Source organism: Limisphaerales bacterium (assembly GCA_014382585.1).
Classification (GTDB): Bacteria; Verrucomicrobiota; Verrucomicrobiia; order Limisphaerales; family UBA1100; genus JACNJL01.
In genome coordinates this window covers 1-104,943 of sequence record JACNJL010000023.1, presented here as the reverse complement: position 1 = coordinate 104,943, position 104,943 = coordinate 1, and the positions used below count along the sequence as shown (strand labels likewise).

Below are 104,943 nucleotides of genomic sequence, written 5' to 3'. Positions count from 1 at the left end.
CGCAATGCCGAGGGCTTGGAGGAAATTAGCCGAGCCCTGCACGAACGCGCCGACCTTTGCGGCCAATGCACCGGCGGCGAGCCAGTCGCCGTACTGCGCGGTCCACGCGGCTTTGCCGGTGAGCATCGTGCCCTCGTGCATCATCCCGAGGCCGAGCCCCGCGCCGCACGCGAGGAGGACGAGTGTGGCAAGAAAGCCCTCGGTGAGCATACTGCCGTAGCCAACAAAGCGGGCGTCTTCTTCGTTCTTGAGTTGTTTGCTGCTGGTACCGCTGGAAACGAGGCAGTGAAAACCACTCACTGCGCCGCACGCGATGGTGATAAAAAGAAACGGAAAAATGAGCGGCGCGTTCTTCGGACTAAAATCCCACATCGGCGCGACCATACTCAGCGTTTGTTTTTCGCCGCCGGTTGGCGTGTAGCCAAAGAACGCCGCCGCGCCAAGGCCGAACACGATGAGGCCGAGGGCGGAGATCAATTGCAATGAGTTGATGTAATCGCGCGGTTGGAGCAGCGTCCACACCGGCAACACGGAGGCGACGTAAGAATAGCCCAGCAGCACGAGCACCCATTGCCACAACGGCCACGCGGCGAGGGCGGCGTTGAATGCGCCAAGCGCGCCGGTGTTTCCAAAAATAACAGTGAGGTACATCACCGCCAACGCGATAAGCGACGGCAAAAATAATCCGAAGCCTTTGCGATGCAAGAGGGTGCCGATGACAATGGCGATTGGGATTTGCACGATGCACGGGAAGATGGCGGCGGGGTATTGCTTGAACACCGCGGCGATGACTAACCCAAAAATCGCAAGCACTACGGTGAGCGCCATAAATAAAACGAAGAGGAAAAGTAGGCGAACGCGTTTATTCAAAACGCGACCGGCGATGTCGCCGACGGTTTGGCCGTTGTTGCGAAGGCTGACGACGAGTGCGCCGAAGTCGTGCACGGCGCCAATAAAAATGGAACCGAACACCACCCACAACAACGCGGGAAGCCATCCCCACATGATGGCGATGGCGGGGCCGACGATGGGGCCGGTGCCGGCGATGGAGGTGAAGTGATGGCCGAAGACGACAGATTTTTTGGTGGGCACATAGTCGACGCCGTCCTCGAGTTTTTCACTGGGACAGACGGCGCTGGCGGAGAGACGGAAGATTTTTTTGCCCAGCCAGCGGCCATAAGTATGGTAGGCGACGATGAATCCGAGGCCGGCGAGCAGGGCGATGAGGAGGGTTTCCATAGTTATGACGCGCCGAGGGCGCAGTAACGTGCCGGAAAACTAGGGGGTTTTTGCGAAAAATGCAATGCGTGTGAGCGAATGGGCATTTTTTTAAAAAATTCAGTTGTTAACAGGTGTGAGCAGTGTTAGTAACTAACTTTTGCCGTTGGCGAAAGAGATCAACTATAAAGAATGCCTCGCCCGTGCCAAGGACTGGTGTGCTGAAAAGGCGCCACGAATTGGCTGAGCGAGGTGACGAAGGAACAGATTTATGTCACGACATCGCAGTTTACGATCTTCAAATACACTGGGCGCAAAGCGCAACGTGCTGAAGCGCTATGAGCGCGTGGCACTGTTGAAGGACCGCGGCCAATGGAAAGAGGGCGACCGCGTGGCGGGACTTCGCAAGACGAAGCCCTCCGAATAGCGGCCGCGTAATGATTCGCTTCGATGTCACGGGCCTTCGCCCGGAGGTGCATCTGTTCCACGGTGAGACACTGAACGGAAGTTCTGTGCCTGAATGAGAACAGTTGATGGTGCGCCTGCAAAAATTCTTGGCCCAAGCCGGGATCGCTTCGCGGCGTGCCAGCGAAGCGATCATTTTGGCTGGGCGCGTGGAGGTGAATGGCCGGCCGGTCACACGGCTGGGAACCCAAGTGGATCCCGCGAAAGACGTGGTGACTGTTTCCGGCAAACCCATCCAACCGTTGAGTCATCGCTATGTCGCGGTGCATAAACCCAAAGGGGTTTTGTGTACCCGGAAAGACGAGCGCGGGCGGCCTATTTTGGGCGACCTGTTGCCGCCGGGCTGGGACCTGAAACCCGTGGGCCGACTGGACCGCGACAGTGAAGGATTGATCTTTGCCACAAACGACGGCGAGTTCGCACTGCGGATGACTCATCCGCGGTACAACGTGCCCAAGGTCTACACGGTGGAGGTGAAAGCCAACGTGCCTCAAACGGCGCTGGCGCAATTCACCGAAGGCGTAGAGGACGCGGGCGAGTTGTTGCGGGCCCGCAAGGCGACTTTGGTGAGTAGCACCCGCGCACGCAGCATCGTGCGGATCGAACTCACCGAAGGCAAAAACCGCGAGGTGCGCCGATTGTTTGCGACACAGAAAATAAAAGTCACCCGGCTAACCCGGGTGCAAATAGGAAAAATAAAATTAGGCGAGTTGCCCCCCGGCAAATGGCGAACACTAACAGAAACTGAAATCCAAACCTTGTTGAGGAACTGATGAAAACCACCCTGCCCCGTATATTAACTCCCGCGCTCACACTCGCGGCCACCACCCTGCTCATCGCGCAAACCGCGCCGCCCATCCCAGCCGGACCGGGCGCGCCACCCACGCGCCAGCCCGTACCGCCCGCGCAACCGGTCCCCACACCGGCCGTGCCCGCGCCCTCACCGGAAATTATTCCGCCCGCCGTTGCACCGGCAGTGCCACTCGTGCCGCCAGCCATCACGCCCCCTGTGGTGCCTCCGGCTATCACGCCGCCCGCTGTGGCCCCCGCCGCCCAGCCCGCGTTGATTGAATTGAAACTCCCCGCGCCCACCCCCTCCATTGGGTTGGGCGTCATCACCGGCACGCGCGTCAGCGCCCGCGGCAAGGCCACGGTGCACAGCCAGCTCGTGTTTCGGTTCGGCCAAAATGAGCCGATCAATATTCTTGAGGAAATCACCCTCGCCACACCCAAGGCCGGTGAGCCGCGCAAATGGTATCGCGTGCAGGTGCCCCAGGATGCCGGCTTGTGGGTGCACCATGATTTTCTCCACAACCAACGCATCGTAAATATCGTGGGCAATGATGGCAAACCCTCCCCTCACACTTACGCCAGCGTAAAGCCTGATCGGCTCAACGTGCGTGGCGGCGCAGGTGACGCGTTCCCCGTCCTTGGCCGGCTGATGCAAGGCACGGACGTAGCCCTCACCGGCGCGCAGAAAGGCAAGTGGCTCGAAGTCTTTGCGCCCGGCAATTGCTCCGTGTACGTGGCCTCGCAATTTGTGAAACGCGCCAACGGCAACGTGGGCAATATTATCGAGGTACAACCCGCGCCCGGCGCACAACCACAGACGGGAATCATTCAGCCGTTGCAACCGGGAATCATTCATCCTCTGCAACCAAGCGCCCAACCCGCGGTGCCTGCTGTACCCGTGCAGCCCGGCACCATTGCCCCCGCAGTTCCCGGCGCGAAACCGGCAGTGCCTGCCGAAACGACCATCACGATTGATCCAAAAACGTTTGGCAATCCCGACGGTGGCACCACTCCCGGCGGTGTGGCTATCGTCCCCAAACCGTCCAAGCCCATCACGCCGGCGGTCCTCAAACCCATCGTGCCCGTGAAACCCGTTGTGCCCGCGCCCGCCAAGCCGGTGCAAGTGGCCAAGGCCAACCCGAACCTGCCCCCGCCCAGCAAACCGGTGATGGACAAAAACGGCGCGCCTATACGCATCGTTACCCGCGAAGGCATCGTGCATCGCACGCTCAGCCTGAGCGCGCCCTCGCGCTACGTGCTCGAGCATCTTGAGAGCGGCAAGACGATTAACTTCCTCATCACCAAACATCCGGCGTTGGAGAAGCAAATGGAAAAACTTCTCGGCCGCCGCATCCTCGTCAGCGGGCAGGAAGCAATGGACGCCCGCAATCAGCACACGCCGGTGCTTCTCATCAAGTCCCTCAAAACGACGGACGACACTAAAAAGTAACGTGGGCACCGAAGCCATCGACAACAGGATTGATGGCCGCGCCATCGCCGAGCAAATACACGGGGAAACCCGGCGGCAAATTGAAGCCCTGAGTGAGCAGGGCACGCCGCCGGGTCTCGTCTTTGTGCGCGTGGGCGAGGATGCTGCCTCGCGCGTGTATGTGGGGATGAAGGAAAAAACCTGCGCCCGCCTTGGCATTCAATCCACCACCCACGTGCTGCCGGAGGACACGACGGAAAAGGAGTTGCTCAAACTCATCAGCGAACTCAACGCCAACCCCACCGTGCACGGCATCCTCGTGCAGGCGCCGCTGCCGCCGCCCATTAACGAGGCCACCATCTTTGCCGCCGTTTCGCCTAATAAAGATGTCGACGGATTTCATCCTGTCAATGTTGGTAAACTATTGCTGGGCGACGCCGATGGCTTTGTGCCCTGCACCCCCGCCGGCGTGCACGAACTGCTCATCCACAGCGGCGTGCCCATCCAAAGTGCGGAAGTCGTCATTCTCGGGCGCGGCAATATCGTCGGCAAACCGATGGCCGCAATCCTTTGCCAAAAGGCGGCGCACGCCAACGCCACGGTCACGCTGTGCCACTCGCGCACGGCCAACCTCGCCGATCATTGCCGCCGCGCGGATATTTTGATCGCCGCCATCGGCGTGGCCGAATTTGTGAAAGCGGATATGGTGAAACCCGGGGCCACCGTCATCGATGTGGGCGTGAACCGCGTCCCCGATCCCGACGCCAAGAACGACACACGGCTGGTGGGTGATGTGGACTTTGCCGCTGTGCAACCGATCGCCGGACTCATCACGCCCAACCCCGGCGGCGTGGGGCCGATGACCATCGCGCTGCTCATGCGCAACACCGCCCGCGCCGCCGCTCGCGCGGTTGGGCTTGAGCTAGAAACCCAATAATTTAACACAATGACCGACGCAAGAATACTCCCCGACCTCCAATGCTCGCTAATGTGCGAGGACGTCCGACAGGAAGCCAACGGCAACATTTTCCTGATCGGCGTGCTGAACCAAATCGTGGTGCCGCAGGTGCCCGTGGCGGCCAATAAGCTGGCGTGCTTCAATCGCTGGACCGCCGGCGTGGGCGAATTCAACGAAGTGATCAAACTGCTCGCGCCCGATCAATCCACCGTGGTGCGCGAAAATACGCTGGCGTTTACGATGGAAAATCCCGGCGTGGTGCGCACGAACGTGCATATGTTTCAAGGCGTGGAATTCACCGAAGCCGGTACGTATTTCGTGGAAGTGACCGTCGACGATGTACTGAAGCTGCGCTATCCGCTGCCGCTGGTGGTGATGCCGCAAAATCAAAATGGCGGCGGCGATAACGGCGGCGAACAGAATTAATTTATGGAACCGGCCCCGTCCAATGGCGAACCGCCGGAGGAAACTTCGCCGGAATCCACAGCGCCTTCGCCCCCCACACTTCCAAAAGGCTTTCCCGTCACCTTCAGTGGTGTGGCCTCCTTTGCCGAAACCGGTTGGGGACGCCTGCTCGGTTGGCAATTCCTGATGGCCCTGGCGCTGGGCGGCGCGGTGCTGCTTGTGCTTGCTCGGCACTGGGCGCCCGTGGTGGATTCGGCAATGCAGCAACTCCCCGCCAAAACCGGCTGGCACGAGGGCACGCTCGTTTGGCCCGACGACAACCTCGTTGAGCTGGGACGCAACAATTATTTCTGCCTCATCGTCGATCCCGCAGGCACCGCGCGCCAAGGCCAGCTCGCCGATATCCAAGTGGAATTGCGCCACGAGGATTGGCTGCTCGGTTCAGTGTTCGGCTATTTTGAATTGGACTACGCGCCGGGCGATTTGCCATTACAACGCAAGGAACTGGCCCCGTGGTGGGGCGCGCGCCGGCCATTTCTATTACTGGCAATGGGCGCGACGGCGGGCGCACTGGCGTGGATCGGCTGGTTGGCGCTGGGCTTGGGCGGTGGCGTGATCGCACGCACAGTTGCATTTTACGTAGACCGCCAATGCCCTCCCGGCGGCGGCTGGCGACTCGCAGCCGCGGCGCAATTGCCGTCGGCGCTATTATTGGCAGTGGGCGTTTTGTGCTATGCGCTGGGGTTGTTGCCTTGGATGGGCCTGCTGATCCTGATGCCCGTGGCGGCGCTGATTGCTTGGGGGTATTTGTTTTTTGCACCCTTCTTCCTGCCAAAAATTGAAACGACCGGGCCCAATCCATTTGAAAACGAAACTTCCGAAACGGAGCAGGACGATGACGAAAGCAAATTCTCTGACCCGGAAGAGTCCAATCCATTTCAGGATTCGGCGGAAGATTAAGCATGCGAAGCGTGAATGGAATTGCCAGCATTGCCAGCATTGCCAGCATTGCCAGCATTGCCAGCGCAGGCCAGTTCGGTTAGATTGGGCGCGTGAAACTTTGGGCAATGGTATTGGCGGCGGGCGTACTGTTTGGCTGCGACAGCAGTGACGAAGGTAGCGGTACGACGGAAGACCGCGAGCCACACTTTTTGGCGGGTCGGCGGCTGATCACACGGCAGGATTATGCCGGCGCGGAAAAATCCTTTTATAAAGCATTGGAGGCGAACCCCCGCTCGGCGGCGGCGCATTACGAACTCGGCGTGCTGTTTCTTTCGCGCAAAGACGATCCCGCCACGGCGATTTTTCACCTGCAACGCTTCATCACCCTCAAGCCTGAGGCGGAAAACAAAACGGATGTGCTCGGGCAAATTGAAGGACTAAAAAGCGATCTGGCCGGCGAAATTCTCGGCAACCCACAATCGAAGCCTAATCAATCCATTCAGGCACTGCGCGCGCAGCTCAACCAGTTGGCAGCGGAAAACGCAGCATTGAAGCATCAGTTGCTTTCCAAAGGGATCACGCCAAATCCGCAGCCGGCCACCAACACAACGGCCGCGCTGCCGCGCCCCAGCCCGGTTGGCCCGGGGGTTATTCCCGTGCCCAACCCGCCGCGCCCCGCCACGGCGATGCGCACGCATAAAGTGAAGCGCGGCGACAACCCCACGAGCATCGCGCGCCAATACGGCATCCCGGTTCCCAAACTGCTCGCGGCCAATCCCGGCCTCAAACCGGCCAAAATGCAGATTGGCGCTGAACTGAAAATTCCACCGCGCCAATAACGATGCAGCGCCTTCTTTTCGTCACGCTCGGCTGTTTTTGGTTGTACATGACCTGGCAACTGTGGCGTGTGGAATACGCCGGACAAAAACTCGGCGCGGCAGTTGAAATTTCCACGGTGTGGGACAAGGTGCGCCGTGCGCCGGATGATTCAATTTTGCAAATCGTCCACGCTCCGTCTGGCCAGTTGTGGGGCAGCCTCGATTGGGAACCCAAGGTGCTCACAAAAAACACTTCACGAGTGGAGGGCCAAATCACCCGGATCGACAGCTATGAGCTGGAGGTGGACAACGGCGTGTTCTTGCTCGGCACCGATCAGGGCCAGGTCAAGTTTGGGGTTAATCTGGTAATGAATGCCGCTTCCGCGTGGCAAACGGTGCGGATTAATTTCCGCAAACTCGATGAGCATAACATTACGGATCTGCACCTCGGTGCACTCGCCACCGCGAGCAATCAGGTGCTCAATCTCGGCCTTGAGCTTCATCATTACAGCAACCAAATTCAGATGCCGTTGGAGGACATTCGCGATCCTCGGAAATTTTCCAAGGCCCTGCTCGAGCTGCGCGGCACGGGCAAGCTCACCACAATCACCACGATGTTTGCCATCAATAAACTAATCGACGAGGCCAACCTCGGCACACAGCTTGATTTCAATTTTGAACTCCCGCGTAAGGCGCATCTCGACCACCTGCCCGGCGTGCGGTCAAACATCAAAGTGTACCGCGTGGACTTCGAGCCCGTTAAAGGCTGGCCCGCCAGCGTGTACATCAACCCCACAGGCGAAATCCTGCTCGTGCGCCTGCCGCAAGGGTACGAACTGCGCAACACTCATTATTACGGCATCGCCCGCCGTCGCACTTCATGATCGAACTGAATAATCTGGTGAAACAATTCGGCGAACTCACCGCCGTGGACGACTTGAGCCTCACCGTAAAGAAAGGCGAATTTTTCGCTGTGCTCGGCCCCAACGCCGCCGGCAAAACCACCACCATTAAAATGCTCGTGGGCCTCATTAAACCCAACACCGGCACCGTGCGCGTGTGCGGCATCGACGTGCAAACCGATCCCATCGAAGTCCGCCGCCACCTTGCGTTCGTCCCCGATTTTCCATTCCTATATGACAAACTCACCCCGTGGGAATTCCTGCGTTTCACCGGCCAGCTTTTTCATATGGACGAAGCTCAGATTCAGGAACGCACGCGCGAACTCATCCCGCGTTTTAACCTTGAGCCGTATTTGCAAAAAAGCATCGAGAGCCTTTCGCACGGCACGCGCCAGCGCATCGCCATCGTCTCGGCGCTGATGCACGCGCCCGAAGTGTTTGTGCTTGATGAACCGATGGTGGGGCTTGACCCGCATCACCAGTATATTTTGAAAGAGGTTTTGAAAGAACGCGCCGCCGAAGGCATGACGGTGTTTCTCTCTACCCACCAAATCAGCGTGGCAGAAGAAGTCGCTGATCGCATCGGCATCATTCACATGGGCAAGCTCGTCGCCGTGGGAACCAAGGAAGAATTGCACGCCATGAGCGGCAGCGGCAAGGCCGTGCTGGAAGAAACCTACCTCACCCTCACCAGCGAGGAATCCGATGTGAGCATACAGCGACAAGTCCAGCAGGGATAGCCAGTACCCGCCGCTATGGAATTCCTGCCCGCTGTCCGAAACCGGTTTACCTCGCCGCTGATGCTCTTGCTCCGGGTGCATCTCGCGCAGGCGGCGCGCCGCTTCAAAGAAGCCAGTCAACGCTCGGGGTTCCTCTCCGTGTTAATCGTGGGGTTCCTTCTTTTTTATCCACTGCTCGCCTCCGGCATGTTTTATGGCGGGCTGCGTTATGTTTCAAAATTCCCAGGACTGGGCGATCTCCTCATCGAGCGACTCATCTTTTTGCTGTTTGCGTTTCTCTTCATGCTCCTGCTTTTTTCCAACGTGGTGGTCGGCTACACCAATATGTTCAGAAATGAGGAATCGCGTTTCCTCAACACGTTGCCCATCCCGGCCCAATCGATTTTCCGCTGGAAACTCATCGAGACCGCTGTGGTTGCCTCATGGGCATTCATCGTTTTAGTAGCACCGCTGCTGCTCGCCTTCGGCATTCATCAACATGCAGACTGGTATTTTTATGTACTCACGCCGCCGCTCGTGGCGGTGTTTATTATGTTGCCGGCGGTGTTCGGCTGCTGGATCGCCGTGGCGATGGCGCGTTTTTTGGATCGCTCACTCTTTCAAGCCACCGCCGTGCTGTTGCTGCTGGCAATGTGTTATTCGGTAAAAGTTTACCTCCAACCCGAAGCCGCCAGCGAGCAGACGCTCGAAACGCGCGTGGTGGATCTCACGGACCGACTGCTCGCCAAAACCCAAATCGCGCAGTTCCCGTTCCTGCCCAGCTATTGGCTCTCCAGCACGCTCACGCATTGGGTGGAAGGCGCGCGCGCGGCGGCGGGGTTCTTTGCCGCGGTGCTGATGTCCAACGTGCTTTTTTTCGGATTCCTTGGATTCACAAAAACCGGTCGTCATTTTTATGCGTCGCTATCCTCCACGCTCAGCCGCGGCAGCCTCGCCGGCGATTGGTCCACCGCCATGCGCCACGCGCCGCGCTTGTGCGCGCAAGTCGTTTTATTGGCGTGGTTTTTGCCGGTGGTAGATTTCGAGCCACTACAAAACCATTGGCGGGGGGAACTCGCCCCGCTTTCGGCCCACTACGCCGCACAACGCAAATCTGAAGATGTGGACACCCAATCGCTCGGGCGCTGGCTCACCAATCAGGTGGCGGAATTGGAACCCCGCCTCGCGCGCGGCGCGCTTTATCATTTGCAGCCGGAAATCCGAAACCTCTACCTCCGCAGCGGCTCGGGCGAGATGAGGCAACTTGGGCCTGATCTCGACCACCTGCTGCAATCCAATCTGCGCCCCAGCTTGTCCGGGCTGGATGTTGCTCGCGGCCGTTCCGTGCTGCGCGGGGCCGCCGCCAACTTTGCCATCGAACCCGAGGCCACGTTGCTGGCGCCTTTACCTCCATCGCAAGTCACGTTGCTGCATCCCATCGGCACACCACAACTCAACAATCGCACACTCACTTTTCCTGCCAAATCCGGCACCGAAGCGCCTTTACCTGAACAAACGCATCGCCTGTTTTTCCGCCGATCAATCGCACTGGTGGACGCGCACAACGAGCCCACTGAAAAAAACGTTTGGATCACCGATTACGGAAATTATTTCGAAGGCACCCTCTCCCGCGTAGGCGATACCCTGCATCTCACATTGCCCGGCAGTACGCCCAATGATGAAACCGGTGTGTTCGGCAACGACCTCTTGCAAATGTGGCGCACAAATTTATACGGAGCTAACACACCCACATCAAAATTCGACTGGAACCACTGGCAACTCGGCCGAATGACTCCCCCCGTAGCCGCCCGAAAACCATCACCTGCCCTATCCGCCACCGTGCCGCCACTGGCACTCCTCGCCATTCCGCTCATGGCCCTGCTGGCGTGGATTATTAACAACCGCACCGTCCACCTGCTTGCGGCTGGCACGGTGCTGGGTCTCTTTGTTGCCTTCGCGACCGGCAGCGATCATTGGCTCACCCGTCTCGATGGCTCCGGCGTCGGCAGCGCCTTCGGCATCCCCGGCTGGCGGTTCCTCGGCTTCGGCGCATGGTTGATGCTTGCCGCCGCGTTGGCACAGGCGGCCACCACGATTTGGCAAATGCCCCTCGCCACGCGGTTCGAAAATTGGTTCAAGCAATGGCAGGAAAAACGGAAGGTGTTCAAATACGAACCGGGCTTAGCTGAGCGCCTTTTCAAAAAAATCCCCCGCCTGCCCTCCGACGTACTCGCCGTACTGCTCAAAGACATCCGGATGTTTTGGCGCGACACTGCGCAATGGGGGCAGTCGCTCATTCTCTTTGGCATTCTCGGCGTGTACATTTTGAATCTCCGTTTCTTCACCGAGCAATTCACCTCGCTCTTCACGGGCGGCCGTTTTGGCGGCGATTACTTTTTCAAGCTGGTCAGCTTTATGAACCTCGCCGCGTGCGCGCTGAATCTCGCCACGTTGACCACCCGTTTTGTCTATCCGCAATTCTCGCTGGAAGGCAAACGACTTTGGATCGTCGGCCTCTCGCCGCTGGGCCTCTCGCGCGTGGTGAAAGTAAAATTCTTGCTTGCCTCGGCCATTTCGCTGCTCATCAGCCTGCCGCTCATTTGGTTTTCGTGCCGCATGCTGCAATTGCCGCCGTTTCAGGTGCTGTTCTTCATGGCCGCCATCTCCATCATGGCCATCGCTCTCAACGGACTCGCCGTGGGCATGGGTGTGATGTACCCGAACCTCAAAGAAGATAACCCCAGCAAAATTGTCGCTGGCTTTGGCGGCACGTTTTGTCTCGTGCTCAGCTTCGTGTACATCGGCCTCGCCGTGATGCTGCTCGGCGCGGGCTCGCCCTTCGGGTCGCCATGGCAGGTCTTCGGACGGCATCCAATGGAAATTCGCATGATTTATCTCGGCATGTTTTTGGTGTTCTCAATCATCGTTGGCCTCGGTCCGTTGAGCTACGCGCTAACCCGCGTGAAGAAATTTGAACACTAAAGGGGAAGGGCATTGGTCAGTTGCAACCAAAGCTTTACATCACCGCCTTTTTTCCCTAACTTTTCCCTATGGCTGTTTTCGATGGGCCGGATTTGTTAGAGGAGGATTTTCCCGCTACTGCCAAAGGCACAACTTTGGTGCAAGAGGATCGCGAAGATTTGGATAATCAGGTTTCAACCCTGCAAACCCAACTCGCGTCCCTCAACCACGCACGTGACAAATTGGAGCGGGAGAAAGCCACTGTGGAGGAATCGCGCCGCCGTTTTTCGGAATTCCAAACCGGCCGCGAGGAGATGCTCCATGAACTCACGCGCAGCCTCGGATTACTCGAGGAAGCGCAGTTGGACGCCCAGCGCGACGCCGAGCAAATGGCGCGCTCCATGGATGACCTACGCGATGCCCTCACCAAAGTTGATGCACTGGTGGACGTGGACACTCACGATGAGAATTGGAAAGTACTGCTCACCCGCAACCTCACCACCATCGAAAATGCCCGCATGGAACTGAACTCCGCGCGCCTGAAATGGACGCTGCTCAGCGGCGCACAAAACAACGAGGGGCAAGGTTCGGCCGCGCCCGCGCAACCGGGTCAGATGGGCCTGCCGATGCCAAGCAGTTTTGGCCAACTCTGCCTGTGGGGGCTCGCCCTCACGTGGCCGGTGCTACTCATCGGCGCGACGATTACCGCCGTGCTGCTAATGCGGGGATAACCTCATGATCGGTTGGTTCAAACGCAAGACTGACCCGATGACCTCGCGGTCGCGTGAACTACATCAGGAAATTGCCGCGCTCGAATCCCAGATCGCTCAACTCAGCAACGCCTCCACCCTCGCCAACCCGCGCCAAATCCAATCCGTGATGGAGGAAACCTGCCACCTTCCGCCCGACCCCATTCTGTACTCCGACAAAGCACTGACCCACTCCCTACCACTCGGCACCGACCCCGAATGCTCCGGTCTCTACAACGATCAAGGTGTACGAAAATTTAATCTCGTCGGCTGGTGGCGTCGCCTACGGCACCGGCTCAATCCCGCCCCCACCGGCAACAACAAACTGGTCACCTACCTCGCCGCCGGCCGCGATTATGGCTACACCGCCCTGCGCGGCGAACGGCGCGTGGCCCGGAACCGCTTCATCCTCCTCGCGCTGGCCCTGCTCGGAATGCTCTGGACCCTCCTCAGCCTACTCATCCCGCAGTTGTAAATGGTATTGGCTTGCGGCACATCGTCCGCGCATTAGCCTTTGGCCATGCACGCCGTCCTCATCGAAACGCCTCTCGGAACGTTTCGCGCCCAATTCACCAAACGCGGGCTCGCGCGTTTGCAGTTTCCCAAAGCCGCCATCGATCCCATCGACGCCTCCATCGATCCGCCCACGAACTGGCTGCGTCAAACCACCGCCGCACTTAAAACAATGCTCGCCGGGAAAACCCCAAAAATGCTGCCGCCCTTCGACCTCTCGTCGGGCACCCCTTTTCAACAACAAACGTGGCGCGCGCTGCTGCGCATTCCCGCTGGATGCACGCGTGGTTATGGCGAATTGGCCTGCGCTGTGCGCCGCCCAAAGGCCGCTCGCGCCATCGGGGGTGCCTGCGGAGCCAATCCGATTCCCGTGCTCATCCCCTGCCACCGCGTCATCGGCGCCAACGGCAGTCTCACTGGGTTTTCGGGGGGCATGGGTTGGAAAATCAAACTGTTGAAAATCGAACGCGTCATGCTTTGACATGACCGCGTGCGATTGTTAGCGTCCCGCCCTTTGCTGGGTATGAATTATAAAGACACACTCAATTTGCCGAAGACTGGTTTTCCAATGAAAGCCGGCCTCGTGCAACGCGAGCCCGAACGCCTCGAGCAATGGGACGCGGAGAACATCCACGACCGCATCCGCGCCCGCCACGCCCAAGCCACCGAATCATTCATCCTCCACGACGGCCCGCCCTTCGCCAATGGCGACGTGCACATCGGCACCGCCCTCAACAAAACGCTCAAGGATTTCATCCTAAAATTCCAAACCATGCGTGGCAAAAATGTGCCGTACGTGCCCGGCTGGGATTGCCACGGATTGCCCATCGAATTCAAGGTGATGCAGGATCTCCGCAAGGAAAACCGCCAAGACGCCACCGCCGCCGAAATCCGCACCGCCTGCGAGGCGTACGCCCAGAAGTACATCGACATCCAACGCGAACAATTCAAGCGCCTCGGAGTGTTTGGCGATTGGGAGAACCCCTACCTCACGCTCGACAAAAAATACGAAGCCGAAGAGCTGCGCCTTTTTGCCGACCTCGCTGAAAAGGGCTTCGTCTATCGCGGCAAAAAACCAGTCTACTGGAGCATCCCCTGTCGCACCGCCCTCGCCGAGGCGGAGGTGGAATACGCCGACCACGTCAGCCAAAGTGTGTTTGTGAAATTTCCGGTCAGTGGCGCGGACGACACACACCTCATTATTTGGACCACCACCCCGTGGACGCTGCCCGCCAATCTCGCCGTAGCATATAACTCGCGGTTCACGTATAAAAAAGTGCGCGTCAATGGCGAGCAGTACATTGTCGAGAGCACGCTGCTGCCGACTGTTGCCAAAACGTGCGGCTGGGATAGTTTTGAGGAAATCGAATCGCTCAATGGCGATGCCGTCGGCGCGCTGGAATATCGCCATCCATTCATCGACAAATCCGCCAAGCTTTTTGCCGGTGACAACTTTGTCGAGAACACCACCGGCACCGGTTTCGTCCACGTCGCCCCCGGACACGGCATGGACGATTATCACCTCGGCTGCGCGAACGGCCTCCCCATTTATTGCCCCGTCGACGACGACGGAAAATTCGCCCACACCGACGACTTGCCCGTGGCCGACCAAATGCCCGCCGACTTGCTCGGCAAAGCCATTCTCGAAAAGAACGGCAAAAGCGAAGCCAACGAGGCGGTACTCGAATTGCTGCGCGAACAAGCCGCGCTCGTGCATCAGAAAAATTACACACACAGCTACCCGCACTGTTGGCGCAGCAAAACGCCCGTCATCTTTCGCGGCATGGACCAGTGGTTCATCAACGTCGACCACGAGGGCTTCCGGCAAACCGCGCTGGCCGCCATCGACGAGGTGCAGTGGGTGCCCGACTGGGGCAAGGCCCGCATTCGCGGCGCCGTCGAATCGCGCCCCGACTGGTGCATCAGCCGCCAGCGCACGTGGGGCGTGCCCATCCCAGCCTTTTACAATGCCGACGGCGAACCGCTGCTCGACGCCCGCATCGTCCGCAACACCGCCGACCTTATCGAGCAACACGGCTCCAACGTGTGGTTCGAGCGTGACACCGACGAACTCTGGGCCGACGTTTGCCCCGACGATTGGACCGGTGATGCGCCGAACAAAAAATCCACTGACACCCTCGACGTCTGGATCGATTCTGGCTCCAGTTCCCGCGCCGTTCTGATGCAGCGCAACGAACTTGCGTGCGACGGCGCTGCCGACATTTACCTCGAAGGCAGCGACCAACATCGCGGTTGGTTCCAGTCCTCGTTGCTGCTCTCCCTCGCCGGCAACGGCGCGCCGCCCTACAAAACCGTCCTCACCCACGGTTTTATGGTCGATGCCGACCGCGCGAAAATTGCCAAGAGCAATCAAGGTGCAAACACCAAACCGCAAACCAGCGAGGCGTATATCGGCGAGTACGGCGCGGACATTGTGCGGCTGTGGATCGCCTCACAGGATTTCCGAAATGACATCACCGTCAGCACCGAGCGCATCAAAAAAGTTGCCGAGACCTATCGCAACCTCCGCAACGCCCTACGCTATCAGCTCAGCAATCTTTACGATTTCGACCCCGCGCAACACACCGTGCCCGATGCCAACCTCACCGGTCTCGACCGCTGGATGCTCGATCAATTCAGCAGGATGCAACAAGACGTCACCGCCGCTTACGAGCGCTTCGAGTACCACGTCGTTTACCAGCGCATCAGCCAGTTTGCATCCGTGGAGCTCTCCGCAATTTATCACGACTGCATCAAAGACCGCCTCTACGCCGACGCCGCCAATGCCCCCAGCCGCCGCGCCGCGCAAACCACCCTGCACCGCCTCGCCTCCGGTCTCACCCGAATGCTCGCGCCCATCTGCGTTTTTACCGCCGAAGAAGCGTGGGAATTTCTCCCGGGCGAAAACACCGACTCCATTCACCTCGCCGATTGGCCCGCTGAACAATTTGAATTGCCCGCCGAGGAAAAAACTGTGTGGCAAACCCTTTTCGCCCACCGCGAACCTGCCCTCGCCGAATTAGAAAAAGCCCGCCAGGAAAAACAAATCGGAAAAGCCCTCGAAGCCCGCGTCACCCTCACCGCCCCCGATCTCGCCACCGCCCAAGCCCACGCTGAGCCCCTGCGCGAACTCATCAACATTTCCCAACTCGAACTCATCGAAGATAAATCCGCCGAAACCGCCACTTACATTGTCACCAAAGCCAAAGGCACAAAATGCACCCGCTGCTGGCGCTGGGAAGAAACCGTCGGCCAACACAATACCCACCCTGAATGCTGCACGAGGTGCGCGGATGCTGTGAGTTGACTCGACACGGATTTCGCCGATCTTCACAAATCAATGAATCTGTGTGCATCCGTGAAATTAGTACCTTAAGAACCCTTCTCAAACTTACTTGGAATCTTCACTTTGAGCGGGTTGGCGAATGACCATTTGCTGCCGGAAAATTCCACTGTAGCTTCAGCCGCCGCTTGGCTGATTCTTTTCGAAAGACTCCGGTACTGTGTTGAAACCAAACACAGGTACAATAACATCAAGCCCACGCCCGCGTAGCTCACCACGTTTAGGTGGAAAAGGTAGCCCGCGCCGATAATCAGGAGAATCGCGTACAACAGATACACGAAGCCCGTACGGAATTCGTAGACCACGAATTCATCGGAGGCTTCGATTTGCCGGTACGGCTTGAACAGGTCCATCCGGCGGCTTACACTTTCGGCTCCCAGCCCTTGCGATATTCGCGCGACCAATATTGTTCCACTGCCGCTTCGTTGCCAACAATCTTGCCGGATTTGGGATCAACATCAATCGCCCCACCGGCACGCTGAGCGATGTTGCCGAGGTGGGTTAGGCGGGTGCTGATTTGGGCGTCGGCGATTTCTGAGTTCAAAGGTTCGTCGGTGCGGATGCCGTTAAGAAAATTGCCGAAGTGAAAGCCGTCATCCCATTTGCCGGGGTTGGCCTTTACTTCTTTGCCGGCTTTGTCGAATTGTTTGTAGCCGGCGCCGTGGATTTCCAGTTGGCCGGTGTCGCCATAAAATGTCACGAACGAATGCGGCTCGGGCTTGCGACGGTGGCAGCTGCTTTGATCCCAACTGATGCCCACATCGCCGAAATCGTAAACGGCGTACGCGGTGTCGGGCGTTTCCTGGTCGTCATCAAAATGATACCGCCCCCCACTCATGGTGACACGCTTCGGGTAATCCACCTCCAACCCCCAACGCGCCACGTCCAAAAAGTGCGGGCCGTTGTTTTGCATTTCGCCGCCGCCGTAGTACCAGTGCCAATGCCAATTATAATGCACGAGGTTATCCTTGTACGGCCGTTCGGGGCACGGGCCCTGCCAGCGTTCCCAGCCTTTTTTGCCGAGCCACGCCGGCACGTCCACCAACTTCCCTTTGCCGATGCTGCCGCGTGAGCCGTTATAATAGCAGCGCGCGTACAGCGGCTTGCCAATCTCACCGGCCTTTACGCGCTCAATTCCCTCGATGATGCCCGGCTGGCTGCGGCGTTGGTTGCCCATCTGCACTTTCTTTTTGTATTTGCGCGATGCGGCCACAATCAACTCCGCCTCGCGACTGTTCTGGCTGCCGGGTTTTTCCACGTACACGTGTTTGCCTGCTTCCATCGCGAGAATCGCCATTGGGGTATGCCAAAAATTCGGCGCGGCAATGGACACGGCATCAATCGATTTGTCATCCAGAATACGGCGGAAATCATCGATGCCCTGCGGCGCTTTCGTTTGCGGCACTTTCGCCAACGGCCCCTTCGCCCGATTCATCCCACTGGCGATGCGCCGCGAATCCACATCGCACAAATACCCCACCTCGCAGTTCGATGCCTCAATATATTTCAACACATGCCCCATCCCGCGACTGAGCCCAATGACGCCCATAGTAATTTTCTTTTGCGAATCCTGCGCGCGAAGGATGGAGGGAAAGGCGACTGCCGCAGCCGCCGAGGCTGCAGTGGTGCCAACGAATTGACGACGGGATAAATGTTTTTTCATAAGCCAGTTGCGGAAAACAAAAGGCTACGCCACTCGGCGGAATTGGCAAGGGAAAGCGCGGTTTAAATCGTGCCTTTTTTGATCAAGGCGCGGCCGTATTCGCGGTTCATGCGGGCGATGAAATCGAGGGAAATCTCCTTGGGACACACCGCTTCGCACGAGCCGGTGACGGTGCAATTGCCAAAGCCTTCGTCGTCCATTTGCTTCACCATTGCCAGTGCGCGGCGTTCGCGCTCAGGTTGGCCTTGCGGCACAAGGCTGAGGTGGGAAATCTTCGCGGCGACAAAGAGCATCGCGCTGGCGTTTTTGCAGGCCGCCACGCACGCGCCGCAGCCGATGCATTGTGCAGCATCCATCGCGAGGTCGGATTCGTCCTTGGGCACGGGAATGGCATTGGCATCGGGCACGCTGCCGGTGCGCACACTGATGAAGCCGCCCTTTTGCTGAATGCGATCGAACGCCGTGCGGTCCACCACCAAATCACGATGCACCGGAAACGCCGTGGCGCGCCAAGGCTCAATGGTGATCGTCATGCCATCGCTAAAATGCCGCATGTGCAACTGACACGCCGTGGTGCCTTTCTGCCCGCCGTGCGCCGTGCCATTGATGACCATCGAGCACGTGCCGCAAATGCCTTCGCGGCAATCAGAATCAAAGGCGATCGGTTCTTTGCCGGTTCCAATGAGCCCTTCGTTGACCACATCGAGCATTTCCAAAAACGACATATCGGGACTGATGTCGCGCGCTTCGTATTCTTCGAACCGGCCGTGATCGTCCGCGTTGTCTTGGCGCCAAACTTTTAAGGTGAGATTCATCACTTGTAACTCCGTTGCGTCATCTTCACTTCTTCGTATTCAAGATTCTCCTTGTGAAGCTCAGGCGCTTGATCGGCTCCCTTGTATTCCCACGCGCCAACGAAGGAGAAATTTTCATCGTCGCGCTTGGCTTCGCCTTCTGGAGTTTGGTGTTCTTCGCGGAAATGGCCGCCGCAGGATTCCTCGCGTTGCAGCGCGTCGCGACACATCAATTCGCCAAACTCCAGAAAATCCGCCACACGCCCGGCGTGCTCAAGGCTTTGATTGAGCGAACCATGTTCGCCGGGCACATTGAGATTTTCCCAAAATTCCGCACGCAGTTCGGGGATTTTTTTGATGGCCTCTTCCAGCCCCGCTTTGTTGCGCGCCATCCCGCACTTGTCCCACATAATTTGGCCGAGCTCGCGATGAAATGAGGTCGGCGTGCGTTTGCCTTTAATGGACAACATTTGATTAATTTGCCCACGCACTTTTTCTTCCGCACCGGCAAACTCACTGCTCTCCGTGTTCGGCCGATCGTCCGGGCCCACTTCGGCGAGATATTGGCCGATGGTGTACGGCAGCACAAAATAACCGTCCGCCAAGCCCTGCATCAACGCGCTGGCGCCCAGGCGATTGGCGCCGTGATCGGAGAAATTCGCCTCACCCACCACGTACAAGCCGGGGACGTTGCTCATTAAATTATAATCCACCCAAAGCCCACCCATCGTGTAATGCACAGCGGGATAAATGGTCATCGGATTTTGGTACGCGTTGCTGCCGGTAATCTTCTCGTACATATCGAAAAGATTTCCGTACCGCTCACGCACAGCAGGCTCGCCCAAGCGGCCGATAGCATCCTCAAAATCCAAATACACGCCCAGTCCCGAACTCACCACTCCGCGGCCGTCATCGCAGGCTTCCTTCGCATTGCGTGAGGCCACATCGCGCGGCACAAGATTGCCGAAACTGGGATACTTACGTTCGAGATAATAATCGCGATCGACATCCGCCACATCGCGCGCCTTCAATTCACCGTTGCGAATTTGATCCGCAACCGCCTGACTTTTCGGCACCCACACGCGGCCATCGTTCCGGAGCGATTCGCTCATTAGCGTCAGTTTGCTCTGATGCTCGCCGCTTACCGGAATGCAAGTGGGATGAATCTGCGTGTAACAGGGATTGGCAAACGCCGCGCCGTGTTTGTACGCGCGGAACGCCGCCGTGACATTGCAGCCCATCGCATTGGTGGAAAGAAAAAACGCGTTGCCATAACCGCCGGTGGCCAGCACCACCGCGTGCGCGGAGTGACGGCTGATTTCTCCGGTCACCAAATCGCGCACCACAATGCCCTTCGCGTGCCCATCCACCAACACCACATCAAGCATCTCCGTGCGCGGAAACATCTGCACTTTGCCGAGGCCGATTTGCCGGCTCAACGAGGAGTACGCGCCGAGCAGCAACTGCTGCCCCGTTTGCCCGCGGGCATAAAAAGTGCGGCTCACCTGCGCGCCACCGAAGGAACGATTGGCCAACAACCCACCGTACTCGCGCGCGAAGGGCACGCCTTGCGCCGCGCATTGATCGATAATATTCACGCTCACCTGCGCGAGGCGATGGACGTTGGCCTCGCGCGAGCGATAATCGCCGCCCTTCACCGTGTCGTAAAACAAGCGGTGTACGCTGTCGCCATCGTTCTGATAATTCTTGGCCGCATTGATGCCGCCCTGCGCGGCGATGGAATGCGCGCGACGCGGGCTATCCTGAAAACAAAAACACTTCACGTTATAGCCCAGCTCCGCCAAGGTGGCCGCAGCTGATGCGCCCGCCAGTCCGCTACCCACAACGATGACCTCGTACTTCCGCTTGTTCGCGGGGTTCACCAGCTTCAAGTCAAACTGATGCTTATCCCATTTCTGGGCCATCGGTCCTGACGGAATGTTGGCGTCGAGATTCATCCTATTTAATAAAGCCCGCGAGCACGCTCACAGGGATGGAAATGTATCCAAGAAAAATCAAAGCCGACGCCGCCTTCGCGCCGCAGTCGATCCACTTGCCGTAATTTTTGTTCTTCAATCCCAGAGACTGAAACATCGCACTGAGCCCGTGGCTGAGATGCAGACACAGCAACCCAATCGCCACCACATAAAAACCTGTCACCCACGGCACTTTGAAACCGGTGACCACCATCCGATAAACGTCCACCGGATCCTTGCCCTCTTGCCCTTCAGTTTGAGTCTCCAAATCGTCCGCCACATAAAACGTCTCGAAATCCGCGCCCGCACCGTTGATCTGCGGCACCTTCCACGTGTAATGCGCCAGATGATAAAACGCGAATGCCGCAATAATCAGCCCGCTAAAAATCATCGTGCGCGCGGCAAACTTGGCCACGATATCATCACGCCGATGCGCGTCCACCGGCTCCACTTCGCTTTCGTACTGCACCCCGCGCGCCTCGCGATTTTCCGAAGTCAATTGAATGGCCGACCAAATATGCAGCCCCACCATTCCAAGCAACCCAATCCGCGCCACCCACAGCAACGGCCCCAGCGCGTGCAGCTTCGCAGCGTACTCATTGATCGCCGCCGGTCCCGCGAACATCAGCAGATTGCCCAGCAAATGCGCGATGATAAACCCAAACAGGCCCGCGCCCGTGATGGCCATAAGATACTTACGCCCCAGCGACGTTTTGAAAATGCCCGTGATGTAATCCATCCGCTGCGCAAAGGTATCGTACACCCACCCCCCGCCGTCAATGGAATTGCAGAAAACAAAAACCGCCGAAGGGCCAATGCTCTTCGGCGGTTGATGAATGATGCGCTACGCACTATTCCACGCGCACTTCGATCGACTTCGCCAACGCCTCTTCGCGCTTGGCGATTTTGATTTCCAGCAGGCCATCCTTGAAACTGGCCGCCACGTTTTCGGCGTCCACATCTTCCGGCAGCGCAAAGCTACGGCTGAAGGAGCCGTGCGAACGCTCCACCCGATGAAACGTTTTGGTTTCCACTTTGCGTTCCAAATCGCGCGCACCCGATAGGGTCAGCACACCGTTCTCCACTGTGACGTTCACCTTCTCTTTGCTCAAACCCGGCAGCTCAGCGCGGATCGTGTACGATCCGGCAGATTCCTCAACGTCCACTACCGGCGACCACGATTGCGCCCCGCCGGCTCCCAGCGCAGATGCCAGTCGACCGTGAAACAGCTCGTCCATCTCGTGAATGGGATTCCAGATGCTCAATGTGTTCATTTTCATTCCTTTCAGGCGGTGTTAAAAAAAGCCGAAAATCCCGCCAATTGATTTTCGCGACCCTTAAAAATCATTCTTTCACCTGTTAACAACAAGAACCGTGCCAGCCGCCCGAAAACTGAAAAACTCAAAATAACCCTTTAAAAACACAATTATCACGTTTCCAGCCATGTTAATAACGTGTGAATTAGGGATATTTTGGCACAATTGTGACTGCGCCTTTTTGGCGCTTATTGTAGCAGGTCGGCCAGTGAAGTGATGCTATTTCCGATGGGTTCGGCGCTGCCTCGGCAGAGCCAGCGGGACTGGAATCCGGCGGCTTGCGCGCCGTGGTGATCTTCGATTTCACTGTCGCCAACGTGGAGAATTTCCGCCGGCGGAAGCTGCAATGCCTCGGCGGCGGCTTGGAAAATTTCCAGCGCGGGCTTCGGGTGCCCCACCTCGGCGGAAACTAGAATGGCTTCAAACTCGTTCGCAAGCTCCAGTGATTCCAGCAATGGACTCAAGCGATCGTCCCAATTTGAAATCACCGCCAGCCGCGTGCCGTGTTCGTGCAATGCGGCAATCGTCGGTAGTACGTCATCGAAAATACGCCACGGCTTGGGCGTGCCGAAGTCGTGATACAACTCATCAAAAAAACTTTGGCTCGGCAACGTGGTCGTGAGGCCGGCAAACGTTTCATCCACCAACGCGGCCCAACCGATTTTCGTGTATTCAAAATCCCCGCGATGGCGCCACGCCTCGACGAAGCGTTGGGTAATTTCTTCCGGCGCGGCATCCACACCGTAACGCACGGCCACTTCAGCGTAGGCGTGCCCCACCGAAGGCCACGGTTCGATGAGCGTGCCGCCGATATCAAATGTTATGGCTGCAACATTTTCCATTCGTTTAAATCTTTCTCCTCCCCCGCCACCGCGAGGCCCAGCAAATTCATTGCCTCGCCCAGCAAATAAATGGAGCCGGTGATGACGACGAAGTCGTCTTTCCCCACAGCGCTTAATCCATTTTCCAATGATTCGGCGATGATGACCTCGCAATCGTTTTGTTGGCGACACGCTTCAGCCAATTCATCCGGCGGCAAAGTCCGTTCACTGCTGACGGGAACACAAACAATGCGCCCCGCGAGCGGCGCAAGAATGCCGACCATCCGTTCCCAATTTTTATCGGCCAACACGCCGAGCATCAGCGTGGGCCGCTGCCCCGAATGCAGCTCGGCCAAGACGCCGCGCAATGCCTCGGCGCCGGCGGGGTTGTGGACGGCATCAAGCAACAGCTTGCATCCGGCGCGTTCAAACACTTGCCCGCGAGCAGGCCAATGGACGTTGCCGAGGGCGGTTTTGATGGAATCAGTTTTTACCGTCAACGTATTTTGAACTGCCTCGATGGTGGCGGCGGCGAGGGCGGCGTTTTGGCGTTGATGTTGTCCGGCGAGGGCGGTGGGGTGTTCGGTGTCCACAAATGTGATGGGGCCTGTTTGCTTGAGCACGTCGCGCGCTTCGGGTGGTTGGGGCGCGCTGAGGGCGGGGATTCCTTTTTTGAGAATGCCGGCTTTTTCGGCGGCAATTTGGGCGAGAGTTTCGCCAAGGTATTGTTGGTGATCCAGCGCGATGGGGGTGATGACGGTGGCGATGGGGGTGACGATGTTGGTGGCGTCGAGCCTTCCGCCGAGGCCGGTTTCGAGCAGGACGACGTCGCACTGCTCGCGCGCGAAATGTTCGAGGGCCATTACGGTGATGACTTCAAAAAAAGTGGGCGGTTGGCCGGCGGGGAAGTGGCGGAGCAATGCCTGAATGCATTCGGTGAGGCGCACGACTTCTGCTTCGGCGATAGGTTCGCGGTTTACCTGAATGCGTTCGCGAAAGCTGACGAGATGCGGCGAAGTGAACAGGCCGGTTTTGTATCCGGCGGTGTGATAAATGCTTTCGAGCATCGCGCACACGGAGCCTTTGCCGTTGGTGCCGGCAACGTGGATGATGCGCAACTGCTCGTGCGGATTGCCTGCGTGTGCGGCGAGTTGGCGTGGGTTTTCCAAGCCGAGCTTGGAGCCGAGCAACCGTAGCTCGTACAGCCAATCAATGGCTTCTTGATAGGTCATAGCAGATGGGCGGACTCGCAGGCTCGCCCCTCCATTGAGGTGTTGTTTTCCGGAGGGACGAGCTTGCGAGTCCGCATCGTTAACCTCCAATTCGGGATGCCGTTACTGCCCGTTGGCGTGTTCGTGGGCGGCTTTGATGAAGCCGGCGAAGAGGGGGTGGGCTTGGACGGGTTTGCTGCGGAACTCGGGGTGGGCCTGCGTGGCGATGAAATAGGGGTGGTTCTTTAGCTCAACGAGTTCAACGAGATTGCCGTCGGGCGAGGTGCCACTGAAGGCGAAATCTTTGGCCTCAAATTGTTCGCGATAAGCGTTATTGAATTCGTAGCGGTGGCGGTGGCGTTCGCTGATGTCTTCGGTGCCGTAAAGTTCGGCGGCTTTGCTTTCGGGCGTGAGTTTGCAGGCCTGCGCGCCGAGGCGCATGGTGCCGCCCATGGCAGTGACGTTTTGTTGCTCATCAAGCAGGGCGATGATGGGGTGCGGCGTTTCGGGATCGAACTCCGCAGAGTGCGCGTCTTCCAATCCCAACGCGTTACGGGCAAATTCAATGCAAGCGGTTTGCATTCCGAGGCAGAGACCCAGGTAAGGGACGTTATGTTCGCGGGCATATTTGGCAGCGAGCACTTTACCTTCCACGCCGCGTTCACCAAAGCCACCGGGGACGAGCACGCCGGAGAGCCCTTCGAGGTGCGACAACCCGCCGTTTTTTTCAATGTCCTCGGAATCGACGCGCACGATTTCCACCGCGCAATCGTTGGCACCGCCGGCGTGGGTGACGGCTTCGTAAACGCTTTTATAGGCGTCCTGCAAATCGATGTATTTGCCAATGACGCCAATCTTGACTTTGTGTTTCGGCTTAATGATGCGATCGATGACCGCCTCCCAACGGCTCATATCCGCAGGTGGAGTTTCAATGCCTAAATACTCGCACACAAGTTCGTCCATCTTTTCGCGCTGGAGCATTAGCGGCACTTCATAAATGGAATGGTCCACATCGATTTCTTCAATCACCGCCTCGACGGGCACGTTGCAGAAGAGCGAAATTTTTTGGCGCAGTTCGTCGTTGAGTGGCTTCTCGGTACGACACACGAGGATGTCCGGCGCAATACCAATCTCACGCAGCTTGGCGACCGATTGCTGCGTGGGTTTGGTCTTCAATTCTCCGGCGGCTTTGATGAAGGGCACGTACGTAACGTGCACAAAAATCGTGTTGCCGCGACCATTCTCCAGCGCAAATTCGCGAATGGCTTCGAGGAATGGCAGGCCTTCGATATCGCCGGTGGTGCCGCCGATCTCAGTGATGATCACATCCGCGCCGCTCTGATCGGCCACGGCGTGCACGCGTTTTTTGATTTCATCGGTCACGTGTGGAATCACCTGAACGGTTTTGCCGAGATAATCGCCGCGCCGTTCCTTTTCCAAAACCGTTTGGTACACGCGCCCACTGGTGAGGTTGTTAAATTGTGTGAGTTCCGAATTGGTGAACCGCTCGTAATGGCCAAGATCGAGATCCGTCTCCGCGCCGTCATCGAGCACGTAAACCTCGCCGTGCTGGAACGGGCTCATCGTGCCGGGGTCGACGTTGAGGTAAGGATCAAACTTCTGCAGCGCCACCTTGAGGCCGCGGCTCTCAAGCAGCGTGCCAAGGGAGGCGGCCGTGAGCCCTTTGCCCAATGAACTCACCACGCCACCTGTCAAAAAAATAAATTTCATTCGTTCTGTTCTGCCAACATTGCCTCAACCCGCTGTACATCCGCCGGCACGTCCACACCGATGGCGTCATAATCCACCTTGCACACGGCGATGGCAATGTCGTTTTCCAGCGCGCGAAGCTGCTCCAGCCGCTCGGCTTGCTCCAGCGCCGAGGGCGTGAAACTCACCAGTCGCTGCAACGTTTCGCATCGGTAACCGTAAATGCCCAAGTGTTTCAAAAACGGGAAGGCCGACAACTGATGGCTGGGGCTTTCCTCCGACAAATCGCGCAGGAACGGAATCGTCCGGCGCGAAAAATATAGGGCGCGACCGGTGGCGCTGACAACGACTTTCACCGCATTTGGGTCGTCCAACTCGGAAATGTTGTTCACAACCGTGGCGGCAGTAGTCATCTCAGCATCACTCAACGCACCTGCGACCGCGTCAATCACCTCCGGCTTAATCAACGGTTCGTCGCCCTGCACATTCACCACCGCATCGCAATCCAACCGCGCAGCTACTTCCGCAATGCGATCGGTGCCGGTGGAATGATCGGCGCGCGTCATCTCCACCGCACAAAACTCGGCCGCCACTTTCGCGATGCGCTCATCGTCCGTGGCCACAATCACATCCGCCAACGCCGACGCCTCACGACAACGCTCCACCACGTGCTGAATCAACGGCTTGCCCGCAATCAAATGCAGCGGCTTGCCGGGAAAACGCGTGGAATCGTAGCGCGCAGGAATGATGCCGATGGTTTTCATTAGTCGTTCAAAATCCAATCTGCCGCCGCGCTGATGTCGTCCACGATGGCGGCGGGGGCCACGGTGGTGGGATCGGATATTTCCAGTTCCGCGCCGTAGCCGGTGCGGACGAGGATGCTCTTTTTGACGCCGGCATTCCAGCCGCATTGGAGGTCGGCGGTTTTGTCACCGATCATGTAGCTTTGGGCAAGGTCGATGTCGAATTCGGCAGCGGCGTCCTGCAAAAATTTCGGGCTCGGCTTGCGGCCAAGGCTTTCGGCCTCCGGCGATTCAGGCGCAAAATAGATTTTCTCAAATCGCACGCCATCGGTAGCCAACGTCTTGGCCATTTTTTCATTCACCGCGTGCATATCCGCTTCTTGATAATAACCGCGGCCTATGCCGGATTGGTTGGTGACGATGAAAAGTGCGAAACCCGCGTCCATCAACCGCCGCAGCGCGGAGCCGGTGCCGGGGATGATTTCCAGTTGATTGGGGTCGTGGAGATAATGCCGCTCGATGTTGAGCGTGCCGTCGCGATCGAGGAAAACGGCGCGCTTCATTAGCCTATCGAGCTTGTGGCGCGGAGGTTAAACATAAAAACTCCCACTCAATTCCCTTGGCGTGACCACTGCCGTGCCCATTTTGCCGACTACCACGCCGGCAGCGTGATTGGAGAACACTGCCGCCTCGGCGGGCGATGCGCCCGCGGCAATGGCGAGGGTGAAGCTGGCGATGACCGTGTCGCCTGCGCCGGAGACATCGTAAATTTCTTGTGCCACGGTGGGGATGAGCGTGGGCTTTTCGCCGCGCGGGCAAAGCAACATCCCGTGTTCGCTGAGGGTGACGAGCATAATGGCGGGCTCAAATTCATCCTGCACGGCGGCGACCGCGGCATTGAGGCTGGCCTCGGTGGCTTCATCGGGCAAACCGGCCAGCGCGAAAAGCTCGCCACGATTGGGCGTGATGAGCGACATCGCGGCAAGATTAAGCTGATGCGCGGGCTTGGGATCGAAGCTTAGCCAAATGCCGCGTGGCTTGCACCGTTCGCGCAGGCCATCGAGCAGTTCCTGCGTCACCGCGCCTTTGCTGTAGTCGCAAATGATCACCGCGTGTGTGGTGTCCAGCTCGGCTTCAATCGCGCCGAGCAAGCGCTTGGTTACACGCGGTTCGGCGGCATCATTCGTTTCGCGATCCACACGCAGCATTTGTTGTTGATGCGCAATCACGCGCGTCTTGCGCGTCGTCATCCGCGAGGCGGAGGCAATCAAGCCGCTGCTGTCCACATTGTCTTCCTTCAACAATTGCTTGAGCATTTTCGCGCCGTCATCTTTGCCCACCAGGCCAAACAAACCCACATCCGCGCCGAGCGCCGTGAGGTTGCGCGCCACATTGGCCGCGCCGCCGGGCATATACGATTCGCTTTGGAACTCCACCACCGGCACCGGCGCCTCCGGCGAGATACGCTTCACGCGCCCCCAGAGAAACTGATCCAGCATCACATCGCCCACCACCAGCACCCGACTCTTCGTCGCCGCCCGCAGCAAGCCCTTCACGCGTTTTACGGTTACACTCATTGCACTTAAAAAATCACGAACTGACCTGCCGATAAATCGTCAAAACACCGCCGAAGGTCAACCCCGCTCTGTGCCCTGTTTGGGTTTTTATTATTTTCAAGATTTCTCTGGCTCCAAAAATCCGGTCAACGGACTGGTGGCATTGGCCGATTCGCTCGTCTCACCGAGGCCGATTTCGTAGGCCATTCGGCCTGCTTCGGTGGCTTTGGCAAAGGCGCTGGCCATTCGACAAGGATCGTCGTTCACGGCAATGGCGGTGTTCACCAGCACCGCGTCCGCGCCCAGTTCCATTGCTTCCGCCGCGTGACTGGGCGCGCCGAGGCCGGCATCGACCACAACCGGCACAGTGGCTTGGTCGATGATGATGCGGATTTGGTCGCGCGTTTGCACGCCGCCATTGCTGCCGATGGGCGCACCAAGCGGCATCACCGTCGAGCAGCCCACTTCCTGCAAACGCTTAGCGATGACGGGGTCGGCATTGATGTACGGCAACACCGTGAAGCCTTCGCGCACCAACTGCTCCGCCGCCGCCAGCGTTTCCACGGGATCGGGCAGCAGGTAGCGCGGGTCCGGATGAATTTCCAGCTTCACCCATTTGGGCAAACCCGCCGCCGCCGCCAGGCGCGCCAGCCGCACTGCCTCCTCGGCATTCATCGCGCCGCTAGTATTGGGCAACAGCAGAAATTTTTCGGGATCGATGAATTCCAGAATATTGGCGAAGGGATCATTCTCGCCGCTCAAGTCTGCCCGCCGCAGCGCGACGGTCACCATCTCCGCCCCGCTCGCCTCCAACGCCGCCCGCATCAATTCCGGCGACGCAAATTTCCCCGTCCCCAAAATCAGGCGCGAGGAAAACTCACGGCCAGCAATCGTCAATGGCAAAACAGACACGCCCGAATCTACGCCGCCACAGCGAAGGCGTCGAGTAAGTCTTGGTTTTCCCTCGCTCAAAAATCCGCTTTCCCCCATTCTCTCTGCGCGAATGAAAGGGAGCGCGTTATCACAATTGGGGCGACGCACTGCGGAGCCGGCAATTACTTGGCTGATGCGGGAGGCGCTGGTGAGGCCGGGGTTGATTTCGTTGGCGGCGGGGTTTACGGATAATCCATCGCTGCCGGTCGAGATCACGCGCAACATTATGGCGGAGATGCTGCGCTCAGGGAAAACCGGCCAGCCGCCGTTGCAGTACGGCACCACCGCCGGCGATGAAACGCTGCGCACCCTCACGGCGCGGCGGCTCGCGCAGTTGGACGGCCAATCGCCCAAGGCCAAGGCATACTCGCCGAGTCGGATGATGATTACCCACGGCTCGCAGCAGTTCCTGTATATCCTCACGGAAATTCTTTTTGACGAAGGCGACATTGTGCTCGTGGAAGACCCTTCGTATTTTGTGTACCTAGGCATTATGCAAAGCCACGGCATTCGCGGGCGCGGCATTCGGATGGAGGCGGACGGTATCAACCTCGCCCACCTCGAGGCCACGCTGGAGGCGCTGAAAAAATCCGGCGAACTACCCCGCCTCAAGGCACTCTATTTGGTCAGCTATCACTGCAACCCCACCGGCACCACCACTGCCGCTGCCAAAAAAGCCGCCGCACTCAAGCTGCTGCGCCGCTACGAAAAATTTGCCGGTCATCCGATTTATTTGCTGGAAGACGCCGCCTACCGAGAGCTGCGTTTTGCCGGTGAGGACACCCCCGGCGCGCTTACAATGGATCGCACCGGCGACCGTGTCATTTACACCAGCACCTACAGCAAACCCTACGCCACCGGCGTGCGCGTTGGCTTTGGCTTCCTTCCCGCGCCGTTGCTCACGGCGGCATTGCGCGTGAAGGGCAATCACGATTTCGGGACCACGAACTTTTTGCAGCAACTCATCTCGCGCGCGCTCAGCACCGGCGCGTACGAAACCCACGTGCAATCCCTGCGCAAACGTTATGCGAAAAAAGCCGCCGCAATGGTCCGCGCCTGCCACGAGCATTTGCCGGAAGGCGTGGAATGGACCGAGCCCAACGGCGGCCTCTACGTCTGGGCTCGAATGCCCGCCCGCGTGAAGACCGATCTCAAAAGCAAACTCTTCGCCGCCGCCCTCAAGCAAAAGATGATCTACGTCCCCGGCAACCTCTGCTACGCCGACGACCCCACCCGCCGCAAACCCAACCGCGAAATGCGCCTCAGCTTCGGCAGCGGCAGCATCCCCAACATCCAAGAAGGCATCGCTCGGCTGGGGAAGGCGTTGAAGAAGGTGCTTTAGTTTTCAGACACGGATTTCACAGCTGTGATATCCGTGTCACAAAAAAAACGGCGCCCTTGCGGACGCCGTCGTGATTCTGTTTTTCCGATTTAACCAGCAATCTCGGCGGCGTGGAATTCCTGCCAGTCGTCGAGGTTGTTCAGGTTGATCGCATCATCCGGGCCAGCGTCAAGGCCGCAAGCACCGAGGATGCCCGCCTTCGTATCGGCATCGTGGTTATAGCCAGCGATGGAATCGTTCAACGCGCCGATGGCGTCGCCGCCCAGCGTCGCGCCGTCCTGCGCCGATATCCACGCTTCGAATTGCGTGTACGTCGGCTTCTCGTTGGTGATGTAGCTGCGCACCGCTTCGGCATCGAGGCCGAGGCCGGCGATCACCATACTGTCGTAGCCACCACCGATGCCGGGGTAACCGTCCGCGATTTTACCGGCCGCTTCGAGGCTTACTTTTTGCCACAACCGCGGCAGATGAAGCACGCCCAACGGGCCTTTGGTGCCGGAACTAATAAGAGGAACAATTTTACTCATAAGTCTGTTTTCCTAAATGTTAGGGGTTCGGGGAGAACGTAGGCCCGCAAGGCGGGGCGGGTCAACGCGTTTTTGCGAAATGTTTTTGCCGTCGGTTGATCACATTTTTCTTCACCCCACGCTGGACGGCCCCTAAGCTGCGCGCTCGCATTTCAAATGAGTGAACGCATTTATAAAATCGCCGCAATGGCGGGTGATGGCATTGGGCCGGAGGTGGTGCGCGAGGCGCTGAAGGTGCTGCGCGCGGCCGAGGGAAAGTTTGGATTTCAACTGGATGTCACCGAGGCGCCGGTCGGCTGGGCAGGCATTGACGCCGCCGGCAAAGCGCTGCCCGACGACACCCTCGCGCTGTGTCGCGAGAGTGATTCCATCTTGTTCGGCTCCGTCGGCCTGCCGGATCGTGACCCGACCATCCCGAAGGAAGAACGCCCCGAGCGCGCGGCCTTGCTGGCTCTGCGCAAGGAGTTTGGCCTGTTTGCCAACCTGCGCCCGGTGAAGCTGCCGGCTGAGCTGGCGCACGCGTGTCCGTTAAAGGCCGAACGGCAAGGAGATGGAATCGATTTACTGGTCGTGCGCGAGCTGACCGGTGGTATGTATTTTGGTCAGCCGAAAAACACCGAGACGTTGGAGGATGGCCAACAGCGCGCGGTGGACACGATGGTTTACAGCACGAGCGAGATCGAGCGCATCGCGCACGTCGGCTTTCAAAGCGCGCAGCTTCGCCGCCAACACGTGATGAGCATCGACAAGGCGAACGTGCTGGAGAACGGCGTGCTTTGGCGCGAGGTGGTCACGCGCGTGGCCGCCGAGTATCCGGACGTGACCCTCGAGCACATGTTTGTGGACAACGCCGCGATGCAGTTTCTACTGCGGCCCACGCAGTTTGACGTGGTGCTGTGCGAGAATTTGTTTGGCGATATTCTCAGTGACGAAGCCGCCGCCTTGGCCGGCTCGCTTGGCATGCTGCCCAGCGCCAGCCTCGGCACCACCAGCGGCGAGCACACGTTTGGCTTTTACGAACCGGCCGGGGGCACGGCACCGGATATTGCCGGCAAGGATCTGGCCAACCCCATCGCGCAGATTCGGTCGGCCGCCATGATGCTGCGCCATAGCTTTGCCGAGAACGACGCGGCGGCAGCCATTGACGCAGCCGTCGGTACCGTGATCGCCAACGGCTTGCGCACCGGGGATATTTATAGTGCCGAAGATCCCAACGCTCGTCAGGTGGGCACCACCGAGATGGGCGACGCCATCGCTGCTGCTGTTTGATGAAGCACCTCACCGAGGAACTGTGGTTTGATGTCCCGACACGCCGGGCGTTTATCAATATCACACCTCAGGTGACCGAGCTGGTGCAGCAGAGCGGGGTGCAGGAGGGGTTGTGCCTCGTGAACGCCATGCACATCACGGCGAGTGTGTTTATCAATGACGATGAATCCGGGCTGCATGCGGATTACGAACGCTGGCTCGAAGGGCTCGCGCCGCATGAGCCGATCGAGCAATATCGCCATAACGACACCGGCGAGGACAACGCCGATGCCCACATGAAACGCCAGGTGATGGGCCGCGAAGTGGTCGTCGCCATCACGAAAGGGCGGCTGCATTTCGGGCCGTGGGAGCAGATTTTTTACGGCGAATTCGACGGCCGCCGCCGCAAGCGTTTGTTGGTCAAAATTATCGGCGACTGATGCAACGGTTTCTGCTGGCTTGGATTGTGTTGCTGGCCGGCTGGCAATCGGTCGAGTCGGCCCCGGCGGTCACGGGTTATTTGCCCCATTATCGCGCGGGACTGATCGATACCCTGCCGGTCGAAAAATTGACCGACATCATTTTCTTTTCCATCGCTCCCAAGGCGGATGGTTCGCTGGACACAAAAAACGCCCGACCGGAGGCACTTCAAAAACTGACAACTCGCGCGCATGCCAAAAAAGTGCGGGTCCACATCTGCGTGGGCGGTTGGGGATTATCCGCGGGCTTCGCGCCGATGACGGCCAACGCCACGGCGCGGGCGACGTTTGTCCGGCAACTCACGGCATTTGTCCGCAAACATAATCTTCAAGGCGCGGACATGGATTGGGAGCACCCCAAGACAGCCGCCGAGATTGCCAATTACCAAACACTATTGATCGAGTTAAAACGCGCCTTTGCGCCGCACCGCCTTTGGCTCACCGTGGCTGCCGCCGGTTGGGGGAACCATTTGAAACGCGAAACTTTTCCGTTCATCGATCGCATTCACGTGATGGCGTACGACCAAGGCACGCCTCACGCGCCGTTTGCCGGGGCCGTGAAAGATCTACGCTATTGGGAGTCGCAAGGGGCACCCAAGGCCAAGCTGCTGCTGGGTCTGCCGTTTTACGGTCGAAACGCACAAAACACAGCGCGCACCTACGGTGAGTTGGTGGCGCAATTCAGTCCGCAGCCCAATACCGATGTTGCCGGTGGATTTCATTTCAATGGCGCCACCACGATTCGCCGCAAAACCCAACATGCCATCCGTGGCGGCTACGGCGGTGTCATGATCTGGGAATTGGGGCAGGACGCCGCTGGCAAGGCCTCGCTGCTGGACACGGTGCGAGCCGCTTTGCCTCGATAATTTTCTCCCCCGCATCCCGCTGCGGTGCTACAAATGGCCCGTGATTTGGCGTGCCGCCATTTTGTTGTGTGTGGGACTATTGCCGCTGTCCGCGGCGCAGTTCACTCAGGATCAACTCGCGTGGTGGTCTTATCAACCCGTGCGCCAACCGGCCGTGCCGAAGGCCGGCGCCGGTTGGGCGGCGAATGAGATCGATCACTTTATCGCGCGCAAAATCGCCGAGCAGAAACTGACCCCGGCCAAGCCCGCTGCCCGGCGCGCCTTGATCCGGCGCGTGACGCTGGATCTCACCGGCCTGCCGCCCACGCCGGAGCAGGTGGCAGCGTTCCTGAAAGATCCCTCGCCGGAGGCCTACGGCAAACTCGTCGACCGCCTGTTGGCCAGTCCGCGCTATGGTGAACGGCAGGCGGCGTTCTGGCTCGATCTTGTGCGCTATGCGGATTCCGATGGCTACCGCGCAGATCATTTTCGGCCCGAGGCGTGGCGCTATCGCGATTACATCATCAACTCCTTCAATGCCGACAAACCCTACGACCGGTTTGTACGCGAGCAACTGGCCGGGGACGAGATTGATCCGGGCAATCGCGATGCTCTGACTGCCACCATGTTCCTGCGCCACTGGATCTACGAACACAACCAGCGCGACGTGGAGTTTCAATGGGCCGAAGTGCTCGCCGATGTGACCAGCGTAACGGCGGACGCTTTTCTCGGGCTCGGCATGCAATGCGCGCGCTGCCACGATCACAAGTTCGATCCCATTCTGCAAAAGGACTACTACCGCATGCAGGCCTTTTTCGCGCCGTTACTGCCGCGCGCGGCCATGCCCGTGGGTACACTGGCCGAGCGGACGGCGTTTTTTGAGGCAGACAAAAAATGGCGACGCGACACCGAATCGCTGCGCCGCCAACTGCACGCCATTGAGCATCCCGTGCTGCTCAAACACGCCACGCGCGAGGGGTTTGAAAAATTTATTGATAAGATCAAGGTGATGATCCGCAAGCGCCCCGAAGAGCGCACGGCGTATGAACGGCAGATTGCCGAGATGGCTTCGCGACAGTTTGACTTGGAGCAATCCAAATTGCCCGAGCGCCTCAAGGACGCCACCAAGGCGGAGTGGGAAAGGCTGCACGCGGAACTGAAATCGTTCGAAGCCAAACGCCCGAAACCGTTGCCGACGGTGAAATATGTGGTCAGCGACGCCGGCCCTGTGGCGCCGGTCACGCGCATACCCAAGCAAGACACTGTGGTGGAGCCGGGTTTTTTGACGCTGCTCGACCCCAGCGACGCCGTCATCACGCCGCCGCCCGCTGCGCTGCAATCCACCGGCCGCCGCACGGCCCTGGCCAACTGGATCACGCGCGCCGACAACCCCTTCACCGCGCGCGTGATGGTCAATCGCATGTGGCAGCAACATTTCGGACGCGGCCTGGCCACCAACACCAGCGATTTCGGCAAACTCGGCACGCCGCCCACGCACCCGGAATTACTGGACTGGCTCGCCACCCGTTTGATCGCTGAAGAGTGGAGCCTCAAAAAGCTGCATCGATTGATGGTCACCAGCGCCACCTACCGGCAAGCCTCCAGTCATCCCGCCGCCGAACAGGCCGATCCGGCCAACACTTGGTTTGCCCGCGCCACTGTACAGCGCATGGACGCCGAGCAAATCCGCGACAGTCTGCTGGCTGCATCCGGCGAATTGAATTTGAAAACCGGCGGAGCAGGCGAAGACGGCGTCGGTTCGGTGCGGCGCTCGGTTTATTTGAAAGTGATGCGCAACAAACCCGACGCCGTGCTGGCGGCATTCGACGCTCCCGACCGCATCTCCCACATGCCGCAACGCACCATCACCACCACCGCCACGCAATCGCTGCTGCTGCTCAATAGCGACTGGGCCCGCCAACGCGCCAATGCCTTTGCCCGGCGCCTGCACCAGCTGCATCCAGGCAATCCCAAGGCGCAGGTCCTCGCCGCGCATCAGCTGACGTTTGGCCGCGACCCTTCGGTGGAGCATCTGGCATCGGGCATCGCTTATCTGAATCTCGGCGGCGAGGTGGCCGCCAACCCTGAGCCGCCGAAAATTGGAATGTTTGGCAAACGCACGCCGAGTCCGGCGGCGTGGATTCAGCCCGACGGCGGCCAGCGCGCTTTGGAAACCGCCAAGCCGGGCAAGATGCCCACCGGCGATTTTACCGCCGAAGCATTCCTCCGATTGGATTCGCTGTATGCCGATGCCTCCGTGCGCACTATGGTTTCGCAATGGGACAGCCAACAACGCACTCCCGGCTGGGCGTTGGGCGTCACGAGCACGAAGAGCGCCTATCAACCGCGCAATCTCATCCTGCAACTCACCGGCATTCCGCAACGCGGCGACCACGGCTACGAGGTGATCGCTTCCAATCTGCGGCCGGATTTGAAAAAAAATTATTACGCGGCCGTGAGTGTGAAATTCGACGAGGAAGGCGCGGGAACGGCCACGTTTTACCTGAAAGATCTCACAACGCCCGACGGCAAACTGCAGGTGGCGAAGAAACCGTTTCGTCGTAACAAGCACTACGGCAGCAAGCTACCGCTGGTGATTGGCGGCCGCACCGGCGGCAGTCGCCACGGCTGGGATGGTCTGGTGGATAACGTGCGCCTGAGCAGCGCTGCGCTGGATGAACAATCGTTGGTCATCAAGGGCGAAGCCGTGCGACCGCACACACTGGCGTTTTATCAATTCGAGAAGGACGCCTTCCACGCCGACAGCTCATCGCACGACAACTCTCTCGCTCCACTTGGCAATCCGCACACACCGCCGGCCATCGCGCGGCTCGCGGAATACTGCCACGTGCTCTTCAACGCCAACCGGTTCCTGTACGTTGATTGATATGAGTGCGCATCTATCCACCACCGCGAAGTACACACGCATTTCGATGATCGCGGTGATTGTGATGTTCCTCGCCCTCGGCCTCATGCGGGTGCCCGCCATGAATCTGGAAACCCCCGAAGCAGTGATCGCTTGGCTGGTTATTCTGGCAGCATGTCTGCAATTCGCCGTAGCCGCCATCCTCGCCCCACGCCTGACCGATGATCAACCGCTGAGCAGTCCACTGATCCTTTCGCAAGTGATCGGTCTGGCGTTTTTGGGCGGAGCCATTTTCGCAGGGCTCAAGCTGGAAGGCATCACACCGGAAAAACTCCGGCTGATTCTGATGCTGGGCGTGAACTGCCTCGCCGGCGCGTCGCTGGCCGGCATCGCTTTGTCGCCGACTGAGCCACTGAAAGTTACTGAAGATGCATGATCTGCCCACCGAATTAAGCGACGCCTCACGGCGCGAATTTCTCCTGCGCGGCGGGGCCGGCTTTGGTGCGCTGGCATTGACCGGCATGTTGGCCCGGGATCAGGCCGTTGCTGCCACCAATCCGCATGCGACCCAGCAGCCGCACTTTGCGCCCACGGCCAAGCGGGTGATTTTTCTCTTCATGGAAGGCGGCCCGAGCCACATGGATTTGTTTGATCCCAAGCCGCTCATCCAGAAGCTGGCCGGTCAGCGCATGCCCGACAGTTTCAAGCGGCCGATCACGCCCATGGGCGAGGCGGAATCGCCCATCCTAGCCAGCCAACGCCAATGGAAACGCCACGGCCAAAGCGGCCTGTGGATCAGCGATTGGCTGCCGCACACCGCCGAGTGCGCGGATGATCTGGCGGTGATTCGGTCGTGCTGGACTAACGGCATCAACCACAGCGGCGGCGTGTGCCAGATGAACACCGGCCAACCGCTCGGTGGCCGGCCCAGCCTAGGGTCTTGGGTGAATTACGGGCTCGGCACGGAGAACGCCAACCTACCCGGTTTTGTGGTGATGACCGACACGGCGGCGACGGTCACCAATGGCCCGCGCAACTGGAGCGCCGGGTTCATGCCCGCCACGCATCAGGGTGTGAAGCTCAATCCCGGGATGTCGCCCATTCGCCATTTGAATTTACCCAAGGGAGTGACCCCGGAAACGCGCCGGCGCCAACTCGAGATGTTGCGTCAACTGAACGAGCAACACCTCAAATCGCGCGAAGGCCAAAGCGAACTCGAGGCCCGCATCCGCGCCTACGAGCTGGCCTACCGTATGCAGGCCTCGGCACCCGAAGCGGTGGATCTCTCCAAGGAAACGGAGGCGACCAAGAAGCTGTACGGCTTTGGCAACAAGGACACGGAACCCTTCGGTCGCTGCTGCCTGATGGCGCGGCGGTTGGTGGAGCGCGGAGTGCGGTTTGTACAGATTTACCACGGTGCCGGCAGCAAATGGGATTCGCATTCCAAAATGGAAGCCAATCACGGTCGGCAATGCCGCCAAAGCGATCTGCCCACTGCAGGTCTATTGAAGGATCTCAAGGCGCGCGGGTTGCTGGATGATACGCTGGTGATTTGGGGCGGCGAATTCGGCCGCACGCCAATGAGCGAGAAGGGCGATGGCCGCGACCATAATCCCACCGGATTCACCATGTGGATGGCCGGCGGCGGCGTGAAAGGCGGCCAAGTGATCGGTGGCACGGACGAACTCGGCCTGTGGGCCGTGCAGGATCGTCTCCACGTGCATGATTTGCACGCCACCGTCCTGCATTTGCTGGGCATTCACAACCTCGACCTCGTGTACCGTTACAAAGGCCGGCCAGAAACGCCGACCATCAACGAGGGCGAAGCGTACAAGAAAATCACTGGCTGAAATTTATCCCTTGCCTTTTTCTGCCATAACCATCATTTTTTGAACACGCATAACGGTTCCGCATTCTGCGGCAGTGCCGTGTATGCCAATCAAAAAATAACAGTATAATGGGTAATAAAGTGTTTGTAGGAGGCATCCCTTGGGCGGCCTCGGATCAAGATCTTCGGGATCTTTTCAGCGAAACAGGTGAAGTCACGGACGCCGTGATTCTTCAGGATCGGGAGACCGGCAAATCAAGGGGGTTTGGGTTTGTAACCTACGCCTCGGATGACGACGCCCAATCCGCAGTCGGAAAATTCAACGGCCACGAATTTATGGGCCGCGAACTCACCGTAAACGAAGCACGCCCGCGTGAAGAACGCAGTGGCGGCGGCGGTGGTGGTGGCTACGGCGGTGGCGGTGGCGGCGGTGGCCGTGGCGGCTACGGGGGTGGCGGCGGACGTGGCGGCGGCGGTGGCCGACGTGACGGCGGCAACAACAAGCGCGCCCGACGCGACTTTGAAGGCGGCGGCGGCGGTTGGTAAACCGATGTCACCGAAACTAGCCGAACGCTAGTTTTCCTTTTTCAATATGCGCAACCTGCCTTGGGCGGGTTGCGCATTTTTATTGAGGCTGTCCATCAACGAAGGAATGTTTTCCTCCTCGGTTTTGGAATTCAATGCTACCTGCTGTTCATCCGAAACCAATGCCGACTTAAGCGCGCCTTCCACCAATTGCGCGCAGTGAATTTTCATCGGCGGCAATGCGCCGAGGTCGCCGGTCAATTCATCGTGCCGCAGCGCCAATGCTTCTTCGGCAGTTTTGCCGCGAATCAATTCCGTGGCCATACTGGCCACGGCAATCGCCGTCTCACAGCCAAAGGACTGGAAGCTTGCCTGGTCAATCACCTTGCGCCCGTGATCCTCCTTAAACTTCACCCACAGGCGCAGCATCTCGCCACAGTCAGAATTGCCCACCGTGCCCATTCGATCGGCATCGGCCAACTCGCCCATATTTTTCGGGTTCGCGATGGCGTCCTTGATTTTTTGCTCGAACGATTCGTCCATAATGATCGTAATAAGTTATGAAAATTCGTAACGCGGCACCAATTCATCCACCTCCAAACTCCACGCATCAATGCCCCCGCGTAAGCACCGCACGTTCTTCAATCCGTGCCCCAAATAATACGCCGCCGCATCCAACCCCTGCTGGCCTTGATGATCGATGATGACAAACGGCGTTTCCGGATCCCATTTGCCCATAATTTCCTGCATCAAATCGCGCGTCATATGCGTAGCCCCATCGATGCGTGCCGCGTCGAATTCCTCCAGAGAGCGCACGTCCAGCAATTTCAAATCCGGCGTGACCGCCAACTCTTCCTTCAGCGCATTCGGCTCCACCAAAATTTTCTGATCCGCCGCGTGGCTCGATTGAATTTCCGCCAACACTTCGATGACATCGAGCGCATTATTCCGCTCGCAAACGCCACCCAATGTTTCGTCCATCTTAAACCCACAACTCGAACAGCCGCCGATATGATACTTCCGAAACAAAGCCCGCCGCGCCCCCGGAAAAACCGTCAGCACCGCCTCCATCGCGGAGTCAGCTGTAATGTCTATTGTCGTGCTCATAGATTTATTTTAACAGTTTAATGACTTTTTGCAGCACTTCAATGAAGCGATTCACTTCGCTTCGTGTGTTGTAAAAATAAAAACTAGCGCGGGCTGTGGCAGGGACCCCGAGCTTTTCGTGCAGTGGCTGTGTGCAGTGATGGCCGATGCGAATGGCCACGCCTTGCTGATCGGCGAGGGTGGCGAGATCTAACGCGTGCACGTTCTCGAAAACAAAACTCACCAAACCACCACGTTCCGCCGTTGGCCCAAAAATGCGGATGCCCTCAAATTCACTTAGCCGTTCCTTGGCGTATTGGGCCAAATCAGAATCGTGCGCGTGGATGGCTTCGAGGCCGATGGCGGCGAGGTAATCGAGTGCCGCGTGGAGCCCTGCAACGCCGGCGACGTTGGGCGTGCCGGCCTCGAATTTGTGCGGAGGCACGTTGAATTCGGATTCGTGAAAACCGACTTTGGAAATCATTTCGCCGCCGCCCTGATAGGGCGGCATCGTTTCCTGCAACTCCGCACGCGCGTACAAAGCGCCAATGCCAGTGGGGCCGCACATTTTGTGGCCGGACATCGCAAGGAAATCACAACCGATAGCCTGCACGTCCAGCGGCATATGGCCTGCGCTTTGGGCGGCATCCACCAGTGTCACCACGCCCGACGCCTTGGCGCTGGCACAAATTTCTGCCACGGGATTGAGGGTGCCGAGCGCATTGGAAATGTGGGTGAGCGAAAGCAGTTTTGCGCCTTCAATCAGGTTGTCGAGGTCGCTGAGATCGAGCGTGCCTTCGTCGCCGGTGACGGGGATGAACCGCAGCCGCGCGCCGGTGCGTTCGGCGAGCAGTTGCCACGGGACGAGGTTGCTGTGGTGCTCGAGTTCGGTGAGCAATATCACATCGCCCGCACCAAGATTGGCCGCGCCCCAAGTGGCGGCGACGAGGTTGATGGCTTCGGTGGTGCCGCGTGTGAAAATAATGTCATTTGCCGAAGGCGCGTTGATGAATTGCGCCACGCGTTCACGCGCGTCCTCATAAGTAGCGGTGGCGCGATTGCTTAACTCATGAACACCGCGATGGACGTTCGCGTTGTCGTGCTCGTAATAGTGCTGAATCGCATCCAGCACCGCGCGGGGCTTTTGGGTGGTGGCGGCGTTGTCAAAATAAACGAGCGGATGGCCGTTGATTTCCTGTGCGAGTGCGGGGAAGTCATCGCGAATATCGGAGGAAATTGCGCTCATTCGATCTCCACTTTGATTTGGCCCTCCTCGATTTGCACCGGATAAACCGCCACGCCGCACGTTGCGGGGGCGTGCAAGTGTTTACCCGTGGCCAGTTCGAATTCCGCGTAGTGCCACGGGCAGCCGATGTTGCCGTTTTCCAAATAGCCTTCGGCGAGCGATGCCCCCGCGTGCGGACATTCATCGTCGATGGCGTGGAATTTTCCGGCCACATTGAAAACCGCGATGCGTTTTTCGCCAACATCGAAAGCCTTGCCCTTGCCCTCGGCGATTTCGTCCACGCTGGCAATGGCGGTGATGGCGCTCATCACATCATCCCCAGCTCGAGCCGCGCGGCTTCGGTCATCATCTCGCGGGTCCATTGCGGTTCCCACACGAGTTCCACGTCCACTTCATCGACGGTTTCCACACAAAGAATTTTGTTTTCCACATCGGCCTGAATGGTCGGGCCCATTCCGCAGCCGGGCGCGGTGAGCGTCATTTTCACGCTCGCTTTGTGACTACCATTTTTGAGATCTTCAAGATGGCAATCGTAAATCAATCCGAGGTCCACAATGTTCACGGGGATCTCCGGATCGTAACAGGTTTTCATCTGCTCCCAAACCTGCTTTTCCAAATCTTCGGCTGTCTCGGCTTTGCCGGCTTGCTCTGCGGGTGTGAGCTGAATTTCTTGCCCGATGGCATCGGCGTCTTTGCCATCGATGCGAAACATGTTGCCGTTCACCACCACCGTAAACGTGCCGCCAAGCGATTGTGTGAGCGTGGCGGTCTCGCCTTTCTCAAGCGTTACGCGTGTGCCAGAGGGAACCACTGATGCTTCCACATCGCGCTCAACAGCCACTTGTTCGCCGGCGGTCATCATTGCGCGGCCTCCATTTGAATGGCTTGGGCGAGTTCTTGCACGCGCTGCACCATCGCGAATAATCCGTTTTTTCGCGTGGGGCTAAGGTGCGCCGCCAACTGCAATCGATCAAGCTGCGCCTCACCATCGGCATCCAAAATCTCCTGCGCGGTTTTGCCGGAATAAATGGTGAGTAATACTGCGATGAGTCCTTTCACAATAAATGCATCGCTGTCGGCCATGATGGTGATGCGGTTATCCGCTTCGGGCAGCAGCTTCATCCATACCTGCGCCTGGCAACCGTGCACGCGATTGGCATCACATTTGTCTGCCTCCCCCATGGGCGGCAATTCTTTGCCAAGGTCGATGAGATAACCGAAGCGCGATTCCCAATCACCGAGCAACTCAAAGTTGTCGGCCAATTCATCAATGCTGTTCAACGCGGCAGTCATTTATCTTCCAATCGATCCCACACCAACCCATCCAGCTCCTCACGCGCCGGCGTGCATCCGATGCGCGCAATGATTTCGCCTGCGAAAGCGTGCATAATCATGCGGCGCGCGGACTCCTCATCTAACCCGCGGGCGCGCAGATAAAAAATTTGTTCGGCATTCATTTGGCCAATCGTTGCGCCGTGCGTGCACTTCACGTCATCGGCGTAAATTTCCAGTTGCGGTTTCGTGTTCACCGTCGCGTTATCGGAGAGTAAAAGATTTTTATTCGTCTGCTTCGCGTCCGTTTTATCCGCACCTTTGTGCACGTGAATGCGCCCGTGGAACACCGCACGCGCGTGGTCATCGAGAATGCCATTAAAATATTCGTGGCTGTCGCAATGTGGCTGAAGATGATCGACCACCATATGATGATCGATGAGCTGTTTGCCGCACGGCAGATATAAACCGTTCAGCAATGCCTCGATGCCGGTGCCGTCGAGCCGCGCGCGGATGTTGTTACGTGCGATGCGGCCGCCGAGCGCGATGGAGTGATGCGCCACGCGGCTGTCGCGCCCCATCGAGGCGCGCAAGCCGGCTACGTGAAACGCGGCCGGACTTTCATTCTGAAACTTCACGTGCTCCACCTGCGCATTATCGCCCGCGGAAAGTTTGGTGACGACGTTGTTAAAATACGCGGCATCCGCGGCAGACGCGCTCGTCCAGCTTTCAAGGATAGTCGCTTTGCTGTTTGCGCCGAATGTGAAGTGATTTCTGATATTCGACGTTGCCCCATCACTGCCGGTGCTCAAGTAATAAATACGAATGGGCGTCCCGAAACTCACATCATCCGCCACACGCACAATCGCACCGTCCGAATAGCTCGCGGCATTTAATGCGCCAAACGCACCTTCGCCCTCGGCAGACTCCAAATCCTCGGCGGCGACGTCGCCGACGTTGCCAACCTCTACGCCCGCCGGCAATTCGCCTACGCGAGAAAGTTTGCCAGAAAAAAGGCCGTTCACGAACACCAACTGCGGGCCGTCAATTTCCGAAAACACACAACCCCCCAAATTCGCCGCTGCATCGGACTCGGCGACAGTGAAATCCAGTTCCGCAATCGGCGCGACGCTGGTGAATCGCCAATCCTCATCGCGCGTGGTGGGGAAACCCAGTTCCGCAAAGCGCGCGCCACCTTCGCCCCGCATCGGCAGAGCGGCGAGGAGTCGATCTACAGCATTGTTAGCGGGAGCAACCATTAGGCGGTTTGGAGTTCTCCGTTGGTGATCCAGTCGTAACCTTTTTCCTCAAGCTCGTGTGCCAATTCTTTGCCTCCGGATTTCACGATGCGGCCGGCGTACAGCACATGCACAAAATCGGGCACAATATAATCGAGCAAACGCTGGTAGTGCGTGATGACCAATTGCGCGTTGTCGGCCCGCTTCAGTTGATTAACGCCATTGGCAACGATTTTCAGCGCGTCGATGTCCAAACCGGAATCCGTTTCATCCAGAACAGCCATCGTCGGATTAAGCAACGCCATTTGTAAAATCTCCGCTCGCTTCTTTTCGCCGCCGGAAAAACCTTCGTTCACGGAACGTTTGAGCAACGATTCGTCAAGTTGCAGCAGTTGAATTTTCTCGCGCATCAGCTTCAGGAAATCCACCGCATTGAGCGCTGCCTTCCCGTGATGCTCACGCACGGCATTCACCGCCGCGCGCAAAAAATAAGTCGTGTTCACGCCGGGAATTTCCACGGGATACTGGAACGCCAGAAAAAATCCTTCCCGCACGCGCACCTCTGGCGCGAGTTCGAGCAAGTCCTGCCCGTTGTACGTCACCGATCCTGCGTTCACATCGAACGCCTCGCGGCCCGCCAACACCTGTGCCAGCGTGCTCTTGCCGCTGCCATTGGGGCCCATAATCGCGTGCACTTCGCCGGCGTTGATGGACAAATCGATCCCCTTGAGAATCTCCCTGCCGTCCACGCCGGCCTTCAAATTTTTGATTTCCAACATTGTAAATTCCTATCCCACGCTGCCTTCGAGACTCACGTCCATCAGCGCCTGCGCTTCCATCGCGAATTCCATTGGGAGTTCGCGGAAGACTTCTTTGCAAAAACCATTCACGATCATATTTACCGCGTCCTGCGTTTCGATGCCGCGGGCGTTGCAGTAAAAAATCTGGTCCTCGCCAATCTTTGAAGTGGTGGCCTCGTGCTCGACTTGGGCCGATGGGTTTTTTACTTCAATATACGGGAAGGTATGCGCGCCGCAACGGCTGCCGATGAGTAACGAATCACACTGCGTATAGTTGCGGGCGTTCGTGGCATTCTTGCCCATTTGCACGAGGCCGCGATAGCTATTTTGCCCTTTGCCGGCAGAGATACCTTTGCTGATAACGGTGCTGCGAGTGTTCTTGCCGAGATGAATCATCTTGGTGCCGGTGTCCGCCTGTTGTGCGAGGTTGGCGAGGGCCACGGAGTAGAATTCGCCAACCGAATCGTCGCCCCGTAAAATCACGCTCGGATATTTCCACGTGATCGCCGAGCCGGTCTCCACTTGCGTCCAACAAATCTTCGAGCGTGCGCCTTTGCAGATACCGCGCTTGGTGACAAAATTATAAATACCGCCGTTACCGTCTTCATCGCCGGGGTACCAGTTTTGTACGGTGGAATATTTAATCTCTGCATCACCGAGCGCAACGAGTTCCACCACCGCCGCATGCAGTTGATTTTCATCGCGCATTGGCGCTGTGCAGCCCTCGAGATAACTCACGTGACTGCCCTCATCGGCAACGATCAGCGTGCGCTCAAACTGCCCGGTCTCGGCGGCGTTGATTCTGAAATACGTGCTCAGTTCCAGCGGACACCGAACACCTTTGGGGATATAAACAAACGAGCCATCGCTAAACACCGCGGAGTTGAGTGTGGCAAAAAAGTTGTCCGTGTACGGCACCACCGTGCCGAGATATTTTTTGATCAGCTCCGGGTGCTCCTGCACCGCCTCGGAGAACGAACAAAAAATCACCCCGTGCTTGGCCAGTTCCTCTTTGTGCGTGGTGCCAACGGAGACGCTGTCAAACACCGCATCCACCGCCACACCTGCCAACCGCTCGCGCTCGTGCAAGGGCACGCCGAGTTTGTCGTAAGTCTCCAGCAGCTTGGGATCCACTTCGTCGAGGCTCTTGGGGCGATCCTTATCCTTCGCGCCCGGGGCGGAGTAGTAGCTCACGGCCTGATAATCAATCGGGGCATACTTCACCTGCGGCCAGTGCGGCTCTTCCATCGTCTGCCAATGGCGGAAGGCTTTCAGCCGCCAATCGAGCAGCCACTCCGGCTCATTTTTCTTGGCGGAAATATGGCGCACCACATCTTCGTTGAGGCCCGGCGGCAGCGTGTCGGTTTCGATGTCGGTATAGAAACCCCACTTATATTCCTGCGCCACAAAGCGATCGATGGTTTCGGTGTCCGCGCTCATTTCGTTTTTTCCTTTCCTGAACAATCCGCGCACACGCCGCGCATTGAAACTTCCGAATGCGTCACCTTAAAACCCCGCGGCACTTTGAAACCACTTTGGCGCGGCTTGGACGCGCCTTCGAAATCTGAAATATCGCCACACATTTCACATTGGAAATGCGCGTGCTCATGCATATTCGGGCAGTAACGCGTAGCCGCACGATCGAGGTGCACTTGCTTCACCAAATGATGTTTCACCAACGCATCAAGGCAGTTATAAACCGTGGCCATCGAAATATCCGGCTTCTCCTGTTTGGCGTGCAGAAACACTTCGTCCGCCGTCGGATGATCCAGCTTGTCGAGCAATATGCCGTACACCACCTCGCGCTGCGCCGTAGGCCGAAGGCCGGATTCAACAATGCAACGGCTCACCACCCCGCGATCGCGGCGGGGCGGCACAAATACAGTGCGCGAGGTGACGTCCTTCATGGTTCCGCCAGCCTTAACAATGAGCGGGACGCCGTCAACAATATTTAGAATAATTCTAAATCGCATTCGCAAGAACCTTCCTTTGCACCCGCACCCGCGCCCGCTACACTACCGCCCAACGCCATGTCTTGGAATATCTTAGCCACCCCGGAAACAATTTCAGGAATCGGGGCCGAATCTGCTGATTTTATGCGTAATAACGGCTGTAAAGTCACTGTTGCCGAACCCTTTTGCGCCCAATCAGCGGAAAATTTGCAGCAATTATTGCCACAAATTCAGGCGGTTTATGCGGGGCCGGATGAGTTTTCGGCTGAATTATTGGCGAGTCCGGAGGCGGCTGAATTGCGAATTATTTCCCGTTGGGGAGTCGGTTTTGAACGCATTGATGTAGACGCCGCCACGGCGCACGGCATCGTGATCGCCACCACGCCGGGCATGCTCGATGAGGCGGTGGCGGATTACACCTTCGCACTGCTGCTCGGTAGCGCTCGGCGCATCCACACCGCGCATGCCTCGATGAGCGTCGGCGAATGGGCGCCGCAATGGGGGCACGATGTGCACGGCAAAACGCTGGGCATCATCGGCTGCGGTCGCATCGGCACAGCGGTGGCTCGGCGCGCGACGGGGTTTAATTTGCGCGTGTTGGCGTGTGACCCAGTTCCAAATGAGGCCGCCAAAAAATTTGGCGTGGAATTTGTGCCGCTCGATTCGCTGCTCGCGCAAAGTGATTTTGTTTCGCTGCACGCCGCGGTTACGCCCGAAACTCAAGGGCTCATTGGCGAAGCGCAATTATATTTGATGAAGCCGGACGCGTATCTCATCAACACCGGCCGTGGTGCGCTACTCGATGAAGCCGCGCTGGCGCGGGCGCTGAATGAGGGTGGCATCGCGGGGGCAGCGGTGGATGCATTTGTGGAAGAGCCATTGCCGAAAGAGCATACTTTTCGCACAGCAAAAAATCTTTTACTCGCGCCGCATCAAGCCGCGTTTTCAAATGAGACCGGCCGCAAAGTCAGCGCCGCCTGCGCGGAAGCGATTGTGGATTTGATGCACGGCCAACGGCCAAAGATGGTTTTGAATCCGAAGGTGTTTGATTCGCCTAACCTTCGGGTGCAGTTGCAGTGAGGGTCTGCCGGCAAGATGCCGGCAGCACGTTTAGCACAGTTTAGTTTCCAGCGGCGGTGGCGACTTGTTCGTTTAAGAGTTCCCAGCCGCGTTCGAGGAGGTCGTCGCGGGTGACTTCGCCTTTGTCGACTTTTTCCACGAGGATTTTTTGGGCGAGGTAATCGGCGTTCACGATGCCGGCGCGGCTTTGGAGCATCCGCCACGATTTGCGGCGCTCGATGTGGAAGAGCACCATCTGGCGGCTCACGATGTAGTATTTGACTTTACCGTTTACCTCGGCTTTGAAATACACGCCCCAGTCGGGAACGTAAGCACGATGAGTTTCGTCAAACACGCGGCGGTAAACGACGTCCTGTTGCGTGATGGCGGTAAGCATATTGTCCATATGAATGAACTCGCCGGCTTGTGCCTCGGGAATTTCCTTGAGGTGCAGGCGGAAGCGCGCCTCGGTGATGGCCCAGTGGGCGACGGTGTAGTTATATTTGTCGCCGGTGGAGGGGTATTTGGCTTCCCACCAATCGCGTTTGATTGAGGGATTCCCTTTAAGCTCGAAGCCTTCCTGCAAGGTTTCGCCGGCACGCGGGTTGTAAATGAATTCCGGCATCCCGCGGCTGTCGCGAATCATCCGGGCTTGATCGGCGCTCATATTATCCGCCACGCCGTGCTCGGGTTGGCAGGTGGTGTAGCACTGATAAAACGCGGTGCCGCGATATTCGAGGCCGTCAAGCATCGCCTTGTAAACTTTCGCGGAGTTGGCCATCGAAACCTGCGCGACGTAGGGCGAGCCGTGGCCGGCGGTGAAGGTTTCGGCGACGCTCTTTTTCTCGATGAGCTTGCCTTGGGAGGCCACGCCGAATTGGTTCATATCGTAGCCGCCCAGCATATTGGAGCTGTCGGAATTTTGGCCGCCGGTGTTGGAGTACACCTGCGTGTCGAGCATCAGAATCATCACGTTGGGTTTGTTTTGCAAAACCACTTTGGAAACATTTTGAAAACCAATATCGCCCATCGCGCCGTCGCCGCCGATGGCCCATACCTTGGGCATCTCGCGCACTTCCTGATCGGTCATCTGCGTGTCATCGAGGTGGGTGATCTCAAAATATTCGCGCTCGCTGCTCACGCCATCCTCGCGCTCGAGCAGCGCGGTGGCCAAACGCTCGGGCGCCACCGAACGCCGCGCGTGGTTGAGCATCGACGATTCGCCAAACAGCCAGCTGATGGTGGTGCCGTCTTGAAACAACGAATTCATCCACGGATACGGGTGCGGATTGCTCGGTGGCGTGGAGCCGTACACCGTGTTGCAGCCGGTATGGGCGCCCATATACATCACGCTCATGCCGTTGGCGTGACGACCGTCGATGGCTTGGATGTCTCGGTGGTTAAAGGCGTCCTGACGCAGCACGGCGATGAGCGATTCGATGAGTTCGCTGTCGGCAATGTCGCCGTGCGCTTCGAGGCGATGATCGGTGTCGGCGTCATTCTCGCCGCCGAGCCCCATCACCACGTGGGCGATGCTGCGTTTGTAAAACTTGTATTCCTCCTCGCTGCGTTCCTTGAGCGCCGCGAGGTTGGCCGCGCCGTTGGATTCCAGCTCATTAGCCTTCTCGCGCAGGCGCGCGGCTTTCTTGTGATACATCGGCCGCATATACGCTTCGGTAACGGAGGCCACCGCGCGCAGCACGCTCTTCTCGCCGCAACCGGCACACGCGCCATCGCCACTGACGAGTGCTTCGTAATTGCGACGCACCATCAAATGATTTCGCAGCGCGGCTTCGCGCGAGGCTTCGGGCGTGTCGTCATTGTACAGCCCGAGAAATTTCTGGCTCGTGTCCGGCAGCAACCGGCTGAACACCTGCGCGGTGGTTAGCTCGGCATTGAGGTCGGGCGTTTCCGAAACCATCCGGAGCGCGTCGTGATCACCGCACACCTGTACGCATTCGCCGCAGCCTTTGCACAGGTCAGAAACAAAAATCGAAAAAAGGCCGCCATTGCCGGGGTTCTTCTTTTCCACGCTGCGATAAATTGCGGAGACATCATTATACGCCAACGGCAATTTATCGATGATCGTCACAAACTCTGCTCGTGCGACGTCATCAATGGCAGTCAGTTGATCCACTTCCGACCGCAAAATATCCTTGAACGGCTCCTTACCTTTGCTGGCAACATTCTCGTTCATTCGCGCGCGACAACGATCGTCGAGGCCTTTCACTTCGTTAAGCAGCGCCTTTTGCGCATCCTTATCGCCCACGTAATTTCGGATGGCCGTAACCAAAACCGTGCTGACATCCTGCGCGGTATTGGGCAGCGCCGTGTCCGGACAAGCGGTGATGCACTCCATACATTGGGTGCAATTTTCCGCGATATAAACTGGCGTCTCGCGGCGGGCCACGTATTTGCTTTGCGTGGCACCACTGCCCGAGCCCATCACGCCCAAGCTCGCGAAGGCTCCGGCGGGTTGGTGGTAGCCGAGTTCATTGCGGAACTCGGAATCAAATTTCTCCATCGTCTGGAACGGCGCGCGTTCCTGTTCTTCCGGCATCGCGCAGCTGGGGCAACCGCTGGCGTCGCAGCCGGCTGTGCCGGGCATTTCGTGATCGGCGGCGGTGTGCGGGGCGAGCATCGGGTTGCGCATACTCGAAGTGTCGGCGTCTTCAATCTCACCATACTGAATTTCTGCCACACGCTCAAAGCCGCCGAGCATCACTTTCATGTTCGACTCCACGACGGCCTTACCGAAGCGGCCAAACTTTTTCTCGTACTGATCGTGCACGATTTGGTGGTACTCCTCCTCGCCGAGGTTGTGATCTTTAAGAAAACTGGAGACGCGGAAGAAGGCGCCGAGGAATGAGTTGCCCTGCATTCGCAGTTGGAGATCGGCGCGGGTGGTGGCGTCGCGGGCGATATCAAAGCCGGGCAGAATGAACACGCGAATGTTGTTCTCTTTAATATAGGCGCGATGATGCGCGGGGATGCGTTGCCACGCCGTCTCGGGCGTTTCGCTGGATTCCCAAACGAGGCTGCCGCCTTTGTTGATGCCCTCAAGCGGATTGCAGTGCGTGAAGGCTTTGGGATCGCAACACAGCACCACGTCCACGTGGTTGAGTTCGCAGTTTACGAGAATGCGCTCGGGCGCGACGGTGAGAAAATAATTGGTGGGCGCGCCTTTTTTCTCCGAGCCATATTTGGGGTTGGCCATAATGAAGAGCTTGTCTTCGAGTTGGCCGAGGTCGTCATAGCTCGGGTTGCGTTCGGAAATGATTTGGCCGAATTTGCCGACAATTTCGCCGAGGTTTTTGCCGGTGGTAATCATTCCCCAACCGCCGATGGAATGGAATCGCACCGCGATTGCGCCGTTGGGCAGCAGCGAGGGGGTGTCCTTGGAAATGACACTGTACGGGTGGTCGATGCCGAGCGTGAAATAGGATTCGCCGTCCTCGGCGCTGCGGCCGTCTTTGCGTTTGGTTTGGCCGGTGGCGAATTCGTACGCGCCCAGCGAATGTTCGGGACGGAAATCGCGTGAGCCCATTCCGTAGCTGCCGCGAAAGATGCGGGGCATTTCGGCATCGGTGAGCGAAGGCAAATCGCTGCCGTGTTTGCCGCTCTCCAAGCCCTTGGAAAGCGCGGTGCGAATGTCGCGGCCGAGCGGGTTGTCGCCGGCCAACGCCTCATCGGTGCGCTCGATGATGATCACGTTTTTCTTGCCGCGCAGCGCGTTGATCACCGCCGCCTCGGGGAAAGGCCGGATGACGTTGATGTGGATGGAGCCGACTTTGGCGTTGCGTTGCTCGCGCAAATAATCGCAGGCGCTTTCCACATTTTCAGCGGCGCAACCGAGCGACACAAACACGGTGTCCGCATCCTCAGTGCGATATTCCGAAATGAGTCCGTAACGGCGGCCAGTGAGTTGGGCAAATTCCTCGTAGCATTGCTCGAGCATCCCGAGGATGGGTTCACTGAAATTATCGCGGCGCGCGATGCAGCCGTTCATATGATGCTCTTGGTTTTGAACAGGGCCGAGCAACACGGGGTTTTTCAGATCCATCATCTCCGGCACGCGACGGCGCGTGGGGCCAAAGAGCTCGCGCTGGGCGGGCGTGGGGCACTCGATAATCTCATCAGGCGCGCCCAGATATTCGCGCAGCAAATCCGCTTCCGGCGCGCGATAGGTGCGCTCGGAATGGGTGGTGAGCATTCCGTCCTGAATATTCATTCCGGGGTTCAACGCGATCTCGTTGCACTTACGCAGAATGACCGCCTGGTCAGCGGCTTGTTGGGCGTCGCGGCCTACCAGCATCGTCCAGCCGGTATCGAGCGCGGCGTAAAAATCGTCGTGCCCGCAGTGGACATTGAGCGCGTGCTTGGTCAGCGCGCGCGCGCCAACCTCCACCACCATCGTGGAGAGCTTGCCCGGTGCGTGGTAATACTGCTCCATCGCGTACACGATGCCCTGACCGGAAGTAAAATTCACCGTGCGCTTGCCGGTGACCGCCACAGCGGTGGCTCCGCCTTGCGCGGCGTGTTCGCCTTCGCATTCGATGGCCAGCTTTTGGTTGCCCCAAACATCCAACGCGCCCTGCGCGAACGCTTGTTGATAAATCTCGCCGCCTTCGGTAGAGGGCGTGATGGGATAAAATACGCCGCCTTCGGTGATGCGTGTTTCCACCCATTCGGTCACCAATTGGTTGCCGTTGCAGGTGACGGGAAAGCCGGGGTACTTTGGCTTGTCACCGGTTTGCACGGCGGCGGGAGTTTCTTGTTCTATAATTTGTTCTGGCATGTTGAAATCTTTGGGTTACTCAAAAGCAAAGCAGCCGGAGCTGGTTATTGACTACACCTTGTTTGCATCATCTCTTGTCCCAATCGAACGGGACGCTTTGCGGTGGCCAACGGTATCAGCGCAAAAACGATGAATCAACTCCAATCCCGCGCGCCGTTTTATTTACAATTGCCCTGTTTTTCGGCAAAATGCGGGGGTGCAAAATGGATTGGACATCGACGCGCTGCCCGCGGGCGGGCTGCATCCCTACGCCGCGCAGCTCGATGCGCTGGAGGGGGTATTGTGCGTGGATAGCATTTCGCGCGCGCTCGGCACCGCCCGCGTGGGCACGGTGTTGGAGCTTTCCGTGCTGCTCGAGCGCTACCGCGTAACGCTGCTCGAACCGGTGGAATTGCCCGCCGTCGCCGCCGCTCATCGGCACGCCGCCCGCGGTGAAGCGCTGGAACTCATCGCGCTCGATGAATCCCTCGCGGGCACACACCCCGAGTGGCTCCAACTCGCGCCCGCCAGCCAACGCTTTGGCACCGACCACCTCAAACGCCTGCAACCGCTGCGTGATGAACGCGTGGTGCAACGCTTCCTCGACGCCGCCCGCGAAGGCCGCGCGCCGGCCAATCATCCTCTGGTGTTTGGCCTCACGATGGCGGTGTTCTCAATTGCCCCGAGGCAAGGCTTGGCCGATTACGCGCAAAGCGCCCTCGAAGCCGTGGTGGCCACCGCGGCCGCAAAATTGAAGCTCACCCAAACCGACCGCGAGCAACTCATTAGCCGCTCCCAAGCGCGCCTGCCCGAGGCGATCGAGCGGATGGTGGCTTAACCCTCCAACTCTGCGTTGGAATAAACTTCCTGCACGTCGTCGTGGTCTTCCAGCAAATCCACAAGGCGATCCACTTTTCCCAAATCCGCTTCACTTGAAATCGGCGCGCTCATTTCCGGCAACGCCGTAATTTCCGCTGACTCCATCGCGATGTCTGCCGTTTCCACCGCCTTATGCACCGCCTCAAAATCATTTGGCGCAGTAAGAATTTCGTAGCCCTCCTCCTCCACCTTAAAATCCTCCGCGCCCGCTTCCAGCGCCAATTCCATCAGCACCTCCTCCTCCGCATTGGCACGCGCAATCATAATTTGCCCTTTGCGATGAAACAACCGGCTCACCGATCCCGCCGTGGCCAGCTTGCCATCATTGCGCGTGAGAATGGCGCGAATGTCCGCCGCTGTTCGGTTGCGGTTGTCCGTGGAAACCTCACAGAGAATCGCCGCACCGTGCGGGCCATAAATCTCATAGGTGAGATCCACAAAACTCGCCGACTCGCCATCGCCCGTGCCACGATTGATGGCGCGCTGGATATTGTCTGCCGGCATATTCGCCCCGCGCGCCTTCAATAACGCCAACCGCAAGCGCGGATTCATTGCCGCATCGCCACCGTGCAGCTTCGCGGCAATCGTAATCTCCCGCGCAATTTTCGCAAACACCTTACTGCGCTTGGCATCCATGCGCGCCTTGGTGTGCTTAATATTCGCCCATTTACTGTGTCCGGCCATAATCGAAAAAGTGAACGCCGAGTGAACACCAAGAGCAAGGAAGGCTCAAGTTCCAATGACCAAGAAACCCAAAACCCAAATTGGTTTTTGGGATTTGGAACATTCCTTGGGAATTGGAAATTGGGCCTTGGAGATTCAATGACAAGCTTGACCCACAGCCCCGTACAGGCATCATCAGCCCGCACCATCTTATGAAACAAATCTTCACTCTATCCCTATTGCTCGCGTTCAGCGCGAATGCCGCGAAATGGACCGTCGAACCCGCCGCCAACCCCAACGCGCCCGGCCAAGGGTTGGCCGTTGCCAAGGGGGGTAAACCGATCGCACATTTTGTTTTTGGCGAGGGCCAGAAAAAACCCTTCCTGCACGTGTACGGCACGAAAGGCGAGCTGCTCACCAACCCCGGCGTGGGGCCCGATGGCAAAGATACCGGCAAATATCCGCATCATCGCGGCATTTACATTGGCTGGCGGGTTCTCGCTGGCGAGGGCACATACGATTTGTGGCACATTCACAAGGGCGAAATTATGCGCGTGAAAAAAATCTCAAGCGCCAAGGCTACCGACGACGGCGTCATCATCGTAGCCGACATTGAATGGCGCACCGGCAAGGTGGGCAAAGAAGATGTGCTGCTGCTTTCCGAGACGCGCTCGCTCGCTATTTCACAAAATGCCGACGGTCGAACGGAAATTGATTTCCACACCGAGCTAACCGCCGCGCGCGATCTCACCCTCGGGGGCGATTTGCAGCACGCCGGTTGCCACTTCCGCGCCCATGCTGAGGTAGCCGCGAAAGGCACGAAGTTCACCAGCTACCTCTGGGAACCGAAAGGCAAAACAGCCGGCAACGGCAAAGTGCTCAGCAACGATTGGCAATGGAATCGCCTACAATTCAAGCTTGGCAACAATTGGTATAGCGCCACGCAATTCAACGCGCCCAATCAACCGGTCGAAGAACTTTCCTGGCGCAACTACGGTCGATTCGGGTTCTTCTTCAAAAAGAAAATGAAACAAGGCGACGTGCAAAAACTCAACTACCGTTTCCACATCGCCCCCAGCGAACAGCCCGCAATGGAATCCTTCCCGCCTCAAGTTTCCAAGGAACAGGAAAAACGCTGGCGCGCCGCCGCGCAACAGGCATACACCCAATTTTCCAATTGGGTGGTGAAGCAATAACTCAAGCCCTCCGTCCAATTTTTAACCGAACAAACTATGATCAAAAAAACCACCTTCCTTCTCGCCGTCCTTGCCCTGAATGGCTACGCAAACGACTGGCCTAACTGGCGTGGCCCCAATCATAATGGCGCCACTGACGCGGCCGGTCTCCCGGTGAAATTTTCTAAAACCGAAAATATCGCCTGGAAAGTGACTATGCCCGGGCCCAGTGCAGCCACGCCAATTATATCGGGCGACCGCGTGTTTGTGTCATCCACCAATCCGAAGGCGAAGGAGCTGCTGGCACTATGTTTCGACCGCCGCACGGGCAAGGAAATCTGGCGACGCGTCGTGGGCACGGGGTACCAACTCGATGACCGCAGCAACTACGCCTCGCCCTCGCCCGTCACCGATGGCGAAGTGGTGACCTTCTTTTACGGCAATGGCGACCTCGCCACGTTTGATTTGGAAGGCAAAAAACTATGGGCCAAAAAAATCCAAGGCGAAGAAAACGGCTTTGCTTTTCAGTGGACATTCAGCACCAGCCCATTGTTACACGGCGGCATTCTTTATCTGCAAATCCTCCAGCGCGACACCGGCGTGCGCGGGCACGGCAAAGCCAATGGCAACGAGAGCTATTTGCTCGCGCTTAATCCGAAAACCGGCAAGCAACTCTGGAAACACAACCGCCCCTCCAACGCCAAAGCCGAAAGCCTCGAAGCCTTCAGCACGCCAATGCCGTTCACGCACAATGGCCGCAAAGAATTGGTCATCGTCGGTGGCGACTGCCTCACGGGGCACAACCCCAAAACCGGCGAGGAACTCTGGCGCTGGGGCACGTGGAATCCCTCGCGCATCGGACACTGGCGCCTGGTGCCCTCGCCCGCCGCGGGCGGTGGCGTGATCCTCGCCTGCGCGCCCAAAGGCGGCCCCGTATGCGCCGTCAAAGCCGGTGCCAAAGGCGAAGGCCAGTTGGCGTGGAAAAGCGCTGGGCGCACGGATGGTGTGACCACCGACGTTTGCTCGCCTCTGTTTTATGAGGGGAAATTTTTCATCATTTATGGCGAAGGGCGCGACAAAATTCTCTCCTGCGTAAACCCCGCCAACGGCAAGGCCGAGTGGCAAACCAACCTCGATAGCCGTGCCAAAATCCGCACCTCACCCACGGCAGCGAACGGGAAAATCTACTTGCAAAACCACGCCGGCGAAGCCTTCGTGGTGGACGCAAAAAAAGGAGAAATCCTGCACCGGACAATGCTCGGCGAAAAGGGGGATGACCTCACCCGCGCCAGCGTGGCCATCGCGGGGGGGCAATTGTTTATCCGCACCAATGGCGCACTATACTGCGTTGGGCGTTAGAACGAAAAGATCACGTCGAAGGAAAATCGATGTGTGGTTTTGTTGGTGCCGCTGACGTCGTTTTTGATGGCGTCGGTGATACCCCAGCCAAAGCCAAGCTTCACATTGTCGTAGAGCTGATAGCGTCCTTTGATGAGGCTGCCTTCCACATTGGTGCCATTGTAATATTTGTTGCCGTTGCTGCCGGAGACGTTGCGCGCCCCGAAGGCGCCGAAGTCCGAATCGGTGAGCCCGTGCCAGACGGCGTCCTGTTCGAGATGGCGCCATTCGTAGCCTATCTCCCATTCTCCTGCCTTCTTGGCGCTGCCGTATTTCACGCCAAAGCTATAACCAGTATCCTCGCCGCTTGCCGCTGCAGCGGGGTTGTTCAGATACATGGCGGAAAATTTGACCGGCCGCGCCCAGCCTTTGTACGTCAGCGCGGCATCGATGAAATAGGGATTGAAGTTGGATGCGACATTGTTGCCGCTGGTCTCTGAGTTACCTGCAGAATCTTTGTGCGCAACACCAGAAGATCCAACGGTGTCCGCCTTGATTTGATCAGCATTAAAAAGCCAATAACTGCCAAGGCCGAACTTGAGCTCGGTGTGGTTGGAGAACTTATGCTCGCCGGTGATCTGGCCGATCAACATCCCGTCATCGCCGTGGGATGATTCATAAATGGAATGCCAACCGCCGTGCAGTCCCAGCGGCATTCCGCCCGCGGTGAGGTCGTAATGCAACTCGGCGCCTTCGGGGGTATAATCGGTGTCGATGAGGCCGCTGCTGATCATCCAGCCATTTTTCGAATGGTTGGGCATTTTGCCGCCCATCACGGTGAATCCGTCGCGGCTCCATTGGGCGTAGGCTTGGTCAATAGCGAGCGTGTCGTTGTGGCCGGCGTCGTCAAGGGTTTGGTTCGTGGAAATGGGATTGTCTGTGCTGCCGCTGGCAATGCGGAAGCCGACCTTCATATCGTTTTGCAAATCCGCAATGGCGCCGTAGCGGAAGCGATAGCGAAACCGATTGCGCCGCGACTGGCTTCCGGCGGCCCATTCCTGATGCTTCATTTCGTAACGCAGACGGAGATCGCCCTTGAAGGTGATGCTGTCCACCCAACTTTTGGGTTTGCCTGCATTTTCGGCATTTGCTTCGTCACGGAGTTCGCCGGCCTCTGCCTCGGTGAGGATGCCTTTTTCTACGAGCTTTTTCAGAAGGCTTTCGGAAGATTGTGCCCCGGCAGTTTCCGTCAGCGCCACCCCGATAATAACGGCCACAGTAAACGTCTTGGTTAATTTGGTTTTCAATTTCATTTTGGTGATTTGTTTGGCTCTCAATGCGGGGTTAGTTTGCCGCAGAAGTGTGCCGGGAAAATGGCGGTTTTGTGACGTTTTTGTAAACAGGTGAAGGCCTATCGCAACGGGCTCAGGTAATCGGGTTTACGATCACTTTTTGATTTTTTCATTGTATCCAATCCGGTGAAATGGATTGACGATGCTGGTGACGATGTTGCGGGAATGGCTGCCAATGCGTTTGAGGAAGCGGGCGTAAAGCACTACGGCGGCGGCCTCGGGTGCTTCGAGGTCGCTCACTTTGCCGGTGATGATGTCATCGGCCATATCGTCGCAATCGTCGGAGATTTCCTCTTTGTATTCTTCCATCACCTGCCGAGCCAAATCCTCGTCGCCTTTCTTGAAGGCCTCGGAGGCACGCTCGAACACCTGTGCAATGTGCGTTTCCACTTCGCACAATTTATCCTCGAGGCTGCCGGCCTTCAGTCGCTTGGGGTGGCTGCGGGCGAGGTCATAAATATTCTTGGTGTAATCGCCAATGCGCTCGATATCGATCACCACACTCACCAGCGCGAGGCCGGAGTTGAGCTGTGTGTCGCCCGAAAGCATCAGGTGCTTCATCACCTTTTTGCGCACGTCGCGCTCGGAACGGTTGACCTCTTTGTCGAGCCCGTAAATATCCAGCTCGATGTCGGCGGTGTCCGATTTGCGCAGCGATTCCACCGAAGCGGCGTACATTTTGCCGTCCGTCTCGAGCATCTCGCATGCCTCGTCAAAGGCCTGTTGATAGAGGTTGTCTTTCTTAAAGACGCTGATGATTTCCTTCCACATGGGTATACCTTACTATTTCTTGAACGCTTCGGCAATGGTGGACCACGTGACCACCAGCGGGATGAGATAAAACACGAGCACAATAAAGACAACCGGGATCACGCGGTTGCGCAGGCACAGCTCCGCCAGCCATTCGGCAAACTTCACCGGCAGGGCGCGGATGGGCGCGAAGGGCAGGAAAATCACTGCCCCGGCCAGATTAAAAAGCAAATGCGCAAACGCCACGGTGGCGCCGGCCACCACTTTGGGCGGAAGAGGTTCGCCAGGCAGCACCGTCACCGCGCTGGCCGCGGCCAAGGCGGCGAGCAAACCGGTAATGGTGGTGCCGATATTGGCGCCGATGGTGAACGGAAAAATCTGCGGCAAGCGCAACACACCCGCGCCCGCCAGCGGGACGATGAGGCTGGTGGTGATGGAGCTGCTCTGCACCAGCACCGTGAGGCACAGGCCCGCCGTAAACGCGATGGCGGCATTGCGGAATAAATAAGCATCAAAAAATGCCTCCAACTTTTTGAGTACAAGGCTTTGCAACAGCTTCACGATGGCGAAGAGCATGAAAAAGGTGATTAATACCGAAACAATCAGCAGCCACAATTCGCTGTTGAGCATTTCGCCCATCCATTCGATGACCGGTTTGGTGACTTTCTTGAGATAATTTTCCGGCTTCGTCACGCCGGTGAATTTTAAGAAATGCTCCCCCAAAAAATGCGCGCCTTTTTCGAGAAAACCAAAGCTATATTCCAAGGGCAACATCACGGCTACCGTGATCAAATTAAATGTGTCGTGCACCGACGATGCCGCAAAGGCCCGCCGAAATTCCGCGCGCTGCGCGATGTGCCCGAGTGACACAATTTTGGCAGTCACCGTGGTGCCCACGTTCGCACCCATTACCATAAAAATTGCGCCGCCCACATCCACCGCGCCCGCCGCCACAAGGCCCACAATGAGGCTGGTGGTAGTGGAAGAACTTTGCACAATGGTGGTGGCCAAAATCCCGATGAAGAGCCCCACAATCGGTGACTGCGTCGCTTCAAGCAGTTTGGCCGCCGTATCTTTGAATTCCCCTTTGAACGCCGCGCCCATGCCGCCTATCCCGATTAGAAACAGGTATAGACATACGACGACGCCAAAAATTTTTGCGAGGGTTTGAAGTTTCTCGTTTTTCATTGAGAAGGGAAAGGGGGTATTTTGGAATTGAAACTATCCGCGAGCGCAAGCTGCTTTGCCTGCCGGGCGTTTTACTGGATCAGTCATAAAGAGGTTTCACCTGAGCTGTATTCCGTATGTCGCGCGGATATGCCAGCCGCACGCGCAGCGGAAAAGAACAAGTTATTCACGGGGCTCCACACATCTCGCCCAAGACGGCAAATGAAACCCAAACCTCCAGAAAAGTCTCGGAAACCTGCCTCCCCGTTGCTTCACTGCCGTATGTCGTCGTTGCCATATCGCATTGCCACGCTGTTGTACGCCTTCCACGAGGATGGCCGGGTGCTGCTGATCCAACGCAACCACGAGCCCAATCGCGGCTGCTACAGCCCGCCCGGCGGTAAACTGAAAACTGACACCGGCGAAAGCCCGCACGCCTGCGCTATCCGCGAAGCACGCGAAGAAACCGGCTTGCAACTGGCCCCCGCCGATCTCCATCTCACCGGCCTCATCAGCGAACACGGCTACCAAGGCAACGCCCATTGGTTGATGTTCCTTTTTGAAATCAACCCGCGCCTCACCACGCTACCGCCCGAACACGAAGAAGGCGTGTTCCATTTCGCCACCCGCGAAGCTCTCGAATCGCTTCCGCTCCCCGGTACCGACCGCGAACAAATCTGGCCGCTCTTTTGGCAACACCGCAACGCCTTCTTCGTCGCCCACTGCCAATGCACCGAAAACCAACCCGACCGCTGGACGCTCCTGCAGTCCACCCTCAACACCTAATGGACGAACATTTCATGCAAGACGCCATTCGCCAGGCGGTGAAAGCCTACGAGGCCGACGAAGTGCCCGTGGGCGCAGTGGTCGTTCGCGAGGGCGCCGTCATCGCCCGCGCGTGGAACCAAGTCGAACTCCTCAAAGACGCCACCGCCCACGCCGAGATGATCGCCCTCACCGCCGCCGAAGCTGCCGTGGGTGATTGGCGCCTCACCGATTGCACTCTCTATGTAACGAAAGAACCCTGCCCGATGTGCGCCGGCGCGCTGGTACACTGCCGCGTGGCGCGCGTTGTTTTTGGCGTGCCCGATCCCAATGGCGGCGCGGCTGGTGGCGCGATGAATCTGCTCCAATTCCCCACGCTCAACCACGCTTGCGAAATCACCCCCAGCGTGATGGAGCCGGATTGCCGCAGCCTCCTTCAAACTTTCTTTCAGGAAAAACGCAATCGCCCCACTGACGACAAGTGATAAACTCTGTCGCCAACCCCCAAGGTAGGGCGTGCTCTCCGAGCGCGCCAAGGCGGTTTCGGAGAAACCGCCCTACCAAAACCCAGTGAGCCTCGACCTCGCCAGACTCGAATCGGCGTTGGCAACCGCCCGCCAAGCCCTCCTCGCCGAGCGCAACGCCGCGGGCCATTGGAACGGCGAACTCTCCAGCAGCGCCTTATCCACCGCCACCGCAGTGGTCGCCCTGCAGCAGGTTCAAAATTGTACTGACTCGGACCACACCACTTATATAGAGGGCGGTTTGAATTGGCTCGCCGCCAATGCCAATCCCGACGGCGGTTGGGGCGATACCCCCAAAAGCAAAAGCAACATCTCCACCACCACCCTTTGCTGGGCTGCGTTCCATCGTGCGCCGGAGAAATTTGCGGACACCATTGCCGCCGCTGATGCTTGGCTGACAAAGGTCGCCGGAGGCACTGCGCCCGAAAAGCTCGCACCCGCCATCATCGCCCGGTACGGGAAGGATCGCACTTTTTCCGTGCCCATCCTCACCCACTGCGCGCTCGCAGGCAAAGTGGATTGGGCGGACGTGCTGCCGCTCCCCTTCGAATTGGCCGCCCTGCCACAGACGTGGTTTGCCGCGCTGCGCCTGCCGGTGGTCAGCTACGCGCTGCCCGCACTCATCGCCATCGGCCAATGCCGGCATCACCATCGGCCCACGCGCAACCCCATCACGCGAATCCTCCGCAACGTCACACGCAACAAAACGCTGAAAGTTTTGGAGCGCGTCCAGCCCACCAACGGCGGTTTCCTCGAGGCCACGCCGCTCACCAGCTTTGTGACCATGAGCCTCGCGGGCAGCGGACTCGCCAATCATCCCGTTGCGAAAAAAGGCGTTGCCTTTATTCTGGACTCCGTCCGCGCCGACGGCAGTTGGCCGATTGACACAAACCTTGCCACGTGGGTGACCACGCTGGCGGTCAACGCCCTCGGCGATGACTTGCCTGCTGAAGCGCGCGCGCCCATTCGCGAATGGCTCCTCGCCCAGCAATATTGCCAGATGCATCCGTACACCCTCGCCGCGCCGGGCGGTTGGGCGTGGACGCCTCTCCCCGGTGGCGTGCCCGATGCCGACGACACCCCCGGCGCATTGCTCGCGCTCAAACAACTCGACGACGATTCAGACGCCACCGGGCAAGCTGCGCAGCTCGGCTGCACATGGCTGCTCGATTTGCAAAACCGCGACGGCGGTATTCCGACTTTTTGCCGTGGCTGGACCAACCTGCCATTCGACCGCTCCAGTCCTGATCTCACCGCGCACACAATGCGCGCGTGGCTCGCGTGGCGCGACCAAATGCCCGAGTTGCAACCCCGCATCGACAATGCCTTCGCCCGCGCCGCCCGTTTCCTCGCCCAAAGCGAAGGCGCTGGATTGGACGGATGGACGCCGTTGTGGTTTGGAAACCAACACGCACCCGACGAAATCAACTGGACCTACGGCACTGCCAAAGTGCTGCTCGCATTAAACGAACCCGCCCAACAAACCCTCCCCGGCGGCGCCCTGCGCGTGACGCGCGCCAAAAACGCACTGTTGGAAATGCAACGCACCGACGGCGCATGGGGGGGCTTCAAAGGCGGCGAGCCCTCCATTGAGGAAACCGCCCTTGCGCTGGAAGCCTTGGCGGGCGTGACGGAAAATGACATCGACGCGCAAGCAAAGCTGGAAACCGCCCGCGATCGCGGCGCGCTCTGGCTTGTTGAGAAAGTTGAAAACGGCGAATGGACCGAGCCCTCGCCCATCGGATTTTATTTTGCGAAGCTTTGGTATTTTGAAAAACTGTACCCGATGATCGCGACCGTGGCGGCGCTGTCGCGGTTGCGGTAGGGCGGTTTCTCCGAAACCGCCTTGGCGCGCTCGGGGAGCACGCCCAACCTTTACACGGCGGCACGTTTTAATAACCTAATCCACGTGTCGCCGTGCTTCAGAGTTTTGTGTTCGTGCCACGGCGAGGTGAGTTCCAGGGCATCACGTTTGGTGTGGCCCACGAGCAAGCGGCCTTCGATTTTTAAAATTTTTTCCAAAACCGGTTCATCCAAAAGTTTTTGTGCCCAACTTTCGGAGCGTTTGCCGGGCGCGGTCTTGTCACCGTAGGGCGGATCAGCACAAATGAAATCAAACGTGCGGTTTGCCTCGGCCAGTTGCTTCGCCGCCTGCAAAGCGCATTGCACGCGAACCTCCACTTTGGTTTCCAGCGCCTTCGCGTTGCGCCGAATAAAATTGGCGTGTTTGAAACTTTTCTCCACGGCTACGGCGGACGCCGCTCCACGGCTGAGGCATTCGAGACTCAGCGCCCCACTGCCAGCAAACAGTTCAAGCACGGTCGCGCCCTCAATCCACGGGCCGAGGCTGTTGAAGATGGCTTGGCGAACTTTATCCGGCGTGGGTCGCACGCCGTGGCCGGGTGGAACGGTGAGTATGCGGCCTGCCCATTGACCGCCGGTGATGCGCATGGTCAGTCGTCCCGTCGTACCGGTTTGCGCGCAGGGTGAGTCAGTAATTCGCGCATGCGTTCATTGTCCAATTCTAATTGCTGGATGCGCTTGAGCAACTCGGCGCGGTCATCTGACGAGGATGCATCCGGCGTATGCCGTGCGCGCAAACGCGCGATCTCTTCCTTTAGCCGATGATTCACCCCCAATGCTTCGATGTATAATTTCTCGCTGCGCAAGGCTTGGGTGCGCAAGTATTTCAAGTCCGCATCGAGCTTGTCTTTTTCACTTTGGAGCTTGTGATTTTCGCCCTGCACCTTGGCATAGAGTTTGGGGTCAGCCGATTTGGGCCGGGCGGCGAGCGCTTCACGCAATTGTTTTTTGGCAAAGTCTGCCGATTTCTCGGCGTCCGCCCATTTGCGTTGGGCAATTAAATTAGCTTCATGGAGCTTGGCGAAATTTTGATCGGTCAGTCGTTTTTCTTCCTGTAATTTTGCGTACCGGATTTCCCAATTCTGCACCGGCGGCGGTTGGGACGGAGCTTTTGGGGGAGCGTTGCCGATAATTTGCGCCGGCGTGATACCGAGGACGCGCGCGAGCGGAACGATTTGTTCATCAATTTTCCCGAGCAAGCTCTTCACTACTACGGGATTCCACGTGGCGTGTTGACGGGAAACCTCTTCGAGTTTTCGGCGTGCATCAACAAAGCTGCTCAGTGCTTTTTCCTTTGCCCCGGTCCGCACCAAAACCAGCCCTTCGGAATAAAGAGAATGGGCATGGTGATATTCGTCATTCGGCAACCCTCCGGCCCATGCCGTTACCGACAGAATAATCCCCAAAATGAAACTGAGTCCCCACCCCCTCATCACCGACAGCGTGCCAGATTCAATCCTGCAAAGCAAGCTTTTCCATTTCTCTTCGGGGGCATCGGTTGACATTCGCCGCTGCGAATTGTTAGCCTCGGCTTTTGTGAGTGTGCCACTGAACCAGCCCGTGCTCGTGCTGAACCGCCTTTGGCAGGCGGTGAATGTCTGCTCCGTGCGCCGCGCCGTGGGGCTACTCTTCACCGGACACGCGCAGGTAGTTTACAATGACGACGCCAACGGTTTCCAAACTTTCAGCTTTGGCGAGTGGCAGGATTTTTCCGAGGCCGAACCGCACGCGGACTCCATCGCGGCGGTGTCCTTTCAGTTGCGCATTCCGCGCGTCATTTTGCTGCTGGCGTACGACCGGTTTCCCCGGCAGGAAGTGAAGTTTACGCGGCACAATATTTTTGAACGTGATAAAAACACCTGCCAATACTGCGGAGACAGGTTCGATCGGCGTGATTTGAATCTCGACCACGTCATCCCGCGCGATCGCGGCGGGCCTACCACGTGGGAAAACATCGTGTGCTCGTGCATTCCGTGCAACACCCGTAAGAGCAACCGCACCCCGCGCGAAGCCGGTTTGAATTTGATTACTAAACCGAGAAAGCCAAAATGGCGGCCATTCATTCAGGTGAGTTTTGGCGTGAAAACGCACGATAGCTGGAAGCACTTCATCGACGTCGCCTACTGGAACGTCGAATTAGGCGAGGAAAAAGACTAGGCCTCCTCGCGCGAAGCGGAAGCAGCTTCATCGATCATTTCCCAAAAATTCGGATTCTCCGCCAACGCATCGTCTTCGTCCTGCGTCATGTTCACGTTGCGGAAGAAAAAATCCTTCAACGTGTTGCGCGAAAAAATCCGGTGCACAACCACGCCTAGTTCGTGGCATTCAAAATACACCCGATAATTTCCCACACGATAACGGTGTAAACTTTTCACTCCGTGCTCCAGTCGGCCATAAAAACCGCTGGCCCGCACTTCCTCCGGCAGCCCGCGAAACTCGCCCAGAATCTGCAACTGCAAATCCTTCGGCATCCCCGCCAGCTCCGCCGCACTGGTGGGGTTAAAAATGATCTGGAAATATTTCTGCGCCATGCCTGTTCCTTTTCCGCAACTCCCTGTTCCCAAATGGTAGCCCGTAGGGGAATCGAACCCCTCTCTCAGCCTTGAGAGGGCTGTGTCCTAGCCGATAGACGAACGGGCCATCGGAACGAAGAGGCTAACACCCTGTGAATAAAAGTCAACTCCGCGCCAAAGGTCAGTCAAAACAGGTGTCTTCCTCCGCTTCGCTCACCGTTTCGATGAAGTCCACAAATTCATCCGCCGGTTCGGCAATGAATTCCCAATCGCGGGCGCGCCAGTTGAATCTCAATGTATGGGCGTGGAGGGCTTGGTTTTTTAGGATGAGCTGTTGCCGATCGGCATCGGTCAACTCATCTCTCACGAATTTCAAATACCACGATTCATCGAGCCCATAAAGTTTGTCGCCCACGATTGGGTAGCCGAGGTGTTGGAGGTGGATGCGGATCTGGTGTTTCCGGCCGGTGACGGGTGCCACGCGCAGCCACGTGAATTTTCCATCATCGCGCTCAAACTTCCATTGCGTCCAAAATTTCGTTTGCGAGGGATGCCCGTCATCGCGCACGCAATCTTTCAGCACCACTTCGCTGGCATCATCCGCGCCCAGCGGGGCGTTGATGATGCCTTCGCTTTCCAAAACATGTCCGTGGACGATCGCCCAGTAATGTTTCTCCACCTCATGGCTTTCCCACAATTTGCGCAACTCGCGCGCCGCCTCATCGGTTTTACCCACGCACACCACGCCGCTGGTTTCGCGATCCAGCCGATTGATGAGATGCACCGACTGCTCCGCGCCGCGATACAGCCGCAACCGCCCCGCCAAGCTCGAGCGCTCATCGCCCTTGGTGGGATGACACACGAGCCCCGCCTGTTTGTTGATGACCAGCAAATCGTCGTCCTCGTGTAAAATTTCAAATAAATCGTTCACGTTAAAAATCGTAATGTCACGCATTCACCATCGGCAAGCGCGGGTTTGTTTCACGAAGAATTCAGAAGTCGTTTGTTAACTTTCAGCCTATTCGAATTATTCAGACTGCTTCCTAGTGTGGATCACTTGAAGAAAAAGCACAGGTCCTAAAATGGGGATCAAAACTAACAGCGCCCATAAAATCAAAGCCCTGGTTTCGCTTCCTTCCTTCAGATAAGGACGGCATTTTTTGAGTAAGACCAAATGAATGCCCAGTAAAATTAAAATTGAAAGAATCCATAAAAGTTGAAATAAAAAAAAGAACGTAGGTGGCGCTCCCAACTCACTTTCAATGTTAGGGCTCATATTCTATTTTGAAAAAGGTTGGATTTCATTTTAGTCTTTGGCGAATCTCCTGCATTCCCAAGTTCCTGTTTTAGCGCGCTTGATTGAAAGTTCACTTCCGGAAATTTTTACTTTTAAGCCCAAAGCTCCCCCTTCTGTCTGGATCGACCCTTTCCAACTAGCTACAGCAGCGTAGGCAACTTTTGCTGTTTTCCCTTCAGTCTCCACAACAATCTTTGCGTCAGAGTTTCTCCCGTCTCTGGAACGTGCGCCCTCATCGCTTTCGCCATAAATATTACCGTGTTCATCACAAGTGAAGTATGTTGATGCAGATGATTCAACCATATTCATTGTCCAGAGAGTAAAAAACCCTAGCGTATACGCTTTTGCGACAACCTTAACACCTTCATCAGAGGTTTCACCTACAATCCATACATACGCGTGATCCATCCAATAGCGAAATTTTTTATCAGATTCATTAAAGTTTCCCTCATCAACATTCTCGCCTTCTTTAACTTGAACCTTGACCGGCAACCAGATCAATTCATCCGAATTAGATGGATTGTAACTTATTTCATCCTGATTGTCATCCATTGGTTCGATTAGATCCCAATAAAACATCATGTTGTTGTAAAAGTCATCCACCTGCAAGTCATTCCAATGTGAAAATTCTGGTATTAGCACCATTTGCCTCATTATATCCAGATAGTCATTCGGATGAATAATTTTCTGCCACTGGGAAAACTCATCGAATGTGATGTTTGAAACCAGTTGTGAAAAGATGGATTCATCAAATTGATCGTACGGACTCCCTCCTAAGCTAATATATTGAGAGAATACGTATTCAGCAACATAAGGGTTGAGTAATGGATCCTCGTTTATGGGATCATCATCATATTGGGCTTTAGCACACCAAGAACTGACGGTTAGGAGTGAGAGAATAATGAAACGATAATATGGGCTCATCAGGAGATTTTCCAAATTAATCCTTGTAAGTAAAGGTTTTTTCCACTTTTTTAACAGAACCCCGAACAGGCTTGACAAAGACGAACAATCCAACCCGACGCATCAATTCAATGCGCTCTGTTTTGAAAAAAAACTTCCGTATCAGAAATTAAGCTACCCAATACCCAAGGAATGACCAATTCTCAATCTCCAAAAATCTCCAATCACCAAGACCATTGGGATTTGGTCATTGGTCATTCCTTGGGATTTGGTCATTGGAACTTGGTCATTTCACATTCCCCCTTCACACTTCCGCCGTGAAGCTTGGCATCATTTCCGATACGCACGGCACTGTGCCCGCCGCCGTGCACGACGCGCTGGCGGGGGTGGATCACATTTTGCACGCGGGCGATGTGGGGCCGGTGGATATCATCACCGAGTTGGAAGCCATCGCGCCGGTGAGCGCCGTGCGGGGCAATACCGATTTTACCATCGACCTGCCAGAGACGCGCCTCATTGAGTTTGGCGACAACACATTTCTCATCCATCACATTGTTGATTTCCCCGTGCCTTCGCAAAGGGTGCGCGCGTTGTTGGCGGAGGAGCAGCCGAATGTCGTCGTCTTTGGCCATACGCATATGCCGTGCAATGAGTTGCTCGACGGAGTGCTGTATCTCAACCCCGGCTCGCCGGCCACCCCGCGCGGGGGCGCGCCCGCCAGCGTGGCGATTGTGGAATTTGAAAACGGCACGCCCCGCGCACACCACATCACGTTAACTTAACCCCACCCCAACCGCATCCTTCCACACCCGACTATGAATATCCATCACCTCGAATTATTTCACTACGTCGCCAAGCACGAGGGCATTGCCGGTGCAGTGCGCAATATCCCGTACGGCATCCAGCAACCGGCCGTCAGCGCGCAAGTCATTCAATTGGAAAACGACCTCGGCGCCACGCTCTTCCAGCGCCGCCCCTTCGAGCTGACGCCCGCCGGCGTGGAGCTTTACGATTTCGTCCGGCCCTTTTTTGAGAACCTCGATTCGGTGGGCGAAAAAATCCGTGGCGGCGTGGCCCAAACCATCCGCATCGGCGCATCCGGTGTGGTCTTCCGTGAGCACCTGCCGGATTTGCTAAACGCCGCACGCAAAGAATTCCCCGGATTGCATCCGGCGTTACGAGTGGGCATCCAGCCGGAAATCGAGCAGTGGCTGCTCGCCAACGATGTGGACCTCGGCGTCACCGTGCTTGGCTCCAAACCGCCTACCGAACTCAAAGCTGAAAAACTGCTCGAGCTGCCGTTGGTGCTGGTGGTGCCCACGACGATTCGCGTGAAATCCGCCGCCGAAATTCTCGGGCAAGATCGCATCGCGCAAACGCTCATCAGCCTGCCGCAAAACGAAGGCATCAGCCGCACGTTCCAAGCCCAACTCGCCGCGCGCAAAATCGATTGGCCCATCGGGATGGAACTCAACTCCACCGACCTCATCAGCACCTACGTTGCCAACGGCTTCGGCATCGGCATCTCCGTGGCCCTCCCCGGCGAACGCAAAAACAAAGGCGTCAAACTGCTGCCGCTCAAAGATTTTCCCGCCGTCACTATCGGCTGCCTCTGGCGCGGCCAACTCCCGCCCGTCGGTCAAGCACTCGTCAAACTGCTGCAAGCCCACGCCGCAGAGTTGTAAGTGTGCAGAACCATTCAAAATACCCCTCCCCTGGATTTCGCGACGTGACTTTTGCCTTCATTCGCGGCAGGCTACCCGCGTTCTATGGCGAAGAAAAAATCCAGCAAAGTTACCGCGCGCAGCGGACGGTTTGCCAGCGGGCCTGCTGCTGAAGCAAATGCGTTTACCAATTCGGTGAAGTTCGACACCCGCCTTGCGCATCACGACATCGCCGGCTCCATCGCTCACGCCCAAATGCTGCATCACGTGGGGTTGTTGAAAAAGAAAGAATGCACCGCCATCGTCGATGGCCTCGAAGCGATCGGCGCAGAGATTGCCGAAGGCCAATTCGAATGGCGCACGGAGCTGGAGGACGTGCATATGAACATCGAGGCCGCGCTCACTGCGCGCGTGCCCGCCGGCGCCAAACTGCACACCGGACGGTCGCGCAATGACCAAGTCGCGCTGGATTCCCGGATGTGGTTGCGCGAGGAAATCTGCGAACTCGCCAATGAAATCCACGACCTGCAACTGGCGCTCATCGAGCTTGGCGAAAATAATCTCAAGGCGCTCATCCCCGGCTACACGCATTTGCAGCGCGCGCAGCCGGTCTATCTCGCCCATCATTTGCTCGCTTACGTGGAAATGCTGGAGCGCGATTACGAGCGGCTCCTCGATTGCCTCGTGCGCGTAAATGTGTGCCCGCTCGGCAGCGGCGCGCTGGCGGGAACCACGCTACCGCTGGATCGCGAGTTCGTCGCGCACGCACTAGGCTTTGTGGACGCACACGACAAGCCGATGATCACTCACAATTCGATGGACGCCGTAGCCGACCGAGATTATGTGGTGGAATTCTGCAGCGTGGCAGCGTTGCTCGCCATTCATCAATCGCGCCTGTGCGAGGATTTGGTTTTGTGGAGCAGCGCGGAGTTTGGATTCATCGAAATCGGCGATGCCTACACCACCGGCTCCTCGCTGATGCCGCAAAAGAAAAATCCGGATATCTGCGAATTGACCCGCGGCAAAACCGGCCGCGTGGTCGGCAATCTCGTTTCACTGCTCGTCACCCTCAAAGGCTTGCCGCTCACCTATAATAGCGATTTGCAGGAGGACAAGGAACGCCTATTCGACACCACCGACACCGTACGCAGCACCGTACGTATTCTCGCATCAATGCTGCGCGACACCGCCGTAAACGCCAACGCCTGCGCCGCCGCGGTGGACGACCCCAATCTGCTCGCCACCGATTTGGTAGACTGGCTGGTGCTCAACGGAACCGCCTTCCGCAAAGCGCATCACGTGGTCGGAAAACTGGTCGCCATTGCCGAAGCCAAAGGTAAACGACTGGACAAGCTAACGCCCGCCGAGCTGAAACAAGCCGACAAAAAACTCACCCGAGAAGCGCTGAAAGTATTCGACCTCAAAGCGGCCATGGCGCGCCGCACCGTACCGGGCTCGCCGGGCATCGCCGAATTGAAAAGTCGGCTGGCCTATTGGCACAAGTTCCTGCGCCACTGATTCATTATGGCGGCCACCGACGATGCCGAAGAATTGCTCGGGCCCATCCTGCGCGATGTGTCGCGCGCCTTTTACCTCACCCTACGCGTGCTGCCCGCCGCCGTGCGTCCCCAGATTGGCCTCGCCTATCTCCTCGCCCGCACCACCGACACGATTGCCGATACCGACCTCGTGCCCGCCGAAGAGCGCCTGCACACACTCCGCCAATTTCGCGCACGCATCCGCGATGAAGCCGCGCCGCCCGTGGATTTTTCGGATCTCGCCAGCGAACAACAAAACCCTTCCGAACGCGCATTACTGCTACGCAGTGCCGAGGCATTGGAATGGCTCGATCAACTCACGCCCGCCGATCGCGGCCAAGTGCAGCTCGTGCTTGAAACCATCACACGCGGGCAGGAACAGGACCTCGAACGCTTCGGTGACGTTGGCGATGGCAGCACCCTCACCGCCCTGCAAACTGCCGATGACCTCGATGACTACACCTACCGCGTGGCGGGCTGCGTAGGCGAATTTTGGACGCGCCTCACACGCACCCATTGTTTCCCGGGTGCTCAACTCGACGACACCCCCTTCGTGGCCGACGCCATCCGATTCGGCAAAGGCCTTCAGCTCGTCAACATCCTGCGCGACCTCCCGCGCGACCTTGCCAACGGCCGATGCTATTTGCCCGCCGTGGACCTCGCGATGGCCGGCTTGCAGCCCGAAGATTTGCGCGACCCCGCAAACTGGCCCAAGCTCCAGCCCGTCTTCAAGCCGTGGCTAACAAAAGCCCGCGATCATTTGACCGCGGGCGGGCGCTACACGCTCGCCATCCCGCACGCGCACTATCGCCTGCGCCTCGCCTGCGCGTGGCCCGTTCTGATGGGCGCAGCCACGCTTAACAAATTGGCCGCCGCCAACCCGCTGCAGCCCGAGCCACGTCTGAAAATTTCCCGTCGCACCGTGCGCGGCATCCTTTGGCGCACCATTTGGCGCGTACCCTTCCGCGGCCCGTGGAACCGGCTGTTCACGATCTGAATAATTTCCGCTTGATTTCAAGCACCTAATTCCATACAAAAATTGTTGAGGAGGTGGGTATGCATTCGCGATTATTGATTACGATATTTCTGTGTGGCTGGATGGTGATTTCCCCGATGCAAATCGGTGCCGATGGCGCGGGCGGTGGCAGCCCACAATTGGGATTTCCCAAACGGCCAAATCTCGATTTGGTGCCCGCCATGGGCTCAACCCATGGTCCGGAACTATCCTCCACCGATCGCGCCACGCCCCAGCCCCACCGCCTTCGCGAATTCACTAATGCCGAATGGGCCAAGCACCGTCGGCAAACCACCCGCCAACGCGCCAATGCCATCGAACACGTAAAACGCGCGCGATGGATCCCCAACATTACCTACGCGCAGATACAGGAAATTTACGACGCCAAAAAAATCGCACTGGCCAAAGTCGTTGCCCACGGCAGCTTCAGCCGCACCCTCATTGCACAGGCCAAAACCCGCGCGCTAGCTGAGGTCAAAGCAATGGTGGCCGTGCTGCGCGATCGACAACAGGCGGAGCAACTTGCACTAATGGAAGCCGAGGCCTCAATGCGCGAGGCCAATCCCAATTATGATGAGGACGCCCTTCGCAAAGCCATGGCCGAGGCACAACAACACGGCGGCATCCGCGTAAAGGAACTGGAAGGACTCCCGGTTTTGCCTAACGCCACTGCAATGAATTACCCCAAAGGCGGACCCAACGTCATCGCCAAGCGCACGCCCGAACCGACCGACACGCCCCAAGAAATAGCACAGCTTAAGGCGCTGCGTGATTTCAAAAAACAACTGGCGCTAGAAAGCGTCATGCAGGAGCAACAATCCAGAGAGCTCAAACAACAAACCCTTTCCCATCGCGAAATGGAAACCAAGCTCAGCGCGTTGCTCGACCAATATGTGGACGGGAACATTGACGCGCAATCCTACTACGAACAACGCGAGCAACTCCTCAAAGCCGGCGGCCAAAAATAACCGCCCAAATTTTCGATCTCCTCCTTCCCTTTCGTCTTTCCCTTTGCCTGCCACTTTGGCATAACCTCGCACATGCACGATTTTCGCTACGTCAACGGACGGCTCCATTGCGAGGGCGTTTCCATCGGCGCGCTCGCCAAACAATACGGCACGCCGCTTTACATTTACTCCTCCAAAACGCTCGCTGACCATTTCACCAAACTCAGCAACGCGCTCGCGCCTCTCGATCACCTGATTTGTTTCGCGATGAAATCCAATTCCAACCGCGGCGTCCTCCGCACACTCGCCGATTTGGGAAGCGGGTTCGACACCGTCAGCGGCGGCGAAATCCAACGCGCCATTGCCGCGGGCGGCAGGCCCAACAAATGTGTGTTCGCCGGGGTCGGCAAAACCGCTCAAGAAATCACCTTCGCACTGCGCAAAGGCATTTACTGTTTCAATGTCGAAAGCGAGGCCGAACTCGAACGCATCAATCGCATCGCCGGCAAGCTCAAGAAAACCGCCCCCATCGCCATCCGCGTGAATCCGAATGTGGATGCCAAAACCCACAAAAAAATCACCACCGGCACCTACGACAATAAATTTGGCATCGCCATTGAAAAAATTCCCGCGCTCTACGCGCGCGCCGCCAAGCTCAAACATATCCGCCTGCGCGGCGTGCAAATGCATATCGGCTCGCAGCTCACCCAAGTAAAACCCTTCGCCGACGCCGTGCGCAAAATCGCCCCGCTTGCCGCGAAGCTAAAAGCCAAATACGGCATCGAATTCATTAGCATCGGCGGCGGCCTCGGTATCATGTACGAGGACGCGCTCGTGAGTGGCAAAGCAGACTGGTGGAACCGCAAGGAGGCAAAGGACATTCTCACCCCTGAAAAATATGCTGCCACCCTCGTGCCGTTGTTACGGCCACTGGGGCTGAAGGTGTTGCTTGAACCAGGCCGATTCATTTCCGGCAACGCTGGCATCCTTGTCACGCGCGTGGAATACGTGAAGCGCACGGGCAAAAAATATTTCGCCATTATGGACGCCGCGATGAATGATTTGTTGCGGCCCGCGTTTTACGAAAGCTACCACGAGATCATCCCCGTGAAACAATCCAAGGCACGCCCTGTGAACACCGATGTGGTCGGCGGCATTTGCGAAACCGGTGACACCTTTTGCAAAGACCGCCCCATCCCGCGCGTGGCCGAAGGCGATCTCGTGGCCATCCTCAGCGCCGGCGCGTACGGGTTTGTCATGGCCGGCACCTACAACACCCGCCCCTTGCCCGCTGAAATTTTGGTGAAAGGTAAAAAGGCCGCCCTCGTCCGAAAGCGGCAAAAGACCAAAGAAATTTGGGAGGGCGAAACCGCTGCCCCTTGGCAGACGTAAATTATTTCGCCGCCGTCTTGGGCGGCCCTTTGAGCTTTTCGTACTCGGCTTTGAATGCTTCAACTTGTTTCTGAGCGGCGGCAACCACGATCGCCAGCTTGCCGGCTTCTTCCGTTTTCGCCTTGGACGCAGTAGATTGAGCGGCAACCGTCTTCGCCAGTGTGGTGACATGGGCTTGATGAATCTGCCCGGCGTTGGTGTGGGCGGCTTGGGCACGGGTCATCGCAGCGGCAGCGGCAATCACGTCAGCTTCCATTGGCTTGATTTTTTCAGCAGCCATTTTCATCATGGCGTTCTTGGCGGCAACCTCCTCGGTTTTACGTTGGGTTACCAGCTTGGCGGCCACGTCCATCGCGGTGGTCATCTTCGCCACATTTACCTCAGTAGGTTTCACGGCAGCCTCAACTGTTTTGGCCACAGCATCCAAGTCTTGAAATGGCTTGGCCGCCACGACCATTTCGGCATTTACGCGAGTGAGAATTTTGTCGGCGGCAATTTTTGCGGCCGCTAACTCGGTGGCGGTTGCGCTCGCGGCAGCCAATGCGTCTTGTGCGGGTTTCTGCTTGGCCGCCACAAGGCCATCGCGTTTTGACTTAGCGATGTTGGCCACATTACGTTTAGCGGTGGCATCGGTTTGTTTCGCAGTGAAATCGGATTTTGCCTTCGCGTGAGTGGCTGTGGTGGCGGTGACAACTTTCTGTGCGGCGGCGGCGGCTTGAGTGGCGGCATTGTGCGTGGTGGTGGCCTTGGCCACCTCTGCTTTGGCAGCAGCAAGCTCTTTGTCAGCAGCAGCTTTTGCAACGGGCGCGGCTTTCATTGCGGCATTGGCTTTAGCGACCTGCACAAGCACGGCTTTTTGTTGGCCGGTGATCAGTTGATCGAGCGCCGCCTTGGCGGTGATGACGGCTTTACGCTTGGCTGCGGCATCGGCTTGTTTGGCGGCGTCATTACCCGCACCGGCCTCGGCGGCTTGCGCAGCCATTTCGACGACAAGAAATTTGTCGAGCGCGGTTTTAACGGCAGCATTCGCGGCAATCTGCGCCTTGTCGGCAGCGGCTTTGGTGAGCGGCACCTGTTTGAGCATGGCAGTGGCGGTGGCTACTTTTGCTTCGGCTGGTTTTTGACGGGTTGCGATTAATTGGGCAAGCGTAGCTTGGGTGGTGGTTTGTGTTTTTTGTTTGGCGGCGAGATCGATTGTTTGTTTTGCCAATTCGGCGGCGAGCTTGTCCATCAATGCTTTGGCAGCAGCTGCGAGGTTCTCAGCAGTCTTGGCCGTGGTATCGGAACCGGTGAACGTGGCGGTGGCCGCGTTGACCTCGGTGTTGATGACAGCCAATACTTTAGCGGCATTTGCTTTTGCGGCATTGGCCTGAACAATGGCTTTGTCGAGGGTGGTGTTGATGAGCTGCGCGGGCGTCTGCTTGGCAACGACGAGTTGGTCGTAGGTTTTTTTGGCCTCGTTGGCTTTGGCGCGGGCGGCTTGGGCCGTGGCAGTCGCTTTTGCCTGGGCAGCCTTGGCGTTAGCCAGGTTTGTTCCTGCGGTTTGCATGCCGGCTTCGGCGGTGGCGATGGCCTTGGTGGCGATGGTGATTGTTTCGCCCGCCTTAGCAACCTCGGCTTGGGCAGCGGTGAGGGCTTGATCGGCCTTGGCTTTAGCGGCTTTGGCTTGAATGAAGGCAACGAGCTTATTGGCTTTTAGCTTTGCGAGATCTGTTTTGCGGGCGGCGTCCAGCGCGGTTTGAGTGCTGTTGAGCGCGGCTTGGGCGGCCTGGGCGGTGGCCTGCAATTCGGCGAGCTTGGCTTTCTGTGCGACGAGTTGATTGCGGGAGCGATAATAATCGCTGTATGTTTTATTGAGGCGCAACAGGTCGGCATCCTTTTGAGCTGCGGTGAGCGCGACACCGGCGGCAGTGACTTTAGCCTGTTCGGTGGCCGCGGATTTGGCGAGATCGGCCAATAATTTGGTGAGTGCTACCTTGCCGGTCTTGGCGGCGTTTTGTGATTCGATGAGCGATTTGGCGGCTGCGGCACTGACGGTGGTGGCTTGAGTCACTTGCGCGTTAATGACAGTGAGCGCTTTGTCCGCAATCGCTTTGGCGCTGGTGGCAGCGGTGAGCGCGTTGGCAGCAGCGGTGGCCTTGACTTGGGCAGCCGGTTTGTCGGCGGCATCGGCTGAGGCCAACGCTTTGTCGGCGGCAGCTTTGGTGTCGGTGGCGGTCTTCACGCTTCCGGCGGCGGTGGCTGCTTTGGTTTGAGCGGGTTTTTGTTTTTCGGCAATGAGCTTTGCGAGGGTAGCTTTGGAATCGGTGACTGCTTTTTGGCGCATGGTCACGGTGGTGTCCAAAGCGGTCATTTGCGTCTTGGTTTTGGCGATGCGGGTGAGCACGGATTGATGCCCGGCGGTGGCTGCTTTGGCGGCGGCGGCTTTCTGCTCTACTATTTTTTGCGAGGCAACAAATTGATCGGCCATGGGGGCGGGGTTCAGGGCGAGACGGGTGATTTCTTTGCCATCGGCTGAGTTCCAAACGTAGGCTTCGCCGGTCCAGTCGGTGCCGATGACGAGTTTGCCATCGTGGCTGGGGACGCCGGTGGAGGGGATGTCGCCGGGGAATGTGAAGGAGCGCTTTGCGCTGCCACTGGCGTTCCAAATGGTGGCGCGGCGATTGCGGCCGACGGTGACCATATCGCCGTTTTGGGCACGACGCAGGCTGAGTGCGCCACCGCCGTGGGCGGTCCAGTTTTTGATTTGGCTGACTTCGTCGATGTTCCACATTTTGGCAGTGCCATCTTCGCTGGCGCTGATGACGATGTTGGTGCTGGCCCATTCGAGACCGGTGATGCGGCCGCGATGGCCCATCAGGCTGGCGGCGCGTCCGCCGGGTTCGGCCTCCCAAACGTGGATGCCGCCGGCACGGTCACCGGAAGCGACGTATTTGCCTTTGGGGCCAAAGCGCATGGCGGTGACCCAGTCGGTGTGTTTTTTGATCTTATGAAGCATCTCGCCAGTGTCGGTTGAAAAAATGCGCACGAATCGGTCGGGGCCACCGTGGGCGATGTAGCGCTGGTCGGCAGAGATGTCGGAGGCGAGGACTGAATCGAGGTCATCGCCGACGGTCAAGATTTGTTCGCCCTTGGTGATGTCCCACACGGTGGAAAAGCCGAGGTTGGCGCCGCGTCCGCCGCCGATGACGAGCAGTTTGCCATTCGCACTAAAATTGACGCTGTGCGGATAGCCTTTGGGAAAGGGAATGATGCCGACGATTTTGAAGGTGTCGGTATTGTAAAGGAGCACTTGGCGTTGGCTGCCGATGGCGACGAGCGGAGCCCACGGGCTGACGGCGATGGCGGTGGAAATGCTGGTGCGTTCGGTGCGCTGATAGGGATCGAGTGCGAGGACTTCGACGGGCATCGGCGCGGGGCCTTCGGGGCGTTTGCCCAGGGAATCGGGATCGAGTGCGAGATCGACCTTGGGTTTGGAGGCCATCACGGCTTTGGAGCCGCTGTCTTTGAGCAAGCCTCCGATGATCCATGCCTTGATGGTGGCAATCTCAGCATCGGCGAGTTTGCTCTTGGGCGGCATGTTGGGTTCCTCAGCGTGGGTGACCAGCTGATAAAGAAGGCTGTTATCCAAATCCCCGCCAGCGACGACTTCGCCGGTCATCATCGCGTCATAGGTGGCAAGGTTGAGGTCTGCCTTCATCTTGTCCGCGTTGTGGCACTTGAGGCAGTTGTTGCGGAAAATGGGCAGGATGTTGTCCTCGTAAGTGACTTTGTCTGCGGCGATCCCGGCGCTACCCACAATGAAGCCGGCAGCGATGGCGATGGTTTTTAGATTCCGAGTATTCATCGGTTTTACAGTTCCCCCTTGATTGCTAGCCCGCGTGGCGGGCGAATTAATTAATGATTAAAAATAAATTCCTTTGAATTCAGCACAGCCCAGAATAAGTCATTCAAGACCTCTTCCTCCGGACGCCCTTCCTTGAAAAACACCATCAGTTTAGCCTTTTCCGAAGCAGTCGGTTTGCGGGCCAAGCAGCGCAGGTAAATATTATCCAAAACCTCGTCCGGCTTTTTGCCTCCTTTAATCAGGTTTCGGACCACGCCTCCTTGAGCACACTTGGTGTTTACCGTATCACCATTGAGCAAATGCAGCGCTTGGGAAAGATTGGGTTCAAGAGCCACTTCGCACGAACACACTGTGGTGCGGGTGGCACGGCCAAACGTGGTGAGGAAGAACGTGCTGGTGCCACCATCCACAATTTCAACTGCACTGGAGCCGATCGGCAGACCGCGGAATTTGTTTTTGGTGTCGGTTACTTGGCTGATGATATCTAGCAACACTTCGGCGCGCACGCGACGGATGCTGCTCTTGGCAAAGTTCAGCGCGTCGTCCTTGTTCAACTCATTGCTCTGCACGCTGCGCTGGTAGGCGCGGGACACGCAAATGTCGCGCACGAGTTTTTTGAAATTATAACCACTCCCCGCGAAGCGTTTGCCCAACTCCTCGAGCAGTTCCGGATTGCTCGGCGGGTTACTGATGCGCACATCGTCAACCGGTTCCACAATGCCTACTCCCATGAAATGACTCCACACGATGTTGGCCATATTTTTGGCGAAGTAGGGATTTTGGGGCGAAGCTAGCCAGTTCGCTAAGGCAATGCGCCGATCCTCACCGCTTTTCAACGGAAATCCGGCGCGCACTTTTCCATTCACATCCTTAGCAATTTCAGGCCCCTCGGCGCCGAGAAATTTTGGCGGCATATCGCGATTACCTACGATGTGGCGCACCCCGCCGCTGCGGCGGTTGTAAATAATGGTTTCCCGGTTATCCTCTCCGGTCTTGCGACCCACTTGCGCGAAAAAAGCGGAGAAGCTGTAATAGTCATCCATCGTCCAGCGATCGAAAGGATGATTGTGGCATTGGGCGCACTGAATGCGCATGCCCATAAAAATTTGCGCGGCATTCTCGGTGAGCTTCTGCGTGTCACGCTCCACTTGATAGAAATTGCCGGCGGGATTGCTGAAAGTCCCGCCGCGCGCGCCGAGGAGTTCACGCACAATTTTATCCATCGGTTGATCCTGTTCAAACTGATCGCGTAACCACTCGAAATACAGCACGGCATTTTTGTAATAAAATTGATTGTTTTGAGTGCGGATCTGTAACAGCTCGGCCCACTTCATCACCCACATCCGCACGAACTCCGGACGGGCAATCAACTCGTCAATGAGCTTCTCGCGCTTGGCCGGCGATTTATCCACCACAAATGCGGCAACGGCCTCGGGGGTGGGTAGCTCTCCGATAACGTCGAGATAAGCACGCCGAATGAAAGTGTTGTCATCGCAAATACCACTGGGCGTGATTCGAATTTTCTTCAACTTATTGTGCACCAAAGTGTCGATGTAATTGGCCTCGAGCTCTTTGGGGAACACGAAGCTCTTCAGCTTCGGAATCACCAGCACTTGCGTGCCCACGGTGATTTGGTCGAAGCGCGCCATGATGAACGACTCACCGCGTTGCCCGGCGGTCATCTTGCCTTTGCCGTCCACTTTGGTTGACACATCGTTGTTAGTGATAAACATCGTCTCGTGCGTCACATCGCGTGTGGAGCCGTCGCTGTACACGGCGCGTACAATGATTTGCTGCTCGGCGCCTTCACCCTCGAGCACGGATTGTTTCGGATAGATTTCGAGGTCCACCACTTTGGGGGTGCCGGCGGGATCATTGGGTGCCCCTGCCTCCAGCCAACGCACGAGTGTTTTATATAAACTACTTTCCGCGGTCATCACTTTGCCTCCGGTATGCGTCACGCGGCCGGTGGCTTTCTCGAGCAACAAACTATCGTGCGGCAAGGCAAGATTGATTCGCCGGCCGAGGTTTTCGCGCGTGATGTATTGATAATCAAGCTGCGGATTGAAACCGAACAACGACAACCGAAACCCATCTTTTCCGCTGGATGCACCGTGGCAACTCCCCGAGTTGCAACCGCCCTTGGTGAAAGTGGGCATCACATCGAGATTGAAACGAACAGGGCGTTCCTCGCCGGCTTTTTCTACTTTCACCGGCACGGTGAGCGTGCGGCCGGCAAACTCAATTTTCAGTGAAGTGCTGCCATCCACGACCGGGAGGATAATGTGTTTTTCAAACTTGATCAGCTTGGGATTGGCAAAGGTATATTTTGCCTCCGCAGTAACATCGCGCGTGGTGCTGTCGGCGTACGTGGCCTGCACCATCAATTGCTGCTTGCCGCGTAGCGTCACCAAGTGGGCGTCCTTCGGGTACACCTGTAAATCCACCAAATCCTTCGGAGCCGCACTGAGCATTAGCGGCACGGTGACGAGAGCGAGCAATGTTTTTTTTATCATTTTAAAATCTTGTTTTGTGAATTATTTGGCAACAACCACTTTGCCCAGCGAACCATCGCCTGGCTTTTTAATGGACGGCGCGGCAGGCGGCACATTGATGCGCAACGTGCCGCGGCCACCGAGCGTTTGGGTGACGGTGTGGCCGGTGTGATTGAGCGTCATTTTGCAGTATACCGTGCGGTGCAATCCGGCGCGGGCATTATCGGCAACGGTAATGGGGAACGTCAGCGACTTGGTGTCCTGCGTCATCTCCAGTTTAGTGGTGGTGGTGCCGGTGGGGAGGCCCACCAATTCCACCGTGGCCGTGCCGGGGAATTTGGTGCGATTGGTGAGATCCACTTTTAACGCCGTGGGATAACCCTGCGTGGTTGTGGCAGGAGTGATTTTGCCGACCATAAAATAATCCGCGATCTTCAACGAAGTAAGCTGGGTGGATACGTACGCCGTGCCGCCGCTGACACTCGCGGTGCCCAGCATCGCAATTTTGTGGTCCAGAATTTCGGCGGCGGTGTTGGCGCTAAAGAGATAGGTGATTTCGTTTTTGCCGGCGGGGATGTTGATGTTCGAACTGCAGCTGAGTCCCGGCGGACGGGTAAGCATCTGGACGTTGATGTTTCCGTTGAAGCCCTCTTTGCGTTCGGCAATGATCTTGAGCGGCAGCGTCCCCGCGCGCACGAGCGGCGCCTTGAGCTCTTCGATGCGGATCTTGAATGGCAATTCCTCCACCACGACAACAGCCATTTTGTCCACCCAAGTTTTATAATACACACCGCGATTACCGCTTTGCACGAGATCATAGTTTTGCCAAATCCCGCCGCTGATGTCCGCGACCTTTTCACCCATGAGTTTGCCCATAAGATCGCCCAACGTGCCGCCGATTGGCGCATCGGCCGCGGCCTCAAAGACGATGGTTTGGGAGGATTTATTGCTCGCCATCGGCGCAGCGTGCAGGGTGATGCCTTTGGGGAAATCCTTGGTGCTCAATTCGAGCGCCCCCCCGAAATTGCCGCGTCGCGCCTGGATGACCAGCGGGAATCGGTTGCCGCGCGCGACCACCACGTTTTTGCGCGTCTGGGTGTCGTACCGGCGGGTGTCCAGCACGTACAAGCTCAACGTGGGCTCGCGGGGCTGGAATTCCACGCGGTACGTGTAGTCCGGGCCGCCGTTGCCAAGATGGTCGCGGATGCGCAAGGTGTACTCGCCATCGGCGGGAACGGTCCAGCTGATGTAGCTATCCGGACCGCCGGAGTCATCATTGCTCGCGAGGGTGCGGCCATCCTTGTTGCAAATGTACATTACCGTGTCGATGGGTGAACGCAATTTACGGGCGTACACGCGCACGTCGTAGCGTTGGCCTTTTTTGGCGGTGAACCGGAACCAATCTTCGTCGCCTTTGGCTTGGATGATGCCATTCAGCGCGAGCGGCAGCGGCGCCTCGATCAGGCGCGCTTCGCCAACCGAATTGTTCGGCTCGGCCTCAAGTTCATTCGGGAACGGTGACACGCGCACTTTGTTGCCCGACGGTGCCACGACGCCTTCCGCTTGCGGGAAGACCGCAAGGTCACGGAAGCACGGCTGGTCTTGCTGGCCGAAGGTGGCCTCAAACGATTTGGGTTCGGGCGCGGCATATTTCTGTTTGAAATCGCCGGCGACCTTGTCGATGAATTTCACTTCCAATTCCTTACCCTGCTGACCGCCCGCGGGGTACACCGCTGTGGGTCTTGGGAACGTGCCCACGTGAAGGCGATATCCGCCCAGCGCGCCGTACGAAGTTTCGCGCAGCACGATTGTATACACATCGTCTTCCTTTGCCACAGCGGACGCAAAACAATCCTGCACAAACAGCGGGGTATCGTCCGAACGCGCCACGATAAACCCTTTACTGTTCTCGATAGCCACATACGGATCATAAAACCCACGGCCCAGGCGGATGCTCTCCACTTCAGCGGAAATACGCTGGCCTTTTTTGACGTCCACCGCAAAGCGATCCACCGATTCCGCGCTTACAGATCCGGCCACAGTGCAATTGAGCGGCAGTTTCTGTGGGCCTTCGCCGGCCTTGGGGGTCACCTTGGTCACCATCGGGAATGGCCCCACGAAAAACGTGCGCAGCTCGGTCACGCCGCCGCGCGTACGAACGCGCGCCTTGTGCTCGCCGAGCGGGCAGTTGGCCTCGGTCTTGATGAGTGCTTTTACAAAGCGATCATTCTTTTCGGTGATCTTCACCAGTTTCACACCCGAATGATAAAAGAAAATATCCTCAGCATTCGCAAGACGTAAGCCGCGGAAAGTGACCTCTGTCTCTTTGCCCAGTTGAACCCCGCCGGGGGAAAGATAACTCAATCGCGGATCCACCGCCGCCGCGCTCCAAACCAGCCCGGCCATCCCGAGCATCAACATCCAGTGCTTCATCGTTTTCATTATGTGAATCTTCAGTTCTTTAATTCTTTTGGTTTTGTAAACGCGCGGGGCAAAGTTCCTTACGAAACATTGCCCCGGGCGAGGTGGATTGTCAGAGATGCCGCCCGGCTTAAGTGAGCGCTTCCTTCAGGATTTCGCCGTCGTAATTGATCGGCATCGGGCGATTGCCCGGGCCCACCAATCGACGTTGAGGATCGATGCCGATGAGCGAGTAAACCGTGGCCGCCCAGTCTGGCACGTGCACGGGATCTTCCTCTGGCTCCGCACCGGTGGGATCGGACATACCGTGAATGTAGCCGCCTTTGACGCCGCCGCCGGCCATCACCACGCTGAACACTTTTGGCCAGTGATCGCGGCCCGCCGTGGCGTTGATTTTCGGGGTCCGTCCAAATTCACTGGTCACCAGCACCAATGTTTCGTCGAGCATCCCGCGCGTGTCGAGGTCGCGGATCAGCGCCGCAAAGGCCTGATCGAATGCCGGCATTTGCCCGCCATTTGCCGCAGCGATATTGCTGTGATGATCCCAGCCGCCGTAGGTGGTGCTCACCATTCGCACGCCGGACTCCACCAAACGCCGCGCCAACAGGAAGCGGCCGCCGGCGGTGTTGCGCCCATACTCGTCGCGCAGCTTGGCCGGTTCTTTATTCAGGTCAAACGCATCGCGCGCTTCCGGCGAGGAAATCATCGCGTAGGCGCGTTGATAAAAACTGTCCATACCCGCCAACGCATCGCTCTTTTCAAGCGCGCTGAAATGGCCGTCGACGATAGAACGCATGTCGCGGCGTTTACTAAATCGGCTGGCGTCAATGCCGTTGGGGAGCGCCAAATCCCGCACGCGGAAATTGGCATTGCCCGGATCTGCGCCGAGGCTGAAGGGGCCGTAGGCGCTGCCGAGATAACCCGTGCCGCCATTGCGGCTTTGGCTGGGGATGGCCACGTAAGGCGGCAAGTTTTTGCGCGGGCCAAACTCATGGCTGACGATCGAGCCGATGCTCGGGAAAATCACCGCCGGGCTGGGGCGGATGCCGGTCATCATATTATGCGTGCCCCGCTCGTGCGCCGCTTCGCCGTGGGTCATCGAGCGAATGACCGCAATTTTATCCGCCACCTTGGCGGTGTTCTTCAGGTTCTGCGAAAACCGTTCGCCGGTGTTCGTCTTCACCGTGCCCAACGGGCCGCGGTATTCTGCCGGCGAAAGATACTTGGGATCCCACGACTCCTGATGCGCCGAGCCGCCCGGCAGGAAAATGTTGATGATGTTTTTGGCCTTGCCCGGCTTGCTTTGCTTAGCCACATCTCTCCAATCCTCACCCGCGGCATTGGCTTCGAGCGACAGGAAGTCGCCCAGCGTCAGCCCCAGCCCGAGGCCGCCCATGGCGCCTACGGACAAAAAGTCACGTCGATTAGGGTTGGTGGCGTGGTCGTTGCCGCCACAGAATTGGTATCCGGTTTTCTTGCTCATAAATCTGGTTTGGGTTGGTTGCGCTGTTATGACACTTTTGTGCGTTTGTTTTCGACCCCCGATTCTGTGAATCTATTCACAAAAAAGCGACGCAAAAACACCTTTTTATGAACTGTTTTTCAGGGCCTTTCCACACCTGTTTCACGGCCTTTCCGAATCGTTTGCACCTTTTTTCTCCACCGTTCCCGCCCACACACGCCAAACCGCTTGACCGATTGAGCCGGTTTGTGCTCTCTATTGCACGAGATGAAACAGCTGTTTCTCCTTCTATCGACCTTTCTCGTCCTTGCCCCCACCTCTTCCTTTGCCGCCAAGGCGGATTTGAGGGGGAGCAACATCACCTCCGAGTTCTATCCGGTGATCATTCCGCTATATAGTGGGCCGAATTGGGAAGCCCTGTACGAGCAGGACACGGACGCGCTGGATCGTTATCTGTACGAGTTGTCCACCGCACAACCCAAGGCGTTGGTTTTGGGAGAATTACAATGGGTCAACCACTACCCCAGTTTCCAGCCGGATCCCAAGTTCCTAATGCCGGGGGATGACACCGGGCAATACACGGCTGACTTAGTGGAGTTTGCCGCCTTCATGGCATTCATGGATGGCATGCTCGGTGTGGAACCGGTGTTTGGTGATGGGGTGAATTCCGGGATTGGATCCCGTGCCGGCCCAAACTATTTGCCGCGCCTTTTTGAAGGGATGTTTCAATTCAATGGCTTCGATCAGCAGGAAGATTTCCTTATTTATTTGGCTCAAACCGGATGGACAAAACGGTTCCATGAATACCTCCAATGGTATCACGGCGGGCAGGATGGGTTGAACGCCGCTCGAGCAGAGTTTTTAAGGTGGCATGATAAAATCAACCTGCGAGGCGAAGAAGAGCTGACCGAAACTGAAAAGCTGTTATGGGGCGTAACGGGCGGAGCGCCCGAGGGAGTAGATCTGGGCGGCTGGGGAATGGCCGGGGAAATTTGGATCGGATTCGTCCCGATCGCCGGTCAAGCCATCGATATAAAAGAGGCCAAAGCGGCCATTGACGCTTTTTTGGAGAACCCCAATGCTTCAACAGCAGCGATGCTGGCCTTGGCAGGCGTGGCAATTATTCCCGGCGGGGATGCGGCGAAGGCAGGCAGCAAAGCAAGTAAAGTTAACAAAGTCGATGCAGCGCCATCAAATAAGCTCGAGATACCAACAATAACATCTCCAAAACTTCAACCAGATACATATTCAGTTCTAGATGGGGTTAGGCAGTCGAAGGCTGCAGATTTAACAGGAAAACAATCAATTCGAGCAGAGGTATATGAAAATGGAGTTCATATCGAGATAAAAGAGATTCCGATAAAAAAACTGCTTTCACCAAAGGAATCCATTAATCTGTCCAATGAAAATAAAATAATCAGATTTTCAGAACTCGTGCAAAAGACAAAGAATGGAGAAAAATTACCGGAAATAAAAGTCATATCTGGAAGCGATGGCGTACACATTAAGTCAGTTGAGATTAAATTTGGAAAGTGAAACCATGATTTCTGTGGACAGATACCAAAACGCGATGCTTGTGTTGCACAGAGTAGCGATTATTGCTCGCCTATATTCAAATATAGCCGACAAGGGTAAAGAGTTGTCAGAGTTACTGGACCGTTATGAAATGATGGTGGTGCTGATCGCTTGCGAAGAAAATAGAACGTGGTTTTTCCGTGAACATGTCAGAACGATTGCCGAGGCGCACAGCAAGCATTTGGGAGGGTTGTTGAACGTATTCGATAATCCGCTACCCGCAGATTGGCCTCCTGATATGAACTGGGCGGAAAAATGGGAGGAAAAATACAGACCAACGGATGAGTGAGGCTTTGCCTTTCCACGATTCACTTTCTGAATACCAACGAAACCCATAACTAGATGATATGAATTCAAGCTTAAAACACTATGATTAACGAAGGATTAGAATTTGAAATTAGTCAGGGGCAGTATGGCCCGGCGATTTTCATAGAGGGCAACACCCCAAAAAACATCGGGGCGTGGGTGGTGAAAAAGTTAAGGAAGCGGGGTGTGTGGACTTGCATATTGTAAGGGCAGGTCACGATTATTCGTTCTTGGCCGAATTGCCTGAACTCAAGCGACTGAGCATGGCTTTATTTCCCTATCCAGTCGAATCGTTGGACGCAGTACATTGTCTTTCTAAATTGCGCGAGTTTCATCTGGATCCTTGGGTGAATAAGACTCCCATCGATTTTTCACGATTTCCCCTGCTGGAAAAATGCAGCCTCTCCCGCTGGCACAAAGGCTTCGAATCCGTGTTCGGCTGCATGAGACTCAAGCAGCTTTCAACGCAAGGCAGCAAGAACCGTGATTTCAAGCAACACGCCAAGCTAGTACATCTAGAAAACCTGTACATAAACAGTGCCCCCATCCCCAGCCTTGAAGGGATTGAAAATTTAACAAAACTCCGTCGCTTGAATCTTGCTTGGATGCGAAAGCTCGAATCGATCGAAGGAATTCAGCACTTGGACAAATTGACTATTCTAGATCTTGCGTGTTGCCACAAGTTGAAAAACTTGGAACCTGTTCGTGAAATGCATTGGTTGGAAAAATTGACATTTTCCAGTTGTGGAGAAATCGAATCTTTGAATCCCATTGCCGGATTGACTAATTTAAAGGGAATTTTCTTTCACGGCTCCACCAATATTTTGGATGGGGATATGACGCCATTGTTCAACCTGAAAAATCTGGCGTACGGTAAACTCGTCAGAAAGAGTCGGCGGCATTATTCCCACACCATTAACCAAATTTGGGAAGAATTCGCCAAACGCTACCCCCACTGGCGAAAATAAAGCCAAATACCTACCCCAATGACAAAAGAAGAATTCATTGCCCGGGTCCACACTTATGTGGTGGAGGATATGGCAAAGCAATATCGCGAGATGTACGCTTCCACGATGCCAAAGGGAAATCAGGATCCGCAAATGCGGCGGGCGTTTGCCTTGTATCAATCGCTGAACGAGGAACAGCGAGCCGTCCTGTTGGAAATTATGGGGACGGTTTCTGTGGACGCATTATCCACAATTTTTGCCGTGATTGATGGTTCGACCTATTTTGGAGATACAGGCGAAGAATTTGAATTAAAAGCAAACCCGGGCAATCATATAATCAGCGGCGACCTATCCGATTTGCTGTGGGCTCATATTGAAGATCGCTCAGCCTGAGTGAGGGCAATTCGAGCTTGGACAATCCACACACTCGCAGTACACACATCCATGCACCGCACGCTCGCCGTGATTTTTCTGCTCGCCGCGCCTCAGTTGCGCGGGGAGGTTCAGGCGCCGAAAACGCCTTTTGATGACTATCTCGTGGCGCCGTTGCGTGTGCATCGGTTGGTGACTCCCGGCGAGCTCAACCTCACCACCACGCTGGAGGAAAAAGATCTCCATCGCATTTTTGAAAAGGTCAACCGCATCTGGGGCCACGCCGGCGTGCACTTTGCATTCGAATCCATCCTCACCGAACCGGCCGCCAACCCCAACGCCTATCGCCAAAACCATAAATCCCGTCAGCTCCGCTGGCTGCTCGCCATCCGCCCCAAGGCCAGCCGCAAGGCCGATTGTTTTCACATCTATTACATCAAACGTTTCCTCGCCAACGGCGTGTACATTGGCGGCGATGGGATGTTCGTCAAAGATATGGCCCGCCTGCGCACCGTGGAAGGCGGCGTGGGCGAGCCCCTCCCGCGCGTCACCTCGCACGAACTCGGCCACGCCCTCACGCTGCGGCACCGACAGGAAGTCACCAACCTCATGGCCAGCGGCACTTCAGGCTGGACGTTGAACGCCGCCGAAATCAAACAAGCCCGCGACGCGGCAAAAAAACTAAAGTGGATTCGCCCCGCCCCGGAAATGTTGAAGGAAGCCGATGCGCTCTATCAGAAAGGCGACAAAATGAAAGCCGCCACCCTTTACCGCCACCTCGCCGGCATCCCGCTGCGCTGCCCCGAAACCGCGCGCGCCGCATTGCGGTCCAAAGCCAATTAAGGTTTCCCGCTGAATGGCGGGTACCGGTCGGTCAACATCGTGATGTACGCCATCACGCGCAATCCCCAACGGATGTTGCCCACCTGAAAATCGTGCATCCCCTTCGGGTATCTCCCCGTAAACAGCACCGCAAACCACGCCACCACGAGCAGCACGTAACCGGCGATTTGCCGAAAGAACAGGCAAATCCCATGCGGAACGCCCACGTAAATTCCTGCAAAAATTCGCAGCACACAATGCAGCCGCACTGGACGTTGCCGGACGCGCAATCTCCAAACTCACGCCATCGCCTTTATTCCCCATCCCGAACGCCGGATAACCGTCCATCAAATTTCCAACCCGCGCCATCCAGCGCATTGACCACTGATGCACGCTCACCACAAAATTATAAATCCCCGCCGGATAACTTCCCGTAAACAAAATCGCGAACCAAGCGATCAGCGAACAGACATTGGCGGCAAGACCCAAAAACATCAGGCAAACCGCATGCGGCAAAATCAAGTAAAAGACCCCCAAGAAAGTCCGCAACAACAACTGCCCGCGCGAATACTCCGCCTGATGCTGTACGCTCAACACTACTTCACCGCCACCGCCATCGGCAAGCTGAGGCGGCCCGCCTTCGATCACAATATCCTCCGGCCCGCTAACGCCCGCCGTCGGTTGCACCACCTGCGTCACCGGCGTCCATTCCGGCAAGCCCTCGTACCACGCCATGGTCTCCGGCGTCACCGCGCCGCTTGCCAGCATACCCTGAATTTGTTCCGAAGTGTACGGCCCAACTTGTTCGCCGTTAAGGAAAAGATAGATTTGCATTATTGCGCGTGTGGATACCTTGGTGCAACTAACGAAAACAGTGATACCTTACTGGAAAAAATCTCCAATCTCAAGCTCAGACTCAAGCTCAAATAAACACCTCGCACTTCGGCAGCGCCTTTTCCAATGCCGCCACCGCCGCCGGTTCGAGCGGGTTGCCGTACAGCCACAATTGCCTAAGCGCTTTCAATTCATACAACGGCGAAAGATCCGTGACGTGGTTTTTTTCCAAATACAAATACCGCAAGCCCACCAATTCACGCAACGGACCCGCGTCGGCAATGCCCGCGCGCGAGAAGCCCAGCATTTTCAGCGCAGGTAGGCAGCGCAATCCCGCCACCCAATGGGTAAGGTCCTCCGCTTCCGTTTCATCCAGTTTCACCGATTCCACCCGCGCCAGACATTCCGCCGTCAATTGCCCCTCCGGCCATTGCAGCGACGCGCGCACCGCCGCTTCCAACGCCTCCGGCCAATCCGTCGGCACCGCCGCGGGTACGCGCAAAGCCACCGCCGCCGGCGCGCCACAGTGCGGGCACGCCGCCGCCGTGGTGCTCAGTGGATCACCGCACTCCGCACAGACCGTCATGCTCATGCCGTTAGTTTACCTCCGGAACCGCTCCAGCACAACCTGAGTCAGAGGGTAACTATTTGAGTGATAGATGTTGCCAAAATATGGACCGGGTGATAGAGCAATCCCCATGAACGCCAACGCCAACATTCTATCCGCCTTTGCGACGATTGGAATGATGTATGCCGCGCGCTTGGCGGGCATGGATTGGGAGTTTACGTTGCTGGTCGGCTGCTGCATTGGCCTTGCGGCTTTGCAGGGGCTCAAGCACAAGGCCGAACAGGAAGAAGTGGAACGCCAACGCAAGGCTGCCGCCGAAGCCGCCCACGCCTCTGCAGCAGAAGCCGCCGCCGCTCGGGCCCGGATGAGAAAGAAAAAACGCTAGTCGCGGCGTTGACACGCCTGTCCCACCCGTTACCTTTTGCGCAACCGTAACGATTATGCGCACTCTACTTTTTGCCCTCATCGGATTGTTTGGGTTTTCGCTTCTGGCTGAAACCCGCAAGCCCCCCACCAACGTCGTCATCATTTTCATCGATGATATGGGCTATGCGGATATCGGGCCCTTTGGTGCTAAAAATTATCCCACCCCCCACCTCGACCAAATGGCAAGGGAGGGAAGGAAGTTCACGGATTTTTATGTGACCCAAGCCGTCTGCAGCGCGTCCCGCGCGGGACTGCTCACGGGCTGCTACAATGTGCGCGTGGGCATCCTCGGCGCACTTGGGCCCAAGGCGCGGCACGGCATCAATCCCAACGAATTGACGATCGCCGAACTCTGCAAACAAAAAAACTACGCCACCGCCTGTTACGGCAAATGGCATCTCGGCCATCACCAAAAGTTTCTACCCTTGCAGCACGGCTTCGATGATTACTTTGGCCTGCCGTACTCGAATGATATGTGGCCTTACCACCCGGGCGTGATGCATCTGCCGATGGAAGAACGGCTGAAGCGCTGGACGCATCTGCCGCTGATCGACGGCAACGCGGTCATCAATCCCCGTGTCACCGGCAAAGATCAGGAGCAGCTCACCACCCAATACACCGAACGCGCCGTTTCGTTCATTGAGAACAACAAAGACCGCCCATTCTTCCTCTATGTGCCGCACTCGATGGTGCATGTGCCGCTTTATGTTTCCGAAAAATTCAAAGGCAAAAGCAAAGCCGGTTTGTTTGGCGACGTCATGATGGAGGTGGACTGGAGCGTGGGCCAAATCCTCGGCACGTTACGCAAGCACCAACTCGACAAAAACACGCTCGTCATTTTCACCAGCGACAACGGTCCATGGCTCAGTTACGGCGACCACGCCGGTTCGGCCGGGCCGCTGCGCGAGGGCAAGGGGACGATGTTCGATGGTGGCTGCCGTGAGAGCACGCTGATGTGGTGGCCCGGCACGGTCCCCGCCGGCAGCGTTTGCACAACGCCCGCGATGACGATTGATATTTTGCCGACGGTGGCCGAACTCATCGGCGCCAAATTGCCCAGGCAAAAAATCGACGGCAAAAGCATCGTGAACCTCGTAACCGGCACCGATGACCAGAGCCCGCAGGAAGCGTATTTTTTTTATTACGGGCCCCAGTTGCAAGCGGTTCGGATGGGCAAATGGAAACTGCATTTCCCGCACGGCTACCGCACGATGGCCGGCAAACCTGGCGGCAAAAATGGAATTCCAACGCGATACGCTGCGGCAAAAATCGGGCTGGCGCTATTTGATTTGGAAAAAGACATCGGCGAAACCACGGATGTGAAAGCAAACCACCCCGAAGTGGTCACCCGACTGCAGGCACTCGGGGAGGCCATGCGCAACGAGCTGGGCGATACCAACCGTAAAGGCAAAGGGCAGCGCGCAGCGGGGCAACTTTGATCCGTGTACGTATCACTTTTTTTTAATTTCTGCACATTTTAATTCGACAACCGCCAATCATTCGGTAACTTCCCCGCCCCAACGCACTGTTAACCTCTAATGCGTCCAAGCCAAATCCTCATTGCGGGATTGATGGCGGGGGGCTTTTTTTATTCCGCCCCGGCCGCCCAACAATCTGCGCACGGTGTCCGCCACGCGTTCCTCGCGACCGGCGCGGAAACGTATATTGTCTCCCACACCGACCGCATCGTCTGGCGTTACCCCCGCCCCACGAGCGATGGTTGGATGCTTCAGAATGGAAATGTTTTGCTCGTATTGGCCAGCGGGAAAAATTACGGCGGCGGCGTGGTGGAAGTCACCCGCGGCGGCCAGGTGCAATTTGAATATCGCGGCAAACAACTAACCGTGAACACCGCCCAACGCACTGCCGAAGGCCGATATCTTATAGCCGAAGGCGGCCCCAAGCCGTGCGTGTTGGAGGTGGACACCAATGGACGCACGCTCGTTAAGATTGCTTTGCAATCTGCCGCCAAGGATCCGCAGCAACAAATCGGCACCGTGCGCAAACTCGCCAATGGAAACTATCTCGTGCCGCAACCGGCCGACAAGGTGGTGCGAGAATACACCGCCCAAGGCAACGTGGTTTGGAAAAAGAAAACTGACGGCAACCCATTCTGCGCATTGCGCCTGCCCAACCAACACACGCTCATCGCCTGCACCACCGGCAAATGCATTCTCGAGGTGGATCGCACGGGCAAGGTAACGTGGAAGCTCACCAATCGGGATTTCCAAGGTGCGCGGATGTTGGATTTGCATTCGGGCATCCAGTATTTGCCCAACGGCAACCTCGTTTTTGCCACCCACCGCCCCGGCCGTGCCACCGCGCAACTGGTGGAAGTCAACCGCGCCAAGCAATCGGTGTGGACCTATTCCCAGCCCAACCGCCCGGCCATCCGACATTTCCAAATCCTCAATACCAACGGCAAAGCCCTCCCCGGCAAACCGCTGCGTTAGATTCAATTTTTCTTTACGCCCGCGCCGCTTGGGTGAACACTCCCGCCCATGAAAACCACCCGTTGCCTCATCGCGTTCGCGTGTGCCTCGGCCCTGTTGTGGGGCTGGGGTTGCGGAAAATCAACTGACTCAAAACCCATTACCATCGCTTATGTAACCAATGGAGTGGATCCGTTCTGGGATCTGTGTGCCGCGGGCGTGCGCATTGCGGAAACGGAATTTAAAATCAAATGCGAAGTACATATGCCCACCAAGGGGGTGGTGGATCAAAAGCGCATCATGGAATCGCTCATCGCCAAGGGCGTGAACGGCATTGCCATCAGCCCCATTGATGCGGCAAACCAAACACGGTTCCTGAATGACGTTGCCAAAAACACCAAACTCATTACCCAGGATGCGGATGCGCCTGACAGTGACCGTTTGGTTTACATCGGCACCAACAACTATCTGGCCGGCCGTGCATTGGGGAAGCTGGTCAAAGATGCCATCCCAGAGGGCGGCGAAGTTTTCATCTTGGTCGGTCGCCTTGAACAACTTAATGCCCGCCAACGACGCCAAGGGGTCATTGATGAATTGCTTGGCAAACCGGAACAAAAACTGGGCTCTGTAAAATTTGATGCGGAGGATGCCAAAAACCTCACCGCCAACGAATCCAAATATACGATCCTCGAAACACGCACCGATGATTTTAATAAAGCCAAAGCCAAGAGCAACGCCGAGAGCGCCATTGCCAAACACAAAAACCTCAAGTGCATGGTCGGCCTTTTTGCCTACAACCCGCCGGCCTGTCTGGCCGCCATTCAGGAAGCCGGAATGACCGGCAAAATCCAAGTTTGCGGATTCGATGAACCCGATGCGATGCTGCAAGCCATCAAAGATGGGACCGCCTACGGCACCATCAGCCAGCAGCCGTGGAAATACGGCTACGAATCGGTGAAGATGCTCAAGAGCATCCTCGACGGCAACACCCCCGCGGACACATTTCTTGAAGTCCCGTTTCTGGTAATCACCAAAGACAACGTGGATGAGTTTTGGAAAACAAAAAAAGAAATGGCCAAGCTGGGCAAACAATAAGCATGGTGCCCCCGGCAACACCACTACTGGAGGTTCGGGGTTTGAGCAAACACTTCCCCGGCGTGCGCGCCTTGCACAAAGCGCGCCTCACCCTCGCCCATGGTGAAGTGCTCGCAGTGATCGGCGAAAATGGAGCAGGCAAAAGTACGCTCATGAAAATCCTCGCCGGCGTGCAGCCTGCGGACACCGGCGAAATCCTGATCGATGATCACCCCATCCAATTTCGAAACGTGCGCGACGCGCTCGCACAAGGCGTGGCGCTCATTCACCAGGAGTTAAACCTCGCTGCCAATCTCGACCTCGCCGCCAATATTTTTCTCGGCCGGGAGCTGCACCAATTCGGCTTTATCAATCACACTGAGCTCCAAGCCCAGGCCGCCCAATATCTTCAACGCGTTGGGCTAAACCTTGCGCCCGACACGCTCGTGGGCGATTTGCCCATCGGCCGCCAGCAACTCGTTGAAATCGCCAAGGCCCTTTCCTGCAATGCGCGCGTGCTGATTATGGATGAACCCACCAGCAGCCTTTCGCAACACGAAACCGAAACCCTCTTCGAAGTCGTCCACGACCTGCGTGCGCAGGGCATCAGCGTCATTTATATTTCCCACCGGCTTGGTGAGGTTAAGGAATTGGCCGACCGCGTCCTTGTGCTGCGCGATGGCGAAATTGCCGGTGAACTGAGCCGCGAAGAAATCAACCACGATGCCATGGTGCGGCTCATGGTGGGCCGCGATCTCGATCAGTTTTACGACCGCAAACAACACGACCCCGGCGACCTCGTGTTGGAGCTCGAAGCCGTACGCACCCCCGCGCACCCGCACTGTGAAATTTCCTTGCAACTACGCGCCGGCGAAATCGTGGGCATCGCCGGCCTGGTCGGCTCGGGCCGCACTGAATTGCTGCAAACCCTCTTTGGCGTTACCCCTGCCGTGGGCGGCCAAATGCGAGTGGCAGGCGAACCCTTTGCCCCTCGCAATCCGCACGAAGCCATCCGCGCCGGACTCGCCCTCGCACCCGAAGACCGCAAACAACACGGCCTCATTTTGCAAATGGCCGTACGCGAAAATGCCAGCCTCGCTAGCCTCGAGCGTGATCAGAAAAACGGCCTGCTCAATTTTGATGCTGAGGAAACAGTCGCCACCGAAGCCGTCGAACAGCTCGCCATCAAAACCCCCACCCTCGACCAAGCCACCGTGTATCTCTCCGGCGGCAACCAACAAAAAGTCGTGCTCGGCAAATGGCTCACACTCAAACCGCGCGTGCTGTTGCTCGACGAACCCACCCGCGGAATCGACGTGGGTGCCAAGCGCGAGATTTACCGACTCATGGAACAACTCGCCGCCGACGGCGTAGCCATCCTATTTGTCTCCAGCGAAATGGAGGAAGTCCTCGGCATGGCTGACCGCGCACTCGTCATGCACGAAGGCCGCCTCGCCGGCGAACTCAACCGCAACCAACTCAGCGAGGAATCTATCATGCAGCTTGCCACCGGCACCGCACTCGCAGCCTGACCCGATGAAAAAAAACACCCTTGGCATTATTGGATTGTTCTTCCTCATCTTCGTGATCACCGCAGTCATGAATCACGATTTTCTCAATGCATTCAACATGCACAACCTGATCAAGTGGTCCAGCCTCTACGCCATCATGAGCATTGGAGTGGCGTTTGTGATTATTACCGGAGGCATTGATCTTTCCATCGGATCATTAGTGGGATTGGTGGCGGTGATGTTGGCGGTGATGCTCAAAGTGAAAGGCCTAAGCCCAGGCGTGGCCATCGCCTCCACCCTGGGCCTGTCAGCACTCATCGGCCTCATCCATGGCTTGCTCGTTACCAAAGCTAAGCTCCAACCCTTTGTCGTCACCCTCTGCGGCCTATTGATTTACCGAAGCCTCGCCCGTTGGATTGGGGGCGACCATTCGGACCTCGGCCCCATCCCGATCAAGGACGATCCGGGCTATGCCAACATCGACTCAATCAATCAAACTGCCAACCTACTCAGCGGCAAACTTGCCATCACGGATTCCTTTAGCCTCCCCCACCCGCTATTTTTCATGCTCATCATAGGCATCGCAGCCGCAGTAGTTTTGAATCGCACCATTTGGGGACGCTACCTATTTGCTCTGGGCAATAATGAGGAAGGCGCGCGCTACAGCGGCATTAGCACCGACGCATTGAAGATTGGCGCCTACGTGATTTGCTCCCTGTTGGCCGGAATTGCGGGCGTACTGTTCGCGTTTGAGGTCGGTGCCGTGCAACCCGCTTCATTCGGTGAATTCTATGAACTCTTCGCCATCGCAGGCGCCGTGCTTGGAGGATGCAGCCTGCGTGGCGGCAGAGGATCCATGCTCGGCATCATTATTGCCGTGGCCGTCATTTGGCTCATTTTCAATGCGATGCCGATGCTGGGTATTTCTTCCAAGCTGGAATACGGGGTGCTTGGGCTAGTGATTTTGTTTGGCGTCCTCGCTGATGAATTACTCAAGGCATACACCGCCAAACGCGCCGCGGCAAAGCAGCAACAATGATTATGGCAGGGATACGCATAGCGCGCCCCCACTCTCACGCGGCAAATTCCCGCCTCGGATTCTCCTCCAAAAACTTTTGAATCTCTGCGGTAAAAACGGATCCAAACTCGTTCAGCTTTTTATCACCCACGCCGTGAATGAGACCGAATGTTTCGAGCGTCACTGGATATCCCCGTGCCATTTGGCGCAGTGCCACATCCGAAAAAACGATGTAAGGCGGCACCCCGCGCTCAGTGGCTAAGCTAAGACGCAGCGCCCGCAATTGATCGAATAACGCCTCGTCGCATTCAATCCCGCCCGCTTTTGCTCTGCGAGATTTGGAAGGTTTTCCCGGCTTCGAATCGACGGGGCGGGTCAATTCCAGATCCATACGATTGGGGTCGCGCAACCAGTTGGACCCTTCTGGCGTCAGTTCCAGCACGGTCATGCGTCCGGATGTTTGGTGGGCGTAGCCCATTCGCACCAATTCGCGGCCAATCGTCTTCCACTCCATGCGTCCGAATTCCGTGCCAATGCCGTGCGTGCTCAGTTGCTCGTGGCCCCAGTTGCGAATTTTCTCCGTGTCCGCACCGCACAACACGTCCGCGATGTGATTCATGCCCACGCTGAAATGGCTGTGCTGTTGAACGCGGAAAATACACGCGAGAAATTTCTGTGCAGCCTCGGTGCCGTTGAAGGTCTCCTTGGGTTCGAGGCAGTTGTCGCATGCGCCGCAATTCACTTCTGCAAATGGTTCGTCAAAGTATGCTAACAATTCCCGGCGGCGACAGTCGCGGGTTTCGGCATAGTGCACCATTTGCTGCAGTTGAGCGCGCGCGATGGCTTGTTCCTGCTCGTCGGTTTTTTCCTCAATGAACCCGGTCTGCTTGGCCACGTCCGCGGGGTTCATCAGCAGCACGCATTCAGCCGGCAACCCGTCACGACCGGCGCGGCCGGTTTCCTGATAATAGCCTTCAATGTTTTTCGGGAGGTCGCGATGGATCACGTACCGGACGTCCGGCTTATCGATGCCCATGCCGAAAGCGATGGTCGCGCAAATCACCTGCACGTTGTCGTGGATAAAGGCCTCCTGATTGCGCGCGCGTTTTTTGGCGTCCATCCCCGCATGATATGCCGCCGCCTTCACGCCGTTTTCCAAAAGCCGTTCGGCCAGTTGCTCGGTGCCCTTGCGACTACCGCAGTATACGATACCGCTTTCGCCCTCGTTTTTTTTGATGATCGCCAATACCTGCTGGACCGGTTGCTGCCGCTGAATGACGCGATAATGGAGATTGGGCCGGTTGAAGCTGGCAACGAAGCGGGCGGGGTTTTCGAGGCGCAGCTCGCTGATGATATCCGCACGAACGCGCTTGGTGGCGGTGGCGGTGAGCGCCATCATAGGAATGTTGCCAAACCGATGGCGCAGTTCGGCGAGTCGGCGGTATTCGGGGCGGAAGTCGTGACCCCATTCGCTGATGCAGTGGGCCTCGTCGATGGCGATGCATTGCGGTCGCCAGCTCTCGAGCATGTCCAGCGTGCCGCTGAGCATCAACCGCTCGGGCGCGATGTAGAGCAGCCTGTATTCACCGCGATGCAAACCCGCGATGCGTTGGCGTGATTCATCGGCTTCGAGCGTGGAGTTCAGAAACGTGGCGGGTGCACCGGCGGTTTGCAACGCATCCACCTGATCTTTCATTAACGCAATCAGCGGCGAGATGACAATGGTGAGCCCGTCGCCCGCCAGTGCGGGGAGTTGGTAGCAGAGCGATTTGCCGCCGCCGGTGGGCATCAGCACAAACGCATCCCGGCCGTCGAGTGCGGTGCGAATAATTTCCTCCTGCAACGGACGAAAGGAATCGAACCCAAAGTAACGCTTCAGCAATTCCAACAAGTCGGGCGGAGACATATTGGGAAACTAAAAAAGGGGGGGGCGAAAGTCAAAAGATTAGGACAACCATCCCTCTGTTGATCAGGCATCCCGCCCACAAAAAAAGGGCGCCCCGGAGGGCGCCCTTGTGATTAGTGTGTATCAGACTAGCGGATCACGCCGGTGCGAGAGGCGCCGAGGGGGCTGGTGCCACCGCGAGCGTTGATGTGACCTTTCACAACTTTGCCAGAAGCGCCGAGGTCGGCGTCAGTGGACTGGCTTGCGCTGCCGTCAGACCGCACGAGCTGGCCTTGTGACTTGTTCAAGCCGGCCATCGCGTTCGGAGGGATCACGTCCTCATCCGCACCACTCCAGTTGCCAGCAGCAACGTCGTTGGTGCCCAGGTTACGAGTCAGAGCCACCACTGTCGCGGGGCGTTGATGGTCACCGCCCAGGCAGAAGATGTAGCTTATACCAGTCGTGGTGCCCATGGGCGTCAGTGGGGGCAGCGGCAACAGACGGGCATCTGCGGCTGTGCCTCCCTTGGTGTTCACCGACGACCAGTAGTTCTGAAGAACCTCGTTGTCCGCGGTGCGAGCTGCGTCGCAAGGGGAAACCAGGATTTTGGCAGTCTGAACTTCGCTCTTCATTGCGGCCAAGCCAAAGATGGCGCCCGCAGTGCCGCTCGCAGCAGAACCAAAATGGTTAGCTGTTTGGCTGGGGATCAGGTTCCAAGGTGTACGGCCGTCATTTGCTTGGCTAAATCCGAGGGATGCCTTGCCGATGCTGCTGAGGTTGTTCACACATTTGATGCGAGCGGCTTTTGCTTTGGCGCGAGCCAAGGCGGGAAGCAACATACTAGCAAGAATTCCGATGATCGCGATCACGACCAGCAGTTCGATCAGGGTGAAGCCTTTTTGGTTTTTCTTCATTTTAGTTTTCTCCATTTCTGGGTTGGGTTGTGCGCTTTAAGTCCGAGAGTACTCTCCCCGTTCCCGCCAGCGCGGATTAATTATCTAAAACCACATAAGCACGTCACATGCCAACCCTGATTTTCTCGTTTTTACCCCATAAAACCAGCATTTTAGCAGGACGCGTTTCCTCTTTGCGTGTGATTTCCACGCATCGGACGCATTTCTCACGCCGCGGATTTTCTGTGATTTTCTGACGTGCACGCGCGGGACATCCCTGAATAATCCTTGCCTTGCCTGCATTTAATGATTAGGCAGGGGTCGCGTTCGTGCACCATTGTGCCGGGGGCTTTGGACTGAAATCCATTAACATACACTAAAAAAATGAAAAAAATCACGATCATGACTGCGGTCGCCGCTATTTTTGCGGTATCCCCCCTTTTGGTGGGTTGCAGCGAAGAAACAGAAACGGCAGATCCGGCTAACGACGAAGCCCAGCAACCTGTGCCGGGTGAAGGCGGCGAGGGAACTGGCGGCGAAGCGGGTACTGAAGGCGGAAACTAGATTTCTTCTTCTCTAATTCACACCGTCCGGCCACTCGCCGGACGGTTTTTTTGTGCCCAAAAAGAAGGGCGCCCTTGTGGGGCGCCCCGTGGATTGTGATTGTTCTAATGGATTATTGGGCGTGGAACGGGCGGCCGATGCGACCGTGCGAAGTGCCATTGCCACCAGTTTGGTCGAGGTGGGTTTTTAGAGCTTCCTTCATGGTGCCATCATTCACTGATTCAGCGCTGCCATCGGCTTTGCCTGCGTTGCCTTGGCCACGGTCCAAGCCGGACATGGACAGACGCTTGAGCGAATCCTGAGTGGTGCCCGTGCGTGTGTACGTGGAAGTTTCGTTGCCGTTGGCATCCACGATCTTGTTGTCCGGCCCCACCCACTGTGAGTCCGCCAGAGTCAGAGTGCGGTGGATGTAGTCCCAGCCCCAGTTGTGACGTCCCCAGCCAAAGTCCTGTGTGGTCTTGGGGCTACCCGCGATGTTGCGGGTGAGGGTCAGCAACGAAGCACCGCGTTGGTCATCGCCTCCCTGACAAACCCCGTAGCTCAGGGCATATTGGTGGGAATAGTAGCGGTTATCGTACCAATGCGTGCCCCCCATTCCGTTGTACTTACCGTTGCGGATATCGAGGGTGTTATACCGTTTCGTGCGGGGATCGGACGGGCTGCTCAGTAACTTGGCGTTGGTGAGCTGAGAGCGCAAATCCGGTGAGAGGAAGATGAAACGCGGGTCAATCGGGTAATGATCCATATTGGCCAAACCGGATTGCGGGTACTTCACCCCGTTGGGATCCAGCTGAGCATAGCGACCGCCGGCCCATTGATTGGTGGCGCCGGCTGAGCGGAGGATTTGATCATAATGCAGCGTGGCATCTTCGGGGGTCATATGCCAGGGCATACTCTCGTGGTCACCGGAGAAGGAAATCAACGCGGTGTTCACTTGTTTGAGATTGGCCATGCACTTGAGTCGGTTGGCTTTTTTCTTGGCCTTGGCGAGTGTGGGGAGAAGCATGCTGGCGAGAATGCCGATAATGGCGATCACGACCAACAATTCGATTAGCGTAAACGCTTTGTTCTGTTTGGTTTTCATTGTTCTGTTTGGTTTGTTTTTAGGGTTATGAATTTCGCTTCGGGCGACATTCAGTTATTAATAATTGCTTAAATCATTCTGTGCATTGGATTGGAAATCTTCAATTGTTCTTTCTACCAAACTATTGCCATGGCGAGGTCACCATGTAGTTTAATTTCCCACCCAGCGAGCCCCGTGTTTCGGCGTGTTGTTTTACTGCGGTTTGAAATTCTGTATCCGTGACTTGGTCCGCGCTGCCATCGGCAAGGAGATAATTGCCCTGTTCACGATCCAGCCCGCTCATCGCCCGACGCGAGGCAATTGGATACGCTTGGTCGTTATCATGCTTAAACGTCCCCTTGCTGTCGGAGCCAACAAATCCGATCAGTTCATTCCCAAACGCATCTTTGGTGCCGATGTGAACGTTGGTAATGGTGCGGGCGGAGCTGATGCTTTCGGGTCGGCCGCGTAATTGAAAGTGATTCAGCTTGGCCGCGTAACCGGAGGCCCGATCGGCGCCCAGCACGTTGCGGGTGGTGGCGAGGATGGTGTTGCTGGCAATGGCATCGCCGCCCATATGGATAGCGTAACTCTGGGCCTGCCGACGCGTGTAGAGGCGGGTTTTACCGCTGGCTTGATTATCCGAGGTAATTTGCGCGGCTTGACTGGGGCTCTTGCCGTACCCCATGCCCTCAGCAAAGCCACCTTGAGCCGTCTCCAACCCATTCGCCCGTTTGGCTTTAGGGTCGCTGGGCGACAGCAGGCCCTTTGCCCCACCAATGCCCTTGCGCAACGCAGCAGCACTCCACAACCAGTGAACATCCTTCGCGCACCACCAATCGTAATAATGCCGATCCCATTTGCCCGATTGCCAGCCGGCATTAAACCATCCTGCCGACTTGGAAATCGCACGGCCTTGAGCGCGTTCGTACACTGTTGGTGATATGAGGCCGAGTGTGCGGTTGGCCTCATCGTACATCGACTGCGCCGCACCCATAGTTAGCATCCACGGGAATTGATTCCCGCTCGATTCTGTGGCGAATCCGTTAAACGCCTTACCCAGGGAGCCCATTTTGCTGGCGCATTTGAGGCGGTTAGCCTTCCGTTTGGCTTTGGCCAGCGTCGGGAGCAGCATACTGGCAAGAATCCCGATCACCGCGATCACTACCAACAGCTCGATGAGCGTAAAGCCATTCTGATTTTTCATTAGCATCAAAATTAAGGGTTGTGGTGCATAAAACGCGTAAAAAATGACCGCTCAGGCAAGGTATAGTACCCCCCCAACCCGTACAAGCATTCGGCGTGCCATCGACAAAAATCCTGAAAACTGCATAAAAATCGCGATTACCACAGTTTTAGTTTTATGGCCGCGTGATTTCTCACCCATTTATCGAAAAACCACGCACCCCCTTCGGCGAGCCGGACACCCTATTTTTCATTGCGCCAGGCCCATTGGCATGCTAGTTTGAACATCTTGGTTCACGCCAATAAAACATCAAAACACTAATGAAAAAACTAATCCAAAAAGCGATTCTAATCGTGTCCCTCGCTGCATTTGCTGTGACTCTGCCCGGTTGTAGTGACAATGCTGAAGAACCCGCCCAACCCGAGGAAGCCAATCCCGCCAACGAAGAAGGCGTGGAGGGTGAAGACGGAGAAGAAGGCGGCGGCGAATAGCCCCACCGCTTCAGCCGTAACACACAAACCCACAATGCATACCCGCCTCTGAGGCGGGTTTTTTTATGCCCTGCTTCTGGCCCTGATTTCCCCGCACCTGAAAATACTGTGATCACAAAAAAAGCGCCCCCAAACGGGGGCGCTGGTTTTTCGGTTGGGGGTGCTCGTGTTCGTTAGTAAATGTAAGGAACAGACACGACCTCCTGCTTGTAGCCGTTTACGCCGCCTACTTTTTGATCGTGCTCATTGACCGCGCTGGCCAAGCCGGCGTCATCCACCTGCGAGGCACTGCCATCGCTCATCGCGATCTGGCCCTGGCCAATATCCAAACCGGCCACCACACGGTGGCTATCCACGTTGTAAGTGCGGATCACGCGGCTGCGATCGGTGCGATCCCATTTGCCAGTCGCACCCGGGCCCATCCAGGAGATGTAGCCCAAATCGTTTCCGTTGGAATCCTTCACACGCGAATCAGTCTGGCCAATCAACGTAGAGCTCAGCCAACGACCGGTGGATGCGCTCAAGCGGCCCCCCGTCATCACTTTGGTTCGGCCGGCATTGTAGCCATCACGGGAGCTTCCCCCGAGGATGTTACGGGTCGTTGCCAAAATAGATTTGCCTTGGCTGTCGCCACCCAAATGGATGCCATAAGTCTGGGCGCGAGTGCTCACTTTGTATCGGGCGGTCGCAGTTGGGCCAAGGCGGCTGCGGCACCATCCGGAAAGTTTACCTTCCCGAACGTCCAGATCATTATTGCGCTTGCTCTTGGGGTCGCAAGGCGAAAGCAAGGCTTTGGCGCTGCCAAGATCATCACGCAACCCAGCGTGGGCTGCCCAAATATACTCGTGATTGTACAGGCACCAGCTACCATATTTGTAGCCACCCGTCGGGTTCCGGCCCGCCAACGCGTACAAGCGCTCGTTACCTTCATTGGCAACATCCGCCTTGTCAAAATTGGTTAGATTCCAAGGAAGCCAACCATCGTAATCACCGCCAGACGATGTAAAAGCCTTAGCCATCTGTCCGAGGTTATTGTTACATTTTAGGCGATTTGCCTTCTTTTTAGCCTTAGCCAAGGTGGGGAGAAGCATACTGGCTAGAATGCCAATAATGGCAATCACCACCAACAGCTCGATAAGCGTGAAACCTTTGTGTTTTTTCATGGTTTTTAGTTCGGTTGGGTTGTATTGGTTTATGTGGGTTATGACGCCCGTAGACGCCAGTGGTCGCAATTAAAGCAAATACTGTGCCAATATCAAAATAGCGGCGATTTAACAAAAACTGCCCAAAAAACTGATTTTCTAAATGAATAACTAAAGGTTTCACAAACAAATCCAGTTTTCGTGCAAATACAATCTCCTGTCACGCGTGCATTCCACGCATCATTCGCAAAAATCACCAATAATAACTTCCAGCAATAAGATTGCCTTGACGCCCATACCAAGCTATATCCCCCGCCGTTATCGGCGGCCCACGTGGCGGAATTGGCAGACGCGCTAGGTTCAGGTCCTAGTCCTGGCAACAGGGTACAGGTTCGACTCCTGTCGTGGGCACCAATTTTACCGATAAAATCGGTAGGGTTGCAAACTCCGCATACTTTCCGCATAAATCCCCAGTGTCTTTCCCACTCATCATTGAATACCGTTCATTAACGGCGAAAGTGTACGCAAAGGATGCCCGGGGCTATTACCGCGCCGTATGGCAATGCGCGGGGAAGCAGAAAGGCGCGCAAAGTAAAAGGCTATCCGTGGTCAAAGCGAAAGCTCTTGCCGCCCTCAAACAAATTGCCAAGGGGCAAACCAACCAACCCACTCAACACGAACTCAACGAGTTGAGAATCGCCCAGACCGCTCTGCAAGGAACGGGGGTGGGGTTGGTCGATGCCATCAACGAATATCGACAGGCAAAGCAAAGCATGCCTCACGGCACGTTGATGGAGGCAGCCAAGGCGTGGACTGAAAACCATGCCGACATCAAACCGATTTCGTTCAAAGATGCCTCTGCCGAATTTATTCGGTTCAGAAATAATCGCGTTTCCGAGCGGATGGCTTATGAGGACGCATTGACCATGGACCGATTTTGCGATGCGTTCGCGGTCGATGTCCTTGACTTGACGAAAGCTGCCATCGAAGCGTTCTTTGACGGCCAAGCTAAGTTAAGACCCAAGACACGCAATCATCGGCGACAAACCCTTGCCCAATTTTTGGCGTGGTGCGTGACGCAGGATTATTTGTCGCCCAAGCATCGACTCGGTGAAGTTTTGGGGCGTGAGGCTGTGGTTGATCCGCCACCCAAGATTCTCACGCCAACTCAATTTGAAAAACTGCTGAACGCAGCTCCAACAGAATTGTTGCCCATCATCGCGTTGGGAGGATTCACGGGAGCAAGGCGGTCTGAAATCCTTCGCTTACATTGGCGACATGTCTGGAGCGTCGAGGGGCATATCGAACTCGAGGCTCACCTTACCAAGACCAAGCAGAGGCGACTTATCAAAATGCAACCCGCCTTGAACAAGTGGCTGCAGCCTTGGAGGCACAAGAATGGTGCAATCTGGGAGGGTACCGCAGGCCAGTTCGATCATGTATTTCGAAAACTGATGGCGGACAATAATCTTCACGGGAAAAACCTTTTGCGGCACTCGTACGCCAGTTATCGATTGGCGGAAACTCAAAATGCTCCACGCACCGCACTGGAAATGGGTCATGATGTGGCCAAGTTATTCTCTTCCTACCGCGAATTGGTCACGCCAAAATCAGCGAAAAAATGGTTTTCCATCACCCCCGACGAACCCGCAAATATCATCGCAGCTGATGTCGGGTGACAATCCATACCAAACTACCGACACGCCCAATGGGTGGGGGGGTGTTGTCGAAGAACATGTCTTGGGCATCGCAAAGTTTGCTGAAAAACATACCGGGAACGAGGGCGAGTATACAGCTACGCTGAATGACTCGAAAACGGCGGACAGCTTTGCAGTCA

General features: G+C 57.1%; 97 protein-coding genes, 2 tRNA genes and 2 pseudogenes. 51 read left to right on the top strand and 50 right to left on the bottom strand.

What is annotated here, in order from left to right; genetic code table 11:
• Positions 1-1,239 (bottom strand): carbon starvation protein A (locus H8E27_03180; protein ID MBC8324615.1); only part of this gene is annotated, 1,239 nt, incomplete at its 3' end.
• 250 nt (positions 1,240-1,489) lie between these two features.
• Between H8E27_03180 and H8E27_03175 the strand changes: the two genes are divergently transcribed.
• From H8E27_03175 to ileS, 14 genes are all read left to right on the top strand, one after another.
• Entirely contained in the window at positions 1,490-1,645 is a 156-nt protein-coding gene (locus H8E27_03175; protein MBC8324614.1) for a small basic protein, read from the top strand.
• A gap of 106 nt (positions 1,646-1,751) precedes the next feature.
• Positions 1,752-2,456, top strand: a complete 705-nt coding sequence (locus H8E27_03170) for an rRNA pseudouridine synthase (GenBank protein ID MBC8324613.1) — start codon at positions 1,752-1,754, stop codon at positions 2,454-2,456.
• On the top strand, positions 2,456-3,925 hold the full coding sequence (locus H8E27_03165; GenBank protein MBC8324612.1) for a hypothetical protein: 1,470 nt from the start codon (positions 2,456-2,458) through the stop codon (positions 3,923-3,925). Before H8E27_03170 ends, H8E27_03165 begins: the two co-directional genes overlap by 1 nt.
• A 1-nt stretch (position 3,926) precedes the next feature.
• On the top strand, positions 3,927-4,841 hold the full coding sequence (locus H8E27_03160; GenBank protein MBC8324611.1) for a bifunctional 5,10-methylene-tetrahydrofolate dehydrogenase/5,10-methylene-tetrahydrofolate cyclohydrolase: 915 nt from the start codon (positions 3,927-3,929) through the stop codon (positions 4,839-4,841).
• 9 nt (positions 4,842-4,850) lie between these two features.
• The gene (locus H8E27_03155) at positions 4,851-5,288 is read left to right on the top strand and encodes a hypothetical protein (protein MBC8324610.1); all 438 of its coding nucleotides are present in this window, start codon (positions 4,851-4,853) and stop codon (positions 5,286-5,288) included.
• Positions 5,289-5,291: 3 nt separating this feature from the next.
• A complete protein-coding gene (locus tag H8E27_03150) occupies positions 5,292-6,227 on the top strand; it encodes a hypothetical protein (protein MBC8324609.1) in 936 nt (311 codons plus the stop codon).
• Between the two features lie 92 nt (positions 6,228-6,319).
• Positions 6,320-7,048: a LysM peptidoglycan-binding domain-containing protein gene (locus H8E27_03145; protein ID MBC8324608.1), complete on the top strand. Its 729-nt coding sequence runs from the start codon at positions 6,320-6,322 to the stop codon at positions 7,046-7,048.
• A gap of 2 nt (positions 7,049-7,050) precedes the next feature.
• Positions 7,051-7,911: a hypothetical protein gene (locus H8E27_03140; protein MBC8324607.1), complete on the top strand. Its 861-nt coding sequence runs from the start codon at positions 7,051-7,053 to the stop codon at positions 7,909-7,911.
• On the top strand, positions 7,908-8,669 hold the full coding sequence (locus H8E27_03135; protein ID MBC8324606.1) for an ABC transporter ATP-binding protein: 762 nt from the start codon (positions 7,908-7,910) through the stop codon (positions 8,667-8,669). Before H8E27_03140 ends, H8E27_03135 begins: the two co-directional genes overlap by 4 nt.
• 60 nt (positions 8,670-8,729) lie before the next feature.
• Positions 8,730-11,630, top strand: coding sequence for a hypothetical protein (locus H8E27_03130; GenBank protein MBC8324605.1), 2,901 nt, complete (start codon positions 8,730-8,732; stop codon positions 11,628-11,630).
• Between the two features lie 68 nt (positions 11,631-11,698).
• Complete coding sequence (locus H8E27_03125) at positions 11,699-12,340, top strand: hypothetical protein (protein ID MBC8324604.1); 642 nt, start codon at positions 11,699-11,701, stop codon at positions 12,338-12,340.
• A 4-nt stretch (positions 12,341-12,344) separates the two neighbouring features.
• On the top strand, positions 12,345-12,833 hold the full coding sequence (locus H8E27_03120) for a hypothetical protein (GenBank protein MBC8324603.1): 489 nt from the start codon (positions 12,345-12,347) through the stop codon (positions 12,831-12,833).
• A 45-nt stretch (positions 12,834-12,878) separates the two neighbouring features.
• Positions 12,879-13,352, top strand: coding sequence for a methylated-DNA--[protein]-cysteine S-methyltransferase (locus H8E27_03115; protein ID MBC8324602.1), 474 nt, complete (start codon positions 12,879-12,881; stop codon positions 13,350-13,352).
• A gap of 36 nt (positions 13,353-13,388) precedes the next feature.
• Positions 13,389-16,178: an isoleucine--tRNA ligase gene (gene ileS / locus H8E27_03110; GenBank protein MBC8324601.1), complete on the top strand. Its 2,790-nt coding sequence runs from the start codon at positions 13,389-13,391 to the stop codon at positions 16,176-16,178.
• A gap of 65 nt (positions 16,179-16,243) precedes the next feature.
• On the opposite strand, the gene H8E27_03105 is transcribed toward ileS, so the two are convergent.
• The 13 genes from H8E27_03105 to H8E27_03045 all read right to left on the bottom strand — a co-directional run bounded on the left by H8E27_03105 (position 16,244) and on the right by H8E27_03045 (position 28,994).
• Positions 16,244-16,567 (bottom strand): hypothetical protein, encoded by a 324-nt coding sequence (locus H8E27_03105; GenBank protein ID MBC8324600.1) that lies wholly within the window; start codon positions 16,565-16,567, stop codon positions 16,244-16,246.
• Positions 16,568-16,575: 8 nt separating this feature from the next.
• Positions 16,576-17,877 carry a Gfo/Idh/MocA family oxidoreductase gene (locus H8E27_03100; protein MBC8324599.1) on the bottom strand — a complete coding sequence of 434 codons (1,302 nt, stop codon included), beginning with the start codon at positions 17,875-17,877 and terminating at the stop codon, positions 16,576-16,578.
• A gap of 62 nt (positions 17,878-17,939) precedes the next feature.
• Positions 17,940-18,692, bottom strand: a complete 753-nt coding sequence (locus tag H8E27_03095; GenBank protein ID MBC8324598.1) for a succinate dehydrogenase/fumarate reductase iron-sulfur subunit — start codon at positions 18,690-18,692, stop codon at positions 17,940-17,942.
• Positions 18,692-20,629 (bottom strand): fumarate reductase/succinate dehydrogenase flavoprotein subunit, encoded by a 1,938-nt coding sequence (locus H8E27_03090; GenBank protein MBC8324597.1) that lies wholly within the window; start codon positions 20,627-20,629, stop codon positions 18,692-18,694. The genes H8E27_03095 and H8E27_03090 overlap by 1 nt, the downstream gene beginning before the upstream one ends.
• A 1-nt stretch (position 20,630) precedes the next feature.
• Positions 20,631-21,386 (bottom strand): succinate dehydrogenase cytochrome b subunit, encoded by a 756-nt coding sequence (locus H8E27_03085; GenBank protein MBC8324596.1) that lies wholly within the window; start codon positions 21,384-21,386, stop codon positions 20,631-20,633.
• Positions 21,387-21,498: 112 nt separating this feature from the next.
• Positions 21,499-21,927 carry an Hsp20/alpha crystallin family protein gene (locus H8E27_03080; protein ID MBC8324595.1) on the bottom strand — a complete coding sequence of 143 codons (429 nt, stop codon included), beginning with the start codon at positions 21,925-21,927 and terminating at the stop codon, positions 21,499-21,501.
• A gap of 224 nt (positions 21,928-22,151) precedes the next feature.
• Complete coding sequence (locus H8E27_03075; GenBank protein MBC8324594.1) at positions 22,152-22,805, bottom strand: HAD-IA family hydrolase; 654 nt, start codon at positions 22,803-22,805, stop codon at positions 22,152-22,154.
• Complete coding sequence (locus tag H8E27_03070) at positions 22,784-24,016, bottom strand: bifunctional folylpolyglutamate synthase/dihydrofolate synthase (GenBank protein MBC8324593.1); 1,233 nt, start codon at positions 24,014-24,016, stop codon at positions 22,784-22,786. Before H8E27_03070 ends, H8E27_03075 begins: the two co-directional genes overlap by 22 nt.
• Before the next feature lie 102 nt (positions 24,017-24,118).
• Positions 24,119-25,726 (bottom strand): CTP synthase, encoded by a 1,608-nt coding sequence (locus tag H8E27_03065; GenBank protein ID MBC8324592.1) that lies wholly within the window; start codon positions 25,724-25,726, stop codon positions 24,119-24,121.
• Complete coding sequence (gene kdsB, locus H8E27_03060) at positions 25,723-26,469, bottom strand: 3-deoxy-manno-octulosonate cytidylyltransferase (GenBank protein MBC8324591.1); 747 nt, start codon at positions 26,467-26,469, stop codon at positions 25,723-25,725. Before kdsB ends, H8E27_03065 begins: the two co-directional genes overlap by 4 nt.
• Entirely contained in the window at positions 26,469-27,011 is a 543-nt protein-coding gene (locus H8E27_03055; protein ID MBC8324590.1) for an HAD family hydrolase, read from the bottom strand. Before H8E27_03055 ends, kdsB begins: the two co-directional genes overlap by 1 nt.
• 27 nt (positions 27,012-27,038) lie before the next feature.
• Positions 27,039-28,025: a D-glycero-beta-D-manno-heptose-7-phosphate kinase gene (gene rfaE1, locus H8E27_03050; protein ID MBC8324589.1), complete on the bottom strand. Its 987-nt coding sequence runs from the start codon at positions 28,023-28,025 to the stop codon at positions 27,039-27,041.
• A gap of 96 nt (positions 28,026-28,121) precedes the next feature.
• On the bottom strand, positions 28,122-28,994 hold the full coding sequence (locus H8E27_03045) for a thiazole synthase (protein MBC8324588.1): 873 nt from the start codon (positions 28,992-28,994) through the stop codon (positions 28,122-28,124).
• Positions 28,995-29,070: 76 nt separating this feature from the next.
• Between H8E27_03045 and H8E27_03040 the strand changes: the two genes are divergently transcribed.
• Entirely contained in the window at positions 29,071-30,279 is a 1,209-nt protein-coding gene (locus H8E27_03040) for a PLP-dependent aminotransferase family protein (GenBank protein ID MBC8324587.1), read from the top strand.
• 89 nt (positions 30,280-30,368) lie between these two features.
• On the opposite strand, the gene H8E27_03035 is transcribed toward H8E27_03040, so the two are convergent.
• Positions 30,369-30,806 (bottom strand): DUF5069 domain-containing protein, encoded by a 438-nt coding sequence (locus tag H8E27_03035; GenBank protein MBC8324586.1) that lies wholly within the window; start codon positions 30,804-30,806, stop codon positions 30,369-30,371.
• Between the two features lie 156 nt (positions 30,807-30,962).
• Here H8E27_03035 and leuB point away from each other — a divergent pair, with 156 nt between their 5' ends.
• From leuB to H8E27_03000, 7 genes are all read left to right on the top strand, one after another.
• The gene (gene leuB / locus H8E27_03030) at positions 30,963-32,075 is read left to right on the top strand and encodes a 3-isopropylmalate dehydrogenase (protein ID MBC8324585.1); all 1,113 of its coding nucleotides are present in this window, start codon (positions 30,963-30,965) and stop codon (positions 32,073-32,075) included.
• A complete protein-coding gene (locus H8E27_03025; protein ID MBC8324584.1) occupies positions 32,075-32,494 on the top strand; it encodes a YjbQ family protein in 420 nt (139 codons plus the stop codon). The genes leuB and H8E27_03025 overlap by 1 nt, the downstream gene beginning before the upstream one ends.
• On the top strand, positions 32,494-33,399 hold the full coding sequence (locus tag H8E27_03020) for a hypothetical protein (GenBank protein ID MBC8324583.1): 906 nt from the start codon (positions 32,494-32,496) through the stop codon (positions 33,397-33,399). The genes H8E27_03025 and H8E27_03020 overlap by 1 nt, the downstream gene beginning before the upstream one ends.
• Positions 33,400-33,439: 40 nt before the next feature.
• Positions 33,440-36,265 carry a DUF1549 domain-containing protein gene (locus tag H8E27_03015; protein ID MBC8324582.1) on the top strand — a complete coding sequence of 942 codons (2,826 nt, stop codon included), beginning with the start codon at positions 33,440-33,442 and terminating at the stop codon, positions 36,263-36,265.
• Between the two features lies 1 nt (position 36,266).
• Complete coding sequence (locus H8E27_03010; protein MBC8324581.1) at positions 36,267-36,680, top strand: hypothetical protein; 414 nt, start codon at positions 36,267-36,269, stop codon at positions 36,678-36,680.
• The gene (locus H8E27_03005) at positions 36,673-38,094 is read left to right on the top strand and encodes a DUF1501 domain-containing protein (protein MBC8324580.1); all 1,422 of its coding nucleotides are present in this window, start codon (positions 36,673-36,675) and stop codon (positions 38,092-38,094) included. Before H8E27_03010 ends, H8E27_03005 begins: the two co-directional genes overlap by 8 nt.
• Before the next feature lie 107 nt (positions 38,095-38,201).
• A complete protein-coding gene (locus H8E27_03000) occupies positions 38,202-38,618 on the top strand; it encodes an RNA-binding protein (protein MBC8324579.1) in 417 nt (138 codons plus the stop codon).
• 27 nt (positions 38,619-38,645) lie between these two features.
• Here the strand turns inward: H8E27_03000 and H8E27_02995 are convergent, their stop codons facing one another.
• From H8E27_02995 to H8E27_02950, 10 genes are read right to left on the bottom strand one after another with little or no spacing between them, the layout of a single operon-like run.
• Positions 38,646-39,140: an iron-sulfur cluster assembly scaffold protein gene (locus tag H8E27_02995; GenBank protein MBC8324578.1), complete on the bottom strand. Its 495-nt coding sequence runs from the start codon at positions 39,138-39,140 to the stop codon at positions 38,646-38,648.
• Positions 39,141-39,155: 15 nt separating this feature from the next.
• Positions 39,156-39,668, bottom strand: coding sequence for a rhodanese-like domain-containing protein (locus H8E27_02990; protein ID MBC8324577.1), 513 nt, complete (start codon positions 39,666-39,668; stop codon positions 39,156-39,158).
• A 40-nt stretch (positions 39,669-39,708) separates the two neighbouring features.
• Entirely contained in the window at positions 39,709-40,929 is a 1,221-nt protein-coding gene (locus H8E27_02985) for a cysteine desulfurase (GenBank protein MBC8324576.1), read from the bottom strand.
• A complete protein-coding gene (locus H8E27_02980) occupies positions 40,926-41,237 on the bottom strand; it encodes a non-heme iron oxygenase ferredoxin subunit (GenBank protein ID MBC8324575.1) in 312 nt (103 codons plus the stop codon). The genes H8E27_02985 and H8E27_02980 overlap by 4 nt, the downstream gene beginning before the upstream one ends.
• Complete coding sequence (gene sufT, locus H8E27_02975; protein ID MBC8324574.1) at positions 41,237-41,788, bottom strand: putative Fe-S cluster assembly protein SufT; 552 nt, start codon at positions 41,786-41,788, stop codon at positions 41,237-41,239. The genes H8E27_02980 and sufT overlap by 1 nt, the downstream gene beginning before the upstream one ends.
• Positions 41,788-42,222: a SufE family protein gene (locus H8E27_02970; GenBank protein ID MBC8324573.1), complete on the bottom strand. Its 435-nt coding sequence runs from the start codon at positions 42,220-42,222 to the stop codon at positions 41,788-41,790. Before H8E27_02970 ends, sufT begins: the two co-directional genes overlap by 1 nt.
• Positions 42,219-43,460, bottom strand: coding sequence for a Fe-S cluster assembly protein SufD (gene sufD, locus H8E27_02965; GenBank protein MBC8324572.1), 1,242 nt, complete (start codon positions 43,458-43,460; stop codon positions 42,219-42,221). Before sufD ends, H8E27_02970 begins: the two co-directional genes overlap by 4 nt.
• Positions 43,460-44,218: a Fe-S cluster assembly ATPase SufC gene (gene sufC / locus H8E27_02960; protein MBC8324571.1), complete on the bottom strand. Its 759-nt coding sequence runs from the start codon at positions 44,216-44,218 to the stop codon at positions 43,460-43,462. Before sufC ends, sufD begins: the two co-directional genes overlap by 1 nt.
• Positions 44,219-44,227: 9 nt before the next feature.
• Positions 44,228-45,679 carry a Fe-S cluster assembly protein SufB gene (gene sufB / locus H8E27_02955; GenBank protein ID MBC8324570.1) on the bottom strand — a complete coding sequence of 484 codons (1,452 nt, stop codon included), beginning with the start codon at positions 45,677-45,679 and terminating at the stop codon, positions 44,228-44,230.
• Complete coding sequence (locus tag H8E27_02950; GenBank protein MBC8324569.1) at positions 45,676-46,146, bottom strand: transcriptional repressor; 471 nt, start codon at positions 46,144-46,146, stop codon at positions 45,676-45,678. Before H8E27_02950 ends, sufB begins: the two co-directional genes overlap by 4 nt.
• Positions 46,147-46,269: 123 nt before the next feature.
• Here H8E27_02950 and H8E27_02945 point away from each other — a divergent pair, with 123 nt between their 5' ends.
• Positions 46,270-47,271, top strand: coding sequence for a phosphoglycerate dehydrogenase (locus H8E27_02945; GenBank protein ID MBC8324568.1), 1,002 nt, complete (start codon positions 46,270-46,272; stop codon positions 47,269-47,271).
• A gap of 40 nt (positions 47,272-47,311) precedes the next feature.
• On the opposite strand, the gene H8E27_02940 is transcribed toward H8E27_02945, so the two are convergent.
• Entirely contained in the window at positions 47,312-52,048 is a 4,737-nt protein-coding gene (locus H8E27_02940) for a 2-oxoacid:acceptor oxidoreductase family protein (protein MBC8324567.1), read from the bottom strand.
• A gap of 196 nt (positions 52,049-52,244) precedes the next feature.
• On the opposite strand from H8E27_02940, the gene H8E27_02935 reads away from it, so the two are divergent.
• A complete protein-coding gene (locus tag H8E27_02935; GenBank protein ID MBC8324566.1) occupies positions 52,245-52,865 on the top strand; it encodes a hypothetical protein in 621 nt (206 codons plus the stop codon).
• On the opposite strand, the gene H8E27_02930 is transcribed toward H8E27_02935, so the two are convergent.
• On the bottom strand, positions 52,862-53,590 hold the full coding sequence (locus H8E27_02930) for a YebC/PmpR family DNA-binding transcriptional regulator (GenBank protein MBC8324565.1): 729 nt from the start codon (positions 53,588-53,590) through the stop codon (positions 52,862-52,864). The genes H8E27_02935 and H8E27_02930 overlap by 4 nt on opposite strands.
• Before the next feature lie 191 nt (positions 53,591-53,781).
• On the opposite strand from H8E27_02930, the gene H8E27_02925 reads away from it, so the two are divergent.
• Both H8E27_02925 and H8E27_02920 read left to right on the top strand, forming a co-directional pair.
• Positions 53,782-54,765, top strand: coding sequence for a PmoA family protein (locus tag H8E27_02925; GenBank protein MBC8324564.1), 984 nt, complete (start codon positions 53,782-53,784; stop codon positions 54,763-54,765).
• A gap of 36 nt (positions 54,766-54,801) precedes the next feature.
• Positions 54,802-56,103: a PQQ-binding-like beta-propeller repeat protein gene (locus H8E27_02920; GenBank protein MBC8324563.1), complete on the top strand. Its 1,302-nt coding sequence runs from the start codon at positions 54,802-54,804 to the stop codon at positions 56,101-56,103.
• Here H8E27_02920 and H8E27_02915 read toward each other — a convergent pair.
• The 3 genes from H8E27_02915 to H8E27_02905 all read right to left on the bottom strand — a co-directional run bounded on the left by H8E27_02915 (position 56,100) and on the right by H8E27_02905 (position 59,372).
• The gene (locus H8E27_02915) at positions 56,100-57,395 is read right to left on the bottom strand and encodes a putative porin (GenBank protein ID MBC8324562.1); all 1,296 of its coding nucleotides are present in this window, start codon (positions 57,393-57,395) and stop codon (positions 56,100-56,102) included. The two genes, H8E27_02920 and H8E27_02915, sit on opposite strands and share 4 nt — an antisense overlap.
• 132 nt (positions 57,396-57,527) lie before the next feature.
• Positions 57,528-58,205: a hypothetical protein gene (locus H8E27_02910; GenBank protein MBC8324561.1), complete on the bottom strand. Its 678-nt coding sequence runs from the start codon at positions 58,203-58,205 to the stop codon at positions 57,528-57,530.
• A 12-nt stretch (positions 58,206-58,217) separates the two neighbouring features.
• A complete protein-coding gene (locus H8E27_02905; GenBank protein ID MBC8324560.1) occupies positions 58,218-59,372 on the bottom strand; it encodes a Na/Pi symporter in 1,155 nt (384 codons plus the stop codon).
• A gap of 261 nt (positions 59,373-59,633) precedes the next feature.
• On the opposite strand from H8E27_02905, the gene H8E27_02900 reads away from it, so the two are divergent.
• The 3 genes from H8E27_02900 (at position 59,634) to H8E27_02890 (ending at position 62,465) form a co-directional block, all read left to right on the top strand.
• Positions 59,634-60,137 (top strand): NUDIX domain-containing protein, encoded by a 504-nt coding sequence (locus H8E27_02900; GenBank protein MBC8324559.1) that lies wholly within the window; start codon positions 59,634-59,636, stop codon positions 60,135-60,137.
• The gene (locus H8E27_02895; GenBank protein MBC8324558.1) at positions 60,137-60,601 is read left to right on the top strand and encodes a nucleoside deaminase; all 465 of its coding nucleotides are present in this window, start codon (positions 60,137-60,139) and stop codon (positions 60,599-60,601) included. The genes H8E27_02900 and H8E27_02895 overlap by 1 nt, the downstream gene beginning before the upstream one ends.
• An 85-nt stretch (positions 60,602-60,686) precedes the next feature.
• The gene (locus H8E27_02890) at positions 60,687-62,465 is read left to right on the top strand and encodes a squalene--hopene cyclase (GenBank protein ID MBC8324557.1); all 1,779 of its coding nucleotides are present in this window, start codon (positions 60,687-60,689) and stop codon (positions 62,463-62,465) included.
• Positions 62,466-62,515: 50 nt separating this feature from the next.
• On the opposite strand, the gene rsmD is transcribed toward H8E27_02890, so the two are convergent.
• Together rsmD and H8E27_02880 are read right to left on the bottom strand one after the other, a co-directional pair.
• A complete protein-coding gene (gene rsmD, locus H8E27_02885) occupies positions 62,516-63,091 on the bottom strand; it encodes a 16S rRNA (guanine(966)-N(2))-methyltransferase RsmD (protein MBC8324556.1) in 576 nt (191 codons plus the stop codon).
• Positions 63,092-63,093: 2 nt separating this feature from the next.
• The gene (locus H8E27_02880) at positions 63,094-63,909 is read right to left on the bottom strand and encodes a hypothetical protein (protein MBC8324555.1); all 816 of its coding nucleotides are present in this window, start codon (positions 63,907-63,909) and stop codon (positions 63,094-63,096) included.
• A gap of 130 nt (positions 63,910-64,039) precedes the next feature.
• Here H8E27_02880 and H8E27_02875 point away from each other — a divergent pair, with 130 nt between their 5' ends.
• A complete protein-coding gene (locus H8E27_02875; protein MBC8324554.1) occupies positions 64,040-64,660 on the top strand; it encodes an HNH endonuclease in 621 nt (206 codons plus the stop codon).
• On the opposite strand, the gene H8E27_02870 is transcribed toward H8E27_02875, so the two are convergent.
• The 5 genes from H8E27_02870 to H8E27_02850 form a co-directional block, all read right to left on the bottom strand.
• Positions 64,657-65,034, bottom strand: coding sequence for a hypothetical protein (locus tag H8E27_02870; protein ID MBC8324553.1), 378 nt, complete (start codon positions 65,032-65,034; stop codon positions 64,657-64,659). The genes H8E27_02875 and H8E27_02870 overlap by 4 nt on opposite strands.
• Positions 65,035-65,068: 34 nt before the next feature.
• A tRNA-Glu gene (locus H8E27_02865) sits at positions 65,069-65,143 on the bottom strand.
• 54 nt (positions 65,144-65,197) lie between these two features.
• Positions 65,198-65,971 carry an RluA family pseudouridine synthase gene (locus H8E27_02860; GenBank protein ID MBC8324552.1) on the bottom strand — a complete coding sequence of 258 codons (774 nt, stop codon included), beginning with the start codon at positions 65,969-65,971 and terminating at the stop codon, positions 65,198-65,200.
• Positions 65,972-66,043: 72 nt separating this feature from the next.
• Positions 66,044-66,292: a hypothetical protein gene (locus tag H8E27_02855; GenBank protein ID MBC8324551.1), complete on the bottom strand. Its 249-nt coding sequence runs from the start codon at positions 66,290-66,292 to the stop codon at positions 66,044-66,046.
• Between the two features lie 30 nt (positions 66,293-66,322).
• The gene (locus H8E27_02850) at positions 66,323-67,237 is read right to left on the bottom strand and encodes a hypothetical protein (GenBank protein ID MBC8324550.1); all 915 of its coding nucleotides are present in this window, start codon (positions 67,235-67,237) and stop codon (positions 66,323-66,325) included.
• A 296-nt stretch (positions 67,238-67,533) separates the two neighbouring features.
• On the opposite strand from H8E27_02850, the gene H8E27_02845 reads away from it, so the two are divergent.
• The 6 genes from H8E27_02845 to lysA all read left to right on the top strand — a co-directional run bounded on the left by H8E27_02845 (position 67,534) and on the right by lysA (position 73,772).
• Entirely contained in the window at positions 67,534-67,998 is a 465-nt protein-coding gene (locus H8E27_02845; protein ID MBC8324549.1) for a metallophosphoesterase family protein, read from the top strand.
• A 33-nt stretch (positions 67,999-68,031) separates the two neighbouring features.
• Positions 68,032-68,901 carry a LysR family transcriptional regulator gene (locus H8E27_02840; GenBank protein MBC8324548.1) on the top strand — a complete coding sequence of 290 codons (870 nt, stop codon included), beginning with the start codon at positions 68,032-68,034 and terminating at the stop codon, positions 68,899-68,901.
• Positions 68,902-68,985: 84 nt separating this feature from the next.
• Entirely contained in the window at positions 68,986-70,398 is a 1,413-nt protein-coding gene (argH, locus tag H8E27_02835) for an argininosuccinate lyase (protein ID MBC8324547.1), read from the top strand.
• A gap of 6 nt (positions 70,399-70,404) precedes the next feature.
• Positions 70,405-71,415 (top strand): squalene/phytoene synthase family protein, encoded by a 1,011-nt coding sequence (locus H8E27_02830; protein ID MBC8324546.1) that lies wholly within the window; start codon positions 70,405-70,407, stop codon positions 71,413-71,415.
• Positions 71,416-71,489: 74 nt separating this feature from the next.
• Positions 71,490-72,401: a hypothetical protein gene (locus H8E27_02825; GenBank protein MBC8324545.1), complete on the top strand. Its 912-nt coding sequence runs from the start codon at positions 71,490-71,492 to the stop codon at positions 72,399-72,401.
• 72 nt (positions 72,402-72,473) lie between these two features.
• Entirely contained in the window at positions 72,474-73,772 is a 1,299-nt protein-coding gene (lysA, locus tag H8E27_02820; protein ID MBC8324544.1) for a diaminopimelate decarboxylase, read from the top strand.
• Position 73,773: 1 nt separating this feature from the next.
• Here lysA and H8E27_02815 read toward each other — a convergent pair whose 3' ends face one another.
• The 4 genes from H8E27_02815 to H8E27_02800 form a co-directional block, all read right to left on the bottom strand.
• The gene (locus tag H8E27_02815) at positions 73,774-77,619 is read right to left on the bottom strand and encodes a hypothetical protein (protein MBC8324543.1); all 3,846 of its coding nucleotides are present in this window, start codon (positions 77,617-77,619) and stop codon (positions 73,774-73,776) included.
• A gap of 50 nt (positions 77,620-77,669) precedes the next feature.
• The gene (locus H8E27_02810) at positions 77,670-80,135 is read right to left on the bottom strand and encodes a DUF1549 domain-containing protein (GenBank protein ID MBC8324542.1); all 2,466 of its coding nucleotides are present in this window, start codon (positions 80,133-80,135) and stop codon (positions 77,670-77,672) included.
• Between the two features lie 21 nt (positions 80,136-80,156).
• On the bottom strand, positions 80,157-82,556 hold the full coding sequence (locus H8E27_02805; protein MBC8324541.1) for a PPC domain-containing protein: 2,400 nt from the start codon (positions 82,554-82,556) through the stop codon (positions 80,157-80,159).
• Positions 82,557-82,665: 109 nt separating this feature from the next.
• Complete coding sequence (locus H8E27_02800; GenBank protein ID MBC8324540.1) at positions 82,666-83,931, bottom strand: DUF1501 domain-containing protein; 1,266 nt, start codon at positions 83,929-83,931, stop codon at positions 82,666-82,668.
• Positions 83,932-84,264: 333 nt separating this feature from the next.
• Here H8E27_02800 and H8E27_02795 point away from each other — a divergent pair, with 333 nt between their 5' ends.
• The 5 genes from H8E27_02795 (at position 84,265) to H8E27_02775 (ending at position 88,040) form a co-directional block, all read left to right on the top strand.
• Entirely contained in the window at positions 84,265-85,533 is a 1,269-nt protein-coding gene (locus H8E27_02795; GenBank protein MBC8324539.1) for a hypothetical protein, read from the top strand.
• A gap of 4 nt (positions 85,534-85,537) precedes the next feature.
• Positions 85,538-85,861, top strand: coding sequence for a hypothetical protein (locus H8E27_02790; GenBank protein ID MBC8324538.1), 324 nt, complete (start codon positions 85,538-85,540; stop codon positions 85,859-85,861).
• A gap of 172 nt (positions 85,862-86,033) precedes the next feature.
• Entirely contained in the window at positions 86,034-86,846 is an 813-nt protein-coding gene (locus H8E27_02785; GenBank protein ID MBC8324537.1) for a hypothetical protein, read from the top strand.
• An 18-nt stretch (positions 86,847-86,864) separates the two neighbouring features.
• Positions 86,865-87,218 carry a hypothetical protein gene (locus H8E27_02780; GenBank protein MBC8324536.1) on the top strand — a complete coding sequence of 118 codons (354 nt, stop codon included), beginning with the start codon at positions 86,865-86,867 and terminating at the stop codon, positions 87,216-87,218.
• 51 nt (positions 87,219-87,269) lie between these two features.
• The gene (locus H8E27_02775; GenBank protein ID MBC8324535.1) at positions 87,270-88,040 is read left to right on the top strand and encodes a hypothetical protein; all 771 of its coding nucleotides are present in this window, start codon (positions 87,270-87,272) and stop codon (positions 88,038-88,040) included.
• Here H8E27_02775 and H8E27_02770 read toward each other — a convergent pair.
• From H8E27_02770 to H8E27_02760, 3 genes and pseudogenes are all read right to left on the bottom strand, one after another.
• Positions 88,037-88,309: a DUF4389 domain-containing protein gene (locus tag H8E27_02770; protein MBC8324534.1), complete on the bottom strand. Its 273-nt coding sequence runs from the start codon at positions 88,307-88,309 to the stop codon at positions 88,037-88,039. The genes H8E27_02775 and H8E27_02770 overlap by 4 nt on opposite strands.
• Positions 88,310-88,352: 43 nt before the next feature.
• Positions 88,353-88,787, bottom strand: a pseudogene (locus H8E27_02765) (DUF4389 domain-containing protein).
• Positions 88,788-88,941: 154 nt separating this feature from the next.
• Positions 88,942-89,445, bottom strand: coding sequence for a leucine-rich repeat domain-containing protein (locus H8E27_02760; protein ID MBC8324533.1), 504 nt, complete (start codon positions 89,443-89,445; stop codon positions 88,942-88,944).
• Between the two features lie 106 nt (positions 89,446-89,551).
• Between H8E27_02760 and H8E27_02755 the strand changes: the two genes are divergently transcribed.
• From H8E27_02755 to H8E27_02730, 6 genes are all read left to right on the top strand, one after another.
• Positions 89,552-89,806, top strand: coding sequence for a hypothetical protein (locus H8E27_02755; GenBank protein MBC8324532.1), 255 nt, complete (start codon positions 89,552-89,554; stop codon positions 89,804-89,806).
• Between the two features lie 55 nt (positions 89,807-89,861).
• Positions 89,862-91,286 carry a sulfatase gene (locus H8E27_02750; GenBank protein ID MBC8324531.1) on the top strand — a complete coding sequence of 475 codons (1,425 nt, stop codon included), beginning with the start codon at positions 89,862-89,864 and terminating at the stop codon, positions 91,284-91,286.
• 99 nt (positions 91,287-91,385) lie between these two features.
• Positions 91,386-92,300 carry a hypothetical protein gene (locus tag H8E27_02745; protein MBC8324530.1) on the top strand — a complete coding sequence of 305 codons (915 nt, stop codon included), beginning with the start codon at positions 91,386-91,388 and terminating at the stop codon, positions 92,298-92,300.
• A gap of 48 nt (positions 92,301-92,348) precedes the next feature.
• Positions 92,349-93,374, top strand: coding sequence for a sugar-binding protein (locus H8E27_02740; GenBank protein MBC8324529.1), 1,026 nt, complete (start codon positions 92,349-92,351; stop codon positions 93,372-93,374).
• A 2-nt stretch (positions 93,375-93,376) separates the two neighbouring features.
• Positions 93,377-94,885, top strand: a complete 1,509-nt coding sequence (locus H8E27_02735) for a sugar ABC transporter ATP-binding protein (protein MBC8324528.1) — start codon at positions 93,377-93,379, stop codon at positions 94,883-94,885.
• Between the two features lie 4 nt (positions 94,886-94,889).
• A complete protein-coding gene (locus H8E27_02730; GenBank protein MBC8324527.1) occupies positions 94,890-95,903 on the top strand; it encodes an ABC transporter permease in 1,014 nt (337 codons plus the stop codon).
• A gap of 34 nt (positions 95,904-95,937) precedes the next feature.
• Here H8E27_02730 and recQ read toward each other — a convergent pair whose 3' ends face one another.
• Positions 95,938-97,788, bottom strand: coding sequence for a DNA helicase RecQ (recQ, locus tag H8E27_02725; GenBank protein MBC8324526.1), 1,851 nt, complete (start codon positions 97,786-97,788; stop codon positions 95,938-95,940).
• A gap of 128 nt (positions 97,789-97,916) precedes the next feature.
• The gene (locus H8E27_02720) at positions 97,917-98,681 is read right to left on the bottom strand and encodes a type II secretion system protein (GenBank protein MBC8324525.1); all 765 of its coding nucleotides are present in this window, start codon (positions 98,679-98,681) and stop codon (positions 97,917-97,919) included.
• A gap of 363 nt (positions 98,682-99,044) precedes the next feature.
• Between H8E27_02720 and H8E27_02715 the strand changes: the two genes are divergently transcribed.
• A complete protein-coding gene (locus H8E27_02715; GenBank protein MBC8324524.1) occupies positions 99,045-99,224 on the top strand; it encodes a hypothetical protein in 180 nt (59 codons plus the stop codon).
• Between the two features lie 112 nt (positions 99,225-99,336).
• Here the strand turns inward: H8E27_02715 and H8E27_02710 are convergent, their stop codons facing one another.
• Together H8E27_02710 and H8E27_02705 are read right to left on the bottom strand one after the other, a co-directional pair.
• Entirely contained in the window at positions 99,337-100,308 is a 972-nt protein-coding gene (locus H8E27_02710) for a type II secretion system protein (protein ID MBC8324523.1), read from the bottom strand.
• Between the two features lie 1,084 nt (positions 100,309-101,392).
• A pseudogene (locus H8E27_02705) lies at positions 101,393-101,500 on the bottom strand (type II secretion system protein).
• 293 nt (positions 101,501-101,793) lie between these two features.
• Between H8E27_02705 and H8E27_02700 the strand changes: the two are divergent.
• Positions 101,794-101,964, top strand: coding sequence for a hypothetical protein (locus H8E27_02700; protein ID MBC8324522.1), 171 nt, complete (start codon positions 101,794-101,796; stop codon positions 101,962-101,964).
• Between the two features lie 173 nt (positions 101,965-102,137).
• Here H8E27_02700 and H8E27_02695 read toward each other — a convergent pair whose 3' ends face one another.
• Together H8E27_02695 and H8E27_02690 are read right to left on the bottom strand one after the other, a co-directional pair.
• On the bottom strand, positions 102,138-103,127 hold the full coding sequence (locus H8E27_02695; protein MBC8324521.1) for a prepilin-type N-terminal cleavage/methylation domain-containing protein: 990 nt from the start codon (positions 103,125-103,127) through the stop codon (positions 102,138-102,140).
• Positions 103,033-103,290 carry a hypothetical protein gene (locus H8E27_02690; GenBank protein MBC8324520.1) on the bottom strand — a complete coding sequence of 86 codons (258 nt, stop codon included), beginning with the start codon at positions 103,288-103,290 and terminating at the stop codon, positions 103,033-103,035. Before H8E27_02690 ends, H8E27_02695 begins: the two co-directional genes overlap by 95 nt.
• Before the next feature lie 143 nt (positions 103,291-103,433).
• On the opposite strand from H8E27_02690, the gene H8E27_02685 reads away from it, so the two are divergent.
• A tRNA-Leu gene (locus H8E27_02685) sits at positions 103,434-103,520 on the top strand.
• Positions 103,511-104,785 (top strand): tyrosine-type recombinase/integrase, encoded by a 1,275-nt coding sequence (locus H8E27_02680; GenBank protein ID MBC8324519.1) that lies wholly within the window; start codon positions 103,511-103,513, stop codon positions 104,783-104,785. Before H8E27_02685 ends, H8E27_02680 begins: the two co-directional genes overlap by 10 nt.
• The last annotated feature ends 158 nt before the right edge of the window (positions 104,786-104,943 follow it).

Excerpts from the sequence above, each read along its gene's own strand:
- H8E27_03175 (MBC8324614.1), top strand. The coding sequence starts at position 1,490 with ATGTCACGACATCGCAGTTTACGATCTTCAAATACACTGGGCGCAAAG.
- H8E27_03170 (MBC8324613.1), top strand. The coding sequence starts at position 1,752 with ATGGTGCGCCTGCAAAAATTCTTGGCCCAAGCCGGGATCGCTTCGCGG.
- H8E27_03165 (MBC8324612.1), top strand. The coding sequence starts at position 2,456 with ATGAAAACCACCCTGCCCCGTATATTAACTCCCGCGCTCACACTCGCG.
- H8E27_03155 (MBC8324610.1), top strand. The coding sequence starts at position 4,851 with ATGACCGACGCAAGAATACTCCCCGACCTCCAATGCTCGCTAATGTGC.
- H8E27_03150 (MBC8324609.1), top strand. The coding sequence starts at position 5,292 with ATGGAACCGGCCCCGTCCAATGGCGAACCGCCGGAGGAAACTTCGCCG.
- H8E27_03140 (MBC8324607.1), top strand. The coding sequence starts at position 7,051 with ATGCAGCGCCTTCTTTTCGTCACGCTCGGCTGTTTTTGGTTGTACATG.
- H8E27_03135 (MBC8324606.1), top strand. The coding sequence starts at position 7,908 with ATGATCGAACTGAATAATCTGGTGAAACAATTCGGCGAACTCACCGCC.
- H8E27_03130 (MBC8324605.1), top strand. The coding sequence starts at position 8,730 with ATGCTCTTGCTCCGGGTGCATCTCGCGCAGGCGGCGCGCCGCTTCAAA.
- H8E27_03125 (MBC8324604.1), top strand. The coding sequence starts at position 11,699 with ATGGCTGTTTTCGATGGGCCGGATTTGTTAGAGGAGGATTTTCCCGCT.
- H8E27_03120 (MBC8324603.1), top strand. The coding sequence starts at position 12,345 with ATGATCGGTTGGTTCAAACGCAAGACTGACCCGATGACCTCGCGGTCG.
- H8E27_03115 (MBC8324602.1), top strand. The coding sequence starts at position 12,879 with ATGCACGCCGTCCTCATCGAAACGCCTCTCGGAACGTTTCGCGCCCAA.
- H8E27_03105 (MBC8324600.1), bottom strand. The coding sequence starts at position 16,567 with ATGGACCTGTTCAAGCCGTACCGGCAAATCGAAGCCTCCGATGAATTC.
- H8E27_03100 (MBC8324599.1), bottom strand. The coding sequence starts at position 17,877 with ATGAAAAAACATTTATCCCGTCGTCAATTCGTTGGCACCACTGCAGCC.
- H8E27_03095 (MBC8324598.1), bottom strand. The coding sequence starts at position 18,692 with ATGAATCTCACCTTAAAAGTTTGGCGCCAAGACAACGCGGACGATCAC.
- H8E27_03090 (MBC8324597.1), bottom strand. The coding sequence starts at position 20,629 with ATGAATCTCGACGCCAACATTCCGTCAGGACCGATGGCCCAGAAATGG.
- H8E27_03085 (MBC8324596.1), bottom strand. The coding sequence starts at position 21,386 with ATGGATTACATCACGGGCATTTTCAAAACGTCGCTGGGGCGTAAGTAT.
- H8E27_03080 (MBC8324595.1), bottom strand. The coding sequence starts at position 21,927 with ATGAAAATGAACACATTGAGCATCTGGAATCCCATTCACGAGATGGAC.
- H8E27_03075 (MBC8324594.1), bottom strand. The coding sequence starts at position 22,805 with ATGGAAAATGTTGCAGCCATAACATTTGATATCGGCGGCACGCTCATC.
- H8E27_03070 (MBC8324593.1), bottom strand. The coding sequence starts at position 24,016 with ATGACCTATCAAGAAGCCATTGATTGGCTGTACGAGCTACGGTTGCTC.
- H8E27_03065 (MBC8324592.1), bottom strand. The coding sequence starts at position 25,726 with ATGAAATTTATTTTTTTGACAGGTGGCGTGGTGAGTTCATTGGGCAAA.
- kdsB (MBC8324591.1), bottom strand. The coding sequence starts at position 26,469 with ATGAAAACCATCGGCATCATTCCTGCGCGCTACGATTCCACGCGTTTT.
- H8E27_03055 (MBC8324590.1), bottom strand. The coding sequence starts at position 27,011 with ATGAAGCGCGCCGTTTTCCTCGATCGCGACGGCACGCTCAACATCGAG.
- rfaE1 (MBC8324589.1), bottom strand. The coding sequence starts at position 28,025 with ATGAGTGTAACCGTAAAACGCGTGAAGGGCTTGCTGCGGGCGGCGACG.
- H8E27_03045 (MBC8324588.1), bottom strand. The coding sequence starts at position 28,994 with ATGGGGGAAAGCGGATTTTTGAGCGAGGGAAAACCAAGACTTACTCGA.
- H8E27_03040 (MBC8324587.1), top strand. The coding sequence starts at position 29,071 with ATGCGGGAGGCGCTGGTGAGGCCGGGGTTGATTTCGTTGGCGGCGGGG.
- H8E27_03035 (MBC8324586.1), bottom strand. The coding sequence starts at position 30,806 with ATGAGTAAAATTGTTCCTCTTATTAGTTCCGGCACCAAAGGCCCGTTG.
- leuB (MBC8324585.1), top strand. The coding sequence starts at position 30,963 with ATGAGTGAACGCATTTATAAAATCGCCGCAATGGCGGGTGATGGCATT.
- H8E27_03025 (MBC8324584.1), top strand. The coding sequence starts at position 32,075 with ATGAAGCACCTCACCGAGGAACTGTGGTTTGATGTCCCGACACGCCGG.
- H8E27_03020 (MBC8324583.1), top strand. The coding sequence starts at position 32,494 with ATGCAACGGTTTCTGCTGGCTTGGATTGTGTTGCTGGCCGGCTGGCAA.
- H8E27_03010 (MBC8324581.1), top strand. The coding sequence starts at position 36,267 with ATGAGTGCGCATCTATCCACCACCGCGAAGTACACACGCATTTCGATG.
- H8E27_03005 (MBC8324580.1), top strand. The coding sequence starts at position 36,673 with ATGCATGATCTGCCCACCGAATTAAGCGACGCCTCACGGCGCGAATTT.
- H8E27_03000 (MBC8324579.1), top strand. The coding sequence starts at position 38,202 with ATGGGTAATAAAGTGTTTGTAGGAGGCATCCCTTGGGCGGCCTCGGAT.
- H8E27_02995 (MBC8324578.1), bottom strand. The coding sequence starts at position 39,140 with ATGGACGAATCGTTCGAGCAAAAAATCAAGGACGCCATCGCGAACCCG.
- H8E27_02990 (MBC8324577.1), bottom strand. The coding sequence starts at position 39,668 with ATGGAGGCGGTGCTGACGGTTTTTCCGGGGGCGCGGCGGGCTTTGTTT.
- H8E27_02985 (MBC8324576.1), bottom strand. The coding sequence starts at position 40,929 with ATGAGCGCAATTTCCTCCGATATTCGCGATGACTTCCCCGCACTCGCA.
- H8E27_02980 (MBC8324575.1), bottom strand. The coding sequence starts at position 41,237 with ATGAGCGCCATCACCGCCATTGCCAGCGTGGACGAAATCGCCGAGGGC.
- sufT (MBC8324574.1), bottom strand. The coding sequence starts at position 41,788 with ATGACCGCCGGCGAACAAGTGGCTGTTGAGCGCGATGTGGAAGCATCA.
- H8E27_02970 (MBC8324573.1), bottom strand. The coding sequence starts at position 42,222 with ATGACTGCCGCGTTGAACAGCATTGATGAATTGGCCGACAACTTTGAG.
- sufD (MBC8324572.1), bottom strand. The coding sequence starts at position 43,460 with ATGGTTGCTCCCGCTAACAATGCTGTAGATCGACTCCTCGCCGCTCTG.
- sufC (MBC8324571.1), bottom strand. The coding sequence starts at position 44,218 with ATGTTGGAAATCAAAAATTTGAAGGCCGGCGTGGACGGCAGGGAGATT.
- sufB (MBC8324570.1), bottom strand. The coding sequence starts at position 45,679 with ATGAGCGCGGACACCGAAACCATCGATCGCTTTGTGGCGCAGGAATAT.
- H8E27_02950 (MBC8324569.1), bottom strand. The coding sequence starts at position 46,146 with ATGAAGGACGTCACCTCGCGCACTGTATTTGTGCCGCCCCGCCGCGAT.
- H8E27_02945 (MBC8324568.1), top strand. The coding sequence starts at position 46,270 with ATGTCTTGGAATATCTTAGCCACCCCGGAAACAATTTCAGGAATCGGG.
- H8E27_02940 (MBC8324567.1), bottom strand. The coding sequence starts at position 52,048 with ATGCCAGAACAAATTATAGAACAAGAAACTCCCGCCGCCGTGCAAACC.
- H8E27_02930 (MBC8324565.1), bottom strand. The coding sequence starts at position 53,590 with ATGGCCGGACACAGTAAATGGGCGAATATTAAGCACACCAAGGCGCGC.
- H8E27_02925 (MBC8324564.1), top strand. The coding sequence starts at position 53,782 with ATGAAACAAATCTTCACTCTATCCCTATTGCTCGCGTTCAGCGCGAAT.
- H8E27_02920 (MBC8324563.1), top strand. The coding sequence starts at position 54,802 with ATGATCAAAAAAACCACCTTCCTTCTCGCCGTCCTTGCCCTGAATGGC.
- H8E27_02915 (MBC8324562.1), bottom strand. The coding sequence starts at position 57,395 with ATGAAATTGAAAACCAAATTAACCAAGACGTTTACTGTGGCCGTTATT.
- H8E27_02910 (MBC8324561.1), bottom strand. The coding sequence starts at position 58,205 with ATGTGGAAGGAAATCATCAGCGTCTTTAAGAAAGACAACCTCTATCAA.
- H8E27_02905 (MBC8324560.1), bottom strand. The coding sequence starts at position 59,372 with ATGAAAAACGAGAAACTTCAAACCCTCGCAAAAATTTTTGGCGTCGTC.
- H8E27_02900 (MBC8324559.1), top strand. The coding sequence starts at position 59,634 with ATGTCGTCGTTGCCATATCGCATTGCCACGCTGTTGTACGCCTTCCAC.
- H8E27_02895 (MBC8324558.1), top strand. The coding sequence starts at position 60,137 with ATGGACGAACATTTCATGCAAGACGCCATTCGCCAGGCGGTGAAAGCC.
- rsmD (MBC8324556.1), bottom strand. The coding sequence starts at position 63,091 with ATGCGCATCACCGGCGGTCAATGGGCAGGCCGCATACTCACCGTTCCA.
- H8E27_02870 (MBC8324553.1), bottom strand. The coding sequence starts at position 65,034 with ATGGCGCAGAAATATTTCCAGATCATTTTTAACCCCACCAGTGCGGCG.
- H8E27_02860 (MBC8324552.1), bottom strand. The coding sequence starts at position 65,971 with ATGCGTGACATTACGATTTTTAACGTGAACGATTTATTTGAAATTTTA.
- H8E27_02855 (MBC8324551.1), bottom strand. The coding sequence starts at position 66,292 with ATGAGCCCTAACATTGAAAGTGAGTTGGGAGCGCCACCTACGTTCTTT.
- H8E27_02850 (MBC8324550.1), bottom strand. The coding sequence starts at position 67,237 with ATGAGCCCATATTATCGTTTCATTATTCTCTCACTCCTAACCGTCAGT.
- H8E27_02840 (MBC8324548.1), top strand. The coding sequence starts at position 68,032 with ATGAATATCCATCACCTCGAATTATTTCACTACGTCGCCAAGCACGAG.
- argH (MBC8324547.1), top strand. The coding sequence starts at position 68,986 with ATGGCGAAGAAAAAATCCAGCAAAGTTACCGCGCGCAGCGGACGGTTT.
- H8E27_02830 (MBC8324546.1), top strand. The coding sequence starts at position 70,405 with ATGGCGGCCACCGACGATGCCGAAGAATTGCTCGGGCCCATCCTGCGC.
- lysA (MBC8324544.1), top strand. The coding sequence starts at position 72,474 with ATGCACGATTTTCGCTACGTCAACGGACGGCTCCATTGCGAGGGCGTT.
- H8E27_02815 (MBC8324543.1), bottom strand. The coding sequence starts at position 77,619 with ATGAATACTCGGAATCTAAAAACCATCGCCATCGCTGCCGGCTTCATT.
- H8E27_02810 (MBC8324542.1), bottom strand. The coding sequence starts at position 80,135 with ATGATAAAAAAAACATTGCTCGCTCTCGTCACCGTGCCGCTAATGCTC.
- H8E27_02805 (MBC8324541.1), bottom strand. The coding sequence starts at position 82,556 with ATGAAAACGATGAAGCACTGGATGTTGATGCTCGGGATGGCCGGGCTG.
- H8E27_02800 (MBC8324540.1), bottom strand. The coding sequence starts at position 83,931 with ATGGGCGGCCTCGGGCTGGGGCTGACGCTGGGCGACTTCCTGTCGCTC.
- H8E27_02795 (MBC8324539.1), top strand. The coding sequence starts at position 84,265 with ATGAAACAGCTGTTTCTCCTTCTATCGACCTTTCTCGTCCTTGCCCCC.
- H8E27_02790 (MBC8324538.1), top strand. The coding sequence starts at position 85,538 with ATGATTTCTGTGGACAGATACCAAAACGCGATGCTTGTGTTGCACAGA.
- H8E27_02780 (MBC8324536.1), top strand. The coding sequence starts at position 86,865 with ATGACAAAAGAAGAATTCATTGCCCGGGTCCACACTTATGTGGTGGAG.
- H8E27_02775 (MBC8324535.1), top strand. The coding sequence starts at position 87,270 with ATGCACCGCACGCTCGCCGTGATTTTTCTGCTCGCCGCGCCTCAGTTG.
- H8E27_02760 (MBC8324533.1), bottom strand. The coding sequence starts at position 89,445 with ATGAGCATGACGGTCTGTGCGGAGTGCGGTGATCCACTGAGCACCACG.
- H8E27_02755 (MBC8324532.1), top strand. The coding sequence starts at position 89,552 with ATGAACGCCAACGCCAACATTCTATCCGCCTTTGCGACGATTGGAATG.
- H8E27_02750 (MBC8324531.1), top strand. The coding sequence starts at position 89,862 with ATGCGCACTCTACTTTTTGCCCTCATCGGATTGTTTGGGTTTTCGCTT.
- H8E27_02745 (MBC8324530.1), top strand. The coding sequence starts at position 91,386 with ATGCGTCCAAGCCAAATCCTCATTGCGGGATTGATGGCGGGGGGCTTT.
- H8E27_02740 (MBC8324529.1), top strand. The coding sequence starts at position 92,349 with ATGAAAACCACCCGTTGCCTCATCGCGTTCGCGTGTGCCTCGGCCCTG.
- H8E27_02735 (MBC8324528.1), top strand. The coding sequence starts at position 93,377 with ATGGTGCCCCCGGCAACACCACTACTGGAGGTTCGGGGTTTGAGCAAA.
- H8E27_02730 (MBC8324527.1), top strand. The coding sequence starts at position 94,890 with ATGAAAAAAAACACCCTTGGCATTATTGGATTGTTCTTCCTCATCTTC.
- recQ (MBC8324526.1), bottom strand. The coding sequence starts at position 97,788 with ATGTCTCCGCCCGACTTGTTGGAATTGCTGAAGCGTTACTTTGGGTTC.
- H8E27_02720 (MBC8324525.1), bottom strand. The coding sequence starts at position 98,681 with ATGAAGAAAAACCAAAAAGGCTTCACCCTGATCGAACTGCTGGTCGTG.
- H8E27_02715 (MBC8324524.1), top strand. The coding sequence starts at position 99,045 with ATGAAAAAAATCACGATCATGACTGCGGTCGCCGCTATTTTTGCGGTA.
- H8E27_02710 (MBC8324523.1), bottom strand. The coding sequence starts at position 100,308 with ATGAAAACCAAACAGAACAAAGCGTTTACGCTAATCGAATTGTTGGTC.
- H8E27_02700 (MBC8324522.1), top strand. The coding sequence starts at position 101,794 with ATGAAAAAACTAATCCAAAAAGCGATTCTAATCGTGTCCCTCGCTGCA.
- H8E27_02695 (MBC8324521.1), bottom strand. The coding sequence starts at position 103,127 with ATGAAAAAACACAAAGGTTTCACGCTTATCGAGCTGTTGGTGGTGATT.